The organism is Pseudomonas sp. TE12234 (genome assembly GCF_054061835.1).
Map to the genome: position 1 here is coordinate 1 of NZ_JBSSEP010000001.1, position 112,390 is coordinate 112,390.

General features: G+C 59.1%; 110 protein-coding genes and 2 pseudogenes. 60 read left to right on the plus strand and 52 right to left on the minus strand.

Going from position 1 to position 112,390, the window contains the following annotated elements:
* Window positions 1-358: 358 nt before the first annotated feature.
* Both ACVWYU_RS00005 and ACVWYU_RS00010 read right to left on the minus strand, forming a co-directional pair.
* Window positions 359-1,579, minus strand: a complete 1,221-nt coding sequence (locus tag ACVWYU_RS00005; protein ID WP_390957991.1) for a CaiB/BaiF CoA transferase family protein — start codon at window positions 1,577-1,579, stop codon at window positions 359-361.
* Between the two features lie 13 nt (window positions 1,580-1,592).
* Window positions 1,593-2,774: an acyl-CoA dehydrogenase gene (locus tag ACVWYU_RS00010; protein ID WP_090327225.1), complete on the minus strand. Its 1,182-nt coding sequence runs from the start codon at window positions 2,772-2,774 to the stop codon at window positions 1,593-1,595.
* 157 nt (window positions 2,775-2,931) lie between these two features.
* Between ACVWYU_RS00010 and ACVWYU_RS00015 the strand changes: the two genes are divergently transcribed.
* From ACVWYU_RS00015 to ACVWYU_RS00060, 10 genes are all read left to right on the plus strand, one after another.
* Window positions 2,932-3,831, plus strand: a complete 900-nt coding sequence (locus ACVWYU_RS00015; protein WP_090327222.1) for a LysR family transcriptional regulator — start codon at window positions 2,932-2,934, stop codon at window positions 3,829-3,831.
* Between the two features lie 435 nt (window positions 3,832-4,266).
* The gene (locus ACVWYU_RS00020; protein ID WP_457371608.1) at window positions 4,267-5,388 is read left to right on the plus strand and encodes a Re/Si-specific NAD(P)(+) transhydrogenase subunit alpha; all 1,122 of its coding nucleotides are present in this window, start codon (window positions 4,267-4,269) and stop codon (window positions 5,386-5,388) included.
* 11 nt (window positions 5,389-5,399) lie between these two features.
* The gene (locus tag ACVWYU_RS00025; RefSeq protein WP_007992881.1) at window positions 5,400-5,756 is read left to right on the plus strand and encodes an NAD(P) transhydrogenase subunit alpha; all 357 of its coding nucleotides are present in this window, start codon (window positions 5,400-5,402) and stop codon (window positions 5,754-5,756) included.
* Window positions 5,753-7,186 (plus strand): NAD(P)(+) transhydrogenase (Re/Si-specific) subunit beta, encoded by a 1,434-nt coding sequence (locus tag ACVWYU_RS00030; RefSeq protein WP_090320549.1) that lies wholly within the window; start codon window positions 5,753-5,755, stop codon window positions 7,184-7,186. The genes ACVWYU_RS00025 and ACVWYU_RS00030 overlap by 4 nt, the downstream gene beginning before the upstream one ends.
* Window positions 7,187-7,399: 213 nt before the next feature.
* Complete coding sequence (locus tag ACVWYU_RS00035; protein ID WP_457371609.1) at window positions 7,400-8,893, plus strand: acetyl-CoA hydrolase/transferase family protein; 1,494 nt, start codon at window positions 7,400-7,402, stop codon at window positions 8,891-8,893.
* A gap of 319 nt (window positions 8,894-9,212) precedes the next feature.
* Window positions 9,213-9,428, plus strand: a complete 216-nt coding sequence (locus tag ACVWYU_RS00040; RefSeq protein ID WP_090327215.1) for a DUF1127 domain-containing protein — start codon at window positions 9,213-9,215, stop codon at window positions 9,426-9,428.
* Window positions 9,429-9,761: 333 nt separating this feature from the next.
* Window positions 9,762-10,082: a DUF2388 domain-containing protein gene (locus tag ACVWYU_RS00045; RefSeq protein WP_090327213.1), complete on the plus strand. Its 321-nt coding sequence runs from the start codon at window positions 9,762-9,764 to the stop codon at window positions 10,080-10,082.
* 109 nt (window positions 10,083-10,191) lie between these two features.
* Window positions 10,192-10,509: a DUF2388 domain-containing protein gene (locus tag ACVWYU_RS00050; RefSeq protein WP_457371610.1), complete on the plus strand. Its 318-nt coding sequence runs from the start codon at window positions 10,192-10,194 to the stop codon at window positions 10,507-10,509.
* Between the two features lie 28 nt (window positions 10,510-10,537).
* Window positions 10,538-10,858, plus strand: coding sequence for a DUF2388 domain-containing protein (locus ACVWYU_RS00055; protein WP_090327208.1), 321 nt, complete (start codon window positions 10,538-10,540; stop codon window positions 10,856-10,858).
* A complete protein-coding gene (locus tag ACVWYU_RS00060; protein ID WP_457371611.1) occupies window positions 10,855-12,816 on the plus strand; it encodes a DUF7844 domain-containing protein in 1,962 nt (653 codons plus the stop codon). Before ACVWYU_RS00055 ends, ACVWYU_RS00060 begins: the two co-directional genes overlap by 4 nt.
* 73 nt (window positions 12,817-12,889) lie before the next feature.
* On the opposite strand, the gene ACVWYU_RS00065 is transcribed toward ACVWYU_RS00060, so the two are convergent.
* The 3 genes from ACVWYU_RS00065 to trpB all read right to left on the minus strand — a co-directional run bounded on the left by ACVWYU_RS00065 (window position 12,890) and on the right by trpB (window position 15,478).
* A complete protein-coding gene (locus ACVWYU_RS00065; protein ID WP_090327201.1) occupies window positions 12,890-13,324 on the minus strand; it encodes an anti-virulence regulator CigR family protein in 435 nt (144 codons plus the stop codon).
* A 121-nt stretch (window positions 13,325-13,445) separates the two neighbouring features.
* A complete protein-coding gene (gene trpA, locus ACVWYU_RS00070) occupies window positions 13,446-14,258 on the minus strand; it encodes a tryptophan synthase subunit alpha (protein ID WP_248914642.1) in 813 nt (270 codons plus the stop codon).
* Window positions 14,258-15,478 carry a tryptophan synthase subunit beta gene (gene trpB / locus ACVWYU_RS00075; protein WP_090327197.1) on the minus strand — a complete coding sequence of 407 codons (1,221 nt, stop codon included), beginning with the start codon at window positions 15,476-15,478 and terminating at the stop codon, window positions 14,258-14,260. The genes trpA and trpB overlap by 1 nt, the downstream gene beginning before the upstream one ends.
* A 123-nt stretch (window positions 15,479-15,601) precedes the next feature.
* Here trpB and ACVWYU_RS00080 point away from each other — a divergent pair, with 123 nt between their 5' ends.
* The gene (locus ACVWYU_RS00080) at window positions 15,602-16,495 is read left to right on the plus strand and encodes a LysR family transcriptional regulator (protein WP_457371612.1); all 894 of its coding nucleotides are present in this window, start codon (window positions 15,602-15,604) and stop codon (window positions 16,493-16,495) included.
* Here ACVWYU_RS00080 and ACVWYU_RS00085 read toward each other — a convergent pair.
* Entirely contained in the window at window positions 16,492-16,818 is a 327-nt protein-coding gene (locus tag ACVWYU_RS00085) for a DUF883 family protein (protein WP_457371613.1), read from the minus strand. The two genes, ACVWYU_RS00080 and ACVWYU_RS00085, sit on opposite strands and share 4 nt — an antisense overlap.
* Before the next feature lie 157 nt (window positions 16,819-16,975).
* Here ACVWYU_RS00085 and ACVWYU_RS00090 point away from each other — a divergent pair, with 157 nt between their 5' ends.
* Together ACVWYU_RS00090 and ACVWYU_RS00095 are read left to right on the plus strand one after the other, a co-directional pair.
* Window positions 16,976-17,191 carry a dodecin gene (locus ACVWYU_RS00090; RefSeq protein WP_090327193.1) on the plus strand — a complete coding sequence of 72 codons (216 nt, stop codon included), beginning with the start codon at window positions 16,976-16,978 and terminating at the stop codon, window positions 17,189-17,191.
* A gap of 121 nt (window positions 17,192-17,312) precedes the next feature.
* Window positions 17,313-17,534, plus strand: coding sequence for a DUF1161 domain-containing protein (locus ACVWYU_RS00095; RefSeq protein WP_247255150.1), 222 nt, complete (start codon window positions 17,313-17,315; stop codon window positions 17,532-17,534).
* A gap of 64 nt (window positions 17,535-17,598) precedes the next feature.
* Here the strand turns inward: ACVWYU_RS00095 and ACVWYU_RS00100 are convergent, their stop codons facing one another.
* Window positions 17,599-18,600: an LLM class flavin-dependent oxidoreductase gene (locus ACVWYU_RS00100; protein WP_090327189.1), complete on the minus strand. Its 1,002-nt coding sequence runs from the start codon at window positions 18,598-18,600 to the stop codon at window positions 17,599-17,601.
* A gap of 240 nt (window positions 18,601-18,840) precedes the next feature.
* Between ACVWYU_RS00100 and ACVWYU_RS00105 the strand changes: the two genes are divergently transcribed.
* On the plus strand, window positions 18,841-19,272 hold the full coding sequence (locus ACVWYU_RS00105; RefSeq protein WP_457371614.1) for an OsmC family protein: 432 nt from the start codon (window positions 18,841-18,843) through the stop codon (window positions 19,270-19,272).
* Window positions 19,273-19,416: 144 nt separating this feature from the next.
* Entirely contained in the window at window positions 19,417-19,650 is a 234-nt protein-coding gene (locus ACVWYU_RS00110; protein ID WP_090327182.1) for a DUF1161 domain-containing protein, read from the plus strand.
* A gap of 6 nt (window positions 19,651-19,656) precedes the next feature.
* Here ACVWYU_RS00110 and ACVWYU_RS00115 read toward each other — a convergent pair whose 3' ends face one another.
* Window positions 19,657-20,076 carry a PA0061/PA0062 family lipoprotein gene (locus ACVWYU_RS00115; protein ID WP_457371615.1) on the minus strand — a complete coding sequence of 140 codons (420 nt, stop codon included), beginning with the start codon at window positions 20,074-20,076 and terminating at the stop codon, window positions 19,657-19,659.
* A gap of 40 nt (window positions 20,077-20,116) precedes the next feature.
* Window positions 20,117-20,539 carry a PA0061/PA0062 family lipoprotein gene (locus ACVWYU_RS00120; RefSeq protein WP_248914639.1) on the minus strand — a complete coding sequence of 141 codons (423 nt, stop codon included), beginning with the start codon at window positions 20,537-20,539 and terminating at the stop codon, window positions 20,117-20,119.
* Between the two features lie 59 nt (window positions 20,540-20,598).
* On the opposite strand from ACVWYU_RS00120, the gene ACVWYU_RS00125 reads away from it, so the two are divergent.
* Window positions 20,599-21,681: an aminopeptidase gene (locus ACVWYU_RS00125; protein ID WP_457371616.1), complete on the plus strand. Its 1,083-nt coding sequence runs from the start codon at window positions 20,599-20,601 to the stop codon at window positions 21,679-21,681.
* A 59-nt stretch (window positions 21,682-21,740) separates the two neighbouring features.
* Here ACVWYU_RS00125 and ACVWYU_RS00130 read toward each other — a convergent pair whose 3' ends face one another.
* Together ACVWYU_RS00130 and ACVWYU_RS00135 are read right to left on the minus strand one after the other, a co-directional pair.
* Window positions 21,741-22,391: an HAD family hydrolase gene (locus ACVWYU_RS00130; protein ID WP_457371617.1), complete on the minus strand. Its 651-nt coding sequence runs from the start codon at window positions 22,389-22,391 to the stop codon at window positions 21,741-21,743.
* A gap of 44 nt (window positions 22,392-22,435) precedes the next feature.
* Window positions 22,436-22,981, minus strand: coding sequence for a gamma carbonic anhydrase family protein (locus ACVWYU_RS00135; protein ID WP_457371618.1), 546 nt, complete (start codon window positions 22,979-22,981; stop codon window positions 22,436-22,438).
* Window positions 22,982-23,069: 88 nt separating this feature from the next.
* Here ACVWYU_RS00135 and prlC point away from each other — a divergent pair, with 88 nt between their 5' ends.
* Together prlC and ACVWYU_RS00145 are read left to right on the plus strand one after the other, a co-directional pair.
* Entirely contained in the window at window positions 23,070-25,121 is a 2,052-nt protein-coding gene (prlC, locus tag ACVWYU_RS00140; protein ID WP_390957966.1) for an oligopeptidase A, read from the plus strand.
* Window positions 25,118-25,405 (plus strand): YheV family putative zinc ribbon protein, encoded by a 288-nt coding sequence (locus ACVWYU_RS00145; protein WP_247255157.1) that lies wholly within the window; start codon window positions 25,118-25,120, stop codon window positions 25,403-25,405. The genes prlC and ACVWYU_RS00145 overlap by 4 nt, the downstream gene beginning before the upstream one ends.
* Before the next feature lie 45 nt (window positions 25,406-25,450).
* Here ACVWYU_RS00145 and ACVWYU_RS00150 read toward each other — a convergent pair whose 3' ends face one another.
* The 3 genes from ACVWYU_RS00150 to ACVWYU_RS00160 all read right to left on the minus strand — a co-directional run bounded on the left by ACVWYU_RS00150 (window position 25,451) and on the right by ACVWYU_RS00160 (window position 27,138).
* Entirely contained in the window at window positions 25,451-26,095 is a 645-nt protein-coding gene (locus ACVWYU_RS00150; protein ID WP_247255158.1) for a phosphatase domain-containing protein, read from the minus strand.
* Window positions 26,096-26,212: 117 nt separating this feature from the next.
* Window positions 26,213-26,740 (minus strand): hypothetical protein, encoded by a 528-nt coding sequence (locus tag ACVWYU_RS00155; RefSeq protein WP_457371619.1) that lies wholly within the window; start codon window positions 26,738-26,740, stop codon window positions 26,213-26,215.
* Window positions 26,741-26,838: 98 nt separating this feature from the next.
* Complete coding sequence (locus ACVWYU_RS00160) at window positions 26,839-27,138, minus strand: hypothetical protein (RefSeq protein ID WP_390957962.1); 300 nt, start codon at window positions 27,136-27,138, stop codon at window positions 26,839-26,841.
* Between the two features lie 209 nt (window positions 27,139-27,347).
* On the opposite strand from ACVWYU_RS00160, the gene ACVWYU_RS00165 reads away from it, so the two are divergent.
* The 3 genes from ACVWYU_RS00165 (at window position 27,348) to ACVWYU_RS00175 (ending at window position 30,997) form a co-directional block, all read left to right on the plus strand.
* A complete protein-coding gene (locus ACVWYU_RS00165) occupies window positions 27,348-28,406 on the plus strand; it encodes a PA0069 family radical SAM protein (RefSeq protein ID WP_457371620.1) in 1,059 nt (352 codons plus the stop codon).
* A 242-nt stretch (window positions 28,407-28,648) separates the two neighbouring features.
* Window positions 28,649-29,380 carry a carbonic anhydrase gene (locus ACVWYU_RS00170; RefSeq protein WP_457371621.1) on the plus strand — a complete coding sequence of 244 codons (732 nt, stop codon included), beginning with the start codon at window positions 28,649-28,651 and terminating at the stop codon, window positions 29,378-29,380.
* 90 nt (window positions 29,381-29,470) lie between these two features.
* A complete protein-coding gene (locus ACVWYU_RS00175; protein ID WP_457371622.1) occupies window positions 29,471-30,997 on the plus strand; it encodes a SulP family inorganic anion transporter in 1,527 nt (508 codons plus the stop codon).
* Window positions 30,998-31,111: 114 nt separating this feature from the next.
* Here the strand turns inward: ACVWYU_RS00175 and ACVWYU_RS00180 are convergent, their stop codons facing one another.
* Window positions 31,112-31,753 (minus strand): hypothetical protein, encoded by a 642-nt coding sequence (locus ACVWYU_RS00180; RefSeq protein WP_457371623.1) that lies wholly within the window; start codon window positions 31,751-31,753, stop codon window positions 31,112-31,114.
* A 370-nt stretch (window positions 31,754-32,123) separates the two neighbouring features.
* Here ACVWYU_RS00180 and coxB point away from each other — a divergent pair, with 370 nt between their 5' ends.
* From coxB to ACVWYU_RS00200, 4 genes are all read left to right on the plus strand, one after another.
* Complete coding sequence (gene coxB, locus ACVWYU_RS00185) at window positions 32,124-33,251, plus strand: cytochrome c oxidase subunit II (protein ID WP_247255164.1); 1,128 nt, start codon at window positions 32,124-32,126, stop codon at window positions 33,249-33,251.
* An 82-nt stretch (window positions 33,252-33,333) separates the two neighbouring features.
* Complete coding sequence (gene ctaD, locus ACVWYU_RS00190) at window positions 33,334-34,920, plus strand: cytochrome c oxidase subunit I (protein WP_247255165.1); 1,587 nt, start codon at window positions 33,334-33,336, stop codon at window positions 34,918-34,920.
* A gap of 165 nt (window positions 34,921-35,085) precedes the next feature.
* Window positions 35,086-35,640: a cytochrome c oxidase assembly protein gene (locus tag ACVWYU_RS00195; RefSeq protein WP_247255166.1), complete on the plus strand. Its 555-nt coding sequence runs from the start codon at window positions 35,086-35,088 to the stop codon at window positions 35,638-35,640.
* A gap of 25 nt (window positions 35,641-35,665) precedes the next feature.
* Window positions 35,666-36,553, plus strand: coding sequence for a cytochrome c oxidase subunit 3 (locus ACVWYU_RS00200; protein ID WP_390957951.1), 888 nt, complete (start codon window positions 35,666-35,668; stop codon window positions 36,551-36,553).
* A 3-nt stretch (window positions 36,554-36,556) separates the two neighbouring features.
* On the opposite strand, the gene ACVWYU_RS00205 is transcribed toward ACVWYU_RS00200, so the two are convergent.
* On the minus strand, window positions 36,557-36,760 hold the full coding sequence (locus ACVWYU_RS00205; protein ID WP_008064738.1) for a twin transmembrane helix small protein: 204 nt from the start codon (window positions 36,758-36,760) through the stop codon (window positions 36,557-36,559).
* Between the two features lie 72 nt (window positions 36,761-36,832).
* On the opposite strand from ACVWYU_RS00205, the gene ACVWYU_RS00210 reads away from it, so the two are divergent.
* From ACVWYU_RS00210 to ACVWYU_RS00230, 5 genes are read left to right on the plus strand one after another with little or no spacing between them, the layout of a single operon-like run.
* Window positions 36,833-37,573 (plus strand): SURF1 family protein, encoded by a 741-nt coding sequence (locus ACVWYU_RS00210; RefSeq protein ID WP_457371624.1) that lies wholly within the window; start codon window positions 36,833-36,835, stop codon window positions 37,571-37,573.
* Window positions 37,539-38,132: a hypothetical protein gene (locus ACVWYU_RS00215; RefSeq protein ID WP_457371625.1), complete on the plus strand. Its 594-nt coding sequence runs from the start codon at window positions 37,539-37,541 to the stop codon at window positions 38,130-38,132. The genes ACVWYU_RS00210 and ACVWYU_RS00215 overlap by 35 nt, the downstream gene beginning before the upstream one ends.
* 10 nt (window positions 38,133-38,142) lie before the next feature.
* Window positions 38,143-39,216, plus strand: a complete 1,074-nt coding sequence (locus tag ACVWYU_RS00220; protein WP_247255170.1) for a COX15/CtaA family protein — start codon at window positions 38,143-38,145, stop codon at window positions 39,214-39,216.
* Window positions 39,204-40,103: a heme o synthase gene (gene cyoE, locus ACVWYU_RS00225; RefSeq protein ID WP_090327128.1), complete on the plus strand. Its 900-nt coding sequence runs from the start codon at window positions 39,204-39,206 to the stop codon at window positions 40,101-40,103. The genes ACVWYU_RS00220 and cyoE overlap by 13 nt, the downstream gene beginning before the upstream one ends.
* Window positions 40,100-40,735 (plus strand): SCO family protein, encoded by a 636-nt coding sequence (locus ACVWYU_RS00230; RefSeq protein ID WP_390957944.1) that lies wholly within the window; start codon window positions 40,100-40,102, stop codon window positions 40,733-40,735. Before cyoE ends, ACVWYU_RS00230 begins: the two co-directional genes overlap by 4 nt.
* Window positions 40,736-40,822: 87 nt before the next feature.
* Here the strand turns inward: ACVWYU_RS00230 and ACVWYU_RS00235 are convergent, their stop codons facing one another.
* From ACVWYU_RS00235 to ACVWYU_RS00245, 3 genes are all read right to left on the minus strand, one after another.
* A complete protein-coding gene (locus ACVWYU_RS00235; protein WP_090327123.1) occupies window positions 40,823-41,596 on the minus strand; it encodes a MetQ/NlpA family ABC transporter substrate-binding protein in 774 nt (257 codons plus the stop codon).
* Between the two features lie 73 nt (window positions 41,597-41,669).
* The gene (locus ACVWYU_RS00240; RefSeq protein WP_090327120.1) at window positions 41,670-42,344 is read right to left on the minus strand and encodes a methionine ABC transporter permease; all 675 of its coding nucleotides are present in this window, start codon (window positions 42,342-42,344) and stop codon (window positions 41,670-41,672) included.
* The gene (locus ACVWYU_RS00245; RefSeq protein ID WP_090327117.1) at window positions 42,344-43,351 is read right to left on the minus strand and encodes a methionine ABC transporter ATP-binding protein; all 1,008 of its coding nucleotides are present in this window, start codon (window positions 43,349-43,351) and stop codon (window positions 42,344-42,346) included. The genes ACVWYU_RS00240 and ACVWYU_RS00245 overlap by 1 nt, the downstream gene beginning before the upstream one ends.
* A gap of 209 nt (window positions 43,352-43,560) precedes the next feature.
* On the opposite strand from ACVWYU_RS00245, the gene katE reads away from it, so the two are divergent.
* Window positions 43,561-45,699 carry a catalase HPII gene (gene katE / locus ACVWYU_RS00250; protein ID WP_457371626.1) on the plus strand — a complete coding sequence of 713 codons (2,139 nt, stop codon included), beginning with the start codon at window positions 43,561-43,563 and terminating at the stop codon, window positions 45,697-45,699.
* Between the two features lie 101 nt (window positions 45,700-45,800).
* On the opposite strand, the gene ACVWYU_RS00255 is transcribed toward katE, so the two are convergent.
* From ACVWYU_RS00255 to zur, 4 genes are read right to left on the minus strand one after another with little or no spacing between them, the layout of a single operon-like run.
* Window positions 45,801-46,520 carry a PA5502 family lipoprotein gene (locus ACVWYU_RS00255; protein ID WP_248914629.1) on the minus strand — a complete coding sequence of 240 codons (720 nt, stop codon included), beginning with the start codon at window positions 46,518-46,520 and terminating at the stop codon, window positions 45,801-45,803.
* Window positions 46,521-46,557: 37 nt separating this feature from the next.
* On the minus strand, window positions 46,558-47,346 hold the full coding sequence (gene znuB / locus ACVWYU_RS00260; RefSeq protein WP_090327107.1) for a zinc ABC transporter permease subunit ZnuB: 789 nt from the start codon (window positions 47,344-47,346) through the stop codon (window positions 46,558-46,560).
* Complete coding sequence (znuC, locus tag ACVWYU_RS00265) at window positions 47,339-48,124, minus strand: zinc ABC transporter ATP-binding protein ZnuC (protein WP_457371627.1); 786 nt, start codon at window positions 48,122-48,124, stop codon at window positions 47,339-47,341. The genes znuB and znuC overlap by 8 nt, the downstream gene beginning before the upstream one ends.
* Complete coding sequence (gene zur, locus ACVWYU_RS00270) at window positions 48,124-48,606, minus strand: zinc uptake transcriptional repressor Zur (RefSeq protein ID WP_090327101.1); 483 nt, start codon at window positions 48,604-48,606, stop codon at window positions 48,124-48,126. The genes znuC and zur overlap by 1 nt, the downstream gene beginning before the upstream one ends.
* 66 nt (window positions 48,607-48,672) lie before the next feature.
* Between zur and ACVWYU_RS00275 the strand changes: the two genes are divergently transcribed.
* Entirely contained in the window at window positions 48,673-49,593 is a 921-nt protein-coding gene (locus ACVWYU_RS00275; protein ID WP_457371628.1) for a zinc ABC transporter substrate-binding protein, read from the plus strand.
* Between the two features lie 45 nt (window positions 49,594-49,638).
* Here ACVWYU_RS00275 and ACVWYU_RS00280 read toward each other — a convergent pair whose 3' ends face one another.
* On the minus strand, window positions 49,639-50,589 hold the full coding sequence (locus ACVWYU_RS00280; protein ID WP_457371629.1) for a homoserine kinase: 951 nt from the start codon (window positions 50,587-50,589) through the stop codon (window positions 49,639-49,641).
* A gap of 57 nt (window positions 50,590-50,646) precedes the next feature.
* On the minus strand, window positions 50,647-50,937 hold the full coding sequence (locus ACVWYU_RS00285) for a DUF2782 domain-containing protein (RefSeq protein WP_457371630.1): 291 nt from the start codon (window positions 50,935-50,937) through the stop codon (window positions 50,647-50,649).
* Between the two features lie 74 nt (window positions 50,938-51,011).
* Here ACVWYU_RS00285 and polA point away from each other — a divergent pair, with 74 nt between their 5' ends.
* Complete coding sequence (polA, locus tag ACVWYU_RS00290) at window positions 51,012-53,816, plus strand: DNA polymerase I (protein ID WP_457371631.1); 2,805 nt, start codon at window positions 51,012-51,014, stop codon at window positions 53,814-53,816.
* Between the two features lie 290 nt (window positions 53,817-54,106).
* Here polA and yihA read toward each other — a convergent pair whose 3' ends face one another.
* On the minus strand, window positions 54,107-54,748 hold the full coding sequence (gene yihA / locus ACVWYU_RS00295; protein WP_247255176.1) for a ribosome biogenesis GTP-binding protein YihA/YsxC: 642 nt from the start codon (window positions 54,746-54,748) through the stop codon (window positions 54,107-54,109).
* Window positions 54,749-54,939: 191 nt separating this feature from the next.
* Between yihA and ACVWYU_RS00300 the strand changes: the two genes are divergently transcribed.
* The 7 genes from ACVWYU_RS00300 to ACVWYU_RS00330 all read left to right on the plus strand — a co-directional run bounded on the left by ACVWYU_RS00300 (window position 54,940) and on the right by ACVWYU_RS00330 (window position 62,271).
* Window positions 54,940-55,230: a c-type cytochrome gene (locus tag ACVWYU_RS00300; protein ID WP_090327081.1), complete on the plus strand. Its 291-nt coding sequence runs from the start codon at window positions 54,940-54,942 to the stop codon at window positions 55,228-55,230.
* A 46-nt stretch (window positions 55,231-55,276) separates the two neighbouring features.
* Window positions 55,277-55,906, plus strand: a complete 630-nt coding sequence (locus tag ACVWYU_RS00305; protein WP_090327079.1) for a c-type cytochrome — start codon at window positions 55,277-55,279, stop codon at window positions 55,904-55,906.
* A gap of 199 nt (window positions 55,907-56,105) precedes the next feature.
* The gene (locus ACVWYU_RS00310; protein WP_457371632.1) at window positions 56,106-56,747 is read left to right on the plus strand and encodes a thiol:disulfide interchange protein DsbA/DsbL; all 642 of its coding nucleotides are present in this window, start codon (window positions 56,106-56,108) and stop codon (window positions 56,745-56,747) included.
* Window positions 56,748-56,761: 14 nt separating this feature from the next.
* Window positions 56,762-57,640, plus strand: coding sequence for an endonuclease/exonuclease/phosphatase family protein (locus ACVWYU_RS00315; RefSeq protein ID WP_247255178.1), 879 nt, complete (start codon window positions 56,762-56,764; stop codon window positions 57,638-57,640).
* Complete coding sequence (locus ACVWYU_RS00320; RefSeq protein WP_457371633.1) at window positions 57,637-59,697, plus strand: diguanylate cyclase; 2,061 nt, start codon at window positions 57,637-57,639, stop codon at window positions 59,695-59,697. Before ACVWYU_RS00315 ends, ACVWYU_RS00320 begins: the two co-directional genes overlap by 4 nt.
* Before the next feature lie 104 nt (window positions 59,698-59,801).
* Complete coding sequence (locus ACVWYU_RS00325; RefSeq protein WP_248914621.1) at window positions 59,802-60,581, plus strand: N-acetylmuramoyl-L-alanine amidase; 780 nt, start codon at window positions 59,802-59,804, stop codon at window positions 60,579-60,581.
* A gap of 76 nt (window positions 60,582-60,657) precedes the next feature.
* Complete coding sequence (locus ACVWYU_RS00330) at window positions 60,658-62,271, plus strand: EAL domain-containing protein (RefSeq protein ID WP_457371634.1); 1,614 nt, start codon at window positions 60,658-60,660, stop codon at window positions 62,269-62,271.
* Between the two features lie 6 nt (window positions 62,272-62,277).
* Here ACVWYU_RS00330 and ACVWYU_RS00335 read toward each other — a convergent pair whose 3' ends face one another.
* Together ACVWYU_RS00335 and algB are read right to left on the minus strand one after the other, a co-directional pair.
* On the minus strand, window positions 62,278-64,068 hold the full coding sequence (locus tag ACVWYU_RS00335) for a KinB sensor domain-containing domain (protein ID WP_457371635.1): 1,791 nt from the start codon (window positions 64,066-64,068) through the stop codon (window positions 62,278-62,280).
* Between the two features lie 7 nt (window positions 64,069-64,075).
* Window positions 64,076-65,422 (minus strand): sigma-54-dependent response regulator transcription factor AlgB, encoded by a 1,347-nt coding sequence (algB, locus tag ACVWYU_RS00340; protein ID WP_457371636.1) that lies wholly within the window; start codon window positions 65,420-65,422, stop codon window positions 64,076-64,078.
* Between the two features lie 383 nt (window positions 65,423-65,805).
* Here algB and ACVWYU_RS00345 point away from each other — a divergent pair, with 383 nt between their 5' ends.
* A complete protein-coding gene (locus ACVWYU_RS00345) occupies window positions 65,806-66,093 on the plus strand; it encodes a hypothetical protein (RefSeq protein ID WP_248914618.1) in 288 nt (95 codons plus the stop codon).
* 72 nt (window positions 66,094-66,165) lie between these two features.
* Window positions 66,166-66,330, plus strand: a complete 165-nt coding sequence (locus ACVWYU_RS00350) for a DUF1328 domain-containing protein (RefSeq protein ID WP_003170804.1) — start codon at window positions 66,166-66,168, stop codon at window positions 66,328-66,330.
* A gap of 14 nt (window positions 66,331-66,344) precedes the next feature.
* On the opposite strand, the gene ACVWYU_RS00355 is transcribed toward ACVWYU_RS00350, so the two are convergent.
* On the minus strand, window positions 66,345-66,527 hold the full coding sequence (locus tag ACVWYU_RS00355) for a hypothetical protein (protein ID WP_457371637.1): 183 nt from the start codon (window positions 66,525-66,527) through the stop codon (window positions 66,345-66,347).
* 679 nt (window positions 66,528-67,206) lie between these two features.
* On the opposite strand from ACVWYU_RS00355, the gene gltP reads away from it, so the two are divergent.
* Together gltP and ACVWYU_RS00365 are read left to right on the plus strand one after the other, a co-directional pair.
* On the plus strand, window positions 67,207-68,538 hold the full coding sequence (gene gltP / locus ACVWYU_RS00360; RefSeq protein ID WP_090327052.1) for a glutamate/aspartate:proton symporter GltP: 1,332 nt from the start codon (window positions 67,207-67,209) through the stop codon (window positions 68,536-68,538).
* Window positions 68,539-68,764: 226 nt separating this feature from the next.
* On the plus strand, window positions 68,765-69,994 hold the full coding sequence (locus ACVWYU_RS00365; RefSeq protein WP_247255185.1) for a nucleoside recognition domain-containing protein: 1,230 nt from the start codon (window positions 68,765-68,767) through the stop codon (window positions 69,992-69,994).
* A 126-nt stretch (window positions 69,995-70,120) separates the two neighbouring features.
* Here ACVWYU_RS00365 and ACVWYU_RS00370 read toward each other — a convergent pair whose 3' ends face one another.
* From ACVWYU_RS00370 to ACVWYU_RS00415, 10 genes are all read right to left on the minus strand, one after another.
* A complete protein-coding gene (locus ACVWYU_RS00370) occupies window positions 70,121-70,747 on the minus strand; it encodes an ABC-type transport auxiliary lipoprotein family protein (protein WP_248914617.1) in 627 nt (208 codons plus the stop codon).
* On the minus strand, window positions 70,744-71,682 hold the full coding sequence (locus ACVWYU_RS00375) for an MlaD family protein (RefSeq protein ID WP_090327044.1): 939 nt from the start codon (window positions 71,680-71,682) through the stop codon (window positions 70,744-70,746). Before ACVWYU_RS00375 ends, ACVWYU_RS00370 begins: the two co-directional genes overlap by 4 nt.
* A 1-nt stretch (window position 71,683) precedes the next feature.
* Entirely contained in the window at window positions 71,684-72,487 is an 804-nt protein-coding gene (locus ACVWYU_RS00380; protein WP_248914616.1) for an ABC transporter ATP-binding protein, read from the minus strand.
* Window positions 72,484-73,632, minus strand: a complete 1,149-nt coding sequence (locus tag ACVWYU_RS00385) for an ABC transporter permease (protein ID WP_247255187.1) — start codon at window positions 73,630-73,632, stop codon at window positions 72,484-72,486. Before ACVWYU_RS00385 ends, ACVWYU_RS00380 begins: the two co-directional genes overlap by 4 nt.
* Before the next feature lie 54 nt (window positions 73,633-73,686).
* Complete coding sequence (locus ACVWYU_RS00390; protein ID WP_457371638.1) at window positions 73,687-74,715, minus strand: DUF5924 family protein; 1,029 nt, start codon at window positions 74,713-74,715, stop codon at window positions 73,687-73,689.
* Window positions 74,716-74,892: 177 nt separating this feature from the next.
* Entirely contained in the window at window positions 74,893-76,269 is a 1,377-nt protein-coding gene (locus ACVWYU_RS00395) for a M16 family metallopeptidase (RefSeq protein WP_457371639.1), read from the minus strand.
* A gap of 165 nt (window positions 76,270-76,434) precedes the next feature.
* Window positions 76,435-78,093, minus strand: coding sequence for a Na/Pi cotransporter family protein (locus tag ACVWYU_RS00400; protein ID WP_457371640.1), 1,659 nt, complete (start codon window positions 78,091-78,093; stop codon window positions 76,435-76,437).
* Between the two features lie 287 nt (window positions 78,094-78,380).
* On the minus strand, window positions 78,381-79,148 hold the full coding sequence (locus tag ACVWYU_RS00405) for a TerC family protein (RefSeq protein ID WP_457371641.1): 768 nt from the start codon (window positions 79,146-79,148) through the stop codon (window positions 78,381-78,383).
* Window positions 79,149-79,233: 85 nt separating this feature from the next.
* Complete coding sequence (locus ACVWYU_RS00410; RefSeq protein WP_457371642.1) at window positions 79,234-80,541, minus strand: CitMHS family transporter; 1,308 nt, start codon at window positions 80,539-80,541, stop codon at window positions 79,234-79,236.
* Between the two features lie 359 nt (window positions 80,542-80,900).
* Complete coding sequence (locus tag ACVWYU_RS00415) at window positions 80,901-81,227, minus strand: DOPA 4,5-dioxygenase family protein (RefSeq protein WP_457371643.1); 327 nt, start codon at window positions 81,225-81,227, stop codon at window positions 80,901-80,903.
* Window positions 81,228-81,311: 84 nt separating this feature from the next.
* Here ACVWYU_RS00415 and ACVWYU_RS00420 point away from each other — a divergent pair, with 84 nt between their 5' ends.
* Window positions 81,312-81,974: an NAD(P)-dependent oxidoreductase gene (locus ACVWYU_RS00420; RefSeq protein ID WP_457371644.1), complete on the plus strand. Its 663-nt coding sequence runs from the start codon at window positions 81,312-81,314 to the stop codon at window positions 81,972-81,974.
* On the opposite strand, the gene ACVWYU_RS00425 is transcribed toward ACVWYU_RS00420, so the two are convergent.
* On the minus strand, window positions 81,971-82,921 hold the full coding sequence (locus tag ACVWYU_RS00425; protein WP_457371645.1) for a choline sulfate utilization transcriptional regulator: 951 nt from the start codon (window positions 82,919-82,921) through the stop codon (window positions 81,971-81,973). The two genes, ACVWYU_RS00420 and ACVWYU_RS00425, sit on opposite strands and share 4 nt — an antisense overlap.
* Before the next feature lie 114 nt (window positions 82,922-83,035).
* Between ACVWYU_RS00425 and betC the strand changes: the two genes are divergently transcribed.
* From betC to ACVWYU_RS00440, 3 genes are all read left to right on the plus strand, one after another.
* Window positions 83,036-84,550 (plus strand): choline-sulfatase, encoded by a 1,515-nt coding sequence (gene betC, locus ACVWYU_RS00430; protein WP_457371646.1) that lies wholly within the window; start codon window positions 83,036-83,038, stop codon window positions 84,548-84,550.
* Between the two features lie 16 nt (window positions 84,551-84,566).
* Complete coding sequence (choX, locus tag ACVWYU_RS00435) at window positions 84,567-85,487, plus strand: choline ABC transporter substrate-binding protein (protein ID WP_090327012.1); 921 nt, start codon at window positions 84,567-84,569, stop codon at window positions 85,485-85,487.
* A gap of 187 nt (window positions 85,488-85,674) precedes the next feature.
* Window positions 85,675-87,243: a SulP family inorganic anion transporter gene (locus ACVWYU_RS00440; protein WP_248914609.1), complete on the plus strand. Its 1,569-nt coding sequence runs from the start codon at window positions 85,675-85,677 to the stop codon at window positions 87,241-87,243.
* 63 nt (window positions 87,244-87,306) lie between these two features.
* Here the strand turns inward: ACVWYU_RS00440 and aroE are convergent, their stop codons facing one another.
* Together aroE and hemF are read right to left on the minus strand one after the other, a co-directional pair.
* Window positions 87,307-88,128: a shikimate dehydrogenase gene (gene aroE / locus ACVWYU_RS00445; RefSeq protein WP_457371647.1), complete on the minus strand. Its 822-nt coding sequence runs from the start codon at window positions 88,126-88,128 to the stop codon at window positions 87,307-87,309.
* Window positions 88,129-88,141: 13 nt separating this feature from the next.
* Window positions 88,142-89,056: an oxygen-dependent coproporphyrinogen oxidase gene (hemF, locus tag ACVWYU_RS00450; RefSeq protein ID WP_457371648.1), complete on the minus strand. Its 915-nt coding sequence runs from the start codon at window positions 89,054-89,056 to the stop codon at window positions 88,142-88,144.
* A 165-nt stretch (window positions 89,057-89,221) separates the two neighbouring features.
* Between hemF and ACVWYU_RS00455 the strand changes: the two genes are divergently transcribed.
* Window positions 89,222-90,199, plus strand: a complete 978-nt coding sequence (locus tag ACVWYU_RS00455) for an NADPH:quinone reductase (RefSeq protein WP_457371649.1) — start codon at window positions 89,222-89,224, stop codon at window positions 90,197-90,199.
* A 133-nt stretch (window positions 90,200-90,332) separates the two neighbouring features.
* Here the strand turns inward: ACVWYU_RS00455 and ACVWYU_RS00460 are convergent, their stop codons facing one another.
* The 3 genes from ACVWYU_RS00460 to ACVWYU_RS00470 form a co-directional block, all read right to left on the minus strand.
* The gene (locus ACVWYU_RS00460) at window positions 90,333-90,890 is read right to left on the minus strand and encodes an L-threonylcarbamoyladenylate synthase (RefSeq protein ID WP_090326999.1); all 558 of its coding nucleotides are present in this window, start codon (window positions 90,888-90,890) and stop codon (window positions 90,333-90,335) included.
* 54 nt (window positions 90,891-90,944) lie between these two features.
* On the minus strand, window positions 90,945-92,051 hold the full coding sequence (dprA, locus tag ACVWYU_RS00465; protein WP_457371650.1) for a DNA-processing protein DprA: 1,107 nt from the start codon (window positions 92,049-92,051) through the stop codon (window positions 90,945-90,947).
* A gap of 81 nt (window positions 92,052-92,132) precedes the next feature.
* Window positions 92,133-93,158, minus strand: coding sequence for a LysM peptidoglycan-binding domain-containing protein (locus ACVWYU_RS00470; RefSeq protein ID WP_457371651.1), 1,026 nt, complete (start codon window positions 93,156-93,158; stop codon window positions 92,133-92,135).
* Window positions 93,159-93,329: 171 nt separating this feature from the next.
* Between ACVWYU_RS00470 and def the strand changes: the two genes are divergently transcribed.
* From def to ACVWYU_RS00500, 6 genes and pseudogenes are all read left to right on the plus strand, one after another.
* On the plus strand, window positions 93,330-93,836 hold the full coding sequence (def, locus tag ACVWYU_RS00475; protein ID WP_090326993.1) for a peptide deformylase: 507 nt from the start codon (window positions 93,330-93,332) through the stop codon (window positions 93,834-93,836).
* A 70-nt stretch (window positions 93,837-93,906) separates the two neighbouring features.
* Window positions 93,907-94,866, plus strand: coding sequence for a methionyl-tRNA formyltransferase (gene fmt, locus ACVWYU_RS00480; RefSeq protein ID WP_457371652.1), 960 nt, complete (start codon window positions 93,907-93,909; stop codon window positions 94,864-94,866).
* Window positions 94,863-96,173 carry a 16S rRNA (cytosine(967)-C(5))-methyltransferase RsmB gene (rsmB, locus tag ACVWYU_RS00485; RefSeq protein WP_457371653.1) on the plus strand — a complete coding sequence of 437 codons (1,311 nt, stop codon included), beginning with the start codon at window positions 94,863-94,865 and terminating at the stop codon, window positions 96,171-96,173. Before fmt ends, rsmB begins: the two co-directional genes overlap by 4 nt.
* 22 nt (window positions 96,174-96,195) lie before the next feature.
* The gene (trkA, locus tag ACVWYU_RS00490) at window positions 96,196-97,569 is read left to right on the plus strand and encodes a Trk system potassium transporter TrkA (protein ID WP_457371654.1); all 1,374 of its coding nucleotides are present in this window, start codon (window positions 96,196-96,198) and stop codon (window positions 97,567-97,569) included.
* Window positions 97,570-97,813: 244 nt separating this feature from the next.
* Window positions 97,814-98,777 (plus strand): annotated as a pseudogene (locus ACVWYU_RS00495) (IS110 family transposase).
* Between the two features lie 136 nt (window positions 98,778-98,913).
* The gene (locus ACVWYU_RS00500) at window positions 98,914-99,228 is read left to right on the plus strand and encodes a tetratricopeptide repeat protein (protein WP_247255206.1); all 315 of its coding nucleotides are present in this window, start codon (window positions 98,914-98,916) and stop codon (window positions 99,226-99,228) included.
* Here ACVWYU_RS00500 and ACVWYU_RS00505 read toward each other — a convergent pair whose 3' ends face one another.
* Window positions 99,229-99,468 carry a PilZ domain-containing protein gene (locus tag ACVWYU_RS00505; RefSeq protein ID WP_090326978.1) on the minus strand — a complete coding sequence of 80 codons (240 nt, stop codon included), beginning with the start codon at window positions 99,466-99,468 and terminating at the stop codon, window positions 99,229-99,231. It lies immediately after the preceding gene.
* A 56-nt stretch (window positions 99,469-99,524) separates the two neighbouring features.
* On the opposite strand from ACVWYU_RS00505, the pseudogene ACVWYU_RS00510 reads away from it, so the two are divergent.
* Window positions 99,525-99,605, plus strand: a pseudogene (locus tag ACVWYU_RS00510) (outer membrane lipoprotein carrier protein LolA); the annotation flags it as partial.
* A gap of 23 nt (window positions 99,606-99,628) precedes the next feature.
* Here ACVWYU_RS00510 and ACVWYU_RS00515 read toward each other — a convergent pair.
* Both ACVWYU_RS00515 and tag read right to left on the minus strand, forming a co-directional pair.
* Window positions 99,629-100,516 carry a lysophospholipid acyltransferase gene (locus ACVWYU_RS00515; protein ID WP_247255207.1) on the minus strand — a complete coding sequence of 296 codons (888 nt, stop codon included), beginning with the start codon at window positions 100,514-100,516 and terminating at the stop codon, window positions 99,629-99,631.
* A gap of 40 nt (window positions 100,517-100,556) precedes the next feature.
* On the minus strand, window positions 100,557-101,114 hold the full coding sequence (gene tag / locus ACVWYU_RS00520) for a DNA-3-methyladenine glycosylase I (RefSeq protein WP_090326974.1): 558 nt from the start codon (window positions 101,112-101,114) through the stop codon (window positions 100,557-100,559).
* 81 nt (window positions 101,115-101,195) lie between these two features.
* Here tag and glyQ point away from each other — a divergent pair, with 81 nt between their 5' ends.
* The 4 genes from glyQ to ACVWYU_RS00540 all read left to right on the plus strand — a co-directional run bounded on the left by glyQ (window position 101,196) and on the right by ACVWYU_RS00540 (window position 105,605).
* Complete coding sequence (glyQ, locus tag ACVWYU_RS00525; RefSeq protein ID WP_003213601.1) at window positions 101,196-102,149, plus strand: glycine--tRNA ligase subunit alpha; 954 nt, start codon at window positions 101,196-101,198, stop codon at window positions 102,147-102,149.
* Window positions 102,146-104,200, plus strand: a complete 2,055-nt coding sequence (glyS, locus tag ACVWYU_RS00530) for a glycine--tRNA ligase subunit beta (protein ID WP_457371655.1) — start codon at window positions 102,146-102,148, stop codon at window positions 104,198-104,200. Before glyQ ends, glyS begins: the two co-directional genes overlap by 4 nt.
* 4 nt (window positions 104,201-104,204) lie before the next feature.
* Window positions 104,205-104,744, plus strand: a complete 540-nt coding sequence (gmhB, locus tag ACVWYU_RS00535; RefSeq protein ID WP_162842401.1) for a D-glycero-beta-D-manno-heptose 1,7-bisphosphate 7-phosphatase — start codon at window positions 104,205-104,207, stop codon at window positions 104,742-104,744.
* Window positions 104,745-104,825: 81 nt separating this feature from the next.
* The gene (locus tag ACVWYU_RS00540) at window positions 104,826-105,605 is read left to right on the plus strand and encodes a lysophospholipid acyltransferase family protein (RefSeq protein ID WP_457371656.1); all 780 of its coding nucleotides are present in this window, start codon (window positions 104,826-104,828) and stop codon (window positions 105,603-105,605) included.
* A gap of 255 nt (window positions 105,606-105,860) precedes the next feature.
* On the opposite strand, the gene gyrB is transcribed toward ACVWYU_RS00540, so the two are convergent.
* From gyrB to dnaA, 4 genes are read right to left on the minus strand one after another with little or no spacing between them, the layout of a single operon-like run.
* Window positions 105,861-108,278: a DNA topoisomerase (ATP-hydrolyzing) subunit B gene (gyrB, locus tag ACVWYU_RS00545; protein WP_090327618.1), complete on the minus strand. Its 2,418-nt coding sequence runs from the start codon at window positions 108,276-108,278 to the stop codon at window positions 105,861-105,863.
* A gap of 5 nt (window positions 108,279-108,283) precedes the next feature.
* A complete protein-coding gene (recF, locus tag ACVWYU_RS00550; protein ID WP_457371657.1) occupies window positions 108,284-109,387 on the minus strand; it encodes a DNA replication/repair protein RecF in 1,104 nt (367 codons plus the stop codon).
* 20 nt (window positions 109,388-109,407) lie between these two features.
* Entirely contained in the window at window positions 109,408-110,511 is a 1,104-nt protein-coding gene (gene dnaN, locus ACVWYU_RS00555; RefSeq protein WP_457371658.1) for a DNA polymerase III subunit beta, read from the minus strand.
* A 39-nt stretch (window positions 110,512-110,550) separates the two neighbouring features.
* Complete coding sequence (gene dnaA / locus ACVWYU_RS00560) at window positions 110,551-112,068, minus strand: chromosomal replication initiator protein DnaA (RefSeq protein WP_457371659.1); 1,518 nt, start codon at window positions 112,066-112,068, stop codon at window positions 110,551-110,553.
* Window positions 112,069-112,390: the final 322 nt, after the last annotated feature.

The following is a 112,390-nucleotide window of genomic DNA, read 5'->3' on the forward strand; positions in this document are numbered from 1 at the left end:
ATTATTTTCAGAAGTTTTCAAGGAATCCTTAACAACTTCAACCACTTGCGCTTTCGATCTCTCGTCAGCGGGAGGCGAATTCTACAGCGTTACTCACTGCTGTCAACACCTCTTTTTCAACTTCCTTCGCGCTTCGATGACCTGAAGCAACCTGCTGCCGAAAACTTCATAACTCATTGTTTATCAAGGAGTTTTCCGTTTCGACTGCGCCGGAAGTGGGGCGAATTATAGGCCTCCAGAATCTGCCGTCAAGCACTGATTTGGTTTTTATATCAATTACTTACGGAAGGGAGGAAACAGCCCGCTCCTCCCCCGTAGCAAGGGGGAGTCAAACCAGCGCTCTATATAGAAGGAAGCCCTAGAGCACTCCAGACTCTTTAAAGGCCGCCACTACACCAGCATCCAGCCCCAACACCCGCTGCAGAACCTCCGACGTATGCTCTCCCAGCAGCGGAGGCGCATAACGGTACTCCACGGGCGTCTCGGACAATCGAATAGGGCTCGCTACTTGCGGCACCATCCCGGCCAATACATGCGGCAACTCAATCGCCAACCCACGCGCCTTGACCTGAGGGTCCGCAAACATCTGCGCAAGATCATTGATAGGCCCACACGGAACCCCCGCCTGCTCCAGTTGTGCCACCCACTCAGCAGTGGTCTTGAACACCGTCGCTTGACGAATCAGTGGAATTAGCACTGCGCGGTTAGCCACCCGCAACTTATTGGTAGCAAATCGCGGATCATCTGCCCATTGCGGCTGACCAGCCACCTCGGCGAATTTGCGGAACTGCCCATCATTACCTACGGTCAGGATGAAATCGCCATCCGCCGTAGGAAAATCCTGATAAGGCACGATGTTCGGATGAGCGTTACCCAAGCGCTTCGGCGCATTGCCTGTGGTCAGGTAGTTCATCGCCTGGTTAGCCAGGCAGGCCACCTGAACATCCAGCAGCGCCATATCAATATGCTGACCGCCGCCATCATGATCCCGGTGCGCAAGCGCCGCCAGGATCGCCACCGTCGAATAAAGCCCGGTCAGAATGTCCGTCAGCGCCACGCCGACCTTTACCGGCCCCGCGCCTTCTTCCCCTTCCGGTCGACCCGTCAGACTCATTAGCCCGCCAAGCCCTTGGATCATGAAGTCATAACCCGCGCGCTTGGCATAAGGTCCGGTCTGACCGAACCCGGTGATCGAGCAATAAATCAGGTCTGGATTGATCGCCTTCAGCGACGCATAGTCCAGCCCATAAGCCGCCAGTCCACCGACCTTGAAGTTCTCGATCAGGATGTCCGATTTGGCCGCCAACTCACGCACCAGCTTCTGCCCCTCCGGACGCGTGAAGTCGATGGTGACTGACTGCTTGTTGCGATTGGCCGACAAATAATAGGCGGCCTCGCTGGTGTTCTCGCCATAGGCGTCCTTTAAGAACGGCGGCCCCCAGGCGCGCGTATCATCGCCATTGCCCGGACGCTCGACCTTGATCACCTCAGCGCCAAGGTCCGCAAGAATCTGACCGGCCCATGGCCCGGCCAGCACCCGCGATAAATCCAGTACCCGTAGATGCGAAAGCGCGCCCATCGCCGTTCTCCTATTAATAGAACGCCTGGATGCCGGTTTGCGCACGACCAAGGATCAGCGCGTGGACGTCATGCGTACCTTCATAGGTATTCACCACCTCCAGGTTGACCAGGTGGCGCGCGACCCCGAACTCATCGGAGATACCGTTGCCGCCGAGCATATCGCGGGCCATGCGAGCGATGTCCAAAGATTTGCCGCAGGAGTTGCGCTTCATCATCGAAGTGATTTCGACTGCCGCCGTTCCTTCATCTTTCATGCGACCCAGACGCAGGCAACCTTGCAGCGCCATGGTGATTTCGGTCTGCATGTCGGCCAGTTTCTTCTGGATCAATTGAGTGGCAGCCAATGGACGACCGAACTGCTGACGATCCAGGGTGTATTGGCGAGCGGTGTGCCAGCAGAATTCTGCCGCACCCAACGCGCCCCAGGAAATGCCGTAGCGAGCCGAGTTCAGGCAGGTGAAAGGACCTTTCAAGCCACGGACATCCGGGAAAATGTTCTCTTCCGGCACGAATACGTTATCCATGACGATTTCGCCGGTGATCGATGCACGCAGGCCGACCTTGCCATGAATCGCCGGGGCACTCAGACCTTTCCAGCCTTTCTCCAGAACGAAGCCGCGGATATCACCCGCATCGTCTTTGCCCCAGACGACAAACACGTCCGCGATCGGGCTGTTGGTGATCCACATCTTGTTACCGGTCAGGCTGTAGCCGCCTTCCACTTTGCGAGCACGAGTAATCATCGCACCTGGGTCAGAACCGTGGTTTGGCTCGGTCAGGCCGAAGCAGCCGATCCACTCACCCGAGGCCAGTTTCGGCAAGTATTTCTGCTTTTGTGCTTCTGTGCCGAATTCGTTGATCGGCACCATCACCAGTGAAGACTGCACACTCATCATCGAACGGTAACCGGAGTCAACGCGCTCAACTTCACGGGCAATCAGACCGTAGCTGACATAGTTCAGACCACTGCCGCCGTATTGTTCAGGGATGGTTGCACCCAACAAACCCACTTCGCCCATTTCGCGGAAGATCGCCGGGTCGGTCTTTTCATGACGGAAAGCTTCGAGAACGCGTGGTGCGAGGCTCTGCTGAGCGAACTGCGCAGCGGTGTCGCGAATCATGCGCTCTTCTTCGGTGAGCTGTTGATCCAGCAGCAGGGGATCGATCCAGTTGAAGCTAGCTTTACCGGCCATGAGTGTGTCCTCTCGAAACAGGTCAAATAACGTGGACTGATGCTAGGCCGGCTTCGGCCTCCCGGCAAACGAGGATTTTGCATACTGTTGTGCTAATTTCTCACTCCGAAACGTCGCGAAATGCCAATAATGCGATGTATTAGTGAGGTTGACGTACATGCGCAGAAAGATACCCAGCACCACCGCCCTGATCAGCTTTGAAGCAGCAGCGCGCCACGAGAGCTTTACCAAGGCAGCACAGGAGCTTTCGCTGACACAGGGCGCGATTTGCCGTCAGATCGCCAGCCTCGAGGACTTCCTCGGCGTAGAACTGTTCCGACGTTCGCGACGCGGGGTCAAACTGACCGAGGCCGGACTTTCCTATAGCCGCCGGGTCGCCACTCAACTGGATGCCGTGGAACGCGATACCTTATCCGTGATGGGCCAGCAGGGTGCCAACGTGATCGAGTTGGCCGTAGTTCCGACCTTCGGCACCCAATGGCTGCTGCCCCGACTCAAGGACTTCCAGCAAAAACACCCGGAAGTGACGGTCAACCTGACCAACCGCACACGCCCTTTTCTCTTTGCCGACACCGACTTCGACGCCGCGATCTATTTCGGCGATGCGGACTGGTCAGGTACAGAATCCCACCGCCTGATGGGCGAACATCCGCTGCCGGTGTGCAGCCCCGGCCTACTGGGAAAAAAGACCGTTCTGACCGCCGCTGAAATCGCCGAATTACCCCTGCTGCAGCAAACCACCCGCCCTTATGCCTGGCGACAGTGGTTCGACTCCCAACACCTGAATGTCCCGCGCGACATGACAGGACCTCGGTACGAGCTATTCTCCATGCTGGCTCAAGCAGCCATGCATGACATGGGGATCGCCTTGATACCACCGTTTCTGATTCAGCGTGAGTTGGCCGAAAAACGCCTGGTCATCGCCAACGCCCAGGCACTCTCCAGCATCAAGGCCTATTACCTGATGATTCCTGAGCGAAAGGTCGAATCGGCGTCATTAAGGGCTTTTCGGGATTGGCTGGTGAATCAGGCACATAGCTACAGCTTAGAGAAATAAAGGCCTACAGCCATTAGCTGACCCCGTAGTCAGCAAAATAAAAACCCTACAGATATAAGTATTTGTCGCATTTTTGCAGACTGTAGCCAAAAGTAGTACAGACGTCCTACAAGCGCCTGAAGACGTGGCTTTGAGGTGTTATTTGAAAGCGATGCCGCATCATTCATATGGCCGATGCAAAAATTGTTGAAAAGCCACCAAAATCCCTGAAAGGCACGGGCTACAAGGGATTAACCCGGTTAGTTGCGACATTCGGTCACGGGGTGACTTGTAGTTAATTTTCCGTCACCCGTCATAATCCCTTGAAGGGCACAAAGTTCGCCTGCAAAATGCCGCGCCCCGCCCTGATTTAGCGGGATCGTGCTGATCGGCCGCCCCAGCCGCACCATCCGTAGTGCATGGGTTTACTCAATAAGATCACGCAGGAGATTTGACGTGCACATTGGTGTTCCTCTCGAAACCCAGACGGGTGAAACACGGGTTGCTGCAACCCCGGAAACCATCAAGAAACTGATCGGCCAGGGTCATAAGGTCACTGTGCAAAGCGGCGCCGGTATTAATGCCAGTGTTGTCGACAGTGCTTATGCAGCGGCAGGCGCAACCATTGGCAGCGCCAACGATGCCTTTGGTGCAGAGCTGATTCTTAAAGTGGTCGCCCCCAGCGACAGCGAGCTGGCGCTGATCAAGCGCGGCACCGTTGTGGTGGGCATGCTCAACCCGTTCAGCAATGAAACCATCGCCAAGATGGCTGAATGCGGCATCACCGCGTTCGCGCTGGAGGCTGCACCACGTACCTCCCGTGCTCAAAGCCTGGATGTGCTGTCCTCGCAAGCCAACATCGCCGGTTACAAAGCCGTGTTGCTGGCCGCTCATTACTATCCGCGCTTCATGCCGATGCTGATGACCGCTGCTGGTACCGTGAAAGCCGCTCGCGTGCTGATCCTCGGTGCCGGTGTGGCCGGTTTGCAGGCCATTGCCACGGCCAAGCGCCTGGGTGCAGTGATCGAAGCGTCCGATGTGCGTCCTGCGGTTAAAGAGCAGATCGAATCCCTCGGCGCCAAGTTCGTCGACGTGCCCTACGAGACCGATGAAGAGCGTGAATGCGCCGTCGGTGTCGGCGGTTACGCGCGCCCCATGCCGGCCAGCTGGATGCAACGCCAGGCCGTGGCCGTGCACGAGCGCGCCAAGCAGGCAGACATCGTCATTACCACCGCGCTGATTCCGGGCCGCAAGGCGCCGACGCTGTTGAGCGCGGAAACCGTGGCGCAGATGAAGCCGGGCTCGGTGGTCATTGACCTCGCGGCCGCCCAGGGCGGCAACTGCCCGCTGACCGTGCCCGACCAGGTGGTCGTCGCAAACGGCGTGACCATCGTCGGCCCGACCAACCTGGCCGGCGCGGTCTCGGCGGACGCTTCGGCGCTGTACGCCCGCAACCTGCTGGACTTCCTGAAACTGGTGTTCACTAAGGAAGGCCAGTTCGACATCAACCTTGAAGACGATATCGTCGCCGCGTGCCTGATGTGCCGCGATGGCCAGATCGTGCGCAAGAACGGCTGAGGATAAAAACAATGGAAGACATGCTGATCTCTCACGGTATCTACAACCTGATCATCTTCGTGCTGGCCATCTACGTCGGCTACCACGTGGTCTGGAACGTGACACCTGCGCTGCACACCCCGCTGATGGCCGTGACCAACGCGATCTCCGCCATCGTCATTGTCGGCGCCATGCTCGCCGCCGCCCTCACCGTCACCCCACTGGGCAAGACCATGGGCACCCTGGCCGTGGCGCTGGCGGCGGTCAACGTGTTTGGTGGCTTCCTGGTCACCCGGCGCATGCTGGAAATGTTCAAGAAGAAAGCGGCTCCAGCAAAGGCTCCGGCAGCCAAGGCCGAAGCAGTCAAGGCCGAGGTGCAACAAGCATGAGCATGAACCTGGTTACCTCCCTGTATTTGATCGCCTCGGTCTGCTTCATCCAGGCGCTCAAGGGGCTCTCGCACCCAACCACGTCGCGTCGCGGCAACCTGTTCGGCATGCTCGGCATGGGCCTGGCGGTCCTCACCACGGTCGGCCTGATCTACAAGCTCGGTGCCGAACTGGCCCATGACGGTATCGTCTACGTGATCGTCGGCCTGCTGATCGGCGGTACCGCCGGTTCGATCATGGCCAAACGCGTTGAAATGACCAAAATGCCGGAACTGGTCGCCTTCATGCACAGCATGATCGGCCTGGCCGCGGTGTTCATCGCCATTGCGGCTGTCGTCGAGCCGCAGTCCCTGGGCATCGTCCAGCATCTGGGCGACGAAATCCCGACCGGTAATCGCCTGGAACTGTTCCTCGGCGCGGCTATCGGTGCAATCACCTTCTCCGGTTCGGTGATCGCTTTCGGCAAACTGTCGGGCAAGTACAAGTTCCGTCTGTTCCAGGGCGCGCCGGTACAGTTCAGCGGTCAGCACAAACTGAACCTGCTGCTGGGCCTGGCCACACTGGCGCTGGGCGTGACCTTCATGCTGACCGGCAACCTCAGCGCCTTCGCCTTGATGCTGGCCCTGGCGTTCGTCATGGGCGTGCTGATCATCATCCCCATCGGCGGCGCCGACATGCCGGTGGTGGTGTCGATGCTCAACAGCTACTCCGGCTGGGCCGCAGCGGGTATCGGCTTCTCGCTGAACAACTCGATGCTGATCATCGCCGGCTCCCTGGTGGGCTCCTCCGGTGCGATCCTCTCGTACATCATGTGCAAGGCGATGAACCGCTCCTTCTTTAATGTACTGCTCGGCGGTTTCGGCAATACAGCCGACGCCGGTCCCGCAGGCGCCAAGGAAGCCCGTCCGGTGAAATCCGGTTCGGCTGACGACGCGACCTTCCTGCTGACCAACGCCGACACCGTGATCATCGTTCCTGGCTACGGCCTGGCGGTGGCCCGTGCTCAGCATGCATTGAAGGAACTGACCGAGAAGCTGACCCATCGCGGCGTAACCGTGAAATATGCGATCCACCCGGTGGCCGGTCGTATGCCGGGCCACATGAACGTGTTGCTGGCCGAGGCCGAAGTGCCTTACGACCAGGTGTTCGAGATGGAAGACATCAACTCCGAGTTCGGCCAGGCCGACGTGGTGTTGGTGTTGGGCGCCAACGACGTGGTCAACCCGGCGGCGAAGAACGATCCGAAATCGCCGATTGCCGGCATGCCGATTCTCGAAGCGTTCAAGGCCAAGACCATCATCGTCAACAAGCGCTCGATGGCCAGCGGCTATGCCGGCCTGGACAACGAACTGTTCTATCTGGACAAAACCATGATGGTGTTCGGCGACGCTAAAAAGGTCATTGAAGACATGGTCAAGGCTGTCGAGTAAACCTCCCCGGCAACGCAAACGCCCCGACTCGTCGGGGCGTTTTTGTTTGCGCAAATCGTCGAAAAAATCGAAGCTTTGTTACCGATCCGGTAACGGTGTTTTGTCTGAAAGCCCCGGAATAGACAGCTCTTTTGCGACCTTGGTAGCGGGACGCAGGCCTTCGAAATTCACTAGACTGCACATCCTGCTACCCGTTGCCCGAGATAACAATCCATGTACCGTGACCGTATTCGCCTGCCTTCGTTGTTGGATAAAGTGATGAGCGCTTCCGAGGCTGCCGCTCTGATTCAGGACGGCATGACCGTCGGCATGAGCGGCTTCACCCGCGCCGGCGAAGCCAAGGCTGTACCCCATGCACTGGCCGAACGAGCAAAGGTCACGCCGCTGAAGATCAGCCTGATGACCGGTGCCAGCCTGGGCAACGATCTGGACAAACAGCTGACCGAAGCCGGCGTATTGTCGCGGCGCATGCCGTTTCAGGTGGACAGCACGCTGCGCAAGGCGATTAACGCCGGTGAGGTAATGTTCATCGACCAACACCTTTCGGAAACCGTCGAACAACTGCGCAACCAGCAGCTGAAACTGCCGGACATCGCCGTGATCGAGGCGGTGGCGATCACTGAACAAGGGCATATCGTGCCGACCACCTCGGTGGGCAACTCGGCCAGCTTCGCAATTTTCGCCAAACACGTGATCGTCGAGATCAACATGGCGCACAACCCGAACCTTGAAGGCCTGCACGACATATATATCCCGACGTATCGTCCGACCCGCACGCCGATACCGCTGGTCAAGGTCGATGACCGAATTGGCAACACCGCCATCCCGATCCCGCCGGAAAAGATCGTCGCGATCGTGATCACCAATCAGTCCGACTCGCCATCCACCGTGCTGCCGCCGGACGCCGACACCCAAGCCATCGCCGACCACCTGATCGGCTTCTTCAAGCAGGAAGTCGATGCCGGGCGCATGACCAACAAGCTAGGCCCGCTACAGGCGGGTATCGGCACCATCGCCAACTCGGTGATGTGTGGCCTGATCGATTCGCCCTTCGAAGACCTGACGATGTACTCCGAAGTGCTGCAGGACTCGACGTTCGACCTGATCGATGCCGGCAAATTGAGCTTCGCCTCAGGCAGCTCGATCACCCTGTCGAGCCGTCGCAACGCCGATGTCTTCGGCAACCTTGAACGCTACAAGGACAAACTGGTACTGCGTCCGCAGGAGATCTCCAACCACCCTGAAGTGGTGCGTCGCCTCGGCATCATCGGAATCAACACCGCGCTCGAGTTCGACATTTATGGCAACGTCAACTCAACCCATGTCTGCGGCACACGAATGATGAATGGCATTGGCGGCTCGGGTGACTTCGCGCGCAACGCGCACCTGGCCATCTTCGTAACCAAGTCGATTGCCAAGGGCGGCGCGATTTCCAGCGTGGTGCCGATGGTCAGCCACGTTGACCATACCGAGCATGATGTCGACATCCTTGTCACCGAAGTCGGCCTGGCAGATCTGCGCGGCCTGGCGCCTCGGGAACGCGCTCGCGTGATCATTGATAATTGTGTGCATCCGGACTATCGCCAGGCACTCAACGACTACTTCTGCGCCGCTTGCGCCCTCGGCGGTCATACGCCACACATCCTGCGCGATGCACTGAGCTGGCACATCAACCTGGAAGAAACCGGGAAAATGCTCGGGGTGTAATTGGTACAGATGGCAGCTGGCGGAAACACAATTTCGTCAGCTAGCTATCTTCCAGCAATATCCTTTCAAAAACTGTACTGCTGTACCGGTCATTTCCTACGGCATTTGCCTACACCCCTAAGAGAAATCGGCAAAAATGCACCTAATTAGTGCAGGCAAGTACAGTTACCTCAATTTCGACCAGTACACCCCCTATAAACAGTTAACTGAGCCCTCACAATACAGGTGAACTGTATCTACAGAGACTAGGCAAACAAGAGGATCATGGGCACCAGTTAAACCACTACCTAATCCCGCCACAAGCGGAAGGATGACCACCATGGAACGTACACTCAGTTCCGATCTGTTCTTCGACAACACTGCTGAAAAAACCCAGGCTTCCATGCCTCTGCGCGTTATCGCCAACCTGATGCTGTGGCAGCGCCGCATCTCCAGCCGCCATCAACTGGCTCGTCTGGATTCGCGTCTGCTGGCTGATGCCGGTATTAGCGAAGCACAACGCTACGAAGAGCTGAGCAAGCCGTTCTGGCGCTAAGTTAGCGTCGCTGGCTCTGACCTTAAGGTCCACCGCCAGCAACCCGAATTGAACAAACAAAACCCGTCGTGGGAAACCGCGACGGGTTTTGTCGTTTCAGGCCATTCAACGGGTCAAAAAATAGATAATGTTGCAGACAAGTACAGTTTTCTATCAATAGAATAAGACCAGTACAGTATGCCTGGTAACACCTCCCACCCGAACAGACGGCACTGTTCGAATGTCTATACACGGGCCTAATATCAAAACCAGCAGGTGACAAACGAGTGTCTTGCAATTGAATGTCCAGACACCGCGCCACCTTTTAATGCATTTATCCAAAGGAGTTTCACCATGTCCCGTCTCCGTCTGCTCAGCGCCGCAGCCCTGTTTGCCGTGGCTGCCAATGCCCATGCCTCCAGCTTCATCGCAACCACCGATGCTGTCGTCAACGCGCTCAAGGCCACGTCCGATGCGACCACCGATGTCGTTTCGTCGTCGTTCAAGGATCACAAGATCATCCTCGCTGCCCGTGACGACGCGGCGAGCTTTGTTGCCACTGACGGCGCGATCCGCGGCGTAAAACTGGAAAGTGCACTCGACTACATCCGCCATCAGGCGCCACAACTGAACGCAACCGACGCTCAACTGGCGCAAGCGATTCTGACCATCTAAAGCGACTGACCTTGGAGCGGGACACGCCAGTCGTGTCCCAATGTTGCGACGCTGGCTCTAAACCGGGGCTTGCGCTAGCCTTGGGACTCACTTGCAACTGTCGAGTCTCATGCGCTTTCATTCACAACTGTTGATCTCTACGGTATTTTTCGCGGCCATCCACTCTGGTTCGGCCCACGCTTTCGATGCCTTCAACCTCTCTACACAAGGCGCTGTCGCCAGTGGTTACGCCACAAGCATGGTGACCTCGGCGCCCTTCGACCATAAACTGCTGCTCGCCGCCCAGGATGACGCTGCGGCATTCATCGCCAGTGACGGCCAATTGAGAGGCGCACAGCTGGAATCGGCCCTGAATTATCTGCGCCGAACCCAGCCAAAACTTCATGCCAGCGACCTTGAACTGGCACAGGCAATTCTCGTCCAATAGCTATCCCAAGTTTCTCCGGAGTCGTTCCATGCGTAACCCGCTGATTGCCGCCACCCTTGGCCTGTTGCTGCTCGCCGACGTGGCCCAGGCCCATACCCTGGTTGCCACCAGTAACATGCTGATTCGTGCCACCCAGCGCACACTTGATTTCACATCCGATACCACCACCTCCATCCGTGATTCGAAAATCGTCCGCGAAGCCCAGGACGACGCCGCCAGTTTCGTTGCCAGCAACGGCGACATTCGTGGAGCACATCTGGAAGCAGCCTTGGATATGTTGCGCACCCGCGTACCGGAAGCCCGCGACGCCAGTGACCAGGTTCTGGCCGAAGCCATTCTCGCGCTGTGAGGCTTCCAGCTGCCTGGCTGTGGGCCGGGGCACTATTACTGTTCGGCAACGCCGCCCATGCCGGCCTTGAACTACACCTCAAGACCGACGGCCTGAGTCCCGCCGAACAGCAAGCCAGCCAAGCCTTGCTCGATGAAGCCATGCAGGCGCTGCCGCCGCGCTTCATCGAGCAACTCGACCGGCATATCGACGTCAGCTGGACCGACGACATGCCCGCCAACGCCTACGGCGAGGCGTCACTGGTGTCGGAACTCGCCTTGAATCGCAACCTGTTGGCAGGCCTCACTGACGGCAGTGCCGCAACCAAGAAAACCTATCGCCCCCATGGCACCGTACGCCGGGAGATGCTGGCGACGGTGCTGCACGAACTGACCCACATTTATGACCGTTCACGCCTGTGGTCAACGACGGAACGCAAACTGATTCAGCGCTGCTCCCGGCACCAAAACAGCTCGGGACTGATTGGTATCCCGGACGAATGTCGTGGCCAGTCCGATCGCCGCTTTACCCTCAGTGACGACCCGCGCCTGCTCGACCTCGCCGGATGGCAGCAATACGTTGGCCGTCGCGGTGAACGCGAGCAGCACAACCGCCAGATCGCCCGCAGTCCGGATATTTACGAGACAACCAGCCCCAAGGAGTTCGTCGCGGTCAACATGGAGTACTTTCTCCTTGACCCGAGCTATGCCTGTCGCCGCCCATCGCTGTACCGCTACTACAAAGAGCACTTCAACTGGGCGCCCGCCGCCAAGGATACTTGCAGCAAAACTTTTGCGTTCCTGAATGCCGGTAACGACTTCGCCAAAACACCTCTGGGGCAGGTAGATCCGGAGCGGGTTTACGCCGTCGACTATCTCCTGGCGGAGGCCAACCAGAACTGGGTCAGCCGCTGGGGCCACAGCATGTTGCGGCTGGTGATCTGTGCACCGGGCCGGCCGCGCGGGCCGGATTGTCGACTGGACCTGGATCAGCACCTGGTACTGTCCTACCGCGCCTTCGTCGGCGACGTTCAACTGTCGAGTTGGGACGGCTTGGTGGGCAAATACCCGTCACGTCTGTTTGTCCTGCCTTTGGCTCAAGTGATCGACGAATACACCAAGACCGAATTGCGCAGCCTGGCCTCGGTGCCGCTGAACCTGTCGCGCCGCGAGATTGAAGATGTGGTGGAACGTGCCGCCGAGATGCACTGGAGCTACGACGGTAACTACTTCTTCCTTTCAAATAACTGTGCTGTGGAGGAGTTGAAGTTACTGCGTGGCGGCACAAACAATCCCAAGTTGGTTGCTCTGGACAACATCATGCCAAACGGTCTGCTGGAAGTGCTCAAAGGGCGCGGACTGGCGGATACCAGCGTGCTGGACGACCCTCGGGAAGCACTGCGTTTGGGCTATCGCTTCGACTCCTTCCGCGATCGTTATCAAGCCATGTTTGACGTGTTGAAAAAACACTTGCCGATCAAACAGGAAAAAGTAGAAGACTGGCTCGACTTGAAAGCCGAAGAGCGCCGCAAATGGTTCGAACAGGCTGATTTGCGTACGAGCGCAGCGTTGCTCCTGTTGGAACAAGCCAGCTTTCGCCGCCAGTTGTTGTTGGCCCAGGACGAGGTCAAACAGCGTTACCTGGGTGCTCGAGAATTGAAAAACGGTGGAATGGACAAGGCGAACGAAACACTGAGGCAGATTCTCGATAACAGCGGCTTTCTCAGCCGTCCGGCAGAACTGCTCGGCAGCGGCGGATATGGCTTGCCACAACCCAGTGAGTCGCAACATCTGGAATCGGAAAGCAGCCAGCGACAGAAACAACTGCTGGCACTGTCCGGCGATCTGGATAAGGAAGTCAGAGCACTGCTTGAACCGAGTCGCGCAGCCGAAATGGCGGCCAATGAAGCCAACGTGAAACAGATTGGTGAGCACTTGCGCAAGTTGCACAAGGCAGCGGGTGGCCTGGAGTTACCTTAATTCCATAACCTGTGGGAATGAGCCCGCTCGCTCCCACAGGTTCAGGATATTCGACCTTCAACCTGCTGGCTTTTCAGTACAGAACCCCCTGCAAAACCTCATAGACAATTCCCGTTCCCACAGCGATCAGCACAACATCCGCGCCAGCACGTCGCCATTCGTAACCGGGGTAATACGGCAAGTGGCTCAGCGCCCGGTTATCCAGGCGCTCGCCGTAATAACCTCGGGGCAGCGGCCGTCCACGCACCACAATGACACCCGGTGGCGGCGGTGCGCCTCGCACGAAGTAGCCGTGATTATCGTGAATGGTCTGGCGCACCGGTCCGAAGTCCCGCGGTGGAGGGCCACCCCAATGGTTGTCATGGTCGCGATGATCATCGCCATGATAGTCACCACGGTTATCGTAATGACCGTGATCATCGTGTTGATCTGCACTGGCCGGCAACAATGGGGTAGCACTGAGCATCAGAACGCCCAGGCTGGCAATCAGACGCTTCGACATGTTCATCGGTTTTTTCCTCACGGCACACGCAGCAAAAAGGGCTTCAGAACGAGGTCCTGAAGCCCTGGGTCTTGCTCATTAGTCTGTGCCGGAGGGCGCTAATTCCTCTGTATCAGGAACTTTACCATCAGCTGACGCGCGCTTTACGCACGCCTTCGGCCAACGCCGAACAAAGGCTCAGTACGCCATCCACCGCCTGCTCCGACGTCGTGGCATTGGCGATGTGATCGATCAACGCCGACCCCACCACCACACCGTCGGCCAGACGCGCGATATTCGCGGCTTGCTCCGGGGTACGAATGCCGAAACCGATGCTGATCGGCAGATCGGTATGACGACGCAGACGCGCGACCGCCTCTTCGACGTGCTCCAGGGTCGCTGCGCCAGCACCGGTCACCCCGGCCACGGACACGTAATACACAAAGCCGGAGCTGCCATTGAGCACTTTTGGCAGACGCACATCATCCGTGGTCGGCGTGGTCAGACGGATGAAGTCGATGCCCGCCGCCTGCGCCGGATCGCACAACTCCTCGTTATGCTCGGGCGGAATGTCGACCACGATCAGACCATCGACCCCGGCCTCTTTCGCTTCGGCAATGAAACGCGGCACGCCGTATTTGTGGATCGGGTTGAAGTAACCCATCAGCACCAGCGGTGTTTCTTTGTTGTCCTTGCGGAACTCGCGAACCATTTCCAGGGTTTTCGCCAGATTCTGCTTGGCTGCCAGGGCGCGGATGTTGGCGAGCTGGATCGCCGGGCCATCGGCCATCGGATCGGTAAAAGGCATGCCCAATTCGATCACGTCGGCACCCGCCGTCGGCAAGCCTTTGAGGATCGCCAGGGAAGTCTCGTAGCTCGGGTCGCCGGCAGTGACGAAGGTCACCAGGGCGGCGCGGTTCTGTTCCTTGAGTTCGGCAAAGCGCGTTTGCAGGCGGCTCATCAGTGTTTCTCCTGCTTGGATTGTTCCATGTGGTGCATCACGGTTTGCATGTCTTTGTCGCCACGGCCCGACAGGTTCACCACCATCAGGTGATCTTTCGGCAGGTTCGGCGCGCGTTTGAACACTTCAGCCAGGGCATGGGCACTTTCCAGGGCAGGAATAATCCCTTCCAGACGGCAGCATTGGTGGAACGCCGCGAGTGCTTCGTCATCCGTCACCGAGGTGTACTGAACGCGCCCGATGTCATGCAACCAGGCGTGTTCCGGGCCAATACCCGGGTAGTCCAGACCTGCGGAAATCGAGTGAGCGTCGATGATCTGGCCATCGTCGTCCTGCAGCAGGAAGGTGCGGTTACCGTGTAGCACGCCCGGTACGCCGCCGTTCAGGCTGGCCGCATGCTTGCCGGTCTCGATGCCATAACCGGCCGCTTCGACACCGATGATCTCGACGCTCTTGTCGTCGAGGAACGGGTGGAACAGGCCCATGGCGTTGGAACCACCGCCGATGCAAGCCACCAGGCTGTCCGGCAGGCGGCCTTCCTGGGCTTGCAGCTGGTCACGGGTTTCCTTGCCGATTACGGCCTGGAAGTCGCGAACCATCGCTGGATAAGGGTGCGGACCGGCCACAGTGCCGATCAGGTAGAAGGTGTTGTCGACGTTGGTCACCCAGTCACGCAGGGCTTCGTTCATGGCGTCTTTCAACGTACCGGTGCCGGATACCACCGGGATCACTTCGGCGCCCAACAGCTTCATGCGGAACACGTTGGCTTGTTGACGCTCGATGTCAGTGGTGCCCATGTAGATCACGCAATCCAGGCCAAAACGCGCGGCTACGGTGGCCGTGGCCACGCCGTGCATGCCGGCGCCGGTTTCGGCGATGATGCGTTTTTTACCCATGCGTCGCGCCAACAGGATCTGGCCGATGCAGTTATTGATCTTGTGCGCGCCGGTATGGTTCAGCTCTTCACGCTTGAGATAGATCTTTGCGCCGCCGCAGAACTCGGTCAGACGCTCAGCGAAATAAAGTGGGCTCGGACGTCCGACGTAGTCACGCTGGAAGTAGGCCAATTCTTCTTTGAATGCAGGATCTTCCTTGGCAGCTTCGTACTCACGGGCCAGATCGAGGATCAACGGCATCAGGGTTTCGGCGACGTAACGGCCGCCAAACGCGCCGAACAGGCCGTTGGCGTCTGGGCCGTTGCGCAGATTAGTCTGGGTCATGGAGCGCTCCAGTTGGATGCGTGAAGTAATGAGTAAAGAGACAGTGGGCTTAACTGTACCCCTGACGCCCCGCACTGAAAACCGATAAGATCGCCGCAACCTGTCAGGAAAACTCACAGATCAATGAGCCACGACCTCCCACCGCTCAATGCCCTCAGGGCCTTTGAAGCCACGGCTCGCCTGAACAGCGTCAGTCAGGCAGCCGAGCAGCTTCACGTCACTCACGGCGCAGTCAGCCGGCAACTGAAGGTGCTCGAAGAACACCTTGGCGTGAGCCTGTTCATCAAGGACGGACGTGGCCTGAAACTCACAGATGCCGGTATGCGTTTGCGCGATGCCAGTACTGAGGCCTTTGAGCGCCTGCGTACGGTTTGCGCCGAACTCACGCAAAGCACTGCCGACGCACCCTTCGTCCTCGGTTGTTCGGGAAGCCTGCTTGCACGCTGGTTCATTCCGCGCCTGGGGCGGTTGAATGCCGATCTGCCAGACCTGCGTCTGCACTTGTCTGCCGGGGAAGGCGATCTTGATCCACGTCGCCCCGGCCTCGATGCCTTACTGGTCTTTGCTGAACCGCCGTGGCCGACGGATATGCAGGTGTTCGAGCTGGCCAGCGAACGGATAGGACCGGTCTTGAGCCCGCGATTCGTCGGTTATGAACGATTGAAAAATGCGCCCGCCACCGCCTTGCTGCAGGAGTCCGTGCTGCACACCACCTCGCGCCCGCAAGCCTGGCCCAGCTGGGCGCAGCAAAGTGGCCTCGATGCCAAGGCATTGAAGTACGGACAGGGTTTCGAGCATCTCTATTACTTGCTGGAAGCGGCCGTCGCCGGGCTGGGCGTGGCGATTGCCCCCGAGCCATTGGTAGCCGAGGACTTGAAGGCTGGCCGCTTGGTCGCCCCCTGGGGTTTCAGCGAAACCCCGGCAAAACTGGCGTTGTGGCTACCCAAGCGCGCCGCGGACGGACGCGCCCGGCAACTGGCGCAATGGCTTAGAAACGAGCTGCGCCAAACCAGTTAGTCACCACGCTTGCACAACAGATACGCGGCCAGCAGGCCTAACGCACCCACGGCAACACCCGCCGTGGTCCAAGGGTGCTCCTGGGCGTAGTCCCGGGTCGCGATCCCGGTTTCCCGGGTTTTCACCTTGACCTCTTCGTAGGCATCGGCCAGCAGATGGCGCGAATGCCTCAGCGCGTTCTCGGCGTTGCCTTTGAGTACCTTGAGGGTCTTACGTGACTCGTCCGAGGCGTCGTCTTTCAGGTTTTCCAGGGATTTGAGCAGACTCTCGATCTCCGCTTCCATGCTTTGCAATGAGGCTTTACGTGACGAGCTGTTGGCCATGGTGGCTCTCCTGCATTGTTGATGATTGGCGTGTGTTGGTTGGGACTCCAGGGGTTGGAGAAAGTGCAGTAAATGTGAACCTCCTTGTCAGACCGGGCGACAGAAGTAAGACAGAAAATCGCTGCTAGGCTGTATTTCACACCCTAAGGAGAACGCCATGTCTGACCATCACACCTATAAAAAAGTCGAACTGGTTGGCTCGTCCACCAGCAGCATTGAAGACGCGATCAACAACGCGCTGGCCGAGGCCAGTAAAAGTCTCAAGTACATGGAATGGTTTGAAGTGACGGAAACCCGTGGGCATATCAAGGACGGCAAGGCTGCGCACTTCCAGGTGACGCTCAAAGTCGGGTTCCGGATTGCCAGTAGCTGAGTTTGATCCTGACTTCTGAACTTGTGCGCTGGCCGAGTGCCATATGGAGTGGCAAAGCGCTACATGACTGCGTCCAGCGGATAGCTGGACGATCCTTTTATCCGACCAGGGAATGCGACCAATGAAGAAGTTTATTTTGGCGGTAGGTTTGTTGAGCCTTGCAGGCAGCGCATTTGCGGCCGGCAAACCGTGTGAAGAGCTCAAAGCCGAAATCGCCGCAAAGCTCGATGCCAAGGGCGTTTCCGGGTATTCGCTGGAGATCGTCGATAAAGGCGCTGCTGCCGGCAGGAAAGTCGTCGGTAAATGTGAAAGCGGCGCAAAGGTCATTGTCTATAAACGGTAGGCAATTCCTTTACCCATTAAAAAGCCGACGCCATGGCGTCGGCTTTTTTGTAGCCGCTTGATCTTCAGCCCTTCATGACCTGCGCCAGCAGTTCATAGGAATGGACCCGATCTGAATGTTCGTACAGGTCGCAGGTAAAAATCAGCTCATCGGCTTGAGTCTGCTCGATCAGCACCTCCAACCGGGCGCGAATTTTCTGCGGGCTGCCGATCATTGCCAGGCCCAGGAAATCACTGACGGCTTCTTTCTCATGGGGCAGCCACAGACCATCCATGGTTTTCACCGGTGGCCGCTGTACCAGGCTCTGGCCACGCATCAGGGCAAGAATGCGCTGGAACACCGAAGTAGCCAGATAGTCAGCCTGCTCATCGGTGTCGGCAGCCACCAGAGGCACCCCGAGCATCACATAGGGCTTGTCCAGCACGGCTGAAGGCTTGAAATGGTTGCGATAGACGCGAATCGCCTCATGCATGTAGCGCGGTGCGAAATGTGATGCGAACGCGTAGGGCAAACCACGCTCACCGGCCAATTGCGCACTGAAGAGGCTTGAGCCCAGCAGCCAGACCGGCACCTGGGTACCGGTGCCCGGCATTGCGATGACTCGCTGATCCGGAGTGCGCGGTCCCAGGTAACGCATCAGCTCTGCGACGTCTTCCGGGAAATCATCGGCGCTGCCGGAGCGTTCACGGCGCAGCGCGCGAGCGGTCATCTGATCGGAACCGGGGGCACGCCCCAGGCCCAGGTCGATCCGGCCCGGATACAGGCTTTCAAGGGTGCCGAACTGCTCGGCGATCACCAGCGGCGCATGGTTGGGCAACATCACCCCGCCCGAACCGACGCGAATGGTCGAAGTACCACCGGCCAGGTAGCCCAGCAAAACCGAGGTGGCCGAACTGGCGATGCCGTCCATGTTGTGGTGTTCAGCGACCCAGAAGCGGTTGTAGCCGAATTTTTCGACGTGTTGCGCCAGGTCCAGCGAGTTGCGCAACGACTGGGCTGCGCTGCCGTTCTCTCGCACAGGCACCAGATCGAGGGTCGAAAACTTGATATCGGACAGTCGTTTCATAAACCTGCTTCTCCAATTGAGGGCGCAGGTTTTTTCTTGCGAACGAAAACCTGCCGAATCCAAAAGCGTGTTTCATGCAATGAGGGCATATACCCGAGTTTCAATAGCAGGGTGAAAATTCCTGCCGAATGAATGGAGTGACCAGATCAGGTGAACTTTGCACCGCGGTCTATCCTCAGAACCCTAGCGAGGCAAATCACGTAGGCGCGACGCTCCGCGCCGGCTCTTGAGGAGACAAGCATGGCTATCATCAAAAAAGCATCGGCTCATTGGGAAGGTGACCTGAAAACCGGCATCGGTTCGATATCCACGGAAACCGGCGTCCTCAGAGAAGCGCCCTACGGCTTCAAGGCACGTTTTGAAGGCGGCAAGGGCACCAACCCTGAGGAACTGATTGGCGCGGCCCATGCCGGTTGTTTCTCCATGGCGTTTTCCATGATCCTCGGCGATGCCGGTCTCAAGGCCGACAGCATCGATACCCAGGCCGAAGTCACCCTCGACCAAGTGGACGGCGGCTTTGCAATCACTGCTGTGAAACTGATCCTCAAGGCGAAAATCCCCGGGGCCAGCCAGGCGCAATTTGAAGAACTCAGCAACAAGGCGAAAGAAGGCTGCCCGGTGTCCAAAGCGCTGAATGCCAGCATCAGCCTGGATGCGACATTGGTCAGCTAAATTCGCGCTGAAATGAAAAGCTCGCAGCCATGGGCTGCGATCTTTTTTACAAGCACAGAGATTTGCCCGGTGAAACTGTGGTCGAATAAATGACAGCAGCCGAAATCCCATGAACATGCGCGCTGCCTCAAGGGAGCTTCAACCATGAAACGTTTTGCCTTGGCGGTTATCTGTAGCGCACTGGCCACTTCAGCCCTGGCAGCAGCGAAACCCTGTGAAGAGCTCAAGGCCGAGATCGAAGCCAAGATCCAGGCTAGAGGGGTTACTTCCTATACGCTGGAAATCGTGAAAAACGAAGAAGTGCACGATCAGAATATGGTCGTTGGCTCGTGCGAATACGGCACCAAGAAAATCATCTACCAGAAGAACGATCGCTGATCGGTCTCAAAGCAAACAGTAGAACTGGCTTGCTTCGGCGACGATTTCACGATTGGCGTTGTATAAACGGGCCTCGGGAGTAAACGCCATGGAACGGCCTTCCAGCAGATAACGCTGACCGGCGACGAAATGATCGTACTTGATGGTCATGTAGCACAGCCGCTCCGTGGAATCGCTGAGCATGTCAGAACCTCCTCCCGGCACCTCAAAGTCGAAGCGAACAATCAGCTCGTGGCTGCCTGGAGTGACCTGAAAAAAACGCCCGTCACGCAAGCGAAACTTGTCAAGCCGCTCGGCCATCAGCAATTTGTCATTGGGAAAAGGCGTAGAGAAATCGACCCACGCCATCTGCGGATCGACCGCTGGCAAAGGACTCGAACAACCAGCGACCACACTTGCAGCGAGTATCAGCACCAATCTGCGCATGATGAATGTCCCGAATATCAGGTATTCAGCATAGCGCCGATCAGGTGCGTTGGCAGCCTGCCGGTATGCCCTTGCCGATCACTTTTCGCTGTTGATCGTAAAGCCTGGCCCACGGCCTGAAACCAATATTCCCCGCTTGCAACTGATAACGCGCACCCGCGCTGAAGTCATTGAATTTCACGCTTATCTGGCAATCACGCCACAGCGTCTCTGCATTGGGGCCTATGTTGCTGGGTTGAACCGGGAACTGGTAGCGAACCTTCAACTCATGACTGCCCGGTTGCACCTCGAAATAGCGTTTATCGTTGGCAGCCTGTTTGTCCACTTCCAACGCCTGCAGGGCCGTATCTTCCTGCTGCGAATCCAGATCGATCCACGCCTGCGTCGGATCCTGGCGTGGTATTCCGAAACCAGCACAACCGGCCAGCATCAGCAGGCCTCCCGTCAGCATCAACTTGCGCATAGCGGAGCTCCAGTCAAGCGGGATAGTCTTGCGAGCAGACTTTCCGGGGATTTTTTATTTTGATCAGGCCGCGTCCAAGCCTTGGGTTACTTGATCGCGTTTTGCGCGTTTTGTTTCCGGGTGTGTTGTTTTTGTTGCTCAACGGTTGTGCCAACGTCAGCTACTACAGCCAGCTGGCCAGTGGTCAATTGCAATTGCTGCGGGCGCGAGAGCCGGTTTCCAGTGTGATCGCCGATCCTCAGCGCGATCAAAAACTGCGTGCGCGCCTGGCCCAATCACAAAGGGCCCGCACATTCGCCAGCCAGCAGCTGCATCTCCCGGATAACCAGAGCTACCGCTTGTATGCCGACATCGGTCGGCCCTATGTGGTCTGGAATGTGTTCGTCACGCCGGAATTTTCCCTGAAGCCACAAAATCACTGCTTCCCCATTGCTGGCTGCGTGGCTTATCGCGGTTACTACAGCCAGAGTGCTGCACGCGGCGAGGCCGCGCTGCAACGCCTGCAAGGCATGGACGTGTCGATCGGCGGAGTCGAGGCCTACTCGACCCTGGGCTGGTTCAACGATCCGATCATGAATACGATGATGGGCTGGGGCGATGAGCGCCTGGCCACACTGATCTTTCACGAACTGGCGCATCAGCGCTTTTATGTGAAGGACGACACAGAGTTCAACGAATCGTTCGCCACTTTCGTCGAGCAGGAAGGCACCCGCCAATGGCGCGCATTCCGAAGTCTGCCACCGGAAGACGACACTCAGGCCCAACACCGCGATGCGTTCGTTCAATTGGTTCTGAACACCCGCACACGTCTTGAAAAGCTTTATGCACTGCCGCTGCCATCGGAGCAGATGCGCCAGCGTAAAGCCTCGGAATTCGAGCGGTTACGTAGCCAATACCGCCAGTTGCGCGACCACCAATGGGCTGGAGACAAACGTTACGACGCCTGGATCAACGCGCCGATGAACAATGCGCGGTTGCTTCCGTTTGGCCTGTACGATCAGTGGGTCCCAGCGTTTGCGGCGCTGTTCCGTCAGCAGGATGGGGACTGGGCGAAGTTTTATAAGGCGGTGGAAAAATTGGGAGAACTACCGGTTGGGGAACGCAAGTCAGCCTTGAAAGCCTTGGCAGGCAATCCATCTTGATGATCGAGAAGTCTTGGTCGCGAGCAAGCTGTGGGCGCGAGCTCGCGATGACATACCGATCAGCGCTGCAGAAACGCCTGATGCATCTCATCCAGGGTTTCAAAATGATAGGTCGGCGCCTCAGCGCTCAGCTCTTCCCGGCTGCCAAAGCCATAACCGACAGCGGCCGCATCCAGTCCATTGCTCCGCGCACCGATCAAATCGTGCTTGCGGTCGCCAATCATCAGGGTATTGGCCGGGTCCAGACCTTCTTCGGCGATCAAATAAGCAATCAACTCGACTTTGTTGGTACGGGTGCCATCCAGTTCGCTGCCGTAAATCACCTTGAAGTGCTTGGCGAAGTCGAAATGCCGGGCGATTTCCCGGGCGAACACCCAGGGTTTGGATGTCGCAATGTAAAGCTGTCGCCCTTGTCCCCCGAGGGTTTCCAGTAAGGGTGTGACACCGTCGAAGACGCGATTCTCGTAGAGACCGGTCACTTTGAAGCGCTCACGGTAAAAATTGACCGCGTCCCAGGCCTTGGCCTCGTCGAAGTCGTAGAACTGCATGAACGCTTGCAACAACGGCGGGCCGATGAAGTGTTCGAGTTTGCTCAGGTCGGGCTCATCGATGCCCAGTTTGCCCAGGGCAAACTGAATCGAACGGGTGATGCCTTCGCGTGGGTCGGTCAGGGTGCCATCGAGGTCGAACAAAACGGTCTGGTAATGCATGAAAATTCCTGGGCAATCGTGGGACGCCGTCCGTTATCCGGGGCTTAGAGCTGGTCGTAGCCTTCCGCCAGATGCAGATCCTTGAGTTTCACGTAGTTCGCCGCACTGTAGGTGAAAAAGGCTTGTTCCTTGTCAGTCAGCGGCCGGATCTGCTTCACCGGGCTACCCACATAAAGGAAACCTCTTTCCAGGCATTTGCCCGGTGGCACCAGACTGCCGGCACCGATGATCACATCGTCGGCGACCACCGCACCGTCCATGACGATACTGCCCATGCCGATCAGCACGCGGCTGCCCACGGTGCAGCCGTGCAGCATGACCTTGTGGGCGACGGTCACGTCATCGCCGATCAGCAAAGGGAAACCCTCGGGGTTGAATGGCCCGGCATGGGTGATGTGCAGAACGCAGCCGTCCTGCACGCTGGTGCGCGCACCGATGCGGATGCGGTGCATGTCGCCGCGGATCACCGTCAGTGGCCAGACGGAGCTGTCTTCGCCGATTTCGACATCGCCAATCACCACCGCCGAGCGGTCGACAAAAGCGCCTTTGCCGAGCCGAGGAGTATGGTTCTGATACTTGCGAAGGGACACGATAGGTTCTCTCTCTGTCGCTGATAGCTGCGGTGAGTGTCGATTGTAATTAAGATGGCTGCATGTTTCTCCAGCCAAGGTATCAACCGTGAGCGTGAACAACCCTCTTTTGCAGCCCTACGACCTGCCCCCGTTCTCCGCGATCCGTGCCGAGCACGTGCAACCGGCCATTGAACAGATCCTGACTGACAACCGTGCCGCCATTATCGAGATCCTCAAAACCCAGGGCAAACAGCCGACCTGGGCCGGTCTGGTATTGGCAATGGACGAGCTTAATGACCGCCTCGGTGCTGCCTGGAGCCCGGTCAGCCACCTCAATGCCGTGTGCAACAGCGCCGAACTGCGCGAGGCCTACGAGTCCTGCCTGCCGGCTTTGAGCGCCTACGCCACCGAATTGGGTCAGAACCGCGACCTGTTCCAGGCCTTCGAAGCCTTGGCCAACAGCCCGGAAGCCGCCGGTTTCGACGTGGCGCAGAAAACCATTCTGGAACATTCCCTGCGCGATTTCCGTCTGTCGGGTATCGACCTGCCGGAAGCCGAACAAAAGCGTTATGCCGAAGTGCAGAGCAAGCTGTCCGAACTGGGTAGCCGTTTCTCCAACCAGTTGCTCGACGCCACCCAGGCCTGGACCAAGCACATCACCGACGAAGCCGCCCTCGCCGGCCTGACCGACTCGGCCAAGGCGCAAATGGCTGCCGCTGCCCAGGCCAAAGACCTGGACGGCTGGCTGATCACACTGGAGTTCCCGAGCTACTACGCGGTGATGACCTACGCCCAAGACCGGAAATTGCGCGAAGAAGTCTATGCCGCCTACTGCACCCGTGCGTCGGACCAAGGCCCGAATGCCGGTCAGAACGATAACGGCCCGGTGATGGAGGAAATCCTCGATCTGCGTCAGGAGCTGGCAAAACTGCTGGGCTTCACCAGTTACTCGGAGCTGAGCCTGGCCACCAAAATGGCCGAATCCAGCGATCAGGTACTGAGCTTCCTGCGCGACCTGGCCAAGCGCAGCAAGCCGTTTGCCGTGCAGGACCTGGAGCAGCTCAAGGCTTACGCGGCGGAACAAGGCTGCCCGGACTTGCAAAGCTGGGACAGCGGTTTCTACGGTGAAAAACTCCGCGAGCAGCGCTACAGCGTTGCCCAGGAAGCCCTGCGTGCCTACTTCCCGATCGATAAGGTGCTAAGCGGGCTGTTCGCCATCGTGCAACGCCTGTACGGCATCGAGATTGCCGAACTCAAAGGCTTCGACACCTGGCACCCAGACGTGCGCCTGTTCGAGATCAAGGAAAATGGTCAGCACGTCGGCCGCTTCTTCTTCGACCTCTATGCCCGTGCCAACAAGCGCGGCGGTGCCTGGATGGACGGCGCCCGCGACCGTCGCCGTACGGCTGGCGGTGTTCTGCAAAACCCGGTGGCCAATCTGGTGTGCAACTTCACCCCGGCCGACAGCGGCAAACCTGCCCTGCTGACCCACGATGAGGTGACCACCCTGTTCCACGAATTCGGTCATGGCTTGCATCACCTGCTGACCCGTGTCGAACACGCTGGCGTGTCGGGTATCAACGGCGTCGCGTGGGATGCGGTCGAGTTGCCAAGTCAGTTCATGGAAAACTGGTGCTGGGAACCTGAAGGCCTGGCGCTGATTTCCGGCCACTATGAAACCGGCGAGCCACTGCCTCAGGACCTGTTGGGCAAAATGCTCGCAGCGAAAAACTTCCAGTCCGGCCTGATGATGGTGCGTCAACTGGAGTTCTCGCTGTTCGACTTCGAACTCCACGCCACCCATGGCGACGGTCGTAGCGTGCTGCAAGTGCTCGAAGGCGTGCGCGATGAGGTTTCAGTCATGCGACCGCCAGCCTACAACCGCTTCCCCAACAGCTTTGCGCATATCTTTGCCGGAGGTTACGCGGCGGGCTACTACAGCTACAAATGGGCTGAAGTGCTCTCGGCCGATGCCTTCTCGAAGTTTGAAGAAGAAGGCGTGCTCAACGCCGACACCGGTCGTGCATTCCGCGAGGCCATCCTGGCACGCGGCGGGTCCCAGGAACCGATGGTGCTGTTCGTCGACTTCCGTGGTCGTGAGCCATCGATTGACGCACTCTTGCGTCACAGCGGCCTGAGTGAGGACGCTGCAGCATGAGTGAGGGTCCAGTGGTTACCAAACGACGCTTTATCGCCGGTGCAGTTTGCCCGGCTTGCAGCGAGCCGGACAAATTGATGATGTGGAGCGAAGATGATGTACCACACCGTGAATGTGTGGCTTGCGGTTACTCCGACACACTGAATGAGCAAGGCTTGTCAGTACCCAAGGAATTGGGCACCCGAGTCAATACCACCGCTTTGAAAACACCGGATGCCAAGGTTCAGGCCGTGCAGTTCTTCCCGAACCCGAAGCTGAAGAAAAAGTCAGACGAGCAACACTGAGTGACGTAAACAGCCTTCCACTGCGCAATGCGGTGGAAGGCATGGTCACTCGACATGCGCCGACTTGAACCAACTTTTCATCGAACAGGCCGCGAACGGGCTTGTGCTGCAATCGCCATTGGCCAGCGCAGTACGAAGTTTGTCGACATCGGCCTGCATCATGTAACGAATGCCGTCCTTGAAGTGGGTGCTGTCACCAAAGCCACCACGGGTCATTTCATTCAGTGCGTCTTCCTTGCTCCAGCCCTGCACTACAACCCGATACATGGCCGCGATCAGACCGGTTCGGTCAGATCCATGCTTGCAGTGCATCAATACCGGGCCTTTGGCTTCGGCGGTCTGAATGGTGCGCAAGGCCTTGATTATGTCTGCGTCATCCACATGATTGGTGCGATAGGGCAGCTGTACCTGGGCGATACCGGGTGTGGACAACCAGCTTGAATCGGGCTCCGGGAGAAAACTGATCACTGTGCCGATTTTGAGTTTTTCCAGAAGCGAGACAGCACCACTGTCCGGCAGCGCGCTGCGATAGAGCGTCGGGCTCATCTGATAGAGGTTGTACTGTACCTCTACCGGTTGCGCCCACTCTGGCGGACGAGGCAGAGCCGTGTCGTCTGCGAAGACCGGTGTAAGGTTGAAAAGTGCAACAAGCGATAGGCACATCGCCGGAAAAATGCGCGGTAGGGGCATGCTCGGTTGACCGTTCAGAGAGACTGGATATTGATTCCCTATATTCAGCCCTGAGCGGTCAAAGGTCCGTGAGGCAGGTGTCAATGAAATGTGAAACGTGCATGGATCACGTTGAATTCATAAACTCAATTTGATGAACGCCTTTATCAATTTTTCCAGGCCGGGGGTCTCTTCGACTTCTGGGCCGGAATGTGGATTGACCCTTCTTACCGTGAAATTTTCACCGTTATCTTGAGATAGCGCGCTTAACACATAAAGAAATTCCGGCTCGCCATCTTCCAGATCAAATACTTTAATTCGCACCAGAAGCAATTTATCGTTGAAAGGAATGACTGCAAGAAAAACCCCATACTCGGAACTGATTGTTGTCTGATCTCGAAACTCCAGAGCAAGCCGAGTGATTACATTAATATCTTCCTCATCAATACTGTCATCAGCAACGACATCCAAGTTTGACCACGGATCAAACTGAAGAGTGTAGTCTTCATTGTCGTTCGGATTGAAATGCAAAACCGTGATTGTTTCTTCAGCAAGGTCTCCGTAACCGGCACCCGATGACTTCCTCAGAATTTTTAGAACTATTTTGTTACTTTCCGGTGTTTCTATTCGCTGTAAGAACACACCCGTGCTTGCGGGATTCCACATGATAGACATCCTTATCTGCCGCTGCGCACAGCTCGTATGTGCAGCACGCCACTCACTTTCGGCAGCTGAACGTGTCGAAGGTGAGTGGCAATCATGACTCAGGGACGGACGATATTTGCATAAGCTTTGGCAAGCGCCAGCAACTTGGCCCTGTCATCATTATCGATATCGCCATCACCATCCACATCTTTGGCGTTGCCAATACTGAAGGATTGACCGCCATCATTAGAGGACGCAATGAAAATGGTGGAATCAATCAACTTTTCGGTGAGCGCTCCCTCTTCATCCTGCGTAGGTTCCTTCAGAGAAAACTGCATGGAAACCAGCACTTCATTCGGATCGACTACGGTAGGGCCAAGTTTCTGAAGAAAAATTCCACGACGATTGAAATACGACATGATTAAATCCTTTTAAGTGACATTCATAATTATGCTTTGCTGCGAGAAAAATAATAACGACACCTATTACATGCAAACCAGATTACACATGTATCTATTATTTACCCCGCTCCGTTTTAAATAATGAAAAACAGGAAAATGCCGAACGGCACTGGTCGTCCGCGGCACAGGGATGTACTGTATAAACATACAGCAACCAGGACCCGCCCATGCAATCGCCATTGCCCCCACGTGGCCGCGGCACCGCGACCAACCCGCACAACCGATTTGCGCCCAATCGTTCGGTGGCCGAGGACGACGGCTGGTATCAGGAAGTACCAGTCACACAAGGCACCGAGGTGCGCATCGAGACGGCGAAAACCATCATCACCCGCAACAATTCGCCGGATCTGCCTTTTGATCGTTCGATCAATCCTTACCGCGGTTGCGAGCACGGTTGCATTTATTGCTATGCACGACCGAGCCACGCCTATTGGGACATGTCCCCGGGGCTGGATTTCGAAACGCGCCTGATTGCCAAGACCAACGCCGCTCAGGTGCTGGAGGAACAACTCTCCAAGCGCGGCTATCAATGCGCGCCCATCAACCTAGGCTCCAACACCGATCCGTATCAGCCGATCGAGCGCGAACACAAGATCACCCGCCAAACCCTGGAAGTGCTGCTGCGTTATCGCCACCCGGTGACCATCATTACAAAAGGCTCGTTGATCCTTCGCGATCTGGACCTGCTGGCCGAACTCGCCCGGCAAAGGCTGGTGGCGGTGATGATCAGCCTGACCACCCTGGATGACGAACTCAAACGCATCCTTGAACCCCGAGCGGCGGCGCCCAAGGCCAGGCTAAGGGCGATCAGGGTCATGCGCGAGGCGGGAATTCCGGTGGGAGTGCTGTGCTCTCCGATGATTCCCATGATCAATGACAGCGAACTCGAAAGCCTGTTGACCGAGGCTCATGCAGCCGGAGCACAGAGTGCGGCTTACATGATGCTGCGTTTGCCGCTGGAAGTGGCACCGCTGTTCGAGGAGTGGCTGGACGCCCATTACCCGCAGCGGGCGGCCCATGTCCTGAGTCTGATTCGCCAGAGCCGTGGCGGTGAGTTGTATGACAGTCGTTTTGGCGCCCGGATGCGCGGCGAAGGTCCCTTTGCCGACCTGTTGGCACAGCGCTTTGCCAAAACCATCCGGCGCCTGGGGCTTGATCAACGGGAAGGTTTCAACCTGGACTGTGAAGCCTTTTGTCCACCAGGTCGCCAAATGTCATTGATTTAAGGACAAATAACCTATGGTTGAGTACTGGGAAAGGCGCGCAGGCATTAGGCTGGTCACGTTTTTTGTGACCTGGAACACACGTTCTAGAGCGCTTGATTCAGTTTGAGTTAAGAATGGGCAGCTACCTTGTTCATCGAGTGACTGATGGGTCGAGATTTTTTGACCTGGATGTTTTTTAACAGCCACTGGCTTCATACCGGACAAAAAGGGAAATTCCCTGATTCCGCAAAAGAGGATGAATCATGAGTGACAAGGATAAACAGCCGTTGGCTGCGTCGGCGTCTGCCCAACCGGAGGCGGAAACCGCCGATGCGGCGCTGCAGCATATCGTTGACGGCTTTTTGCATTTTCATCATGAGATCTTTCCGCAACAGGAAGAACTCTTCAAAAAACTCGCTACCGCCCAACGGCCGCGAGCCATGTTCATCGCCTGTGCGGATTCGCGCATCATTCCTGAATTAATCACCCAAAGCGCCCCCGGCGATCTGTTCGTTACCCGCAACGTCGGCAACGTCGTACCGCCTTACGGGCAAATGAACGGTGGTGTCTCTACGGCTATTGAGTACGCCGTGCTGGCTCTTGGCGTGCATCACATCATTATCTGCGGGCACTCCGACTGTGGCGCGATGCGTGCGGTGCTCAATCCGCAGAGCCTGGAAAAAATGCCGACGGTCAAAGCCTGGCTGCGACATGCCGAAGTGGCGAAAACCATGGTTCAGGACAACTGTAACTGCGCCAATGAAAGCGAAAGCATGCACATCCTCACCGAGGAAAATGTGATCGCCCAACTGCAGCATTTGCGCACGCACCCGTCAGTGGCTTCGCGCATGGCCAATGGTCAGTTGTTCATCCACGGTTGGGTTTACAACATCGAAACCAGCGAAATCAAAGCCTACGACGCAGATCAAGGTTGTTTCCTGCCCCTCAATGGCAGCCTGCCGATTCCTGTGGCGACGCCCAAAGCGCGCTTCTAAATACTCCTAAATCCCCGCGTGGTTTAGCCGAGGCTGCCAATCAGGCAGTCTGGCTTTGCCATGCCTGAAGAAAACTTCGGGAGAATCAACATGCGTGCTGCACAACTCAAAGCTGTTCTGCCACGTGAGCTGCTGGCTTCGGTGGTAGTGTTTCTGGTCGCCCTGCCCTTGTGCATGGGTATTGCCATCGCGTCAGGACTCCCACCAGCCAAAGGCCTGATCACCGGGATCATCGGTGGTTTGGTGGTGGGCTGGTTGGCCGGTTCACCCTTGCAAGTCAGCGGCCCCGCGGCAGGCTTGGCGGTGCTGGTGTTCGAACTGGTGCGCCAGCACGGTATGGCCATGCTCGGGCCAATCCTGTTGTTGGCGGGATTTCTGCAATTGGTGGCTGGTCGATTGAAGCTCGGCTGCTGGTTTAGGGTGACGGCGCCCGCCGTCGTCTATGGCATGCTCGCCGGGATCGGGGTGTTGATTATCCTGTCACAGCTGCATGTGATGCTCGATGCCGCGCCCAAGCCTTCAGGGCTGGATAATCTGGCGGCATTCCCGGCTGCCGTAGCCCAGGCCTTGCCTTCCTTTGGCTGGCAGGCCGGTTTGCTTGGCATAGGGACAATCGTTGTGATGTGGCTATGGGAACGGCTGCGCCCGCAGTCCCTGCGCTTCATTCCCGGCGCGTTGCTTGGGGTAAGTCTTGCAACGGTCGCCAGCCTGGTGATGGCCTTGCAGGTCAAACGCGTGGAAGTCCCGGCCAACCTGGCTGAAGCCATTGATTGGTTGCGGCCGACCGACCTGCTCAACCTGGCTGATCCCACCCTGCTCATAGCCGCTTTTGCCGTGGCCTTTATCGCCAGTGCCGAAACCTTGCTGTCCGCCGCCGCAGTGGACCGTATGCACAGTGGCCAGCGTTCGGACTTTGATCGTGAACTGTCCGCACAAGGTGTCGGCAACATGCTCTGCGGCCTGCTTGGCGCGCTGCCAATGACCGGCGTGATCGTTCGCAGCTCGGCCAATGTGCAGGCCGGTGCCACCACGCGTTACTCGACGATTTTCCACGGAATGTGGTTGTTGGCATTCGTGATGCTGCTGTCGAATATGCAGCAAAGCATTCCCGTGGCCAGCCTGGCCGGCGTGCTGGTTTACACGGGTTTCAAACTGGTCGATCTCAAAGCGTTTCGCAGCCTGGGGCGTTATGGTCGCATGCCAATGTTCACTTATGCTGCGACGGCGCTGTCGATCGTTTTCACCGACCTGCTGACCGGCGTGCTGATCGGCTTCGGCTTGACCCTGGCCAAACTGGCCTGGAAAGCCTCACGCCTGAAGGTCAGCCTGATCGACCTGCCCAAAGAGGGTGAAATGGAGTTGCGGCTGGTGGGGGCGGCCACGTTTCTCAAAGTGCCGGCGCTGACCCGTGTACTGGCAAGCATTCCTGCCGGCGCAACGGTGCACGTGCCGCTCAATCACCTGAGCTACATCGATCATGCGTGTCTGGAGTTGTTGGAGGAGTGGGGTCGGGCGAATGCGGCGAAGGGTTCGAAATTGTTGATCGAGGCCTGGGGATTGAAGCGCCGGTTGGAAGGACGGGTGCGGACCAATAGCGGTATAGGTGCATCTGGCTGAATACCCCTGTAGGAGCGAGCTCGCGATGGGCAAAAGAACACCGCGGGGTGTCAGGATACCCGCGTAATCGTTGTCGACCATCGCGAGCAGGCTCCTACAGTGGATGGAGGTGGATCAGGCCTCCAGCTCCAGGCCCACGCCCAGGCGGCGGGACATGCATGGCCAGCGCTTCCACGCGACGCCGGTGTCCGGGCTGCTGAGCGTCTCGCGGTAGGCCTCTACCGACTCCAGCGCAAAACTTTCCTCGTGGAGCATCTCGTCGATGGCGTGATGCACTGCCTCGTCCAGTTGGTTGGCGAATTCCTCACCGATCAATTGGTGGGCAATCAGGTTGGCGACAGTCATGTCCAGGGGGATCAGTGGCTGGCCAAAATGCTTGATGTACAGGTCGTTGACCTCTTCGACAAACCGATGTGCCAGGTAGGCCTCGTCCAGCAGGCTGTCGAGCCCGACGTGCCCGGCCATGATCGCTGGAGGCTGGAGGAAGTACTGTTCGGCAATGGTGAGCACCGGTTTGATCTGCGATTCGATACCCGCTTCCCTGGCAACTTCATTGGCTGCATCCAGCAGCTCAGGCACTTCGTCGATGTAGGCGGCGACAAAACGTGTCAGTACGCCTTTGGCGTCCGCGTCGGGCAATTGGATCGATGGGTGCAGGTGAGGCAGCTTGCTTTCCAGCTGACGAGTCAGCAGGCCGGTTTCGGCTTCGTGTTGTTGGGCTTTTTGGATCTGCTCGCGCAATGCGGCGGTGTTCATGAAAACTCCAGGAAACAAGGCAATGAAATAGGGAAGACATAACTTAGCTGGCTGACGAAAAATGCTAAGACGCATTTGTCATAATTATTTCATCCTTGAGACGCCCGCGTTATATCGATTTGCCACCACTCGTCTGCATCCTTCTCCATTCGTGACCTGCAACGCAAGTTAATGCTGTTTCAGATCATTTACGCCTTCGCATTGCGAGGTGAGAGTCGCTGTCTATACTCGGACTTGAATGGAGTTAGCTGATGACGCCCGACTGCAAATGCAGCAAGGCTCGGCGATTCAAGTTCGTAGTCTGATGCAGCCGCTCCCTTGCCGCAGGTGAAAGCCGGCGGGATAACAAGAACGATAAGGGGAACCCGCAATGATGCGACATCCACATGTCTGGATGGGCCTCCTGTTGTGGTCGATTTTCAGCCAGGCGCAAGCCGCCTGGACTGTGAATATGGCGCCTGGAGCGACTGAAATCAGTCACGCTGTATTTGACCTGCACATGACCATTTTCTGGATCTGTGTGGTGATCGGCATCATCGTCTTTGGCGCCATGTTCTGGTCGATGATTCTGCATCGCCGCTCGACCGGGCAGGTGGCCGCAAAATTTCATGAAAGCACCACCGTCGAAATCCTCTGGACCATCGTGCCCTTCATCATTCTGGTGGCCATGGCAGTTCCCGCGACGGCAACCCTGATCAAGATGTACGACCCCAGTGAGCCGGATATCGATATCCAGATCACCGGTTACCAGTGGAAGTGGCATTACAAATACCTGGGCCAGGACGTCGAGTTTTTCAGCAACCTGGCCACCCCCGCCGATCAGATCCACAATAAGGAAGCCAAGGGCGAGCATTACTTGCTCGAGGTCGACAAGCCGCTGGTGCTGCCGACCGGCGCCAAGGTGCGCTTCCTGGTGACATCCGCCGACGTGATCCACTCCTGGTGGGTGCCGGCCTTCGCGGTCAAGCGCGATGCGATCCCGGGGTTCGTCAACGAAGCCTGGACCCGCATCGATAAACCCGGCATCTACCGTGGCCAGTGCGCCGAGCTGTGCGGCAAGGATCACGGCTTCATGCCGATCGTGGTCGAGGTCAAGGAAAAGGCCGATTACGACAAGTGGCTGGCCGATCGCAAAGCCGAAGCCGCTCAGCTCAAAGAACTGACCAGCAAGGAATGGACCCTCGACGAGCTCAAGGATCGTGGCGACAAGATCTATCACACCACCTGCGTGGCCTGTCACCAGGCCGAAGGCCAGGGCTTGCCACCGATGTTCCCGGCGCTCAAGGGCTCGCCGATTGCCACAGGACCCAAGGCAGACCACCTGCACCGCGTGTTCTTCGGTAAACCTGGCACCGCCATGGCGGCGTTCGGCAAGCAGCTGTCGGAAGTCGATATCGCGGCGGTCGTGACCTACGAACGTAACGCCTGGGGCAATAACAAAGGCGACATGGTCACTCCTAAAGAAGTGCTGGAGCTGAAACAGGCGGAAAGCAAATGACCCGGTCTATTGCGCACGTAAGGAACCGGTCGGGGCAACGCGCCCCGGCCCGCCCCGCCCATCTGTTGACAGGAGACAGGCCATGAGCGCCGTTATCGATGACCACGGTCATGCCGACCACGCCCACGGCCCCGCCAAAGGCCTGATGCGCTGGGTACTGACCACCAACCACAAGGACATCGGCACGCTGTACCTGTGGTTTGCATTCACCATGTTCCTGTTGGGCGGTTCGTTCGCGATGGTGATTCGCGCCGAATTGTTCCAGCCGGGCCTGCAAATCGTCGAACCGGCATTCTTCAACCAGATGACCACCATGCACGGTCTGGTGATGGTGTTCGGTGCGGTGATGCCGGCGTTCGTCGGACTCGCCAACTGGATGATCCCGCTGATGATCGGCGCGCCGGACATGGCCCTGCCACGGATGAACAACTTCAGCTTCTGGTTGCTGCCGGCGGCGTTCATCCTGCTGGTCTCGACCCTGTTCACTCCGGGTGGCGGACCGAACTTCGGTTGGACCTTCTACGCCCCACTGTCGACGACCTATGCACCGGAAAGCGTGACCTTCTTCATCTTCGCCATCCACTTGATGGGTATCAGTTCGATCATGGGCGCGATCAACGTGATCGCCACCATCCTCAACCTGCGCGCCCCCGGCATGACGTTGATGAAAATGCCGCTGTTCGTCTGGACCTGGCTGATCACCGCGTTTCTGCTGATCGCGGTCATGCCGGTACTGGCCGGGTGCGTGACGATGATGCTGATGGACATCCACTTCGGCACCAGCTTCTTCAGCGCCGCCGGTGGTGGTGATCCAGTGCTGTTCCAGCATGTGTTCTGGTTCTTCGGTCACCCCGAGGTGTACATCATGATTCTGCCGGCCTTCGGTGCCGTCAGCTCGATCATCCCGACCTTCTCGCGCAAACCGCTGTTCGGCTATACCTCGATGGTCTACGCCACGGCGAGCATCGCGTTCCTGTCGTTCATCGTCTGGGCGCACCACATGTTCGTGGTCGGCATTCCGCTGGTGGGCGAACTGTTCTTCATGTACGCCACGCTGCTGATCGCGGTACCGACGGGCGTGAAGGTGTTCAACTGGGTCAGCACCATGTGGCAGGGCTCGCTGACCTTCGAGACCCCCATGCTGTTTGCCGTGGCGTTCGTGATCCTGTTCACCATCGGCGGTTTCTCCGGGTTGATGCTGGCCATTGCCCCGGCAGACTTCCAGTACCAGGACACCTACTTCGTGGTCGCGCATTTCCACTATGTGCTGGTGCCAGGGGCGATCTTCGGGATCTTCGCCTCGGCCTACTACTGGTTGCCGAAATGGACCGGCCACATGTACGACGAAACCCTCGGCAAGCTGCATTTCTGGCTGTCATTCATCGGCATGAACACGGCCTTCTTCCCGATGCACTTCGTGGGGCTGGCGGGCATGCCTCGGCGGATTCCGGATTACAACCTGCAATTCGCCGACTTCAACATGGTGTCGTCGATCGGTGCGTTCATGTTCGGCGCCACACAGATCTTCTTCCTGTTCATCGTGATCAAGACCATTCGCGGCGGCCCGCCAGCACCGGCCAAACCGTGGGATGGGGCCGAAGGCCTGGAGTGGAGCATCCCGTCACCGGCGCCGTATCACACCTTCACCACGCCACCGGAAGTGAAATGAACACCTGTCCTTCTGTGGCAGCGAGCTTGTGTGGCGAGGGAGCTTGCTCCCGCTGGGTCGCGAAGCGGCCCCAAAAGCCTGGTGTCTGCTTCGCAGCCAAGCGGGAGCAAGCTCCCTCGCCACAAGGCCGCGTTCCGACGGGGTTATGCGTTGAGGTCGTAAACCATGGCTGACTCGATTTCGATGAAGAAACTGGTCACCCGCCTGTTATTGGTGGTGGTAGCGATGTTTGTCTTCGGTTTTGCCCTGGTGCCCATCTACGACGTGATGTGCAAGGCGTTCGGCATCAATGGCAAGACCGCCGGGCAGTATGAGGGCGAGCAAACGGTCGACACCTCGCGACAGGTACGTGTGCAGTTTCTGTCGATGAACAACGCCGACATGCCGTGGGAGTTCTATCCAAAGGGCGATGATCTGGTGGCCTATCCGGGGGCGGTGAACGAGATGATCTTCATCGCGCGTAACCCCACTGACCGCCCGATGAGCGCCCAGGCCGTCCCGAGCATCGCGCCCAGCACCGCGGCGGCGTATTTCCACAAGACCGAATGTTTTTGCTTTACCCAGCAAGTGCTGCAGCCCGGTCAACGGATCGAGATGCCGGTACGTTTCATCGTTGACCGTGATATGCCCAAGGATGTGAAGCACCTGACGCTGTCCTACACGCTGTTCGATATCACCGCCCGACATCCACCGGTAGTCGTTGCACACACTGGCGGTTGAGCGTGCCCGATAAGGAGAACAATAAATGGCAACTCATGAACATTATTACGTTCCCGCCCAGAGCAAGTGGCCGATCATTGCCACGCTCGGCATGCTCACCACCGTGTTCGGCCTGGGCACCTGGTTCAACGACCTGAAAGCCGCGCGGCCGGAATCCCATGGCCCGCTGATCTTTTTCGTCGGCGGCCTGCTGTTGGCCTACATGCTGTTCGGCTGGTTCGGCACGGTGATCAAGGAAAGTCGCGGCGGACTGTACAGCCCGCAGATGGATCGCTCGTTCCGCTGGGGCATGAGCTGGTTTATTTTCTCGGAAGTGATGTTCTTCATCGCTTTTTTTGGCGCGCTGTTTTACGTGCGTCACGTCTCCGGCCCGGCTTTGGGCGGGGAAGGCACCAAGGGCATCGCCCATATGCTCTGGCCGAACTTCCAGTTCACCTGGCCGCTGCTGCACAACCCGGATTCCAAACTCTTCCCGCCGCCCAAGGAAGTCATCAGTCCCTGGGGCCTGCCGCTGCTCAATACCGTGTTGCTGGTGAGCTCCAGCGTGACCGTGACCATCGCCCACCACGCCTTGAAAAAAGGCCATCGCGGCGCGCTGAAACTCTGGCTGGCGATCACCGTGCTGCTCGGCTGCGCGTTCCTGACCTTCCAGGCCGAAGAGTACATGCACGCCTACCACGAACTGGGCCTGACCCTGGGTTCGGGCATCTATGGCGCGACGTTCTTCATGCTCACAGGCTTCCACGGTGCCCACGTGACCATCGGCACCATCATCCTGTTCGTGATGCTGATGCGGATCATGCGCGGGCACTTCGATGCCGATCACCAGTTCGGCTTCGAGGCGGCGAGTTGGTATTGGCACTTCGTGGACGTGGTGTGGATCGGGCTGTTCGTTTTCGTCTACGTGCTCTAGGCCTTACCACGGCGCATGCGACACCAACTGGCCGCTGAAAAAACCCCAGGCGATCAAGCCGACGGTAATGGCGGCCAGTGCGACACGGACACTCAAGGCAATGACGAGGCGGTTTGAGCTGCTGTCGTCCTTGACCAGAAAAAACAGGCCGCTGAACAGGCTGACAACCGTGGCAATCAGCATCAGGACGATGGCTGCTTTGAGCATGGGTAAGACTCCGGGGGGACAAGCGATGCACTTGAGTATAGCTATCGCGATGACCGACTTTTTGGCGACGCCATGAAGCGCTTCCGGCCGGGCATCTTGCCGACGCTGGTGGTGGCGCTGTTGTTGCCGCTGTTGGTGTCCCTGGGCTTCTGGCAACTGAGCCGGGGCGCCGAGAAAAGCGCGCTGCTGCAAAGCTACACCGAGCGCCGGGCCGCCGAGCCGATGGCCAGCACCGAGCTGCAACATACCGCAGACACGGCCTTTCGCCGGGTACGTCTGCACGGCCGGTTCGATGCCGCCCACAGTCTGCTGCTGGATAACCGGCAGCGCGACGGCAAGGTCGGGATCGAGTTGCTGCAACCGTTTCAGGATCAGGCAACAGGGCTCTGGCTGCTGGTCAATCGCGGCTGGCTGCCATGGCCGGACCGACGCACACCCCCACAATTCACCACCCCTGCCGATGCCTTGAGCCTCGACGCCTGGGTGTATATCTCTCCCGGCGCAACCTTCCAGCTCCATGCCGACCCCGACTCAACGACCTGGCCTCAACTGGTGACGGCAGTTAACCCGACAAAACTCTGGTCAACCCTCGGCCGCGAAGGCTTTGCCTACGAATTACGTGAGGAAAGCGGCCCCGCGTCCTACCGGGCCGACTGGCCCGTCGTCGCCATGGGCCCGGAAAAACACATCGCTTATGCCGTGCAGTGGTTCGCCATGGCGATTGCCCTGTTCGGCCTTTATCTCTACCTCGGCTGGCAAAACGCAAAGGAGAAACACCATGGGAGCGGCCATGAATCCACCCAGCATGTCTGAGTCGAAAACGCCGGCGAGTCGGCGCAAGGGTCGCTTGCAGTTGCTGTTGATCCTGCTCGGGGTGATCGGTCCGATGATCCTCGCCACCGGCATGTACAAACTGCAGTTCTGGGTGCCGGAGGGCCGCAGTTATCACGGCGAACTGATCGGCAACGGCCAGACCCGTGCCGACATTGGCGTGCAGGCGCAAGAGGACCGCTGGCAGATGCTGGTCACCGCGCCCAAGGATTGCGCGGTGGACTGCCAGCAACTGGTGTATCTGGCGCGGCAAATCCAGATTGGCCTCGGTCGCGACGCCTCTCGCGCCAGCCACGCACTCGCTACGGCCCAACCCTTGACGTCCGAGTACGACGCCAAGCTGACCCGGGAATATCCACAGCTGCAACGCTATCCGCTGGACTTGAGCACCTTCAGCAAGGCCACAGGCGACAAGGCTGCTCCGCAACTGTGGATCATCGATCCACACGGCAATCTGGTGTTGCGCTACGACCCGTCGGTCAAGGGCAAGGACTTGCTCAACGACCTGCGCCAACTGCTGAAACTGTCGAACATCGGATAAGGGCATCGTCATGGCCAAACCTGGATTTCGCCTCGCGCTGTTTGCCACCTTGCTGGCACTGATTGTGGTGTTGCTCGGCGCCTATACCCGCTTGACCCACGCCGGCCTCGGCTGCCCGGACTGGCCCGGCTGCTACGGTTTTATCAGCGTGCCGAAAAGCGAAGCCCAACTGGCCCATGCCGAATTGCATTTCCCTGATGCGCCAGTAGAGGCCCACAAGGGCTGGAACGAGATGATCCATCGCTACTTTGCCGGCACCCTCGGCATGCTTATTTCGGTGCTGGCCGCACGCGCCTGGATCAATCGCCGGCATCCGGGACAACCGCTGAAGCTGCCGTTGTTCCTGCTGGCGGTGGTGTTCGGCCAAGCGGCATTCGGCATGTGGACGGTGACGCTCAAGCTCTGGCCGCAGGTGGTCACCGGACATTTGCTGGGCGGCTTTGCCACGCTGAGCCTGTTGTTTCTACTGACCTTGCGCCTGTCCGGCGTGCTGCCGGCGCTGACGGTGCCACGGCGCTTGCAGCACTGGGCGACGGCCGGGTTGCTGCTGGTGATCCTGCAAATCGCCCTCGGCGGCTGGGTCAGTTCCAACTACGCCGCCGTGGCCTGCATCGACTTCCCGACCTGCCACGGTCAATGGCTACCCCCCGCCGACTTCGCCAACGGCTTTCACCTGACCCAACATATCGGCCCGAATTACCTCGGCGGGCAACTGGACAGCGATGCCCGCACCGCGATTCACCTGACTCACCGCATCGGCGCATTGCTGGTGACACTCGTGCTATTGGGTCTGGCGTGGCAACTGAAGGCGGTCGGCATGACACGCCTGGCCGGCCTGGTACTGACTGCCCTCGCCGCACAAATCAGCCTCGGTATCAGCAACGTGCTGTTTCATCTGCCGCTGCCAGTGGCCGTCGCGCACAACGCCGGGGGTGCTGCGCTGCTGCTGACGATGGTGTTGGTCAATTATCACGCCCGAACCAGCCTGGTTCGGGTCAAGCAGCCGACTCGCTGGCGCTTCAGTCCGCGTAAACAAACAGCCGGGCCCATAACAATAAAAGGAGAGATGCCATGGCGATTCTGATCGGCGAACGTCCCAGTCAGGCGATTTGGCGTGACTACCTGGAGCTGACCAAACCGAAAGTGGTGGTGCTGATGCTCATCACCTCGCTGGTGGGGATGTTCCTCGCGACCCGCGCCGGCGTGCCGTGGACCGTATTGCTGTTCGGCAATCTGGGGATCGCCTTGTGCGCGGGCGGTGCGGCTGCGGTCAACCATGTGGTGGACCGGCGCATCGACGCGGTGATGGCCCGCACGCATAAACGACCTCTGGCCGAAGGCCGGGTTTCACCGGCCGCCGCGCTGACCTTTGCCCTGGTGCTGGCGGTGCTCGGCCAGGCCTTGCTGCTGGCCTTCACCAATCCGCTGACGGCCTGGCTGACCCTCGCCTCCTTGCTGGGCTATGCCGTGGTGTACACCGGTTTCCTCAAGCGCGCGACGCCGCAGAACATCGTCATTGGCGGACTGGCCGGCGCCGCTCCGCCCTTGCTCGGCTGGACTGCCGCCACAGGTCACGTCAGTGCCGAACCACTATTGCTGGTCCTGATCATCTTCGCCTGGACCCCGCCACACTTCTGGGCCCTGGCCATTCACCGCAAAGAGGAATACGCCAAGGCCGATATTCCGATGCTGCCGGTGACCCACGGCGAGCATTACACCAAGGTGCATATCCTGCTTTACACCGGCGCGCTGCTGGCCGTCAGCCTGATGCCGTACGTGATTCACATGAGTGGCCTGCTCTACCTGATTTGCGCCATCGGCCTGGGCGCCAGATTTCTGCAATGGTCGGTGGTGCTGTACCGTGGCACTCGGCCGCACGCGGCGATCAACACCTTCAAGTACTCTATTTACTACTTGTTCCTGCTGTTCATCGCCCTGCTCGTTGATCACTACTTATTGTTGAACCTATGACTCGAACCCAGAAAACCGTCTTCATCCTCGTCGCCCTGATCGCACTGGTCCTGGGCCTGACCATCAATAAAGTGCTGTCGGGCAAAGGCCAGGGCGACCCGACGGCGCTGATCGATGCGGGGATCATCCTGCTGCCTCAAAGCCGCAGCCTGCCGAGCGTGACGATGACTAACCAGGACGGTCAACCGGTCACGATCAACGAGTTGAAAGGCAAATGGAGCCTGCTGTTCTTTGGCTATACCTTCTGCCCGGACATCTGCCCGACCACCCTCGCCCAATTGCGCCAGATCAAAAGCGAACTGCCACCCGAGGCGGTGGCCAAGTTGCAAATCATACTGGTCAGCGTCGACCCGAATCGCGACACGCCCAAGCAGCTCAAGCAATACCTGGGCTACTTCGATCCACAGTTCATCGGCCTGACCCCGGCATCGATCGAAGAACTGCAAAAAGTTGCCAATGCGGTGAGCATTCCGTTCATTCCGGCGGACACCAGCAAGCCCAACTACACCGTCGACCACAGCGGCAACCTGGCGGTGATCGGGCCGGACGGGACACAGCGCGGTTTTATCCGGGCGCCGTTGAACAATGCGAAGCTGGTGGCGCAGTTGCCGGTGATGTTGAACCGCAAATAACCACCACAAGCCGGCTCTACAGGGTCGGTATTTCTGGCACAAAAAAGGGGACGCATCTGGCGTCCCCTTTTTTGTACTTTCAGCCAATCAGAACGCTGGCACCACCGCACCTTTGTACTTCTCGAGAATGAATGCTTTCACTTCCGGGCTGTGCAGTGCAGCAACCAGTTTCTTCATCGCATCGCTGTCCTTGTCGTCCGGGCGGGCAACGAGGATGTTCACGTATGGCGAGTCGCTGCCTTCGATGACCAGCGCATCCTTGGAGGGGTCGAGCTTGGCCTCCAGCGCGTAGTTGGTGTTGATCAGGGCCAGGTCGACCTGGGTCAGCACGCGCGGGATGGTCGCGGCCTCCAGTTCACGGAATTTCAGGTCCTTGGTGTTCTCGGTGATGTCCTTGACGGTCGACAGGATGTTGTTCGAATCCTTCAACTTGATCAGGCCCGCCTTCGCCAGCAACAGCAAGGCGCGGCCGCCGTTGGTGGCGTCATTCGGGATCACCACGTTCGCGCCGCCTGGCAGCTCTTCCAGTTTCTTGTACTTGCTGGAGTAAGCGCCCAGCGGCTCGAGGTGCACACCGGCTACCGAAACCAGGTTAGTGCCCTTGGCCTTGTTGAATTCATCGAGGTACGGCTGGTGCTGGAAGAAGTTGGCATCCAGGCGTTTTTCCGCGACCTGCACGTTCGGCTGGATGTAGTCGGTGAAGACTTTGACCTTAAGGTCCACGCCTTCTTTGGCCAGGGTCGGTTTAACGAATTCGAGGATTTCCGCGTGGGGAACCGGGGTTGCCGCGACCGTCAGGGTCTCGGCAGCGTGAGCGGAAAAGGCTGCAACGGCAGCGAATGCGACCAGTAGTTTTTTCATTCAGCTAACTCCTTGTGAGTACTCGCTTGCGACGCCTGAACCAGCGCCTGCCAGCAAATGGCCGGCTCATTGATCATTTACGAGAAAAGTGGACAACCAGCTTGTCGCCGACGGTCTGCAGTACCTGAACCAGTACCAGCAGCAAGATCACGGTGACTATCATCACGTCAGTCTGAAAACGCTGGTAACCGAAACGAATCGCCAGGTCACCCAGCCCGCCCGCGCCGACCACACCCGCCATCGCCGTGTAGGACACCAGTGTAATGGCTGTCACCGTAATCGCCGCGAAGATGCCCGGACGGGCTTCAGGCAGCAACGCATTGGTGATGATCTGCCGCGTCGTCGCACCCATGGACTGGGTCGCTTCGATGATGCCGCGATCGACTTCACGCAACGCGGTTTCCACCAGACGGGCAAAGAACGGCGTGGCGCCCACCACCAGTGGCGGAATCGCACCGGCGACACCGAGGGACGTTCCGGTGATCAACACGGTGAACGGAATCATCACGATCAGCAAAATGATGAACGGCAGCGAACGCAGGATGTTCACCACCAGCGACAACATCGCGTAGATGCCTTTGGCTTCCAGCAACTGACGCGGACTGCAGAGGAACAGCAACACACCCAGTGGCAGACCCAGCAGCACGGTGAACAACAGCGAACCACCGAGCATCAGCAAGGTGTCGCCCGTGGCCAGCCAGATTTCGAACCAGTCGATATTGGCGAAGAAACTTGTCAGGGCTTCCATTAACGCAGCACCTCCATGTGAACGTCGGCAGCGGTGAAGCGGGCGAAGGCCGCTTCCATGTCACCACCGGTCACAGCCAGGGTCAGTTGCCCGTAAGGAATGTCTTTGATGCGATCGATACGACCGGCCAGGATGCTGTAGTCCACGCCCGTTTCGCGAGCAACGGTACCCAGCAGTGGCGCGTAGGTCGCTTCGCCCTGGAACGTCAGACGCACGATGCGGCCCGGCACATGAGCGAAGTCGTCACGCTGTTCGCTTTCGTCGATTTGTTCATCTTCTTGCACGAAACGCTTGGTGGTCGGGTGCTTCGGGTGCAGGAACACCTCGGCCACGGAGCCTTGCTCGACGATCACACCAGCGTCCATCACCGCCACCTGGTCGCAGACACGACGGATCACATCCATCTCGTGGGTAATCAGCACGATGGTCAGCTTCAGCTCACGATTGATCTCGGCCAGCAATTGCAGGACCGAGGCCGTGGTCTGTGGGTCCAGGGCGCTGGTGGCTTCGTCGCACAGCAGGATTTTCGGCTTGGTCGCCAAGGCGCGGGCAATGCCGACACGCTGCTTTTGACCACCAGACAATTGCGCCGGGTATTTTTTGGCGTGGTCGGACAAACCGACCCGGGCCAGCAATTCGGCCACACGTTGATCGATGTCAGCACGCGACAGTTCACCGGCCAGGGTCAGTGGCAGCGCGACGTTGTCGGCAACGGTCTTGGAGGCCAGCAGATTGAAGTGCTGGAAAATCATCCCGACTTGCTGGCGGAAACGGCGCAAACCATTGGCATCGAGCGCAGTAACTTCTTCGCCGTCAACGATGATCTTGCCGCCGCTGGAGTTTTCCAGGCGATTGATCAGGCGCAACAGGGTACTTTTTCCCGCACCGGAATGGCCGATCAGGCCAAAGACCTGACCGTTCTCAATCGTCAGACTGGTCGGATGCAGGGCGGGAATTTCCTTACCGGCGACGCGGTAGGTTTTATGGACGTTTTGGAACTCGATCACGTAGCGAACCTTGTGGGGCGCGTTAGAAAAGGATCAGCGGTTAGCCGGGCGCGCATTTTAGCCTGTCCGTATAGAGGTTCTTAGCATTTATTTCGCATTCGACCAGTCATTTGGCAATAACGCGATCGAAGGTCAGATAAAAGGAACGGCTAAAAACGTCATCAGTCATTACTTAGGCCACTCGAAAACAGCCCGAGGAGATATGCCTGATGAGTACCAAGAAGCCTGCCGCCAACAAGAGCGCACTGGCCGGGACCGATACCCTGGACCGCAGCAATACCAACGCCAAACTCGATAGCCTGGAAAAATTCCGCTCCGACGCCACCGGCCAGGCCTTGCGCACCAATCAGGGCGTGAAGGTGGCGGACAATCAGAACAGCCTGAAGGCCGGGGCTCGCGGACCTTCGCTGCTAGAAGATTTCATCATGCGTGAAAAAATCACGCACTTTGACCATGAACGGATTCCCGAGCGCATCGTTCACGCTCGGGGCACGGGTGCCCATGGCTACTTTCAGTCCTACGAGAACCATAGCGTGCTGACCAAGGCGGGTTTCCTGCAGGACCCAAGCCAAAAAACCCCGGTATTCGTGCGTTTTTCCACCGTGCAAGGCCCTCGTGGCTCAGGCGACACGGTGCGGGACGTACGAGGCTTCGCGGTGAAGTTTTTCACCGACGAAGGCAACTTCGATCTGGTGGGCAACAACATGCCGGTGTTTTTCATTCAGGACGCCATCAAGTTTCCTGACTTCGTGCATGCAGTGAAGCCTGAACCGCATAACGAGATTCCCACCGGCGGTTCGGCCCACGATACGTTCTGGGACTTTGTCTCGTTGCAGCCGGAATCGGCACACATGGTGATCTGGGCCATGTCCGACCGGGCGATCCCGAAAAGCCTGCGCAGCATGCAGGGTTTCGGTGTGCACACCTTCCGCCTGATCAATGCCGAAGGAAAATCACGCTTCGTCAAATTCCACTGGCGCCCTACGGCCGGGACTTGTTCGCTGGTGTGGGATGAAGCGCAGAAACTGGCGGGCAAAGACACCGACTACCATCGTCGCGACCTCTGGGAATCCATCGAGATGGGGGATTACCCGGAATGGGAGCTCGGTGTACAGGTCATCGAGGAAGAAAACGAACATGCCTTCGATTTCGACATTCTCGACCCCACCAAGCTGATTCCGGAAGAACTGGTGCCCATCACACCACAGGGCAAAATGGTGCTCAACCGCAACCCGGACAACTTCTTTGCCGAAACCGAACAGGTTGCTTTCTGTCCGGGCCACATTGTGCCGGGCATCGATTTCTCCAACGATCCGCTGCTGCAAGGCCGTCTGTTTTCCTACACCGATACCCAGATCAGCCGACTCGGCGGACCGAATTTTCACGAGATCCCTATCAACCGTCCGGTCTCTGCGTTCCACAACGGCCAGCGGGATGCGTTACACCGCACGACGATTGATAAGGGCCGCGCATCCTACGAACCAAACTCAATCGATGGCGGCTGGCCGAAAGAAACACCACCTGCCGCGCGGGACGGTGGCTTCGAGACATATGCCGAACGCATCGATGCCAACAAGATTCGTCAGCGCAGCGAGTCGTTCAGCGACCATTTCTCTCAGGCACGGCTGTTTTTCCACAGCATGAGCAAGCATGAGCAGGAGCACATCATCTCGGCGTACAGCTTCGAGCTGGGCAAGGTTGAACGGGAGTTCATCCGCGCACGGCAAGTGAACGAAATCCTCGCCAACATCGACCTGGATCTGGCCAAGCGTGTGGCGCAGAACCTCGGCTTGCCGGCACCCAAGGCCGGAACGGTCGATGTGCCGAACATTTCTCTGGAGCGTTCGCCGGCCCTGAGCCAGGCCAATCTGCTACCGGGCAATATCAAGACGCGAAAAGTCGCCATCCTTGCAGCCAACGGTGTCGATGGCGCAGCGATTGATGCCATGAAGAAAGCGCTGGAAGCCGAAGGCGCGCACGCCAAACTGCTTGGCCCGACTTCCGCCCCCGTGACGACCGCCGATGGCAAGACATTAACGGTGGATGCGTCCATGGAAGGCTTGCCTTCAGTGGCATTCGACGCCGTGTTCGTGCCCGGAGGCGCCGCATCGATCAAGGCCTTGAGCACGGACGGCGTCGCCCTGCATTACCTGCTCGAAGCCTACAAACACTTGAAAGCGATCGCGCTGCATGGCGAGGCGAAGCAATTGCTGGATGTGATGAAACTGGAGGCGGATGCGGGGTTGATCGTCGGTGCGGATGCCAAGCTGATCAAGCCGTTTTTTGCGGCCATCGGGCAGCATCGGGTGTGGGACAGGGAGCCGAAGGCCAAGGCTGTTCCGGCCTGAAATTTTTTAGCGATTGAAAGGCCGCCATCGCGAGCAAGCTCGCACAGTTGATTTGCAGTGAACACAAATCGAACGTGGGAGCGAGCCTGCTCGCGATGCTTTTAAGGTTTTTTGCGAGGGCTGAGCACCATCTGCGCCGGAACACTGCGCAGGATCTGTCGCTCAAGCTTCAGGTCAAACTCCGGATCGAGCTTCTTCACACGCTTGCTCAGTAAATTAGCCAACCACGGATAATCTTCAGTGCGCGGAGCCTGAATGCTCACATCGCACTGAAAATTCACCACATCGGCGGCGATCGCGTCCAGTTGTCGGCGCAATTTGCCCATATCGTTGATATTCAGCGCAACCGTGGTGCTTTCAGCCGTCGGGTCGATAACCTTGGCTTTTGGCTGGGCTTCGGCCGCCTTGAGAGCTGCTTCAGCCTTTTCCAGCTCAGCCTTGCGCGCTTGGGCGATGGCGCCATTGACCCCACCGGTCAGCGCCGGCGCCTTGGGCATCAGCGCGCGGGCGCGACTCAGGGCGGTGGCTGCGGCGTTGACATCGCCTTTTTGCAGCACGATCTGACTGCGCATCAAGTAGGCTTCTGCCAGTTGACGCTGGTATTGCTCAAGGGATTGATCGTTGGGCGATTCGGCTTGCAAGGCAGCCAGTTGATCTTCCGCCGTGGCCAGTTCGCTGCTGGCCAGACTTTGCTCAAGCTGTGCAATGGCCGCGGCCCGCGCATCGGGGGCTTCGGTGGCCGCCGGTGGCGTGCTTTGGCAAGCGCCCAGCAGCACAGAAAATGCGACAAGGAGCAGATAACGGGAGGCGAACGACTTCATTCCTGCGACTCTCTATTTGCGCAAAAAACGAGCAAGTCTACACCCCTCGACGGGGCAGAACAAAACTCAGCAGAAACAGCGCGGCGGCTGCCACCACAATTGACGGGCCGGCCGGTGTGTCCTTGAACCAGGACAACGCCAATCCGCCACACACGGCGAGTATGCCCAGCAGGCTCGCACCCAGTGCCATCTGCTCCGGTGAGCGGGCGTGACGTTGTGCCGCAGCCGCCGGGATGATCAGCAACGAAGTGATCAGCAACACACCAACGATTTTCATCGCCACGGCAATCACCACAGCGATCAACAGCATCAGCGCCATGCGCAATCCGGCTACGGGCAAGCCCTCGACCCTGGCCAACTCTTCGTGCACGGTAATGGCCAGCAACGGTCGCCACAAGGCAACCAGCAGCGCCAGAACAGCCGCGCTACCACCCAAAATCCAGGCCAGATCGGTCGGGCTGATCGCCAGCAGGTCGCCGAACAGATACGCCATCAGGTCGATCCGCACTTCGTGCATGAAGCTTAGTACCACCAGGCCCAGAGAGAGCGTGCTGGGTGCGAGAATTCCCAAAAGCGTGTCAGACGCCAGCGGCTGACGCTGTTGCAAGGTCACCAACAATACCGCCAACAACAAGCAACCCACGGTCACTGCAACGGTCGGGCTGACATCCAGCAAAAAGCCCAACGCCACGCCCAGCAATGCCGCATGAGATAGGGTGTCGCCAAAATAAGCCATGCGTCGCCAGACCACGAAGGAACCCAGAGGTCCCGCAACCACCGCCAGGGCCAGACCTGCAAGCAGGGCGTAGAGCAGAAAATCAGCCATGCTTGCAGCTATCTCCATGGACATGGGTATGGCCCGATCCGGGCGCCTTGACCACCGAGCCATGCAGATCGTGGGCGTGGTCGTGATGGTGGTGATAAATCGCCAGGCTTTGTGCGTTTTTTCCGAACAGCTCGACGAACGCCGGATCGCCGCTGACCTGCTCAGGGTGACCGGAGCAACAAACATGGCGATTGAGGCAAACCACCTGGTCGGTGGTGCTCATCACCAGATGCAGGTCGTGCGACACCATCAACACACCGCAACCGTGACGGTCACGCAGACGGGTAATCAAACTGTAGAGTTCGGCCTGACCGGCCACATCGACACCTTGCACCGGTTCGTCGAGCACCAGCAGTTCCGGTTCGCGCAACAAGGCCCGGGCCAACAGGACACGCTGCATTTCACCACCGGAAACACTTTGCACCGGACTGTCGATCACCTGTTCGGCACCGACTTCCTTAAGTGCCGCCAGGGCCATCGCACGGTCCACACCCGGCACCAGACGCAAGAAGCGCAGGACCGAGAGCGGCAGCGTCGGATCAACGTGAAGTTTTTGCGGCATGTAGCCGATGCGCAGCTTCGGTTTGCGCCAGACGCTGCCGCTGTCGGGTTTCAACAGACCGAGCACGGCGCGCACCAACGTCGTCTTGCCCGCGCCATTGGGGCCGATCAAAGTGACGATCTGCCCCGGTTCGACGCTCAACTCGATGTTATCCAGCACACTTTGCCCGGCGAACGTGACGGCAACCTGCTCGAGGCGGATCAGCGCTTTGCTCATCAAGCCCCCTGACAACCAGAGCAGAGACCAATCACTTCGACGGTCTGGCCTTCGACGACGAACCCGACCTCTTGGGCGCTGGCGATGATCGCGTCGCTGATGGATTTCTGTTCGAGCTCAATGGCCGCGTGACAATCACGGCAAATCAGAAACTGGCCCTGATGCGCGTGCTCCGGATGATTGCAGCCGATGAAGGCGTTGAGCGAAGAGATTCGGTGAACCAGGCCGTTGTCCAATAGAAAATCCAGCGCGCGATACACGGTCGGCGGTGCGGCGCGGCGGCCGTCCTGCTCGCTCAGCACGGCGAGAATGTCATACGCGCCCAACGGTTTGTGGCTTTGCCACACCAGCTCAAGCACCCGTCGGCGCAAGGCAGTCAAGCGCAGGCCCTGGCGCGCGCACAGCGCATCGGCCTCGGACAAAGCGCTGTGAACGCAATGAGAGTGGTCGTGGGGACGGCTGGCAATCGGTGTTTTAGACATGAGCGGCGACGCGTATGGTAAGAGACGTTATTATGTTACCCGTTCTCGCCTCTTCGAGTGGTCATCGTGTCCCGACTTTTTTCTTTTTTTGTCGCATTTGTCGCCAGTTTTCTGCTGGTCGGTTCGGCCCACGCCGAAGTCAAAGTCCTCACCAGCATCAAACCGCTGCAATTGATTGCCGCTGCGGTGCAGGACGGCGTGGCGATTCCGGAAGTGCTGTTGCCGCCGGGCGCCTCACCGCATAACTATGCCTTGCGCCCTTCCGACGTACGGAAAGTGCAATCGGTGGACTTGCTGTACTGGATCGGTCCGGACATGGAAGGTTTCCTGCCCCGCGTGCTCAATGGCCGGACGTTGCCGAGCGTCGCCGTGCAGGATCTGTCGGGCATGAAATTGCGCCGTTTCGCCGAAGATAGCCACTCCCACGCCGAAGAAGCCGACGAGCATGACCACGATCATCGCCCGGGTAGCCTGGACGCGCATTTGTGGCTGTCGCCGATCAACGCCCGCGTCATCGCGACGAAAATGGCGGCTGACCTCAGCGCAGCCGATCCCGACAACGCCGCGCGCTATCAAAGCAATCTCAAGGCGTTCGATGAACGTCTCGATGCGCTGGATCTGCGCCTGAAGAAACGGCTGGCAGGCATTGAAGGCAAACCTTACTTCGTGTTCCACGAAGCCTTCGATTACTTCGAGGACGCCTACGGGCTCAAGCACACCGGCGTTTTCAGTGTTGCAGCTGAGGTGCAACCTGGCGCCCAGCATGTCGCGGCGATGCGCGCGCGGCTGCAGGAAGTGGGCAAGACCTGTGTATTCAGCGAGCCGCCACTGCGTCCGCGCCTGGCGGAAACCCTGGTAGCCGGCTTGCCGGTGAAACTGGCGGAACTGGATGCGCTGGGCGGGTACACGCCAGCGACGGCCCAGGGGTACGAGCAGGTATTGGAAAAGTTGGGCAATGATCTGGCAGGGTGCCTGGAGTCGCTTTAACCGACTCAAAACCTATGGTGAGGGGGCATGCCCCCTCACCACAACTTAGAGCGCGAAAGGCAACGGCGTATTGACCTTCTGCCGCTGCGCCAGCCGCAGCTGAAACTCCATCGGATCATGAATCAACACGTCCTGCCCGGCGAACGACTCCGCAGCGATCAGGCGTGACAGCCAGAACCGTACGCACGCCACCCGCAGCATGGTCGGCCATAGCTCGGCTTCGGCAGCAGTGAATGGCCGCAGGGCCGCATAAGCCCCCAACAAGGCCCGGGCGCGAGGCCCATCGATCAACCCCTCTTCGTCCGAACACCAGTCATTCAAGGCAATCGCCACATCGTAGAGCATCGGCCCCGAGCAGGCGTTGTAGAAGTCGATCAACCCGGTCAGGTGCGTCCCTTCGAACATCGCGTTGTCGCGGAACAGATCGGCGTGGATGTTGGCTCGTGGCAGCGCCAGAATTTTCTCTTTTTGCTGAGCGATTTCTTCCAGCGCCCGTTGCAGCAGATCTTTCTGCCCGGCATCGAGGTGCGACAGAAACTGAGTGCCCTCTTCCAGCATCCAGTCGAGGCCGCGATCGGTTTTTCGCTTGATCATGTTGGCTTGGGTCGCCAGGTGCAGATGGCCGAGCAACTCGCCGACTTGCGCGCAATGTTGCGCGTTGGCTTCCTTGATGTGCTTGCCGGCCAGGCGCGGCTGCAACAGCGCTGGCTTGCCGGCCAGTTCGCGCAAGGCAACGCCATCGGTGGTGCGCAAGGCGTAAGGCACCGGCAGATCGGCTTCGTGCAGCACGTCGAGCAGTTCGATGAAGAACGGCATCTCCTGAACCGGACCACGCTCGACCAGGGTCAGGACGAATTCACCCTGCTCCAGGCTGATGAAGAAATTGGTGTTTTCGCTACCGGCGGCAATCCCCTGGAAATCAAGCAGGCGGCCGAGGCCATAAGGGGCGAGAAAAGCTTCCAGCTCGGGCCGAGCCAGGGGAGTGAACACAGACATGTTTGAACTGCCAGTACGGGCGCCGCCAGTGAGCCAGCGCCGATTGAAATTAAGAAACTATTTCCACTCAAAGATCTTCCACGCCGGTATCAGCATATCCGGCTGATCCGAGCGGATGTAGTTTGCATCGGTGCCGTCGGCGCGTACAAGAAAGTACGGTTTACCCACCTTCGGCGTGACCTTGATCGCGTACAGGAAACCGTTTTGGCGGTACTCCTGAATAATTTTGTCCCCTTCCGTGTGGATCGTGACTTGCGGTTCCGATGTCGGTGCATCATCCGCCGCCATGGCGGCTAACGGTGCAATTGCAAACAAGCCAGCCAGCAACAGGCGATTTAGTGTGCACATGATAACCTTGTCCCTTTGTCGTCAACGGTCCCGCTATTCTAGCGCCTGACCCGCCGAAAAGGTTGATCCTGCTCATGAACCAAGCCCCCCTCGTCCTGGTCGACGGTTCTTCGTACCTGTACCGCGCCTTTCACGCGCTGCCGCCACTGACCACGTCCAAAGGCCTGCCGACCGGTGCGGTCAAGGGCGTACTGAACATGCTCAAGAGTCTGCGCAAGCAATATCCGGACAGCCCGTTCGCCGTGGTGTTCGACGCCAAGGGTGGGACATTTCGCGATGACATGTACGCCGAATACAAGGCCAACCGTCCGAGCATGCCCGACGACATGCGCGTACAGATTGAGCCGCTGCATCAGAGCGTGATCGCTCTGGGCTTCCCGCTCCTGTGCGTTGAAGGCGTCGAAGCCGATGACGTGATCGGCACCCTGGCCCGCAGCAGCGCGGCCGCCGATCGCCCGGTGATCATCTCCACCGGCGACAAGGACATGGCGCAACTGGTCGACGGGCACATTACCTTGGTCAACACCATGACCGGTAGCAGCATGGACGTAGAGGGCGTGAAGGAGAAATTCGGCGTCGCTCCCGAGCAGATCATCGATTATCTGGCGCTCATGGGCGATTCTTCCGACAACATTCCGGGGGTTCCGGGCATCGGCCCGAAAACCGCTTCCGGCTTGCTGGTCGGTGTGAATGGTGGGCTGACCGAGCTCTACGCGCAGCTCGATATTGTGCCGACCCTACCGATCCGCGGCGCCAAGAACCTGCCGGCCAAACTCGAAGAGCACAAGGAAATGGCGTTCCTGTCCTATCAGTTGGCGACCATCAAGGTCGATGTGCCGCTGGACATCGGCCTCGATGACCTGCGAATGGGGGCCGAAGATCCGGAAAAACTCTACGAGCTCTACACCCTGCTGGAATTCAAGAGCTGGTTGAACGATCTGCAACGCGATGCCAAACGCATCGAGCTGAGCGCTGCCGCCGAGCCAGCGCCGGTCGTCGATCTGTTCAGCGCCGCCGAGGCCGAAGCGCCAGCGGTCAGCTCTGAAACCCGCTACGAAACCGTTCTTGATCAAGCACGGTTCGATGCCTGGCTGGAGAAACTGCACAACGCCAAACTGTTCGCCTTCGACACCGAGACCACCGGCATCGACGCGCAACAGGCGCAACTGGTGGGCCTGTCGTTCGCCGTGCAGGCCAACGAAGCGGCCTACATCCCGCTGACCCACTCCTACATCGGTGTGCCCGAGCAACTGGACCGCGACACCGTCCTGCGCGCCCTCAAACCGATTCTGGAAGACCCGAACAAACTCAAGGTCGGCCAGCACGCCAAGTTCGACATGAATATCCTGGCCAACTGCGCCATCGGCGGTGACCCGGCAAACGGCATCACGGTGCGCGGCATTGCCTTCGACACCATGCTGGAATCCTACGTACTCAACTCCACCGCGACTCGCCATGACATGGACAGCCTGGCGCTGAAGTACCTGGATCACACCACCGTGAGTTTCCAGGACATCGCTGGTAAGGGTGCCAAGCAGCTGACGTTCGACCAGATTGCCCTTGAGCAGGCCGGCCCTTACGCCGCCGAGGACGCCGACATCACTTTGCGTCTGCACCAGGCACTGTTCGAGAAGCTCAACGCCATCCCGAGCCTGGCCAGCGTGCTGACCGATATCGAAATACCGTTGGTGCCCGTGCTGGCGCGTATCGAACGCCAGGGTGCCTTTGTCGATGCCGCGCTGCTGGGCGTACAGAGCATTGAATTGGGCGACAAGATGGTGGCGCTGGAGCGCGAAGCCTTCGAGATTGCCGGCGAGGAGTTCAACCTCGGTTCGCCCAAGCAGCTCGGGACCATCCTCTACGAGAAGCTCGGTCTGCCGGTGCTGAAGAAGACCGCCAAGGGCCAGCCATCCACTGCTGAAGAAGTACTGGCCAAACTGGCCGAGGATGACTATCGCCTGCCGAAAGTGCTGATGGAATACCGTTCCATGAGCAAGCTGAAGAGCACCTACACCGACCGCTTGCCGGAGCAGATCAACCCGCGTACCGGGCGCATCCACACGTCTTACCATCAGGCCGTGGCATCCACTGGACGCCTGTCCTCCAGCGATCCGAACCTGCAGAACATTCCGGTGCGCACCGCTGAAGGGCGTCGCATCCGCCAGGCTTTCGTGGCCCCGGCCGGTTACAAGTTACTGGCGGCCGACTATTCGCAAATCGAGTTGCGGATCATGGCTCACCTGTCCCGTGATGAAGGCTTGATGAACGCTTTCCGTCACAATCTGGACGTGCACACCGCGACCGCCGCCGAGGTGTTCAAGGTCGAACTGGCCGACGTCACTTCCGACCAGCGCCGTAGCGCCAAGGCGATCAACTTCGGTCTGATCTACGGCATGGGCGCGCAAAAGCTCGGCAAGGACATTGGCGTGGACACCAAGACCGCCAAGGCCTACATCGATACTTACTTCGCCCGTTACCCCGGCGTTCGCCAATACATGGACCGCACCCGTGCGCAGGCGGCGGACCAAGGGTATGTGGAGACGTTCTTCGGGCGACGGCTGTACCTGCCGGAGATCAACTCCAACAAACCGCAGGAGCGCGCCGCCGCTGAACGCACGGCGATCAACGCACCGATGCAAGGCACGGCGGCGGACATCATCAAGAAAGCCATGGTCGCGGTGGATAACTGGCTGGCCACATCCGGCCTCGATGCCAAAGTCATCCTGCAGGTGCACGATGAATTGGTGCTTGAGGTGCGTGAAGACCTGGTCGATCAGGTCAGCAATGAAATTCGCCTGCACATGAGCGGCGCGGCGAAGCTGGACGTTCCGTTGCTGGTGGAAGTGGGCGTAGGCAACAACTGGGATGAGGCTCACTGAGCCGTCTGACGAGACACTGCTCTCCTGCTGCGGCGTAGTGCCGCAGCAGAGCAAGCGAAGGGTGTTTATTCCGGAAGGCGCTTAGGGTTATTCCAAAGGCATTCGAAAAAATTCTGAACTAATCGGCCAAAACACCACTCAGAGATACTGAATGGCTGGTGAAGCCCTTCGATGCTCCTATGTTGTGTTAAGTGTTGGCAGATATCTGGACCCCGCCCTAGCGGTCTAGAACTTGAACCCCGGACCTTCCCCCTCCCCATAGAAGTCCGGGGTTTTTTTTGCCTGTAGCTTTACTCGGTCACCTCGGCGCCCTTGTCCGCCAGCTCCATCCAGTCCGCCAATACAGTGTAGGCGTCTTCCAGGCCCATGCGTTTTGGCGCCGAAAAAAGCTGAATCGTCACGGCATCGCCCCAACCCTTGCGGATTTCCGACTGCACTTTGAGCAGCGTGTTCTTGGCTGCCCCGTAGGTGAGCTTGTCCGCTTTGGTCAGCAGGATATGCATGGGCATGCCGCTGGCCACGGCCCAATCGAGCATCAGCAGGTCGAAGTCGGTCATTGGATGACGGATATCCATCATCAGAATCAGCCCCTTCAGGCTTTCGCGACTGCCCAGGTACGCTTCCAGGTGACGCTGCCAGTGTTGCTTGAGCGGAATGGGTACTTTTGCGTATCCGTAGCCTGGCAGGTCGACCAGACGGCGTTCATCGTCTAGCTTGAAGAAGTTCAACAACTGTGTGCGACCCGGCGTTTTCGAGGTCCGCGCCAGGCTTGCGTGAGTCAGGGTGTTAAGCGCACTGGACTTGCCGGCGTTGGAACGACCGGCGAAGGCCACTTCAAAGCCTTCGTCATCCGGACATTGGTCGACTTTGGCGGCGCTGAGCATGAAGGTGGACTGTTGGCACAGACCGAGAATGGGATTCTTGAGTTGCATGGGATTTCCGATGTGGGCGGCGCCGGGAATGGGCGCGGCAAGCGGTGTCGCTTCCGTTTCACTGACGCCAGTATATAATGCCGCAGATTTTGTGTGCGCTTTGTCCCAGCGTAGGATGAAGTTCATGAGAGCGACAGACCTTGATTGCGCATCAGAACGCAACACGCTCTCAACCCTGAAAAGGTCGTTTTATGACGAAATGGCTGCTAGTTGCCGGTGTCTTGATGCCACTTTACAGCGCTCAGGCTACACAGGATCCGGAAGCTGTGTACAACCGTGTTTGTGGTGCCTGTCATTCCGGCCAACTACCCATGGCGCCCCGCAAGGGCGATCAGGCAGCTTGGACGCCGAGGTTGGCGAAAGGTATGGGGACGCTGGTGCAACACGTGACCCAGGGTTTCAAGGCGATGCCGCCGCGTGGTTTGTGCATGGACTGCAGTGCCGAGGATTACCAGGCCATCATCCACTGGATGAGCGAGTGATCCCGGTCCATAACTCTTTAACCCTTAGCCGTAGTTGGATTAGCTGATGAACAAATTGATCGTGAGTCTGCTGTTGACCGTGGGGATCTCCGGCATTGCCCATGCTGCAGGTGAGCCAGCAAAACCTGGTGACGCCGCCGCAGGCCAGGCAAAAGCCGCCGTATGTGGTGCCTGTCATGGCCCGGATGGCAACAGCATGGCGCCTAACTTTCCAAAACTGGCCGGCCAGGGTGAACGCTACCTGACCAAGCAATTGCACGACATCAAGTCGGGCAAGCGCACCGTTCTGGAAATGACGGGCCTGCTGACCAACCTGAGCGATCAGGACCTGGCCGATATCGCAGCCTATTTCTCCAGCCAGAAAGGCAGTGTCGGTGCCGCCGATGAGAAACTGGTCAAGCGCGGCGAGAATCTGTTCCGCGGCGGCGACCTGGCTAAAGGCCTGCCAGCCTGCACCGGTTGCCACTCGCCAAATGGCGCGGGCAATGCGGCAGCCGGCTTCCCGCACCTGGGCGGCCAACACGCTCAATACGTCGCCAAGCAACTGACCGAATTCCGCAAGGAAGAAGGTGGTCGCACCAACGATGGCGATACCAAACCGATGCAGAGCATTGCCAAAAAGCTGAGCGACGAAGACATCGCCGCAGTGTCCAGCTACATTCAGGGCCTGCACTAAGGCCGGTGAATCGGGCGCTGCGCAGGGTCTGCATCGACTGCAACGTTAACGCTCGATTAATCCGTCGCGGCAAGTATAAAAAGGGTGGCTTTGGCCGCCCTTTTTTGTGGCCGCTGCCGTTACACTACAGAACTCAAGCCCGCCAGGACCTGTCTGAAAACAGGTCGCGCGTGGCGATAAATTTGTCCAGGAGTAAAGCATGCGTAATCTGATCATCAGCGCCGCACTCGTCGCTGCCAGCCTGTTCGGCATGACTGCCCAGGCCGCCGAAGCCCCCGCTGCCCCTTATGTCGAACTGACTAATCCGGTTCCGGTTGCCGTGCCTGGCAAGATCGAAGTGGTGGAGCTGTTCTGGTACGGCTGCCCGCATTGCTACGCCTTCGAGCCGGTGATCAACCCGTGGGTCGAAAAACTGCCGTCCGATGTGAATTTCGTGCGTATCCCGGCCATGTTCGGCGGCCCATGGGATGCCCACGGTCAAATGTTCCTGACCCTTGAAGCCATGGGCGTTGAGCACAAGGTGCACGCTGCGGTGTTCAATGCCATCCAGAAAGAACACAAGAAGCTCGTCGACAAGAATGACATGGCCGACTTCCTGGCCACGCAAGGCGTAGACAAGGAAAAGTTCCTGGCCACTTTCGACTCCTTCGCCATCAAGGGCCAGATCGTCAAGGCCCGCGAACTGGCCAAGAAATATGAAATCTCCGGCGTTCCAACCATGATCGTCAATGGCAAATATCGCTTTGACGTGGGCTCTGCCGGTGGTGCCGAACAAGCCCTGCAACTGGCCGATAAACTGGTAGACAAAGAGCGAGCGGCTAACAAGGCTGCCGCCAACTAAGCGCGGTACTCACCATGCGCCGCTGGGGAACTGAACGCGTCGTTGGCCTGCATGATCCGCAGGTCAACGAGCACCATCTGAAGTCTACGGGCTTGCCCGCAGACAGCCGTCTACGCTTGCTCAGCTTCAATATCCAGGTCGGCATCAGTACCGAGCGCTACCGGCATTACCTGACCCGGGGCTGGCAACATCTGTTGCCGCACCCCGGGCGTGCCGACAATCTGCAAAAAATCGGCAACCTACTCGGCGATTTCGACCTGGTCGCCTTGCAGGAAGCCGATGGCGGCAGCCTGCGTTCAGGCTACGTCAATCAAGTCGAACATCTGGCCCAGCTCGGCGCCTTCCCCTACTGGTATCAACAACTCAATCGAAACCTCGGTCGCCTCGGCCAGCACAGCAATGGCGTGCTAAGCCGGCTGCGCCCGTGGGCGATTGAGGATCATCCGCTGCCGGGGCCCAAGGGTCGCGGGGCGATTCTGGTGCGTTTTGGCGAAGGTCCGGAGGCGCTGGTGGTGATCATGATGCATCTGGCACTGGGCGCCCGCGCCCGCAGCCTGCAACTGGCCTATATCCGCGACCTGATCGGGGACTATAAACACCAGGTGCTGATGGGTGATATGAACACCCACGCCAGCGATTTGCTGCAAAACTCGCCATTGCGTGACCTCGGCCTGCTGGCCCCGCAACTGGAAGCGACCTTCCCCAGCTGGCGCCCGCAACGCTGCCTGGACCATATTCTGCTCAGCCCCAGCCTGACCCTTGAAAAGGTCGAGGTGCTGGCCCAACCCATTTCCGATCACCTGCCGGTCGCGGTAGAGATTCGTCTGCCGGGTTCGCTCACGGCCGATGCATTGCCCGCGTTGAGTCCTGCCCCTCGCGGATCCCTTGAATGAGCGACGAAACACAGCGCTGGAAAGAGAAATACCTCAAAAGCATCGAACAACAGGAAAAGCTCGAACGTCGCTGGGACGCCCGGCTCGACTTGCTTCGTCGCGGCCTGGTACGAAGCACCCTGGCGGCGGAAGGCACCGACCGCGCCGTCGATCAGTGCATGAAGGAAATGCGCGAAGTGGTGCGCACCGATGACATGGACGCCGGCCTGGCCGCCCTGCTCCCGCGCCTGGAAAAAGCCGTGCTCGATTCCGAGCAGCGCCGGGAGACACGCGTCAACCAGACCAGCGCCGCGCTGACCGCCCTGGTGACTCAACTGCAAAAGTTGCCGCTGCCCCGAGAAGTCCGGCGCCCCCTGAAGAGTTTCGCCAGACAACTGGATAGCCGGGTCAGCCAGGCCCGCGAAATCCCTTTGCTCCTCAGTGAACTCAGCGGCCTGCAAGGTAAAGCCTTGAGTCAATTGGAGACCCCGGCAGAACCTGATCGCCCAGGCCTGCTGCAGCGGCTGTTCGGCCACCGTGAAGCCGATGAAGCGGCGGCCGCCCCAGAGCACGCCCCCATCGCATCGCCTGCCGAGGCCGTCCCGGCGCCAGTTTCCGTCGCACCTCCCGCCGCTGCGGAACTCACACCAGCTGTCGATGAGCCGCACGAGGCGCTTTGCGCGCCGCCCCAAGCCATTACCGCTGCACGGGCAATCAAGGCCTTACCCGCAACGCAAGAAGCACCTGCGGCCACCGCCGCTGTTGCGCCAGCCCCTGGATCTCAACAGGCGCCCGCCTTGCCTTCCGAGGCACAGGCCCAAGCGGACTCAGCGTTACCCGAGACACCGGTGACTCTCGCCGTCGCCCCAGCAGCTGAGGCTGAACAGGCGGTCAACCCAGACGAGCTGACCCCGACGGTGTTTCTCGACACCCTGCCGCTCCCCGCGCCCATGGCCCAAGCCTTGGCGGCCATCGATCCCGAACAATCCGAGGACGACATTCTCTATGCCCTGCCGGACTCGCCCGAGCCATCGTACAGCTCGGTCGCCAAACACATCGAAGACACACTGCTGGGCCTGCTCGATGACCTGACGCTACCCGAGCGTCACCGTCCGCAAGCCGAATCGATGCGCGATCGCCTGAAAAATGGTTTGAACTGGTACGAGTTACTGCCGATCCTCGACGATTTCGCCACCTTGATGCTGGCGATCTCCGATAGCGGCCAGCACGAATTCGAGGCTTACCTGCAAAGACTCAACGAACGACTCGAATCGTTCCAGAGCAATCTGCAGGCTGCCAGCGCCGGTCATGCCGACAACCGTTCTGCGGCGCAAGCCATGGACACGCAGATCCGCGAACAAGTCGACGGCTTGCAAAGCAGCATGCATGAAGCGGCCGACCTGGATGACCTCAAGCGAGTTCTGGAAAACCATCTCGAAGGCCTGCTGGGCACCATGGACCAGCACCGCAAGCAACGCGATGAGCGTGAGCAAGAGGTGGCGGGCCGCCTGCAAAGTCTGGCCGAACGGGTGGCCCACATGGAGCAGGAAGCCCAAGGCTTTCGCGAACACCTGGAAGAACAACGCCAGAAAGCCTTGATCGACCCACTGACCGGCCTGCCCAACCGCGCCGCCTGGAGCGAACGCCTGGACCAGGAAATCAGCCAGTGGCAGCGCCACGGCAACACGCTGATGCTGGCGATGCTGGACCTCGATCACTTCAAGCGCATCAATGATAACTACGGCCACCTGGCGGGCGACAAAGTACTGAAACTCATCGCCAGCGTGCTGCGCAAGCGCTTGCGCAGCACGGACTTCATTGCACGCTTCGGCGGAGAAGAGTTTGTCCTGTTGATGCCATCCACCGTGCCGGCAGCCGGCATGAAGCTGCTGGAACTCCTGCGCGCCTCCATCGAAGCCTGCCCTTTCCATTTCAAGGGTGAACGGGTAACGATCACTATTTCCATGGGACTGACCGCGTTCAGGCCGGGAGAACATAGCGATTTAGTGCTCAAAAGAGCCGATCAGGCGCTCTACCGCGCCAAAAACGCAGGGCGAAACCGGGTGGAACTGGGCTGACGGACAATTGTTCCATATCATTTAAAAAACGCCCGATGGGTCTCCGTGCGCAAGGCAGTACGTTACACTGTTGCATTACTGTCTTGCGTGTATCGCCCTCCGCCATGAAATACTTTGCTCTTATCGTGTCGCTGATCCTGTTGGCCGGTTGTGCCAGCGGTCCTCGCTTCGACACCAGCCACCCTTCCGCCAACCACGACAGCCGAGTTCAGTTCGTGGTGTTGCATTACACCAATGCATCCCAGGAGCGCTCGCTTCAACTGCTCACCCGCGGGGAAGTCAGTAGCCACTACCTGATCGGCGACGACAAGAACGCGACCATCTTCAAACTGATGGATGAAAACCAGCGTGCCTGGCACGCCGGTGACAGCCAATGGCAAGGACGAACCTGGCTGAACTCCAGCTCCATCGGCATCGAAATCGTCAATCCTGGCTTCAAGGACACGCCAACCGGACGCCTCTGGTATCCCTATAGCGAAGCGCAGGTCCAGTCACTGATCGTCCTGCTCAAGGACATCATCAAGCGCCACGCCATCAGTCCTCGCAGCATCATCGGCCACAGCGACATCGCCCCGCTGCGCAAACTTGATCCCGGTCCGCTGTTTCCATGGAAGCGCCTGGCAAACGAAGGCATCGGTATCTGGCCGAACGAGCAGGCGGTAGCGCGGCAACAAGCTCAATTCGAAGCACAACTGCCGAGCATCAGCTGGTTTCAGACTCAACTCGCGCGCTTCGGTTATGACACCCCGCAAACCGGCGAACTGGATGTAGCAACCCGTCACGTGATTGCCGCCTTTCAAATGCACTTCAGACCGTCGCGCTTCGATGGCACCCCGGACGCGCAAACGGCAGCACTGCTGCAAGTGCTCAATCAGACAAAATAATGACGCCCGCCCGACGGTCAACGCGGTTTCTCAAACAGCAGCTATAACTCATTGGTAATCCTTCGGATATTCCATAATGGCCGCTGCTCGAGATACGTTCCGTAGCTGGTTCTATCGCCCCTGGTTTCTGGCGATGCTGGCTGCTGTCTTGAGCGCCTCCCTATTGCTGGCCGGCAGCTACTTTGTCGCCATCCAACAGGTCGAACAAAACGAAAGCCGCGAAATGAATGCCCAGGGCGCACGCTTTCTGGCCCGCCTGGAGCAACTGTTCGGGCAACTGCGAGAAAGCCTCGATGACCTGGAGGCGCAGCCATTGCGAACGTGCAATGACGAGATGATCGCAACCCTGCAGCAGGTCAGCTTCAATTACCGCTTTGTGTATGACGCCGCCTATATGGACGCGACGCGGATCTGCTCAAGCCGCCCACGCCAGGATGGCTTGCCGTTGACGCGGCCACCGGACATCAGGGGCCCCACCTACAGTTACTGGTTGAACACCACCACCGAACCCGATGAAAACCGTGCGGCGCTAATGCTCGGCCGTGGCAATTTTCGTGTGGCCACCTCTCGCGGCCACTTGACCGACATGGTCGACCTGTCACCGGGCAGCAGCCTGTTGGTGGTTCTCGACCATGGCACCAGGGTGATTCCGGTATTGGGCGCCTCCCAGGTCTGGTCGCTGACTGAACAATGGCCCCCCACCACCCGAGAAGCACTGCAAGTCACCCCATCACGCCTGATTTACCGCATGCCCACTGCCAACCCTGAATTCCAGCTGGTATTGATCAGCCCCCGCACCGGCAACCATATACCGCCGATGTGGTGGTGGTTATTACCGGTCAGCCTGGTGCTGGCCGCCTTTGTCGGCTTTCTGGTGTTTCTGCTGGTTCGCCAGCGGCAGTCGCTGGACGCCGAACTGACCGGCGCCATTCGCCGCGGCGAGCTGCAGGTGCTGTATCAGCCAATTTTCGATCTCGACAGTCGCAACTGCGTCGGGGCCGAGGCCTTGCTGCGTTGGCGCCGGCCGGACGGCAGCCTGACCAGTCCCGACCTGTTCATTCCGATGGCGGAGAACACCGGCCAGATTCGGCAGATGACCGACTTCGTCCTGCAACGGCTGCTTGAGCAGCTCGGTCAATTGCTGCGAGCCAATCCGCAGCTATACATCTCGGTCAACCTGGCGGCATGTGATGTCATGGTCCCGCGTATCGGTCAGGTCATGGCGCGGCTGCTCACCCTGCATCGGGTCGCAGCCAGGCAAATTGCCTTTGAAGTCACGGAACGGGGACTGATCGATGTCGAGGTGGCGCGGGAAAACCTGCAAGCCTTGCGGGACGTCGGGCATCAGGTACTGATCGATGATTTTGGCACCGGTTATTGCAGCCTTGCCTACCTGCAAACCCTACCGGTGGATTGCCTGAAAATCGACAAGGCCTTTATTGATGCGCTGGGTCATGACGCGGCGAGCAGCGGCGTGGCCCCGCACATCATTCACATGGCCCAGTCACTGCACTTGAAGGTCATCGCCGAGGGCATCGAGCATGAATCCCAGGCCGCGTTGCTGAGCAGTGAAGGCGTGAAATTCGGTCAGGGCTGGTTGTTCGCCCATGCGCTGAGTTCGGTACAGTTCATCGAACTGATCACTCGCGGTCGCCGGCTGTCCAAGCGACGCCTCGACGATGAAGCGTAAAGGCCGCTACACCGCGAGCGCCATATAGAACTGCGTGCCCTGCCCGGGTCGCGAATAAACCCCCATCCGCCCGCCGTGCAACTGAACGATCTCCTTGCACAGTGCCAGACCCAGTCCGGCCCCGCCTTTCTTGCGGCCAACCTGCACAAAGGGCTCGAAGATGCGCCCCTGCTGCCCGTAGGCGATGCCTTCGCCATTATCTTCGACGCTGATGATCACCCGCTCGCCGTGGCGTCGGGCCTGCAACCGGATGAGACCACCCGGGGCGGTGTGGCGAAGCGCATTGTCGATCAGGTTGTCGAGCACACGGTCCAGTTGCGGCTGATCGGCCTGCAGGTGTGGCAATGGCCCCTGCATTTCCACCAACAGCTCAATGCCCTTCTGTTCGGCACCTTCGGCAAATCGTAACCGCGCCTGTTCCAGCAAATCCTCGATGGAACAGGGCGCGAGCGTCAGTTTCTGCAGGCCATTCTGGTAACGGGAGAAATTCAGCAGATCGTTGATCAACTGCATCAGGCGCTGCATCTCTTCATTCACCGTGTCCAGCAAATCGGCTTCACGGGATTCCGCAGGGAAATGCGTGCGCTCGCGGAACAGGCCGAACGCCATGTGCATGCCGGTGACCGGGGTGCGCAGCTCATGGGAAGCGCGCAGCACAAACTCACTGCGTACACGCTCGAAGGCGCGCTGCTCGGTGACGTCATGCAACACCATCACCGCACCGAGAATATGGCCCTGGGTATGGCTGACCGGTGTCAGGCTGTAGGTCAGCAGACGCGACTCGCCATCGACCTCGACACTCAGATCCTCCGGCGCCCGCTCCAGCGTGCCGCCGCGCAGAACCAGTTGCAGCTGCTCATCGAGCTCGGGCCGCCCCAGTGCGGTGCCCAACCCTTGGCCAAGGCGATCGGTGTCCCAACCCAACTGACGCTGCGCTACCGGGTTGAGGTGCTCCAGGCGCCCCTGGCGATCAATCATCAGCAACCCGTCATCGATGCTGTCGAGCACGGCCTGCAACCGCTGCTGACCCGCCAGCAACTCATCGACGTTAGTGGCCTGATGCTCACGCAGCGCCTCGGCCATGATCCCGAAACGCTTGGTCAACTGGTTCAACTCGACCGCCGAGGAAATCGGCAACGTGACGTCAAATTTGCCTTGGCCGATATTGTCCGCCGCCTGCGCCAGAGCCTCGATGGGCTCGCCAAAGCGCCGGGCGATGGCGTGAGCCGTCACGAAACCGATGATCAGCACCGCAAGCCCGACCAACCCCAGCAACCCGGCGATCAGCAGCGCCCGCTCACGGGACGAACGCTCGGTTTCGCTGATGTTATCCAGCGCATGCTTGTGCTCATTGAGCAAACCCGTGCGCAGCGCATTGAATTTTTCAGTGAGCTCCTGGTTGCCACTCAGCACATGTTTCGGCTCACCGGCCGCTTCATACGCCTGGATAAAGTTCAAGTAATCAGCCTTGGCCTTTCTGAAGCCGTCCTCGTTGCCCTCGACCGGCTGCTCTCCGGCGATGCCTTGTTCCAACAGCTCAAGGTAATGCTGTTTGGACGCCTCGAAGGCCGCTGCGTCGTGATTTTCACTGAGCATGATGATCAGTTGATCACCCAGTGTCTGACGCAGTTTCAGCCCCAAGTCGAGGGTGACGAAGTTGTTGCGTACCAGTGCTTCCTGGCTACCGGCCATTTGCATCACGCTGACCAGCCCGAGCAGAAGCCCGAGCAGCGCCACGGTGATCAGCGCGGAAATGCTCAGGAACAGCCGGGTCCGCAACTTCATCGCCAGTCTCATTGGCGGCTCACAAGTTGTACTGTTTGCGTTTGCGGTACAGGGTCGAAGCGTCGATTCCCAGGGTTTTCGCCGCTTGATCCAGCGTGCCGGCGGTGGCCAGCACGGCGCCGATGTGGGCCTTCTCCAGTTCATCCAGGCTCAGTGCCGCGCCGATGCGGGGTGCATTGTTGACCGGCGTTTCGGCCATCCCCAGGTGGCTGATCTCGACTCGCTCCTGCGGGCAAATAATGCTCGCCCGTTCCACCACGTTACGCAGCTCTCGAATGTTCCCCGGCCAGCGGTAGCCCAGCAACGCCTCGCGAGCCTCGTCGCTGAAGCCCCGGGCCGGGCGCGCGTATTCCTTGACGAACCGGGCGAGAAACCGGTCGGCCAGGTTCAAAATGTCTTCTCTGCGTTCGCGCAGCGGTGGCAGGTGCAGGGTGATGACGTTCAGACGATAGAGCAGGTCTTCACGGAAGCGGCCATCGCGAACCATGTCTTCGAGGTTCTGGTTGGTGGCCGCGAGGATACGGACATCGGCGCGACGGGTGACCGGATCGCCCACGCGCTCGTATTCCTTGTCCTGAATGAATCGCAGCAACTTGGGTTGCAAAACCAAGGGAAAATCGCCGATTTCATCAAGAAACAGCGTGCCGCCGTCGGCCTGATTGACACGCCCCAAGGTGCTCTCGCTGGCCCCGGTGAACGCGCCGCGACTGTGACCGAACAGCTCGCTTTCCATGAGTTCGGCTGTCAGCGACGGGCAGTTGATGGTGATGCAGGATTTTTTCGCCCGTTTGCTCCAGCCGTGAATAGCCTGGGACAGCTCGCCCTTACCGGTGCCGGATTCGCCAAGAATCAAGATATTGGCGTCGGTCACCGCAACCTGGCGGGCGGTTTCCAACACCACCTTCATCGCCGGGCTGTGGGAATCCAGACCGTCCCTGGGTTTGCGCACCTCGCCTTCCAGGGCTTCCAGGCGCGCCGACAATTGCCGTACTTCCAGCTGTTTGGCGGTTGCCAGACGCAATTGATCCGGACTGCAAGGTTTGACCAGATAGTCGGCAGCGCCCGCCTGAATGGCATCCACGGCCGTGTCCACGGCCGAGTGAGCGGTGACGATCACCACGCGCATCCAGGGCGCCTGAATCCGCATCTGCGCCAACACATCCAGACCGTTGTCTTCACCCAGGCGCAAATCGAGGAAACACAGGTCGAAGACCTGACGTTGCAACAACGCGTCCGCCTGCGCAGCACTGTTGGCGGTCGCCACGCTGTAGCCCTCGTCTTCCAGGCAATAGCGAAAGGTACGCAGGATGGCAGACTCATCATCCACCAGAAGAATACGGCCTTGGTGCTCCGTGGCAGATTCCATTTTCCTACGCTCCTTAATGAATGATCTTGGTTAGTCCCGGAAAAATCGGGCAAGTTGCATGGTTTATTCTGATGCATTCCTTTCATGGCAGGGTAGCTCTCTCCTGACACGATGCCTTGTGTCCATTTCTGACACCTGCGCCCTTCTCTCAATTCAAAAATATTGCGACATCTGTCGAAACGATCGTGCATTACGCACGACGGCGCAAAGGGCCATCGTGCAGGATGCGTCCACAGCACTGCGTGCGTATTTATTAACTTATTGATTTATATCGATTTTTTTATAAAAAAAAGCTGGCATGCAGACTGCAACTACCTGAGTAATGACAGGGCAATAACAAACGCCCTCAACGAAACGACCCCCAGCGTGGGAGGAGCCTCAGGATGAATCGCCAACGTGCCGCCCAAAAGCGTTTCTCGCCACTGCATCTTCAGCAAGGTCTGTTCGCTGTACTGGCACTGCTGATCACTTTGATCGCCGGCCAGCAATTCCTTCGTTGGGAGCAGAGCCAGCAGCAAGCGCCGTCGCGCATTTACTTCGAGCATCCGACCCAAACCCACTTCACTGCCGCGAGCAGTGCCATGGCCGACAGCGCGCAGATGCGCATGATGGATGTCGACCAGGCCCGTCCCGACGATGAGATGCCTCGTCAGGAACGCTGGGTGTTTTAACACCACAATTTTGGTGCGCCAGGCGCGCCGAAACGAGCAACACCTCTAAATAGAACCGTAAGGAGAATCACCATGTTGAGCTGGGCAATCACATTCCTGATCATTGCCATTGTCGCTGCCGTACTGGGCTTCGGTGGTATCGCGGGCACCGCCACGGGTATCGCCAAGATTCTCTTTGTCGTGTTCCTGGTGATGTTCATTGCGTCCTTCTTCTTTGGCCGTCGCGGTCGAGGCTGAACATGAGCGCCGGGTTAAGGACACTGGCGGCCGCCCCGCTGTTGGGCGGCTGTACCAGCGTAATGGCTGCCAATGACGGACACCGCTTTCGCCGGAAACCGGATCAGGGTATGCAGGATTTGTTGATGGAACACCTGAATAAAGATCCGCACCGATACCGAATTTGAAACATGAAAGGGGCTAAATGCCTCTTCCACTGCGCCCACCTGAGGAAGGTCGGTGCATGACCAAGGGGCCGGGACGTTCTGCCTGTTTCAGGGGCGGAGTGACCTACGGGTACAGGGAGTGCCTGCGCGAGGGCCGGGTCAGGTAAAAGCTGCGACGCAAGTTCGCCAGTCAAGCATGGCTCGACGGACTTGCGGAGAGCTTGTACGCGCAAAGCGTCGAGCTAGAGCGATTGAGTGATGCACATGCCCTCCCCCGAAAATCCTGTCTTTGATTTACGCAAACTACTTTCCCCGCTGTTTAGCGAGCGACCGTATATCGAGAAAAACGGCTTTTATCTGGCCGTGAGTTTTCTTCCTGCCCTGTCGTATTTTCCCGAATTTTGTCGTCTATTCTGTTGATCAAGAAACGAACAATCTGCGCTGTGATGGCCGGTTCACGGCACTTATGCCTGCCGAAATGTCGTAATCGAACCGACTGGGACGCGAGTTTCAGTAAAAAAACCTCATGCCGATTCGGCATAGGGTAGGCGTTTACGGCATTAGACGCCGCTTCCTTGCATCTGAATAGTTGCGCCTTTTTTCGCCTGCCAGAGAGCCACTAACAAGCGCTCCGGGGCTCCTTATACGGGGGTAGATGCACAAGACTTTTTCGCCACAAGCGTTCCAGTTCATGCATCTGCTCGAGTCAAACTGAAGTAAGGGTAAAGATATGAAGAAGGCAAAGCTTAGCCTCGCCTGGCAGATCCTCATCGGTCTGGTATTGGGGATAGCAATCGGTGCACTGCTCAACCATTTCAGTGCCGAAAAAGCCTGGTGGGTCAGCAACGTCCTGCAACCGGCAGGCGATATCTTTATCCGTCTGATCAAGATGATCGTGATCCCGATCGTGATCTCCTCGCTGATCGTCGGCATCGCAGGCGTCGGCGACGCGAAGAAACTCGGGCGCATCGGCCTGAAGACCATCGTCTACTTCGAAATCGTCACCACCATCGCCATTGTGGTCGGCCTGCTGCTGGCCAACCTGTTCCATCCAGGCTCGGGCATCGACATGAGCACCCTGGGTACTGTGGATATCTCCAAGTACCAGGCGACCGCGGCCGAGGTTCAGCATGAACACGCGTTCATCGAAACCATCCTCAACCTGATCCCGTCGAACATCTTCGCGGCAATGGCCCGCGGTGAAATGCTGCCGATCATCTTCTTCTCCGTGCTGTTCGGACTCGGTCTGTCGAGCCTGCAAGCGGACCTGCGCGAACCGCTGGTGAAGATGTTCCAGGGCGTGTCGGAAAGCATGTTCAAGGTCACTCACATGATCATGAACTACGCCCCGATCGGCGTGTTCGCACTGATCGCAGTGACTGTGGCCAACTTCGGCTTCGCTTCGCTGCTGCCACTGGCGAAACTGGTGATCCTGGTTTACGTCGCCATCGCCTTCTTCGCCTTCGTGGTGCTGGGCCTGATCGCTCGCCTGTTCGGCTTCTCGGTGATCAAGCTGATGCGCATCTTCAAGGACGAGCTGGTACTGGCCTACTCCACCGCCTCCTCCGAAACCGTGCTGCCGCGCGTTATCGAGAAGATGGAAGCCTACGGCGCACCGAAGGCCATTTGCAGCTTCGTAGTGCCGACCGGGTACTCGTTCAACCTCGACGGTTCGACCCTGTACCAGAGCATCGCGGCGATCTTCATTGCCCAGCTGTACGGCATCGACCTGTCGATCAGCCAGCAACTGCTGCTGGTCCTGACCTTGATGGTGACCTCCAAAGGCATCGCCGGCGTACCGGGCGTGTCTTTCGTGGTGCTGCTGGCGACCCTGGGCAGTGTCGGTATCCCACTGGAAGGCCTGGCGTTCATCGCCGGTGTCGACCGCGTCATGGACATGGCCCGTACCGCACTGAACGTGATCGGCAATGCCCTGGCCGTGCTGGTCATCGCTCGCTGGGAAGGCATGTACGACGACGCCAAGGGCCAACGCTACTGGAACTCCCTGCCGCACTGGCGCAGCAAAGAGAAGCTGCCGGCTGGCGAGATTTCCCGCAACTAACGCATGCCCCCTGTAAGAGCAATCGGTCGACGCTCGACTGCTCGCGATGGCAACAGGAGCACCGCGCTCATCCGGAATGCCCGCGTCATCGTTGACGTTCATCGCGAGCAGGCTCGCTCCTACAGGGATCCAGGCAAGCCGTATTAAACAAACCCCGGAGAAATCCGGGGTTTGTCGTTTCTGGCCACCCCGCTATCATTCGCGCATCTTTTGGGGGATTTGACCGATGCTAAATGGCCTATGGCTTGGCTTCTTCATCGTGGCGGCCGTGTCGGCACTGGCGCAGTGGCTGATAGGCGGCAACGCCGGGATTTTCGCGGCGATGGTGGAAAGCATATTCGCCATGGCCAAGTTATCGGTCGAGGTCATGGTGCTGCTGTTCGGTACCCTGACCCTCTGGCTGGGCTTTCTGCGGATCGCCGAGAAAGCCGGGATCGTCGAATGGCTGGCCAGGGCCCTTGGCCCGCTGTTTCTGCGCTTGATGCCGGAAGTCCCGCCCGGCCACCCCGCCATCGGCCTTATCACCCTTAACTTCGCCGCCAACGGCCTGGGCCTCGACAACGCCGCCACACCCATCGGCCTCAAGGCCATGAAAGCCCTGCAGGAGCTCAACCCCAGCGCAACGGTCGCCAGCAATGCGCAGATCCTGTTCCTGGTGCTCAACGCTTCTTCTCTGACCCTGCTGCCGGTGACGATCTTCATGTACCGCGCCCAGCAAGGCGCGCCCGACCCGACCCTGGTGTTTCTGCCGATTCTGTTGGCCACCAGTTGCTCGACCATCGTCGGCTTTCTATCCGTGGCGTTCATGCAACGTCTGCGTGTCTGGGACCCGGTGGTGCTGGCCTATCTGATTCCCGGCGCCCTCGCCCTCGGTGGCTTCATGGCGCTGCTGGCTACGCTTTCGGCCACTGCGCTGGCCGGTCTGTCGTCGATCCTCGGCAACCTGACGCTATTCGGGCTGATCATGTTGTTTCTGGTGATTGGCGCACTGCGTAAAGTGAAGGTTTACGAGGCCTTCGTCGAAGGTGCCAAAGAAGGTTTTGACGTGGCGAAAAACCTGCTGCCGTATCTGGTGGCAATGCTGTGCGCGGTAGGTGTTTTGCGCGCATCCGGGGCCCTGGATTTCGGCCTCGACGGGATTCGTCATCTGGTGCAATGGGCGGGCCTCGATACGCGTTTTGTCGATGCGCTGCCAACCGCGATGGTCAAGCCGTTCTCTGGCAGCGCCGCCCGGGCGATGCTGATCGAAACCATGAAAACCTCCGGCGTGGACAGCTTCCCGGCGCTGGTCGCGGCGACGGTTCAGGGCAGTACCGAAACAACGTTCTATGTGCTAGCGGTGTACTTCGGCTCGGTCGGCATCCAGCGCGCGCGGCATGCAGTGGGGTGTGCATTGCTGGCGGAGCTGGCGGGGGTCTTGGGCGCCATTGGCGTTTGCTACTGGTTCTTCGGCTAACTGAGCCCCTGTAGGAACGAGCCTGCTCGCGATCAACCCGAGCGCACCGAGGGGTGTCTGGTGCCCAGCGTCATCGTTCACCATCATCGCGAGCAGGCTCGCTCCTACAAAGGGTCTGTGTAGACTTCAAAGTCGCGCTGGCGGCGCGAGTTTCTGCCCTTGCTCAACCGCCCAAACCACCACCTGCGCCGTCAGTTGATCGGTGGCCTGACCGAACCCGGTCACTACCGCCGGCACCTTCACATCGCTCAGCGGCTGGCGCACTTCGAAGCGTTTACTCGCGAGGATCCGTTGGTCAGCGCCACGCACCAGCAAGGCGTCCAGGCGCACCACCACGCTGGCGCCCGAGCCCTGATACTCGGTCTGAAACGCCTGCAGGCTGCCACCCAGCTCCAGGTCTGCCTGGAAATTGCTGTCGTCGGTGCTCAGCAGCGTCACGCGGCCATCACGCTGGAATCCATCGAGCAGGCGATTGCGCAACAGCACCGGCGCCGGATCGCTCCAGCGCGAGGCCTTGTAGCTGATGATCACATCGCCTTGAGGGATCACAGCAATGTTCGGGCTATTCAACGCTTCGCTGGCCTGGGGTTTGTTCAGGCGCAACGACCAGCGCTGCGGCGTCCCATGGCTGGTTGCCGTGCTGGATTGGGCCGAAGGTAACCGATAGACATCAAACGGCTCGGACTTGGGCAGGATCGAGCACGAACTGATCAGAGTGAACCCGGCGAGGAGGGCAAAGTGAATCAGCTTCATGGGGTAAATTCCTTGTTCTTGTCACTGCCCAACAGGTAGCCGCTGGGGTTGGACTCCAGACGCTGGGAGATGGCGCGCAGCGAGCTCAGGGTTTCACGCAACTCCCGCACCGCCGGGGCCAGCCCATTGAGACCCTGCATGCCGCTATTGAGCGAGTCCTGATTGGTGGCCAGCAGTTTGTTGATGGTCGCGCTGCTCTGTTCCAGCGACTTCATGGCTTGCTCGGCGCTGCCGAACATCTGCTTGCCCTGATCATTGAGCAAACCGTTGGCGTTGCGCATCAGCGCCGACGTCTGCTCCATCATGGTGCTGGCCTGCTGGCCGACCGAGGCCAATTGCTTGATCGCCTGACCCAGGTCGCCGCGCTGATCGGCGATGGTGCCGGTGGTTTGTTCCAGATGCTCCAGGGTCTTGCTGATGCGCTCGATGTTTTCTTCGGAAAACATCTGGTTGGCGTTGTGCATCAGCATGTTCACCCCGGACATCAGGTCATTGCTGTCGTTCAGCAAACGGGCGATGGGCGAGGGCGCTGCGATGATGGTCGGCAGGCTGCCATCCTTGCCCTTTAACGCCGGGCTTTGTGGCGTGCCGCCACTGAGCTGGATGATCGACGTCCCGGTGACACCCGTCAGCGCCAGTTTGGCCTGAGTGTCTTCCTTGACCGGAGTGTCGCCACCCAGGCGAATCCGCGCCAGCACCCGGCGCGGGTCTTTCGGGTCCAGGCGCAGCGACACCACGTCGCCGACCTTGATCCCGCTGTACTGCACGGAACTGCCCTTGGACAGGCCGCTGACCGCCTCGTTGAACACGACTTCGTAATCCTTGAACTCAGTGTCGACGCTGGACTTGGCCAGCCACAGGCCGAAGAGCAGGGCGCCAGTCACCACAATCACGGTGAACAGGCCGATCAATACATGATGGGCTCGGGTTTCCATGTCAGACCTCGTTGAACTGTTTAGCGGCACTCAACGCCGCGCGGCCGCGAGGGCCATGGAAGTATTCGTGAATCCACGCGTCGTCGGTTTCCGAAACCTTGTCGATGGCGTCCGCCACCAGCACTTTCTTCTGCGCCAGCACCGCCACCCGGTCAGTGATGGTGTAGAGCGTATCGAGGTCGTGAGTCACCAGAAACACGCTCAGGCCCAAGGCATCGCGCAAGGTCAGGATCAGTTGATCGAAGGCCGCGGCGCCAATCGGATCGAGGCCGGCGGTGGGCTCGTCGAGAAACAGGATGTCCGGGTCCAGCGCCAGGGCCCGCGCCAGCGCCGCGCGCTTGATCATGCCGCCAGACAGGGAGGCGGGATACTTGTCTGCCGCCGACAGCGGCAACCCGGCCAGCGCCAGTTTCACCGCCGCCAGATGCTCGGCGTCATTGCGGCTCAAGCCGGCGTGTTCGATCAGGGGCAGCGCAACGTTCTCGGTCACCGTCAACGAAGAAAACAACGCGCCTTTCTGGAACAGCACGCCGAACCGCCGTTCGACCATCGAGCGCTCGTGCTCGGACAGCGTCGGCAGGTTCTTGCCAAAGACCTTCACCATGCCCTCGCTGGGCTGCCGCAAACCGACAATGCTGCGCAGCAGCACCGACTTGCCACTGCCGGAACCGCCGACCACGGCAAGGATCTCGCCCTTGTACAAATCCAGATCGAGGTTCTCGTGCACGCTCTGTCGACCAAAGCGATTGCACAGCCCACGGACTTCGATCACCGCCTCGGTGGGCGCTCGGGGTAAACGGCTCACCAGCCCATCTCCATGAAAAACAGCGCGGCCACAGCGTCGAGCACGATCACCACGAAGATCGATTGCACCACGCTCGAGGTGGTGTGCGCGCCGACAGACTCGGCGCTGCCGCTGACCTTGAAGCCTTCCAGGCAACCAATGGCGGCGATCAGGAACGCAAAGATCGGCGCTTTGACGATCCCAACCACAAAGTGCTGAACGCCGATGTCCGATTGCAGCAGCGATAAAAACATCGCCGGCGAAATACCCAGCGACACCGCGCAGACCACTCCACCGCCGACAATCCCCGACAGCATCGCCAGAAAGGTCAGCATCGGCAGTGAGACCAGCAGCGCCAGGACCCGCGGCACCACCAGCAACTCCATCGGGTCGAGGCCCAGCGTGCGGATCGCGTCGATTTCTTCGTTGGCCTTCATCGAACCGATCTGCGCAGTGAACGCACTGGCGGTGCGCCCGGCCATCAAGATCGCGGTGAGCAACACGGCGAATTCGCGCAGAAAGGAGAACGCCACCAAGTCCACCGTAAACACTGTGGCGCCGAAATTGGCCAACACCGTCGCCCCGAGAAACGCCACAACGGCGCCCACCAGAAAGGTCAGCAGGGCAACGATGGGCGCCGCGTCGAGGCCGGTCTGCTCGATGTGCGCCACCATCGGCGTGATGCGCCAGCGCTTGGGGCGAAACAGGTTGCGGGCGATGGTTTCCAGGATCAGGCCGACGAAACCAAGCAGCTGCAGGGTGTCTTGCCAGACCGCGTCCACCGCACGGCCAATACGGTTCAGCAGTTGAACGCCGACGTTGATTTCCGGTTCCTTGAGCGGCACACAGAAATCCGTCAGCGAGCGGTAGATCGTTTGCAGCAACGCGCGGTCGGCAGAAGAGAGGGTGCAATCGGGGTGTTCGGCTGATCGGCCCAGGCGCTCGGAGCCCAGCAGCTCCACCAACAGCGAGGCACCTGCCGTATCGAGGGCGCCGAGACCATTGAGGTCGATGCGGGTGTTGTCGTCGTATTGACCTTCGAGCTTTTCGCTCAGCAGTTTGAGGTCCGCATAATGGGCGAGCGTCCAGTCCCCTGTAACCCTTATCCGGGGCGGGGTGTGCGAGGTATCCAGTTGGGCATTGCCCGCCGCAGTGTTGCTGGTCATAAGCTCCGTGCTTTTTCGGCTGTTACGCAGACCTACGTAATAGCACGAACCGCATTACTTTTCTTTGATCGCTGTGCTGTCAGTGACCTTGAAGCGCAGCACGCCGATCAGTTGGCCGTCCTCGGTCAGCACCCGGACCTGCCAGTTGCCTGCGGGGCTTGCGGGGAAGTTCTGCTTATGGGTCCAGGCGCGGTAACCTTCCTTGCGACCGCCATGAATATCCAGAGGGATGCGATCGACTTCTTTACCGTCGAACTGCCAGACGTGATAAATCCGTTCGTCCAGGCCACGGGGAGCGTTGATTGCGGTGTAGGCGTACAGACCGCCACCACGAATCTGCTCAGCGCTGACCTCTTCAAGGCTGTCACCGGGGGTGCGGTCCTGCATTTGCGTGCTGATGGCCACGTCGGTCATCCACAGGGTTGCTGGCGGCACCCACGATCGCAGTACCCAGCCAACGCCGCCGATCCCCACGGTAATGCTCAGAATCGCCAAGGCGTTGCGCACGGTCCGAATCGGAAAAATCGAAGCGAGGCTCGGGAACGACAATACGACGGCGATACCCAGCGCCAGTTTGAAACTCTGGGACGTGGTCAGGTGCATGATCACGGGGAGGGCGGTGAGCAGGGCGGCGAACAGCGTCAGCGTGTGCAACGCCAGGAAGGCCCATCGCCGTGGTGCCAGCCATTTGTAGTAGAGCGGGTCAGTGATGGAAATCAGCGCCGCGATGCCCAGCATCCCGGTGAAGAATAATTGGCCGCTGTTCCATGTGGTGGTGATGAAAAAGAACGGCAGGACGAAAAACAGGCTTTCCTGGTGGATCATCTGCGTCGCATAACGCAGCAGAGGCTGGGGAATTTCCCGTTTGAAGACCTTGGTGAACAGCTTGGTCAGGCTGTTTTCCAGCATCAACCAGCCCCAGCTCACCAGCATGATGGTGGTGATCCAGCTCGCCAGACCTTGCTGACGGTCCACCAGAATGAAACTGCAGACGCCGGAGATAAAACCACCGAGCGCAATGACCCCGGGGTAGCGCTTCATCAGTTCGAGAATGCGCTGTATGAAAAGGGTCAGGGTAGGCATTCGGCGGTTCACAGTAGTCGTAGGAAAAATCCCCGACAGGTTACCGCCGGCAGGGCAGTGTGGCGAGAGGCCATTAACTTCTGTAGGCACCGGCCTGCAAACGGCCCCGCGTTTATCCAGCCGGCACCCGTTATCGTTGACGACCATCGCTGGCAAGCCGGGCTCCAGAGGAGTCGGTTAGTGTTTGCGGTGGATGCGCCAGGCCAATAGTCCAAGTACCAGAAACGCCAACATGCCGCCGATTGCCCACAGCACCTGGTCATAACTCAACAACGGCTTCTCGATCCGCAGATACCCCGGTTGCATGAGCAACTCGCGCATCGCCTTGTTCGCTTCCTCCAGCGTCACGCCCTGAAACTCTCTGGCCGGATCGACGAAACGACCGTCCTCATAGTCCCCAAGGGCGCCCCAATAGTAATCGGCCAACGCGCTGTTGCCTTGCACGGCCCAGGCCTGGCGGGCGATGGCAGCCTGTTTGAGGCGGTTGAAGGTCTCGGCATTGAGACCGTCCTTGAGCAGCCCGGCTTTCAAGTCCTCCAGGACCTGTTGCGCCTCGGCCACGTCGTCGCGCTCCAGATCGGCGTTCAGGCTCATGAAGCCCACGCCACCAAATACCTCGCGCTCGGCCCACGGACCATAGGACAAGCCGTGCGCCAGGCGTAACTGACGATAGAGCGCCCAGTCCAGATAGTCCTTGAGCAGGTCGAAAGTTACATCGTGCTCATCTTCCTGAACCGGCTCCGGCACCAACCAGTGCAGTTTGGCGCCGCCACCGATAAAGCCCTGGGTCAGGACGCGCACATGGGCAGCGCTGGACTGGATCTGCGGCAGAGCCGGGTGATCGGTGGGGTTGATCGCTTCGAGCGCGCCGTAGGTGCGCTCCAGATAAGCCGGCAGCAATCGGTCCAGGTCGCCGACGACGATCAGCGTCATGTTGTTCGGTGCGTACCAGTCCTTGCGCACCTTCTCCAATTGTTCGCGGGTCAACTGATCAACTTCTGCGCGCTCCTGGCACTTGAGGCCCAGTTCCACTGCCAGTTGATTACTGGCGGTGTGGCCCAGGTCCTGGCGATCCAGCCAGCGCTGCAGGTGAGAGTAGTGGCCCCCGTCTTCGCGCTCGACCACTTGCTTGGCGGCGTTGATGGCGTTGTCGTCGAAGCGGGTCTGGGTCAACAGCGCCAGCAGCAGGTCGAGTACCTGGCGCTGGTTTTTCGCCGGGGCCTCGATCACAAACGTGGTGTCGGCATTGCTGGTGTAGGCGTTCCATTCGCCACCCAATGCCTGCATGCGCTCTTCCAGGCCACCTTCGCCGCTGGCGTCGATGCCACTGAACAGCAAGTGTTCAAGCAGGTGCGGCAGTTCCTTATCGGCGCAGCTGAAGTCATCCAGGCCAACGCCAACCACCAGCCGAATCGCCACATGACCGCGATCCATACCGGGCTTGAGCAGCAATTGCAGACCGTTGCGCAGGGCATAGCCCTCGACCTGGAAACGATCCAGGGCAAACGAAGGGAGTGAGCCAAGCAACAGACAGACGAACAACAGACAACGCATAACGAGCTTCCCGGCAACCCATCGGAGATCCGTTTCATCCTTCAGTCCGCCATCGCGGGCAAGCCCGCTCCCACAGGAACATCGCAGACCTGTGGGAGCGGGCTTGCCCGCGATGGCGGCCTTGGAGCTGAATCAATAGTACTGACTGACCATGCTGCCAGACGTTCAAGGCGAATGTGTAATGTCGGTCAAATCATCGACCGCCAGCGCACCGGTTTCGGCCGTTTCCAACACCACATAGGCACTGCTGCAGAACAGTGAGTTCAGACGCTTCATGTCGGCGATCAACTCCAGGTGCAGCGAACTGGTCTCGAGACTCTGCACGATCTTACGTTGCAAACGGCTGACATGCGCATGGGCCATGCGGCGCTCCTGAGCGCGAAAGCGACGTTTCTCGCGCAACAACTGGCGGGCACTTTCCTTGTCGGCACTGAGGAACACCGACAATCCCAGACGCAGGTTGGAGATCAACTGGCTGTGCAGCCCTGCCAACTCTTCCAGGCCGACCTCGGAAAACGACCGACGCTGGGACGTTTTCTGCTGCTGCACTTTACGCAGCATGCGTTCGATCAAGTCGCTGGCGAGCTTGAGGTTGATCGCCAGCTCGATAATTTCCGCCCAGCGCCGGCTGTCCTGATCACTGAGGTCTTCCCGGGGCATTTGCGCCAGATACAGCTTGATCGCACTGTAGAGCGCCTCGACATCATCGGTCAGACGCCGCACTTCCTGGGTCACGGCGGTTTGCTTGCCCTGCAGCACATCGAGCATGGCCTCGAGCATGTTGTCGATCAGATCCCCCATGCGCAGGGTTTCCCGGGCGGCGTTGGCCAGCGCCAGGCTGGGCGTGACCAACGCCGTCGGATCCAGGTGCCGGGGTTTGGCCATGCCGTTGGCTTGCGGGCGCTCCGGCAGTACCCACGCACAGAACCTGGCCATAGGCTCGACACTGGGCAGCAGGATCAGGCAGCGCGCGGTGTTGTAAAGCAGATGGAAGCCAATGACCATTTCCTGCGGGCTGAAATCCAGACTATCGAGCCAGTGCACCAGCGGGTCGAGCACAGGAATGATCAGCAACAGGCCGATCAGCTTGTACAACAGGCTGCCCAGCGCCACCTGGCGGCCGGCGGAGTTCTGCATGCTGGTACTGAGGAACGCGAGAATGCCGCTGCCGATATTGGCGCCGATCACCAGGCCGATCGCTACCGGCAGGCTGATCACGCTGGCGCCGGCCAGGGTTGCGGTCAGCAGCACCGCCGCCAGGCTGGAGTAGGAAATCATCGCGAACATCGCGCCGACCAGGGCATCGAGCAGGATATCGCCGGTCAGGGAGGCAAAGATCACCTTCACCCCTTGGGCGTGGGTGATGGGTGAGGCGGCTTCGACGATCAGTTGCAAGGCCAGAATGATCAAACCCAGGCCAATGGCCACACGGCCCATCTGACCCAGGCGGGTCTGTTTGCGCGACAGGAAAAAAATCACCCCGAGAAAGATCAGCAGCGGCGACAGCCATGAGAGATCGAAGGTCAGCACCCGCGCCATCAGCGCGGTACCGACATCGGCGCCCAGCATGGTCGCCAGCGCCGGGGTCAACGCCATCAGGCCCTGACCGACAAAGGAGGTGACGAGCATGGCGGTGGCGTTGCTGCTCTGGACCATGGCCGTCACCACAATCCCCGCGATAAACGCCAGCCAGCGCTTGGACATGTTCTGGCCAATCACGTGGCGCAGGTTGGAACCGTAAACCCGCAGGATGCCGGTTCGGACGATGTGCGTGCCCCAGATCAACAGGGCCACGGCAGATAATAAATTGAGCAGGGTGAGCATACAGGCCCCCTGTGGTGGTAGCGCCCCAAAGGAGCAAGTTGACGGTGCCGCGCTTTTTTCTACGTTTTGTACTTAAGCTGTAGTTGGCTAACGGTCTGGGCGCCAGCATCGCATAGCTAAAGTAGCGATTGAAACAAAACCGTCATGAAACCTGACCTTCCAGCCACCCAAAACAAATGTGGGAGCGAGCCTGCTCGCGATTGGGCCCTCACATTCAACATTGATGTTGAATGATGGACCGCTATCGCGAGCAGGCTCGCTCCCACAGGGCGTTGCGTATTTGCGGGTTACTGGCCCGGAATGTCCTTGCGCAGTTTCACCGGGTCACGCTGCTGTTTCTTTCTTGCAATCGCAGTGCGCATCTTGATGTTGATCGCTTCCACCGCCAGCGAGAACGCCATGGCGAAATAGACGTAGCCTTTTGGCACGTGCACGTCGAAGGATTCGGCAATCAGCACCGTACCGACCACCAACAGGAACGACAGCGCCAGCATCTTCAGCGAAGGGTGCTTGTCGATGAACTCGCTGATGGTGCCGGAAGCCCACATCATCACCAATACGGCCACGATGATGGCCGCGACCATGACCGGTACGTAGGAGACCATGCCGACCGCGGTGATTACCGAGTCCAGGGAGAACACGATGTCAATGATCGCAATCTGGATGATGGTGTAGAGGAAATTGCCGCCCGCGCCACTCGGCTCGTCGTTGGTTTCGTCTTCGCCTTCCAGCGCGTGGTACATCTCCTGCGAGCTTTTCCACAGCAGAAACAGGCCACCGAAGAACAGGATCAGGTCTCGCCCGGAAATACCCTGGTCGAACACGACGAACAGGTCGGCGGTGAGGCGCATGACCCAAGTGATCGACAGCAACAACAGAATCCGCGTGACCATGGCCAGCGCCAGCCCGAAAATCCGGGTGCGCGCCTGCATGTGCTTGGGCATGCGGCTGACCAGGATCGAAATCATGATGATGTTATCGATACCCAAGACGATTTCCAGGGCGGTCAGGGTAAAGAAGGCAACCCAGATTTCAGGGTTGGTCAGCCATTCCATGTGTATTCCTTTGAGCGAGTGTTAAACCACGAAGGGCCCGGGCTTCAAACCACAAAGCCTGGACCCGAAGTGGTGAGTCTTGGGCTTATAGCGTGCTGAACAGCGGGAAAATCCCCATCAGCAATGCGGCAACCAGTATGCACATGCACACCAGCACTGCCCATTTCAGGGTGAAGCGCTGATGGTCACCGAAATCGATACCGGCCAGGGCCACCAACAGGTAGGTCGATGGTACCAGCGGGCTCAGCAAGTGGACGGGCTGACCGACGATCGAGGCACGTGCCATTTCCACTGCGGTAATACCGTAGTGGCTGGCGGCTTCGGCAAGTACCGGTAACACGCCGTAATAAAATGCATCGTTCGACATGAAGAACGTGAACGGCATGCTCGCCAGCGCCGTGATCACGGCCAGGTAAGGGCCGAGGAAATCAGGGATCACTGCCAACAGGCTTTTCGACATGGCATCGACCATACCGGTGCCCGACAGGATGCCGGTGAAAATACCGGCGGCAAAGATCAGCCCGACCACCGCCAGAACGCTGCCGGCGTGGGCCGCGACACGATCTTTCTGCTGTTGCAGGCACGGATAGTTGACGATCATCGCAATACTGAACGCCACCATGAACAGCACGGGCAGCGGCAGCAGGCCGGCGATCAGGGTGCACATCAACACCAGGGTCAGGGCGCCGTTGAACCAGATCAGGTTCGGACGACGGGCATCCGGGAACTGCGAAACACTGATTTCGCTGTGGTCGATTTCGTCGCCGACCAGGTGCAGCTCACCCAGACGCGCCCGTTCTCGCTTGCCGTAGAAGTAGGCAATGACGAGGATCGCCAGCACACCGGCAGCCATCGCCGGAATCATCGGCACGAAGATCGCCGACGGATCCACATGCAATGCACTGGCCGCGCGAGCGGTCGGGCCACCCCACGGGGTCATGTTCATCACGCCACCGGCGAGGATGATCAGGCCGGCCATGATCCGCGGGCTCATGCCGATACGGCTGTAGAGCGGCAGCATGGCGGCCACGCAAATCATATAAGTGGTCGCGCCGTCACCATCGAGGGAGACGACGAGCGCCAGTACGGCGGTGCCGACCGAAACTTTCAACGGGTCGCCCTTGACCAGCTTGAGGATCTTGCGCACGGCCGGGTCGAAAAGACCCGAATCGATCATCAGGGCGAAGTACAGAATGGCGAACATCAGCATCACGCCGGTCGGCGCAAGCTTGGTGATGCCTTCGAGCATCATCGGGCCGATTTTCGGGGCAAAGCCGCCGAACAGGGCGAAGACGATCGGGATGATGATCAGGGCGATCAGCGCGGACAGGCGCTTGGTCATGATCAGGAACATGAACGTGATGACCATGGCGAAGCCAAGGAAAGTCAGCATGGGAATACTCCAGGCGTAGCGCGGCTAGGGAAAGGGCGGATCGGGCGGGATCAGCGCAGAACGGCAAGCACGAGGCGTACGGACGGAGTTGGAGCGAAGCGGCGGATAGAAGAGGACATCAGGATCACCATTGTTGTTGTTAAATGGGCCGGGCGAGCAATCGAACGCTCGTGTTGGCCAACCGGTCTGTTGCCGGCAGTGGGGGCGATCCTAATCGGGGAAGCTTTCAGCCAGCTTTCGCCGATGAAAGCTTTGACCGGATGCATAACCGGTCGTCGGACGCTATCTGGACCGACAACCGCTTGCCGAGGCTGCATTCGAACGAGCATTTGCCGGGCGAGCCTGAAGAAAGCATCTGATCAGAAAATAGACAGATCCAGTGGGCGAATCGCGCCCATCCAGATGGCGTGCTCGCTGTGGTCCAGCAGATCGTCGCCGGTGTCCGGGTGCAGGAACACCACCAGACCCTTGCGGTTGAGCGCCAGCCACGGCAACACATCGCTGATGAGCTCAGGTCCGAAGGCCAGCTGGCAACTCCAGTCCGGATGCGGGCCGACCGGGCGTTCGTGGACGCGGCCCATCTTCAGCGCAAACAATTGTGCTGCCTGTTCACACAACGCCCGAGCCTGATCGATGGTGCTGGCATCGAAGTAAACATGGGCGTGATAGCCCTTGATCCTTTGCATTTGAATCCCTCCAAAACCCGGTCGAACCCTCACCGTTTCCAACGGGTCACACGCCATATACGCAGAAAACAACGGAGCCCGGCCATGAAAAATGCCGAAACCCCGGCGGTGAAGGTGGTGCTTTATGGTGCCATGAGTAGCCTCGGCAGCGCGCTGATGGCTGAAATGTTGCGCCGCCAACATGAAGTGATCGCCATTCTCGATGACCTGACGGCACTCGCGCCACGTCCGGGCTTGCGCACCAAGACGGGCGACCTGTTTGACGCCGATCGGGTCAAGCAAAGCGTGGCGGGCAGCTCAGCTGTCATCTGCTTGTTGGACGCGCCAGGATTACCCTTCAACAGCGAATATGTAGAAAAGACCATCGTACCGGGCCCCGTCGAGCAGGTGCTGGCGGTGGATGCGTTAATCGATGGTATGCGGACGGCGGGCGTTGCACGGTTGTTTCTGGTGGGTGACTTCGAGGTGCTGGACGATCCCGAGATCGATGACGGCCTGCAACGTCACGCGGCCGAAGAAATACGCGAAGCGCTGCAAAGCAGTGCATTGCAGTGGACACTGGTAAACGCCCCGCGGGGCGTGCCCGGACTGACCATCGAACATTTCAGTCAGGTCAGCAGCAGCCTGGAGCCAGGTCTGGCAGAGCCATTGAAACGTCTGACCCGGACTGCCGTGGGAATCGCCGATGAATTGCGTTTAAACCTGCACGTCGGCGAGCACGTCAACTTCATCGCGACTGAACCCTAAACCGCAATCGAGGGCAGGGCCAGACCATTGAGCGATTGCGCACTGCTGGCCTGCTCGGCCATCAACCAGTCGACAAACTGTTGAATCAACGCGCCGCGCCGCTTGCGTTGCGGCAGGACCACGTAATAGCCCAGCCGGGATATCACCGTCTCGGCGATGGGACGGCACAACAGACCTTGCGCCAGCAAGTTATCCACAAGGTGGCGCCAGCCGATGGCCACGCCCTGACCGCCAATCGCGGCCTGGATCAGCAGGGTGTAGTTGTCGAAACGCAACTGGCCAGGCGCCGGGGGAGAGGTAATCCCCAAGGCGCGAAACACGCCGCTCCAATCAAACCAGTGGCTGCTGTTTTCACCGCGAAGGTGCAACAACGGAAATTCCAGCAGCGCCTGGGCGGGCAAGGGCAGGGGACGCTCACTCAGCAACTGCGGGCTGCACACCGGGAAAACTTCCTCACTGAACAGCCAATGGCTTTCGCCCTGTTTGAAGCGGCCATCACCGAACAGCACCGCCACGTCGATATCGGTACGTAGCATATTATGGCTGCGCTCACTGGTCACCAGGCTGACGTCCACCTGCGGATGGGCGGCGTGAAAGCGATGCAGGCGCGGCATCAGCCAGTACGCCGCGAATGCGAAATCAGTCGCGACTTGCAGCACCTCATGCTGTTGTTGTGCACTTATCGCGTTTAATCCGGCATCGATTTGCTGCAAACCGAGCTGAACTTGCTCGAAAAGAATCATCCCGGCCTCGGTCAGTTCGATCCCGCGATAAATGCGATCGAACAGGCGTGTCGCCAGTTGTTCTTCCAACCGTTTGATCTGCTGACTGATGGCCGGTTGCGTGGTGCCGAGTTCAACAGCGGCGGCAGTGAAACTGCGTTGGCGGGCCGCGGACTCGAATGCGCGAAGCAAGTCCAGGGACAGGTCACCCAGGGCGTCATACATAAGCTGTGCTTATCCTAGTCATTGCCGTACAGGGGCTTTACCGCAATGTGCATGGGTTACATGCTCGATCGCAGCACTCTCGCATAAACATCCACTATGGAATGCCGCGATCACATGAAGCGCAAGAACATTCTTTTCATCATGGCCGATCAGATGGCCGCGCCAATGTTGCCGTTCTACGGTCCTTCGCCGATCAAACTGCCTAATCTCAGTCGCCTCGCCGCCCAAGGCGTGGTATTCGACGCCGCGTACTGCAACAGCCCTCTGTGCGCGCCATCGCGCTTTACCCTGGTCAGCGGTCAGTTGCCGAGCAAGATTGGCGCCTACGACAACGCAGCGGATTTCCCGGCCGACGTACCGACCTATGCCCACTACCTGCGTCGCCTCGGCTACCGCACCGCGCTGTCGGGCAAGATGCATTTCTGCGGCCCGGACCAATTGCACGGCTATGAAGAACGTCTGACCAGCGATATCTATCCAGCCGACTATGGCTGGGCAGTGAATTGGGACGAGCCGGATGTGCGCCCGTCCTGGTATCACAACATGTCTTCGGTGCTGCAAGCCGGACCCTGCGTACGCACCAATCAACTCGATTTTGACGAAGAAGTGGTGTTTAAGGCCCAGCAGTATTTGTTCGATCACATCCGCGAAGACGGCGACCGGCCGTTCTGCCTGACCGTTTCGATGACTCACCCCCATGATCCGTACACCATCCCCAAGGCATTCTGGGATCTGTACGACGATGCCGATATCCCGTTGCCTGCGACGCCGGATCAACACGAGCTCGATCCGCATTCGCAACGCTTGCTCAAGGTCTACGACCTGTGGGACAAGCCGCTGCCTGTGGATAAGATCCGCGATGCCCGCCGCGCCTATTTCGGCGCGTGCAGCTATATCGATAGCAACGTCGGCAAACTCCTGCAAACACTCGAAGATACCGGGCTCATCGATGACACCATCATCGTGTTCTCTGGCGACCACGGCGACATGCTCGGTGAGCGTGGCCTCTGGTACAAAATGCACTGGTATGAAATGGCGGCTCGCGTGCCCCTGTTGATAAGTGCCCCGGGGCAATTCGGCGCCGGTCGGGTCAGCGCCTCAGTGTCCACTGCCGACCTGCTGCCGACCTTCGTCGAACTGGCGGGCGGTTCGCTGGAACCGGGCTTGCCGCTCGATGGCCGTTCACTGGTTCCGCACCTGCAAGGGCAGGGCGGTCACGACGAAGTGTTCGGCGAGTACATGGCCGAAGGCACCATCAGCCCGTTGATGATGATTCGCCGCGGCGCCTACAAATTCATCTACAGCGAAGACGACCCTTGCCTACTCTTCGATGTGCACAATGACCCGCGCGAGCTGGAAGAACTCAGCCAGTCTCCGCAACATCGCCTGCTGTTCGACGATTTTCTCGCCGAAGCGCGGGCCCGATGGGACATCCCCGCGATCCACCAACAGGTGCTCGCGAGCCAGAGACGCCGGCGTTTCGTCGCCGATGCGCTGACCATCGGCAAGCTGAAGAGCTGGGATCACCAGCCGCTGGTGGACGCCAGTCAGCAGTACATGCGCAACCACATCGACCTTGATGATCTGGAGCGTAAAGCACGTTATCCACAACCCTGCCAAAACCAATAATGTTAAGGGGAAGTCCATGCAAAGGTTATCCACAATACTGACGGTCGGGCTCCTGGCTCTGGGCAGCACTTCGGCGTTTGCCGATCAGAGCTGCGATACGGTGAAAATGGCCGATCCCGGCTGGAGCGACATCGCCGCGACCAACGCCATCACCGGGTTTCTGCTGGACGGCATGGGCTACAAGGCCAAGGTCGACACCCTGGCGGTGCCGATCACCTATGGCGGACTCAAGGATGGCCAGGTCGATGTGTTCCTGGGTAACTGGATGCCGGCGCAGCAGGGTTTCTACGACAAATTCGTCGCCACCGGCGATGTCACGCAACTGTCGAAGAACCTCGATGGCACGGAATTCACCCTCGCCGTCCCGGACTACGTGTGGGATGCGGGTGTGCATAACTTTGCCGACCTGAACAAGTTCGCCGACAAGTTCGACAAGAAGATCTACGGCATCGGCTCCGGCGCGCCCGCGAATGCCTCGTTGCAGGAAATCATCAAGAAGAACGACTTCGACATGGGTCAGTGGAAACTGGTCGAATCCAGCGAACAGGCGATGCTCGCCGAAGTGTCTCGTGCCGTGAAAAAACAGAAGTTCGTGACCTTCCTCGGCTGGACCCCGCACCCGATGAACGTGCAGCTGAAAATGCATTACCTCAAGGGCGGGGAGAAGTATTTCGGCGATACCGGCAGCGTCCACACCCTGACCCGCAAAGGTTATGCACAGGCCTGTCCGAACGTTGGCAAGCTGCTGACCAACCTGAGTTTCACCCAGGAGATGGAAAACAGCATCATGGCCGAGGTGGTGAACAAGAAAATCAGCAATGCCGACGCGGCCAAGGCATGGATCAAGGCCAACCCGGCGGTGCTGGACAAGTGGCTCGATGGCGTGAAAACCGTGGATGGCAAGGATGCGTTGCCGGCGGTGAAAGCCAGGCTCTGATAATGACCTGTGGCGAGGGAGCTTGCTCCCTGTCCGGTCAACTCGGTGAATCTGTCTTATCGAGTCGTCCGGGCTTGCGTCTGCTACGCAGCCGAGCGGGAGCAAGCTCCCTCGCCACAGAAATAGCCCTGCCACAATTTCGTTGTCGTCCTGCTACCCTTGCGAAAATCCCCAACCGAGAGGACCCATGGCCCTTCCCAGTCGCCATTCACTCTTTCCCTTTCTCGCCTGGTTACCCCGGCAAACCCGCGCCAGCGTTGGTCGTGATCTGATTGTCGGGCTCAGTGGCGCCATTCTCGCGCTGCCGCAATCCATCGCCTACGCGCTGATTGCCGGCCTGCCACCGGAATACGGACTGTACGCGGCGATCATTCCGGTGCTGATTGCTTGTTTGTGGGGTTCGTCGTGGCATTTGATCTGTGGTCCTACGGCGGCCATCTCCATTGTCCTGTACGCCAGCGTCAGTCCTCTGGCCGTTCCCGCGACGCAGGACTACGTCACCTTGATCCTGCTGCTGACGTTCCTGGCCGGGGTTTTCCAGTGGCTGCTGGGTTTGTTGCGGTTTGGCGCACTGGTGAATTTCGTCTCTCACTCTGTGGTGCTGGGCTTCACGCTGGGCGCGGCCGTGGTGATTGCCGTCGGCCAGTTGCCCAATCTGCTGGGGCTGGACTTGCCGAGCCAGGCCACTGCCCTGGACAGCTTCATCAATTTATTCAGGCATCTCGACAAGGTGGATAAACCATCTCTGGCACTGGGCCTGGCCACCGTCGTGATCGGCGCGATCCTGAAACTGTTGTTGCCGCGTTGGCCGACCCTGTTGATCACGCTGATGCTGGGCGCGCTGCTGGTTTGGCTCTGGCCAGCAATGTTCGGTCATGTGCAACTGGTCAGCGCCTTCACTGGAAAGTTACCGCCGTTCAGCCCGTTGCCGCTGGACCTCGACCTGGTCCTGCGCCTGCTGCCCAGTGCCGTGGCCGTGGGCATGCTCGGGCTGGTGACCAGCCTGTCGATTGCCCGCTCGCTGTCCGCACGGTCACAGCAGTTGCTCGATGCCAATCAGGAAGTTCGCGCCCAAGGCTTATCCAACATCATCGGTGCGTTCTTTTCCGGATCGCTGTCAGCCGGCTCCTTTACCCGCTCAGGGCTGAGCTATGAAGCCGGCGCCTGCTCACCATTGGCGGGGGTATTTTCGGCGTTGTGGGTGGCACTGTTCGCGATCTTCGGCGCCAGCCTGATCGCACACATTCCAATCCCGGCCATGGCTGGCAGCATCCTGTTGATCGCCTGGGGATTGGTCGACCATCGCGGCATTCGCGCCTTGCTGCGGGTCAGCCATGCCGAATTCGTGGTGATGGCCCTGACTTGCGTCGCGACCTTGCTGCTGGAATTGCAGACGGCCATCTATGCCGGCGTGCTGGCGTCGCTGTTCTTCTACCTCAAACGCACCTCACAACCGCGGGTACAACATATACGCAATGGTGATGAGGACATTCTGCGGGTCGGCGGTTCGATCTTTTTCGGCGCCAGCCATTACCTGCAAGTGCGCCTGCAACTGATGCACGGTGCGCGGGTGGTGATCGAGGCGCAGCAGATCAACTTCATCGACTATTCGGGCGTGGAAATGCTGCATCAGGAAGCGCGCCGACTGCTGCGCCAGAATCGCAGCCTGACCCTGCGCCAGGCGCGGCCGCAGGTGGTGGAGGAGTTACGCAAGCTCGAAGGCGCGGAGAAATGCCCGATTCGGTTTGAAGACTGAAACACCGCAAGGGAAACACACTGAACCCTGTGGCGAGGGAGCAAGCTCCCTCGCCACAAAGGCCTAGAGGGCCAACTGCCGACGCAGCTCGGCCAACACCGGTGCCGTATCCGGGCGCACGCCGCGCCACAGGAAAAAAGCCTCAGCCGCCTGTTCGGCGAGCATGCCCAAGCCATCCATCGCCACTGCGGCACCGTGTTCGCTGGCCCAACGGCAGAACGAGGTTGGTTCCTTGCCGTACATCATGTCGTAGCACACCGTTTTGCCCGGCTCGATCAGGCTGGCGGCGATCGGTGGGACTTCGCCCGACAGGCTGGCGGACGTCGCGTTGATGATCAGGTCCACCGACTCCTGCAACCAGTCATAACCGCTGGCCGATACCGGACCCAGGTCGCAGAACAGCTCTGCCAGCAACTCGGCCTTGTCCACTGTGCGGTTGGCGATGATCACCGACGCCGGTTGCTCCGCCAACAAAGGCTCCAATGCACCGCGCACCGCGCCGCCAGCACCGAGCAGCAGGATGCGTTTGCCCTTGAGGCTGAACCCGGCATTGACCGTCAGGTCGCGCACCAGGCCGGCACCGTCAGTGTTATCGCCCAGCAGACTGCCATCGGCCAGTTTGCTCAGGGTATTCACCGCCCCGGCCCGTTGGGCCCGCGCCGTCAGGCTGTCGGCGAGACGAAAGGCCTCTTCCTTGAACGGCACAGTGACATTCGCCCCACGACCTTCGAGGAAAAACGCCCGGGCACAGCCGGAAAAATCGTCGAGCGGCGCCAGCGAAGTGCTGTAGTCGAGTTTCTGGGCGGTCTGCTCGGCAAACAAGCGATGGATCAGCGGCGACTTGCTGTGACCAATCGGGTTGCCGAATACGACATAACGGTCCATCAGGATTCCTCGTTCAGGCCTTGGCCAACCAATCGCGGTCTTGCAGGAAGTATTCGGTCAGGCGCGCTTCTTCGCTGCCCGGTTCGGCCTTCCAGTCATAACCCCAGCGCACTTGCGGCGGCAGGGACATGAGGATCGACTCGGTACGCCCGCCCGATTGCAGGCCGAACAAGGTGCCACGGTCGTAAACCAGGTTGAACTCGACGTAGCGCCCACGGCGGAACTCCTGGAATTCGCGCTGTTTGGCGGTGAACGCATCGTTCTTGCGGCGTTGCACGATCGGCAGATAAGCCTCGATATAGGCATCGCCGATGGCGCGCATGAAAGCGAAACTGGTGTCGAAGTCCCACTCGTTCAGATCATCGAAAAACAGGCCACCGATGCCCCGTGGCTCGTGGCGATGCTTGATGTGGAAGTAGCTGTCGCACCAGGCCTTGTAGCGCGAATAGACATCCGGACCGAACGGCGCGCAGGCCTGCTCGGCAATGCGGTGCCAGTGCACGCAGTCTTCTTCGTTACCGTAGTAAGGGGTCAGGTCGAAGCCGCCGCCGAACCACCAGACCGGCTCTTCGCCTTCTTTTTCGGCGATGAAAAAGCGCACGTTGGCGTGGGAAGTTGGCACATGCGGGTTGTGCGGGTGGATCACCAGGGACACGCCCAGGGCTTCGAAACCGCGCCCGGCCAGTTCCGGCCGATGGGCACTGGCGGACGGTGGCAGACCGTTGCCGAAGACGTGGGAAAAATTGACGCCGCCCTTTTCGATCACCGCGCCGTTTTCGATCACCCGCGTACGTCCACCGCCACCGGCGGGCCGGGTCCAGGCGTCTTCGACGAAGCGCGTGCCACCGTCTTCGGCTTCCAGGGCAGCGCAAATGCGGTCTTGCAGGTCGAGCAGGTAGGCTTTTACGGCCTCGGTGCGGGTAGTCATGGCATCACCTTGGATCGGGCAAAGCTACGCGGCGCTCCATTGGAGCTCAGCCGGCGCAAATGGGCGCGTAGCATACCACCGCCGATGCGCTCGTCGCAGTTGACGAAGATCAAGCTTAGGAGTCCGATAGGACGCTTTGGTAGAAACGATCTCAGGAGAGTGCAGATGGCAAAGCGTATCCAGTTCCGTGCCCACGGTGGCCCCGAAGTGCTCGAGTATGTGGATTACCAACCCGCCGAGCCCGGCCCGCAGCAGGTCCGCGTGAGCAACAAGGCCATCGGCCTGAACTTCATCGATACCTATTACCGCAGCGGCCTCTATTCGCCACCATCCCTGCCATCGGGTGTGGGTGCCGAAGGGGCGGGCGTGGTCGAGGCGGTCGGCAGCGAAGTCACCCGATTCAAGGTCGGTGATCGCGTGGCCTATGGCAGCGGGCCATTGGGTGCCTACAGTGACGTTCATGTATTGCCCGAAGCCAACCTGGTGCATCTGCCGGACGCCATCAGCTTCGAACAAGCCGCCGGGGTCATGCTCAAAGGCCTGACCGTGCAATACCTGTTGCGTCAGACCTACGAACTCAAGGGCGGCGAAACCATCTTGTTCCACGCGGCGGCCGGTGGCGTGGGTTCACTGGCTTGCCAATGGGCCAAGGCACTGGGTGTGAAGTTGATCGGCACTGTGAGTTCAGCGGAGAAAGCCGCGCTGGCCAAGGCCAACGGCGCTTGGGCGACCATCGACTACAGCCATGAAAACGTCGCACAGCGCGTACTGGAATTGACTGACGGCAAAAAGGTCCCGGTGGTGTATGACGGCGTCGGCAAGGACACCTGGCTGACTTCGCTCGACAGCGTGGCGCCCCGGGGGCTGGTGGTGAGTTTCGGCAATGCGTCCGGTGCGGTAGACGGGGTGAACCTGGGGATTCTGGCGGCAAAGGGTTCGCTGTACGTGACCCGCCCGACACTGGCGACCTACGCCAACAACGCCGAAAACCTGCAAAGAATGGCCGATGAACTGTTCGAGATGATCATCAGCGGCAAGCTGAAGGTCGATATCAGCCAGCGTTACCCACTGGCTGAAGCGGCGAAGGCCCAGACCGAGTTGTCGGCGCGGCGCACAACGGGGTCAGTGGTGTTGTTGCCTTAACATTTTCAGCGCCTGCCTCGGCCTCATCGCGAGCAAGCCCGCTCCCACAAGGACTGGCTGTGAACACATATTTTGTGAACACCAGGAGCCACTGTGGTAACGGGCTTGCCCGCGATTGAGGTCACCCTCGGCCTTAACCCGCGCGCATCACCTGGCCGGTTGCCAGATCACGAATCACGCTCGGGTTCTTGCGCCCTCCCAGATTCCCGCCCAGCACCAGATCAAGCTGCCCCCGGAAATACTGCTCCACGCGAATCCGCGTGCGCGCCGCCGGCCGGCCCTGTGGGTTGGCGGACGTCGATACCAGCGGCCCGACCAGTGAGCACAAGTCCCGCACCAGCGGGTGATCGCTGACCCGCAGGGCCACGGTTTCATGCACGCCGGTAATCCACTGCGGCAACATGTTCTGATGCGGCACCAGCCAGGTGTTCGGCCCCGGCCAGGTACTGGCCATGCGATCCATCCACAACTCCGGGAAGTCGTCGAAAAGGAAGTCGAACTGACGGATGTTGTCGGCGACCAGAATCAGGCCTTTATCCACAGACCGGCCCTTGAGCAGCAACAGCCGCTCCACGGCCTCTTCGTCCCACGGGTCGCAACCCAGACCCCAGACAGCTTCGGTTGGGTAGGCAATCACCGCCCCGGCGCGAATTGCTTGCGCGGCTTGTTGCACACGCCAACTGTTGACCATGAAAAACACTCCAGAATAAGGCTCTGCGCAGTTTACCGATCTTGTTTATAAAACCTAGCTCACCCGTGCAAACCAGCGGCCGTTTTCGCAGACTGCGCGGCCCTCCATCTCCAGCTCCGTCAACGCCCCCAGCACTTTGGGCAAGGCCCAGCCGCTGGCATCGGCCAGCGCTTCACTGGAGAGCGGGGCGGCGTGAAGCAGGGTCAGCAATGGGTGGGGCGCCGCCATCTCGGGCGCTTCTGTGGAAAACGGCAGCTGCTGCCAGCCGCGCAAGGCTTCGAGAATATGCTCGATGGTTTCCACCAGCACGGCGCCGTCGCGGATCAGCTGATGGCAACCGCGGGCGCCGGGGTGATGGATCGATCCCGGAATCGCATACACCTCGCGCCCCTGTTCCGCCGCCAGCCTCGCGGTGATCAACGAACCGCTGGCAACGCTGGCCTCCACCACCAGCACACCGAGGGACAAACCGCTGATGATCCGGTTGCGTCGCGGGAAGTTGCTGGCGGTCGGTCCGGCGTCCAGCGGGAACTCCGACAGTACCGCGCTACCCGAGGCGATCATCGCATCAGCCAGCCGTCGATTGCGCTGTGGATAAAATTTTTCAAGACCCGTGCCAAGCACGCCGACCGTTTGACCGCCAATGTCCAACGCCGCCTGATGAGCGGCCGCGTCGATGCCCAGGGCCAGACCGCTGGTAACGACAAACCCGGCGCCGGCCAGGCTGCGGGAAAAAGCCGCGGCGGTGTCCATGCCCGGCCGTGACGCACGCCGACTACCCACCATCGCCAACTGCGGTTTTTCCAGAATGCCGGGGTCGCCAGCGACAAATAACAGCGGCGGCGCATCGCTGATTTGCGCCAGCAGTGAAGGGTAGTCGGGTTGGTCCCACATCAGTAAATGCTGGCCAGGACGCTCTAGCCAAGCCAAAGCGTGACTCGCGCCATCGCGGATTTCAGCGCATCGCCTGGCCTCGGAACAGGCCAGCGGCAAACCCAGCGCACGCCAGGCACTGGCGGGTGCGCTGATGGCTTTGGACGCCGAACCGAAAGCCTCCAGCAGTTTTTTGAAACGCGCCGGACCCAATTCAGGTAGACGGTGCAGACGTAAACGAGCTTCCAGTTCCGCAGGGGAAACCGGTGTAAAGGCAGGCATCGACATGGATCATCCTTGATCGTTATGAGCACCCGTACAAACGGGAATAAGCTGTGGATAACTCTGTTGGTAACTTGTGAAGCACGCTTACGGATTTCGTACCTTGTCCATCACCGCCAGCGAGCGCGATGCCTTGAGTACCAGCCCGTAGCTGAGCTTGTCGTAGGTGCGGAAGACCATCAGCAGTCCGGCGCGTTCATCGGGGATTTTCAGCGGCTGGCCGGTGATCCGGTCGCGCACGGTTTCGCCGGTCTTCATCACTTCCAGGACATTGCCTTCGGCCAAGCCATCGCGTTGGCCCTTGTTCAGGGTGACCACGTCGAGCGCGCCGATCTGGGTGACGCCGCGCGGCACATCGATAATCAAGCCGTTGATTTCGTTTTTGGGGGCACTGGGCATGAAGGTCGAATTGATCGGGCGTTCCTCACCGCTGAACAAACGATCACCGAGGCGCACCTCCTGGGTCGTGTGTTGCAGCGCCAGCGTGGCGACGTCGCCTTCAATGGCGAGGATTTCGCCGCTGCCGATGTCATCGGCGTTGATCCCCAGAAACGCCTGGGTCAGCGGATCGGTGTAGACCTTGCCCTGGCGGAAGATGCCGTAGACCGACTGCGCCGGGTCGAATTGCCCGCGAGCAAAGATGCGATCGCCAACGCCGCTGAGCACCCGCTCGGCGTCCCCGGCCACGATGTAGGGTGCCTGGTCGAAATCCTCGACCTTGTCGACGATACGGTTGCTCAGCAGAAAGCTGTTGATCGACTTCAGTGGAATGCTCGGAATGGCCTCTGCGACCGGGCTGCTGCGCACCCGTGGCGAGAGTTTGATGGTGCCTCGGGAAGGACCGCGATCGAGGGTCAACCGTGGCTGGCCGTCGACGTAGACGAGGGATAGCAAGTCGCCGGGATAAATCAGATCGGGATTTTCGATCCGGGGATTGGCCTGCCAGAGCTCGGGCCACTGCCATGGCTCACGGAGGAATTTTGCCGAGATATCCCAGAGCGTGTCCCCTGCAACCACTGTGTATTGCTGTGGAAAACCTTCCCTGAGCTGCACTTGCCCATGCGCCCAACCTGCCGAGGCCAGAAGGAGCAAGGCGAGTAGTGATTTCCTCATGCGGTGAATCCCTTTATTATGTGCGTTCGCGTGAAACGCCAGAGCCGTCAGTGGCTCGCTCCCGGCTTGCTTATGAAAAGAAGGGAGCTACGTTTTACATAGATAGCCTGCATCTTCTGACTCGCCAGGCCATCGACCCGACCTTACTTCACACGTGCAGTCATCAAGCTTATGGCCATTTTAAACATCCTCGAATTCCCTGATCCGCGCCTGCGCACTATCGCCAAACCAGTGGCCGTAGTGGACGACGAAGTGCGTCAGTTGGTCGATGACATGTTTGAAACAATGTATGAAGCACCGGGCATCGGCCTCGCCGCGACCCAGGTCAACGTGCACAAACGTATTGTCGTGATGGACCTCTCCGAAGATCGCACCGAACCGCGCGTGTTCATCAACCCTGAGCTCGAGCCCCTGACCGACGACATGGGTCAGTATCAGGAAGGCTGCCTATCGGTGCCGGGCTTCTACGAAAACGTCGATCGTCCGCAACGAGTCAAGGTCAAGGCCTTGGACCGCGACGGCCAACCTTACGAACTGATCGCCGAAGAACTGCTCGCGGTGTGCATCCAGCACGAATGCGACCACCTGAACGGCAAATTGTTCGTTGACTACCTGTCGACGCTCAAACGCGACCGGATCAAGAAGAAGCTGGAAAAGCTCCACCGCCAGAACGCTTGATGCCCTCCTTCAAAGGCTTGCTGCGGCAAGCCTTTTTCTTTTCAAGATGCTTTGCACTAGAGAGCCCTTCATGACTGAGCCACTGCGCATCGTCTTTGCCGGCACCCCGGAATTCGCCGCTGAACACCTCAAGGCCCTGTTGAACAGCCCTTACGAGATCGTTGCGGTCTACACCCAACCGGATCGTCCGGCAGGTCGTGGGCAGAAGCTGATGCCGAGCCCGGTCAAGCAGCTTGCTCTGGAAAACAATCTCCCGGTGCTGCAACCGCCAACGCTGCGCAACGAAGACGCTCAGGCTGAACTGGCCGCACTGAAACCGGACCTGATGGTGGTGGTGGCCTACGGCCTGATCCTGCCGCAAGTGGTGCTGGATATTCCGCGTCTGGGCTGCATCAACAGCCACGCCTCGCTGCTGCCACGCTGGCGCGGTGCGGCGCCGATCCAGCGCGCCGTGCAAGCGGGCGACGCCGAAAGCGGCGTGACCGTGATGCGCATGGAAGCGGGGCTCGACACCGGGCCGATGCTGCTCAAGGTCATCACGCCGATCAGCACCGAAGACACCGGCGGCAGCCTGCACGATCGCCTGGCCGAAATGGGGCCGCCTGCGGTGATTCAAGCCATTGCCGGCCTTGCTGCCGGCACGCTGGAAGGCGAAGTGCAGGACGACAACCTCGCCACCTATGCACACAAATTGAACAAGGACGAAGCCCGCATCGACTGGACCCGTCCGGCGATTGAGCTGGAACGCCTGGTTCGAGCCTTCAACCCATGGCCGATCACCCACAGCACCTTGAACGGCGAAGCGCTGAAAGTGTTGGCCGCGAGCCTCGCGCAAGGGAAGGGCACACCGGGTGAAATCCTTAGCGCCAGCAAGGACGGGCTGATCGTCGCCTGTGGTGAGCAGGCGCTGTGCCTGACACGCCTGCAATTGCCCGGCGGCAAAGCACTGAACTTCAGCGACTTGTTCAACAGCCGTCGTGAGAAATTCGCGGTGGGCACCGTCCTTGGTCATACGGCGGACGCTCAATGAACCCGCGTCTGGCCGCCGCCAAGGCACTGGCTGCTGTTCTAAGCGGCAAAGCCTCACTCAACAGTTCGCTGCCCACGCAAATGGACAAGGTCGAAGATCGCGATCGCGGTTTCACCCAGGACCTGGCGTTCGGCACCGCGCGCTGGCAGCCGCGGTTGTCGGCACTGGCGGCCAAACTGTTGCAGAAGCCTTTCAAGGCAGCGGACGCCGATGTTGAAGCCTTGTTGCTGGTCGGCCTCTACCAGTTGCTCTACACCCGTGTGCCGGCCCACGCCGCCATCGGTGAGACCGTCGGTTGCGCCGACAAGCTGAAAAAACCCTGGGCCAAAGCCTTGCTCAACGCCGTGCTACGCCGCGCCCAACGGGAAAGCGAAGCGCTGCTGGCGGAGCTGGAACACGACCCGGTGGTGCGCACCGCTCACCCGCGCTGGCTGCAAAAGTCCCTGAAGGCGTTCTGGCCGGAACAATGGGAAGCCATTTGCGCAGCGAACAACGCGCACCCGCCGATGATCCTTCGCGTGAATCGTCGCCATCACACCCGCGACGCCTACCTCGGCTTGCTGAGCGAGGCCGGCATTGCCGCCAGTGCGTGCCTTTACAGCCGTGACGGCATCATCCTCGACGCCGCCACCGACGTGCGCAGCCTGCCCGGTTTCGCCGAAGGCTGGATCAGCGTGCAGGATGAAGCGGCGCAACTGGCCGCCGATCTGCTTGACCTCGCACCCGGTCAACGGGTGCTGGACGCCTGCTGTGCACCGGGGGGCAAAACCTGCCACATCCTTGAAGCCGAGCCGGCATTGGCAGGCGTGGTGGCCGTGGATCTGGAAGCCAAACGCCTGGTCCGCGTGCGTGAAAACCTCGAACGCCTTGGCCTGAGCGCCGAGCTGATCGCTGCAGACGGTCGCGACACCGCCACCTGGTGGGATGGCAAGCCGTTCCAGCGCATCCTGCTCGACGCCCCGTGTTCGGCCACTGGCGTGATTCGTCGTCATCCGGACATCAAGCTCACCCGCCAACCCGATGACATCGCCGCGCTGGCACTGCTGCAAGGCGAGCTGCTGGATGCCCTGTGGAAAACCCTGGAGGTCGGCGGCATTTTGCTCTACGCCACCTGCTCCACGCTGCCGACCGAGAACACCGAAGTCATCGAAGCGTTCCTTGCCCGCACGCCGGGCGCCCGTGAACTGGACCTCGCGACCGCAGCCGGGATAAAGCAACCTCATGGTCGCCAATTGCTCGCTCAGGAAGGCGGACACGACGGCTTCTATTACGCCAAGCTGATCAAGATCGCCGCCGCGCGCGGTTAACCGGATTCAATGGAGTGACTGGATGAAAATCATCATCCTCGGTGCGGGGCAGGTCGGCGGTTCGCTGGCGGAACATCTGGCCAGCGAAGCCAACGACATCACGGTGGTCGACACCGACGGCGAGCGTCTGCGCGATCTCGGTGATCGCCTGGACATCCGCACGGTCCAGGGTCGCGGCTCACTGCCGACGGTACTGCGCCAGGCTGGAGCGGACGACGCCGACATGCTGGTGGCCGTGACCAACAGTGACGAAACCAACATGGTCGCCTGCCAGGTCGCCCACACCCTGTTCCACACCCCCACCAAAATCGCCCGCGTGCGCGAAGCGGCGTACCTCACGCGCTCCGAACTGTTCGATAACGAAGCGATTCCGGTGGACGTGCTGATCAGCCCGGAACAAGTGGTCACCAACTACATCAAACGCCTGATTCAGCATCCGGGCGCGTTGCAGGTGATCGACTTCGCTGAAGGCAAGGCACAACTGGTCGCGGTGCGGGCCTATTACGGCGGGCCACTGGTGGGTCAACAACTGCGGCAATTGCGCGAGCACATGCCGAATGTCGAAACCCGCGTGGCGGCCATTTTCCGTCGCGATCGCCCGATCCTGCCCCAAGGCGACACGGTGATCGAAGCGGACGACGAAGTGTTTTTCATCGCGGCCAAAGCGAACATTCGCGCGGTGATGAGTGAAATGCGCCGTCTCGACGAGACCTACAAACGCATCGTCATCGCCGGCGGCGGGCAGATCGGTGAGCGACTGGCCGAAGCCATCGAAAGCCGTTACCAGGTGAAGATCATCGAGATGAATCCGGCACGCTGCCGCCATCTCTCGGACACCCTCGACAGCACCGTCGTGCTGCAGGGCAGCGCCTCCGACCGCGACCTGTTGATGGAAGAAAACATCGCTGATGCGGACATCTTCCTGGCCCTGACCAACGATGACGAAGCCAACATCATGTCGTCGCTGCTGGCCAAACGCCTGGGCGCGAAGAAGGTGATGACCATCATCAACAACCCGGCGTATGTGGATCTGATCCAGGGCGGCGATATCGACATCGCCATCAGTCCGCAACTGGCAACCATCGGCACCTTGCTGGCCCACGTGCGCCGCGGCGACATCGTCAGCGTGCACTCACTGCGCCGGGGCGCCGCCGAAGCCATCGAGGCGATTGCCCACGGCGATGCGAAATCGAGCAAGGTCATCGGCAAAGCCATCGAGAACATCGGCCTGCCGCCGGGCGCTACCATCGGGGCGATCATCCGCGACGAAGAAGTGATCATTGCCCACGATGACACGGTGATCGCGGCGGGGGACCATGTGATTTTGTTCCTTGTGGATAAGAAGCATATTCGTGATGTGGAAAAACTGTTCCATGTGGGGCTGAGCTTTTTCTGAGGTTTTGCAGCGGCTGTACGGGCCCCGATCGCTGGCAAGCCAGCTTGTATGTTTAGACTTGAAGGGGTGGGTGGGACTAAAGCTCGTCATCTGACTCTTGCCAGTACAGACCGTGGGAGACTTCGTCCCACCCCTTCACCTAATGCGCCGATAAGGAATGCATCGGCTCGGACCGACGATAGAAACAAGCCAGCGCAACGGTGAACCCCGTCAAGTATCTAAACCCTAGCTCGGAGGGTGTGCCATGACAATCCTGAATTCGCAGGTGGTCGTCGGTGTGGATGTGGCGAAGGAGGAGATCGTTATCTATCGATCCGACCTGGAAAAGACCCTAAATATCGCAAACAAGCGATCAACCCTGAAGCAATGGCTAAAGACGCTGCCAGCGCACAGCGCTATCGCGCTAGAAGCGACCAATATCTATCACCTTGATACAACGGAAATGGCCCATGAAATGGGCCATGACGTGTACGTCATTGATGGCAGTCGCCTCAACAAATACCGCGATGGAATAGGCCTGAGGGCGAAAACAGACACGTTGGACGCCGAACTGCTGGCGCGTTACTTGAGCCGGGAATCCGACAGACTGAGGATCTGGAATCCGCCACCGAAGGCTTACACACAGATGAAAAGCCTGCTTCGCCGCCGGGCTCAGTTGGTCCAGGCCTGTGTTGCACTCAAGCAAAGCTGGAAAAAACGAATCCCTGCTTAAAGAGCACTTCAACCAGCTTCTGGCCGCCATTGCCCAATTCGAAAAAATGATTCAGAAAACGCTCAAGGAAATTGCCGCGCAAGGTGGAATTGAGGATCAGGTGAAGCGTTGCCAGGCCATCGAGGGCGTAGGACTCCTGACGGCCACCGCAGCGGCCACTGCTTTTTTGCGTGGGGAGTTTGCCAACAGCGACGAGTACGTCGCCTTCCTCGGCATGGATCCGCGGGTGAGGCAGTCAGGACAAAAGGATCAAAAGCGCCGGCTCTCCAAACGAGGGGACTCGGAGTTCCGGCGCTTGTTTCACAACAGCGCTATGGCCGCCAGCCGCTCGCCGACCTGGAAGCCGTACTACGAAAGCTATCTGGCCAGAGGCCTAAAAGGCACTCAGGCCTTGGTTATCCTGGCACGCAAGTTGATCAGAGTGATGTTTTCCCTGATGAAAAACCAGAGCGAATACAAGCCGAATTCTATGTTTGGGGGTTCCCCCCAAACATAGAATCTCCCACAATTTTTTCGATTGTTCACAAACGTCATGTACATCTGAGAACCCTGTGGGAGCTGGCTTGCCAGCGATGGCGGTTTCAAAGATACAAATAACGTCCCCTGACACTCCTCATGCAAGGAATCCACCCATGATCGAATCCCTGGAAAAAATGCTCGCCAAGGGTGTGGATAACTCATTGCTGCGCTTCGGCCTGGGCAAGGGTTACCTGGATCTGGGGGAGAACGCCAAGGCTGTGGAACATTTCCAGCGTTGCGTTGAGATTGATCCGAAGTATTCGGCAGCGTGGAAGTTATTGGGCAAGGCTCACCTGGCGCTGGAGAACCATCCCGCCGCACGTCGGGCCTGGGAGCAGGGCCTGGAAGCCGCCAAAGCCCATGGCGATAAACAGGCCGAGAAGGAAATGACGGTGTTCCTGAAAAAGCTGGATCGTCACGCGCACTGATCAGAGATAACGCAAACCAATGCCTTCGGCATCCACTTGCACCACTTCCATGCGCACACGCGGCGCGCCTGTGGGCAAGTCCTGCACCTGCCCGTAAACCACCGCGCCCCTGGGTAGAGCCGACAATGCCGGATGCTTGACGTAGACCCCTGTGGTCGACAGGTTGCGCGTCTGGCCCAGGCATTCACCAACGGTTTCGTGACTGATCTTGATGCGAAATGATTTACGGTGTTCGGACATCTACTGCGCCCTTATGAACGTGTTGTGGATAACTTGTAGGAGCGAGCCTGCTCGCGATGGTCGTGAACGATGACGCGGAAAGTCTGATTCCCCGTGGTGCCCTCAGGTCCATCGCGAGCAGGCTCGCTCCTACAGTTATCCACAGACTGTGCCAATTGTTTCAATACCAGCGCTCTTCACCTGGCGGGCGCTTCTTGAAGCGTTTCATGCTCCACATGTACTGGCTCGGATACGCCCGCACATAGCGCTCGACCACCTTGCTCATGGCGGCACAGGATTCCTCGGTGTCTGTGCTGTACATGGCCTCTGGCGCGGCTTCGAGGATCACTTTGTAGCCCGAACCGTCTGGCAGACGCAGGGCGTGCAGGAACACGCCGACCGCTTTGCCGCCCGCGAGCATGTTCGGCACGAATTTGCTGGTCAATGCCTGGGTGGCGAAGAACGGCACGAAGATCCCGGCGGATTCTGCCGGTTCCGGGTCGGCGGGGATGCCCACTGCACCGCCTTTGCGCACTTCCTTGATGACGCTGAGGATGCCTTCCTTGGTGGAAGCGGCCACTTTGTTGCCCAGTTGCACCCGCTGCTTTTGCAGTAATTCATCCACCGCCTTCAATTTCGGCGGACGGTAGAAAATGATCGGTTTGCACTGGCTGCAATAAAAGTGGTTGAGCACTTCCCAGTTGCCCAGGTGGCTGGTGATGCCGACCACGCCTTTGCCGGAGGCCAGGGCGTCTTTCAAAATATCGAGGCCTTCAACTTCGCGCACCAGGTCGATGGAGCGCTGGGCTGGCCAGATCCAGGCGCAGGCGCTTTCTGTCAGGGACTTGCCGATGTCTTTCAGACTCTGGCCCACCAGACGCTCACGTTCGGCGGGGTCCATTTCCGGAAAACATTTGGCCAGGTTGATCCGCACCACGTCGCGTGAACGGTTAGGGGTTTTCCACATCACCCAGCCAATTGCCGAGCCGACAGCCTGCACCGCCCGCCACGGGAGCAGGGCAAACAGCCGCAGAGCGCCTACCAGCAAGGCGCCTTTAAACTTATCCACAGGTCACTCCTGATCTTGTGCTGTGCGCGAGGCGGCTATTCTAACCGCCGTTCGCCAGCTGCGCGTAGCGGTCGCAATCGCGGGTGTGATCCATGACCATGCCCGAAGCCTGCATCAGCGCGTAGCAAATGGTCGGGCCTACGAAGGTGAAGCCGGCCTTTTTCAGGCCTTTGCTCATCTCCACCGCCTCGGGTGTGATGGCCGGGACTTCGGTGCGATCCTTGAAATGATTGACCTTCGGAACACCGCCGACATATGACCAGAGAAGCTCGACAGGGTCTTCCAGCGCCAGCCAGGCCTGGGCGTTGCGCCGGGCCGCGTTGAGCTTGAGGCGATTGCGAATGATGCCCGGATCGAGCATCAAATCATCGATTTCAGCATCACTCATCTGGGCCACGCGCTGCACGTCAAAGCCATACAGCACCCGGCGATAGTGTTCGCGTTTGCGCAATACGGTGATCCAGGAAAGCCCGGCCTGGAACCCTTCGAGCAAAAGCAACTCGAACAATCCCTGCGCATCGCGTAGCGGCGTGCCCCACTCCTGATCGTGATAAGCCATGTACAGCGGATCTTCGGAACACCAAAAGCAGCGTGGCATAAGGCTCCAGGGGGCGTGCGCAGCAACGAATCGGGTATACTCCCGCTCTTTAAATCGCAGCCCAAGAAACAGGTGAATTTCGTGAGCCAGCCTACGCCAGCCGTGCGTACCTTCCAAGACTTGATCCTCGCCCTCCAGCAATACTGGGCCGAGCAAGGTTGTGTGGTACTTCAGCCCTACGATATGGAAGTAGGCGCCGGCACTTTCCACACCGCAACATTCCTGCGCGCCATTGGCCCGGAAACCTGGAACGCCGCCTATGTGCAGCCAAGTCGCCGCCCGACTGACGGCCGCTATGGCGAAAACCCGAACCGACTGCAGCACTACTACCAGTTCCAGGTAGTCCTGAAGCCGAACCCGGACAACTTCCAGGAGCTGTACCTGGGCTCCCTCAAGCACGTGGGCCTGGACCCATTGGTGCACGACATCCGCTTCGTCGAAGATAACTGGGAATCGCCGACCCTCGGCGCCTGGGGTCTGGGCTGGGAAGTCTGGCTCAACGGCATGGAAGTGACGCAGTTCACTTACTTCCAGCAAGCGGGCGGTATCGAGTGCTACCCGGTGACGGGCGAGATCACTTACGGCCTGGAACGTCTGGCCATGTACCTGCAAGGCGTGGACTCGGTCTACGACCTGGTCTGGGCTGACGGTCCGTTCGGCAAAGTGACCTACGGCGACGTGTTCCACCAGAACGAAGTGGAGCAGTCGACCTACAACTTCGAACACGCCAACGTCGAGAAGCTGTTCGAGCTGTTCGATTTTTATGAAAGCGAAGCCAAGCGCCTGATCGAACTCGACCAGCCGCTGCCGTTGCCGAGCTACGAAATGGTGTTGAAGGCCTCCCATACCTTCAACCTGCTGGATGCGCGCCGGGCAATCTCGGTAACCGCGCGTCAGCAATACATTCTGCGTGTGCGCACCCTGGCGCGTTCCGTGGCGCAAGCCTACCTGCTGGCTCGCGCCAAGCTGGGCTTCCCGATGGCAACCCCGGACCTGCGTGATGAAGTACTGGCCAAGCTGGAGGCTGCACAATGAGTGCTCTGGATTTTCTGGTTGAACTGGGCACTGAAGAACTGCCACCCAAAGCCCTGAACACCCTGGCCGAAGCGTTTCTGGCCGGTATCGACAAGGGCCTGCAAGCGGCCGGCCTGAACTACGAGACCAAAACCGTTTATGCCGCGCCGCGTCGTCTGGCCGTGCTGATCACCTCGCTGGCCACTCAGCAGCCCGATCGCAGCATCAACCTCGATGGCCCGCCACGTCAGGCTGCGTTCGATGCCGAAGGCAATCCGACCCAAGCGGCACTGGGCTTTGCCAAGAAGTGCGGCGTCGACCTGAGCGAAATCGATCAGAGCGGCCCGAAACTGCGCTACAGCCAAAACATCGCCGGCAAGCCGACCGCGAGCCTGCTGCCGACCATCGTCGAAGATTCCCTGAATGACCTGCCGATTCCCAAGCGTATGCGCTGGGGTGCTCGCAAGGAAGAATTCGTTCGCCCGACCCAATGGCTGGTAATGCTGCTCGGTGACCAGGTCATCGACTGCACCATCCTCGCCCAGAAGGCCGGCCGCGACTCCCGTGGTCACCGCTTCCATCACCCGCAAAACGTGCGCATCGGTTCGCCGTCCAGCTACCTGGCTGACCTGCGCGCCGCTTACGTCCTGGCTGACGCAAACGAGCGTCGCGACATCATCAGCAAGCGCACCGAAGAGCTGGCAACCCGTCAGGAAGGCACCGCGATCGTGCCGCCGGACCTGCTCGACGAAGTGACCGCGCTGGTTGAATGGCCGGTGCCGCTGGTGTGCTCGTTCGAAGAGCGCTTCCTTGAAGTGCCGCAAGAAGCCTTGATCACCACCATGCAGGACAACCAGAAGTATTTCTGCCTGCTGGATGCCGACGGCAAGTTGCTGCCACGTTTCATTACCGTGGCCAACATCGAGAGCAAAGACCCGCAGCAGATCATCGCCGGTAACGAAAAAGTGGTTCGCCCACGCCTGACCGACGCCGAGTTCTTCTTCAAGCAAGACAAGAAGCAGAAACTCGAAGACTTCAACCTGCGCCTGCAAAACGTGGTGTTCCAGGAAAAACTCGGCAGCGTCTATGACAAGGCCGAACGTGTTTCCAAACTGGCTGCGTTCATCGCTCAGCGCATCGGCGGCAACGCCGCGTGGGCTGCCCGCGCAGGCCTGCTGTCCAAGTGCGACCTGGCGACCGAAATGGTCGGCGAGTTCCCGGAGATGCAGGGTGTCGCCGGCTACTATTACGCCCTCAACGATGGCGAGCCGGAAGACGTTGCACTGGCGCTGAACGAGCAATACATGCCTCGCGGTGCCGGCGCCGAGCTGCCGACCACCCTGACCGGTGCGGCCGTGGCCATCGCTGACAAACTGGATACCCTGGTCGGTATTTTCGGCATCGGTATGCTGCCAACCGGCAGTAAAGATCCGTATGCCTTGCGCCGTGCCGCATTGGGCGTATTGCGCATCCTGATCGACAAGAAACTCGACCTCGACCTGACCGACGCCGTGGCTTTCGCCGTGAATGCGTTCGGTGCCAAGGTCAAGGCTAGCGGCCTGAACGACGTGGTACTGGAGTTCATCTTCGACCGTCTGCGTGCTCGTTATGAGGACGAAGGTGTCGACGTCGCGACCTACCTGTCGGTGCGCGCCCTGAAGCCGGGTTCGGCCCTGGACTTCGACCAGCGCGTACAAGCGGTGGAAGCCTTCCGCAAGTTACCGGAAGCCGCTGCCCTGGCTGCAGTGAACAAACGCGTTTCGAATCTGCTGAGCAAAGTGGAAGGCTCCGTGCCGACCGTCGTGGAAGCCAAGTACTTCGACAATGCCAACGAGTTCTCCCTGTACTCGGCGATCCAGCAGGCAGACCAGGCTGTTCAACCGATGGCTGCAGCGCGTCAGTACAGCGAATCCCTGGCACGCCTGGCCGCCTTGCGCGAGCCGGTGGATGCGTTCTTCGAAGCCGTGATGGTCAACGCGGAAGACGCGAAAGTTCGCGCCAACCGTTATGCGTTGCTGGCGCGTCTGCGGGGACTGTTCCTCGGCGTCGCCGATATTTCATTGCTGGGCTGAGGGACTGCTGTTGAAACTGCTGATACTCGATCGGGACGGGGTGATCAATTACGACTCCGACGCTTACATCAAGTCAGTGGAGGAGTGGATACCGCTCCCCGGTTCGATCGAAGCCATCGCGCAGTTGAGCAAGGCCGGCTGGACGGTAGCGGTGGCTACCAACCAGTCCGGCATCGCTCGCGGCTATTACGACATCGCTACCCTGGACGCCATGCACGAGCGCTTGCGCTCGCTGGTGGCGGAGCAGGGCGGCGAAGTCGGCTTGATCGTCTACTGCCCGCATGGGCCGGACGAAGGCTGCGATTGCCGCAAGCCAAAACCCGGGATGTTGAAAAACATCGCCGCACATTACAACGTATCGCTGACTAATCTATGGTTCGTCGGCGATAGTCTCGGTGACCTGGAAGCCGCCAAAGCCGTCGATTCTCAGCCAGTTTTAGTTAAGACCGGAAAGGGCGAAAAGACTTTGGGCAAGAGCCTGCCGGTGGGCACTTTGATTTTCGACGATCTGGCGGCGATTGCCGCAGAACTTATCAACAATTAGAGCGCTCTCGAACTCCTGACCAGGGAATGTTCGGGAGTGCGCTTGAACAGTCGGGCAGTGCCCGTAACGGTAAACGTCGCCATGTCGATACTGCAGGCCATCAGAACCTTCCTCTTTTACCTGCTGCTGGGCACCAGCTCCTTGCTGTGGTGCAGCCTGAGCTTTTTTATCGCGCCATTTCTGCCGTTCAAGGCGCGCTATCGCTTCATCAACGTTTATTGGTGTCGCTGCGCCTTGTGGCTGAGCAAGGTGTTTCTGGGTATCAGCTACGAGGTGAAGGGCGCCGAGAACGTACCAGACCGGCCCTGCGTGATTCAGTCGAACCACCAGAGCACCTGGGAGACGTTCTTTCTCTCGGCCTACTTCGAACCCTTGAGCCAGGTGCTCAAGCGTGAGTTGCTCTATGTGCCGTTCTTCGGCTGGGCCATGGCCATGCTGCGTCCGATTGCCATCGACCGGGACAACCCTAAAGCCGCCCTCAAGCATGTAGCGAAGAAAGGCGACGAGCTGCTCAAGGACAATGTCTGGGTGCTGATCTTCCCCGAAGGTACACGTGTCCCTTACGGCACCATCGGCAAATTCTCCCGCGGCGGATCCGCTTTGGCGGTGAATGCTGATCTGCCAGTGCTGCCCATTGCGCACAATGCCGGCAAGTTCTGGCCGAAAACCGGTTGGGCGAAAAAGCAGGGTGTCATCACCGTGATCATCGGAGCCCCCATGTATGCAGAAGGCAATGGACCTCGATCCATTGCCGATTTGAATGATCGGGTCCAGGCCTGGAACGAGCAGATGCAAAGGGAAATGGGCTCGCTGCCACCCGCTCCACAAGCGCCATTGGCCAATGACCAGGTGACTGTCTGACCTTCTGTGGATAACCTGTGTACCGTTTGTTCAAAAAGCGTCGAATATTGTTTTTAACTTACTGATTTATATAGATATTTTAAAAACGCCAAAAAAACCGAAAACCGTGCATAAGTTTTTTTCGGGCGCAAAAAAACCGGCTGATATAGCCGGTTTTTTTATGCCTGCGAGATGGCTGTTTCAATCATTTGGTTCTGCAACAAAAAAGGCCAACGCATGACGTTGGCCTTTTTCGTTTGACAAGTTAAACGAGGATCAGAAGTCCAGGTTGGAAACCGCCAGGGCGTTGCTTTCGATGAAGTCACGGCGAGGTTCGACCGCATCACCCATCAGGGTGTTGAAGATCTGATCTGCACCAATGGCGTCTTCGATCGTGACTTTGAGCATACGGCGCGAGCTTGGGTCCATGGTGGTTTCCCACAGCTGATCCGGGTTCATCTCGCCCAGACCTTTGTATCGCTGGATGGTGTGGCGCTTGGTGCTTTCGGCCATCAGCCACTCAAGGGCTTCCTTGAACTCGGTAACCTGCTTCTTGCGCTCACCACGCTGGATGTACGCGCCCTCGTCCAGCAAGGTGCTCAGTTGGGCCCCCAGGGAAACAACGGTCTTGTAGTCGTTGCTGCCGAAGAAGTCGCGGTTGAAGGTGACGTAGTTCGACAGGCCGTGGGAGATCAGCTCGACCTCAGGCAGCCATACGTTACGCTCACGGTCTTCGCGCAGGCTGGCCTTGTAGACCAGGCCGGACTTCTCGACGGTACGCAGACGCACTTCGTACTGGGCCAGCCAATCCTGCATCGCTGCGTGATCGGACAGTTGCTCCAGGCTGACGGCAGGCAGGTAGATGAAGTGCTCGGTCAGTTCCTGTGGATACAGGCGCGAAAGACGCTTGAGGGTCTTCATCACCAGGCGGAAGTCGTTCACCAGGCGCTCAAGGGCTTCGCCGGAGATACCCGGCGCTTCCTCGTTCAAGTGCAGGCTCGCATCTTCCAGGGCCGACTGCGTCATGTACTCTTCCATGGCGTCGTCGTCTTTGATGTATTGCTCTTGCTTGCCTTTCTTGACCTTGTACAGCGGCGGCTGAGCGATATAGATGTAGCCACGCTCGATCAGCTCCGGCAACTGACGGAAGAAGAAGGTCAGCAGCAGGGTACGGATGTGCGAACCGTCGACGTCAGCGTCGGTCATGATGATGATGTTGTGATAGCGCAGCTTGTCGATGTTGTACTCATCGCGACCGATGCCGCAACCCAACGCAGTGATCAAGGTGCCCACTTCCTGGGAAGAGATCATCTTGTCGAAACGCGCTTTTTCGACGTTCAGGATCTTGCCCTTCAGGGGCAGAATCGCCTGGGTCTTGCGGTTACGACCCTGCTTGGCGGAGCCGCCAGCAGAGTCACCTTCCACGAGGTACAGTTCAGACAGGGCAGGGTCCTTTTCCTGGCAGTCAGCCAGTTTGCCCGGCAAGCCCGCAATATCCAGCGCGCCTTTACGACGGGTCATCTCACGAGCCTTGCGCGCCGCTTCACGGGCACGGGCGGCGTCGATCATCTTGCCGACCACGAGTTTGGCTTCGTTCGGGTTTTCCAGCAGGAAGTCGGAGAAGTACTTGCCCATTTCCTGTTCGACCGCTGTCTTCACTTCGGAAGACACCAGCTTGTCTTTGGTCTGGGAGCTGAACTTCGGATCAGGCACTTTCACCGAAATGATCGCGGTCAGGCCTTCACGGGCATCGTCGCCAGTGGTGGCAACTTTATGCTTCTTCGCCAGGCCTTCGGCTTCAATGTAGGTGTTCAGGTTACGCGTCAGTGCGGAGCGGAAACCCACCAGGTGAGTACCGCCATCGCGCTGTGGAATGTTGTTGGTGAAGCACAACAGGTTCTCGTTGAAGCTGTCGTTCCACTGCAGGGCGATTTCCACGCCAATGCCGTCTTCACGCTGGATGTTGAAGTGGAACACCTGGTTGACCGGCGTCTTGTTGGTGTTCAGGTATTCAACGAACGCCCGCAGACCACCTTCGTACTTGAACAGTTCTTCCTTGCCGCTGCGCTCATCCTTGAGGACGATGCCGACACCGGAGTTGAGGAAGGACAGTTCACGAATCCGCTTGGCCAGGATGTCCCAACTGAAGTGGATGTTCTTGAAGGTTTCGCTGGAAGCCTTGAAGTGGATCTGGGTACCGGTGGTTTCACTGTCACCGACAATTTTCATCGGTTCCTGCGGAACGCCATGCACGTAAGTCTGTTCCCAGATCTTGCCGCTGCGACGTACCGTCAGGACCAGTTGTTCGGACAATGCGTTTACAACCGACACACCTACACCGTGCAGACCGCCGGATACTTTGTAGGAGTTGTCATCGAACTTACCGCCGGCGTGCAGCACGGTCATGATGACCTCGGCTGCCGAAACGCCTTCTTCTTTGTGCACGTCTACCGGGATGCCACGGCCGTTGTCGCGAACGGTGATGGATTCATCCGGATGGATGATGATACTGATGTCGTCGCAGTGGCCGGCCAGCGCTTCGTCGATCGAGTTATCGACCACCTCGAACACCATGTGGTGCAGACCGCTGCCATCGTCGGTGTCACCAATGTACATACCGGGACGTTTGCGTACGGCATCCAGGCCTTTCAGCACTTTAATGCTCGTTGAGTCGTACGTATTTTCTTCGCTCAATGCCTTCACTCCCGATGGTCGTGGGTCTGGGTGATACGGCCCTGTTCCACGTGGAACAGAGCGACTGGCGTTTCCGTCTGCCAGCCTTCCCTCAATAATTCGTGATCTACACAGGTGATAAACACCTGGCAGCGTAAGTCTTCCAGCAAGCGGCAAAGCGCGCGGCGGTGTTGCTCGTCCAGTTCGGACGGCAAGTCATCCACCAGATAAATACACTGACCGCGACGGGCCTGGCTGACCAGGTGCCCTTGGGCAATCCGCAATGCACAGACAACCAGCTTTTGCTGGCCGCGGGACAATATATCCGCGGCATTATGAGCGCCCAATCTGAGGCGCAAATCAGCGCGTTGTGGTCCGGCCTGGGTATGCCCTATTTGCTGATCCCGCTGAAGGGACCCGGCAAGCACAGAGCTCAGCTCACGGTCCTTATCCCAACCTCGGTAATAGCTGAGCGTTAAGCCCTCGAGCTCAACCAGTTCACTCAAGGTCTGTTCAAAGACTGGTTTCAAGGCTTTGATGTAAGCGCGGCGGTATTCATCAATTTCAGCGCTGGCCTGGCACAGTTCCCTGTCCCAAACCGCTTGCGAAACGGCGTCAAGTGTACCATGCCGCAGCCAAGAGTTTCTCTGACGCAGGGCCTTCTGCAAGCGCTGCCAGGTGGACATGAAACGAGGTTCCACGTGGAACACGCCCCAGTCGAGAAACTGTCGACGAATCTTAGGCGCGCCTTCCAGCAAGCGAAAACTGTCGGGGTTGATCAACTGCAAAGGCAGGATCTCTGCCAGTTGCGCCGCGCTACGGGCATTCTGGCCGTCGATGCGGATCTGGAACTCCCCTTGGCGATCGCGAGAGATACCCAACGCGCTGTGCCCACCCTCGGCAAGCTCTACCTGCCCGAACACCGTGCAAGCCAATTGCTCGTACTGAATGACTGGTAACAGACGGGTGCTGCGAAACGAACGGGCAAGCCCCAGCAGGTGTATGGCTTCCAGAACACTGGTTTTGCCGCTGCCGTTGGCGCCGTAAAGAATGTTGATTCGGGGGGAGGGGGAGAAGGTCACCGGGTGCAGATTACGCACCGCGGTGACCGAGACGCGACTTAAGGACATCTAGCTTCTGCTGAGCATGATTACAGACGCATCGGCATGACAACGTAGGCCGAATCGTCGTTGTCGGACTCTTGCACCAGCGCGCTGCTGTTGGAGTCGGACAGGATCAGACGAACCTGCTCGGTGGTCATCACGCCCAGTACGTCGAGCAAGTAGCTGACGTTGAAGCCGATCTCAAGGGAGCCGCCGTTGTATTCAACGCCGACTTCTTCTTCCGCCTCTTCCTGCTCCGGGTTGTTCGCCTGGATCTTCAGTTGACCATTGGCCAGTTGCAGGCGGATGCCACGGTATTTCTCGTTGGACAGAATCGCGGTACGGCTGAAGGCTTCGCGCAATGCCTGGCGGTCGCCGAGTACCAGCTTGTCACCGCCTTTCGGCAGAACGCGCTCGTAATCCGGGAATTTACCGTCGACCAGTTTGGAGGTGAAGGTGAACTCGCCGGTGGTGGCACGAATGTGATGCTGACCCAGGACAATGCTGACGATGCCGTCCGGCTCGGTCAGGAGGCGGGCAAGTTCAAGAATACCTTTGCGCGGTACGATGACCTGATGGCGATCCGGCTGACCGATATCGGCCTGCATCGAGCACATGGCCAGACGATGGCCGTCAGTGGCGACAGCGCGAATGACACCGGCAGAAACTTCAAGCAGCATGCCGTTCAGGTAGTAACGCACGTCCTGCTGGGCCATGGCGAAACTGGTGCGCTCGATGAGGCGACGCAGTTTGCTTTGCTCCAGGCTGCAGGTCAGCGAACCCGGGCCTTCTTCAACCGTCGGGAAATCATTGGCCGGCAGGGTCGACAGGGTAAAGCGGCTACGTCCGGCCTTTACCACCAGCTTCTGCTCGTCGACCTTGATATCGATCACCGCATCGTTCGGCAGGCTTTTGCAAATATCCATCAGTTTGCGCGCAGGCACGGTGATGGAACCTGGTTCGACAGGCTCTTCGAGTTGAACACGACCGACCAGCTCGACTTCCAGGTCGGTACCGGTCAGCGACAGTTGCTGGCCTTCGACAACCAGCAGCACGTTGGAGAGCACCGGCAAGGTCTGGCGGCGCTCGACGACGCCTGCGACCAGTTGCAGGGGTTTCAACAGGGCTTCGCGTTGAATGGTGAAATGCATGGTCTAGTCCCTTGCCTTAATAAGCTGCGCTGGTGTTCATCAAGTGGTCAGTGTACGCAGCAGGTTCTTGTAGTCCTCGCGGATGTCCGCGTCGGATTCCTTAAGTTCGTTGATCTTGCGGCAGGCGTGCAACACCGTCGTGTGATCGCGACCGCCAAACACATCGCCAATTTCCGGCAGGCTGTGGTTGGTCAGCTCCTTGGACAACGCCATGGCGACCTGACGCGGACGGGCGACCGAACGCGAACGGCGTTTGGACAGCAAGTCAGAGATCTTGATCTTGTAGTACTCGGCGACAGTGCGCTGAATGTTATCCACAGAGACCAGTTTATCTTGCAGCGCCAGCAAGTCTTTCAGGGATTCACGAATCAACTCGATGGTGATGTCGCGCCCCATGAAGTGCGAGTGGGCAATCACGCGTTTTAGCGCGCCTTCCAGCTCCCGTACGTTGGAGCGAATGCGCTGGGCAATGAAGAACGCCGCATCATGGGGCAGTTCGACCTTGGCCTGGTCGGCCTTTTTCATCAGGATCGCCACACGGGTTTCCAGCTCGGGAGGCTCGACGGCTACCGTCAGGCCCCAGCCGAAGCGGGATTTCAGGCGCTCTTCAAGGCCTTCGATTTCCTTCGGGTAGCGGTCACTGGTGAGAATGACCTGCTGACCACCTTCAAGCAGTGCGTTGAAGGTGTGGAAAAACTCTTCCTGGGAACGTTCCTTGCGGGCGAAGAACTGAATGTCGTCGATCAGCAAGGCGTCCACCGAACGGTAGAAACGCTTGAACTCGTTGATCGCGTTCAGTTGCAGGGCCTTGACCATGTCGGCCACGAAGCGTTCGGAATGCAGATACACGACCTTGGCATTCGGGTTCTTCTTTAATAGGTGGTTACCCACAGCGTGCATCAAGTGGGTTTTACCCAAACCCACACCACCATAAAGGAAGAGCGGGTTGTAACCGTGCTTGGGGTTGTCCGCCACTTGCCAGGCCGCAGCCCGGGCCAGTTGGTTGGACTTGCCCTCAACGAAGTTTTCGAAGGTAAAGGTACGGTTCAGGTAGCTGGTGTGCTTGAGCGCGCCCTCAACCTGCACGGTGCGTTGTTCAGAACGAACCGGTGCCTGCTGGGAGCTGGCGCCAGCCATCGGATCGAAGCTGTCGCGCGAAGGCTCTTCTTCAGTGACCTCGGCCACTTTTTGCGTGGCACGCTTGGTTGGAGCCGCCGCCGGTGGTGGTGCGCTGACCGGTGCAGCCGCAGCCTGAGCCTGGGAGGCCGCAGCCGCCAGCGGAGCATTCGGCGCGGCACGCGGCGCCGAGCTGCGTTTGCTGCCTATTAATAAGGAAAGCGCTGGCGCCATGCCATTGCCATGCTCGTCCAGCAACTCCAGGACGCGGCTCAGGTATTTTTCGTTGACCCAGTCCAGCACAAAACGATTGGGTGCATAGACACGCAACTCGTCGCCTTCAGCTTCGACCTGTAGTGGACGGATCCAAGTGTTGAATTGTTGGGCAGGCAGCTCATCGCGCAAAAGCTCCACGCACTGCTGCCAAAGTTCCACTGACACGGATATCCCCTAAGTTGAAAGCCGGTGAGGCAAAAACAAGCGGCCATTGTAGCGACCAGACGCCGACTTATCCACATGAAGGTTGATCACCAGCCAAGAAGAATCAACGTTTTATACGCAAAAAAGACGACCAATGGTCTGTGAATAAGCTCTGTGGATAACCGGGTCTGAGCTCATTGCACAACTGGGGGTGAAAGTCGGTGGATAACCTGCCTGTGGATAAGACACTCTTTCGCCCACAGGTTATCCGACAGTGCAGCACAGGCTGAACACGGTTTTCCACTGTAGTTGTCATTCTCTGTACATCACGTGTTAAAAGGCC

Bases quoted from the DNA above. Each gene is read 5' to 3' on its own strand.
- ACVWYU_RS00395 (WP_457371639.1), bottom strand. From the start codon at position 76,269: ATGCGTTGTCTGTTGTTCGTCTGTCTGTTGCTTGGCTCACTCCCTTCG.
- fmt (WP_457371652.1), top strand. From the start codon at position 93,907: ATGACTGAGCCACTGCGCATCGTCTTTGCCGGCACCCCGGAATTCGCC.
- znuB (WP_090327107.1), bottom strand. From the start codon at position 47,346: ATGGCTGATTTTCTGCTCTACGCCCTGCTTGCAGGTCTGGCCCTGGCG.
- ACVWYU_RS00325 (WP_248914621.1), top strand. From the start codon at position 59,802: ATGAAATACTTTGCTCTTATCGTGTCGCTGATCCTGTTGGCCGGTTGT.
- ACVWYU_RS00280 (WP_457371629.1), bottom strand. From the start codon at position 50,589: ATGTCTGTGTTCACTCCCCTGGCTCGGCCCGAGCTGGAAGCTTTTCTC.
- betC (WP_457371646.1), top strand. From the start codon at position 83,036: ATGAAGCGCAAGAACATTCTTTTCATCATGGCCGATCAGATGGCCGCG.
- ACVWYU_RS00130 (WP_457371617.1), bottom strand. From the start codon at position 22,391: ATGCATTACCAGACCGTTTTGTTCGACCTCGATGGCACCCTGACCGAC.
- ACVWYU_RS00015 (WP_090327222.1), top strand. From the start codon at position 2,932: ATGCGCAGAAAGATACCCAGCACCACCGCCCTGATCAGCTTTGAAGCA.
- ACVWYU_RS00320 (WP_457371633.1), top strand. From the start codon at position 57,637: ATGAGCGACGAAACACAGCGCTGGAAAGAGAAATACCTCAAAAGCATC.
- ACVWYU_RS00540 (WP_457371656.1), top strand. From the start codon at position 104,826: ATGTCGATACTGCAGGCCATCAGAACCTTCCTCTTTTACCTGCTGCTG.
- ACVWYU_RS00335 (WP_457371635.1), bottom strand. From the start codon at position 64,068: ATGAGACTGGCGATGAAGTTGCGGACCCGGCTGTTCCTGAGCATTTCC.
- ACVWYU_RS00095 (WP_247255150.1), top strand. From the start codon at position 17,313: ATGAAGAAGTTTATTTTGGCGGTAGGTTTGTTGAGCCTTGCAGGCAGC.
- ACVWYU_RS00330 (WP_457371634.1), top strand. From the start codon at position 60,658: ATGGCCGCTGCTCGAGATACGTTCCGTAGCTGGTTCTATCGCCCCTGG.
- ACVWYU_RS00460 (WP_090326999.1), bottom strand. From the start codon at position 90,890: ATGGTCAACAGTTGGCGTGTGCAACAAGCCGCGCAAGCAATTCGCGCC.
- ACVWYU_RS00030 (WP_090320549.1), top strand. From the start codon at position 5,753: ATGAGCATGAACCTGGTTACCTCCCTGTATTTGATCGCCTCGGTCTGC.
- ACVWYU_RS00195 (WP_247255166.1), top strand. From the start codon at position 35,086: ATGGCTGACTCGATTTCGATGAAGAAACTGGTCACCCGCCTGTTATTG.
- znuC (WP_457371627.1), bottom strand. From the start codon at position 48,124: ATGAGCAAAGCGCTGATCCGCCTCGAGCAGGTTGCCGTCACGTTCGCC.
- ACVWYU_RS00100 (WP_090327189.1), bottom strand. From the start codon at position 18,600: ATGAAACGACTGTCCGATATCAAGTTTTCGACCCTCGATCTGGTGCCT.
- ACVWYU_RS00025 (WP_007992881.1), top strand. From the start codon at position 5,400: ATGGAAGACATGCTGATCTCTCACGGTATCTACAACCTGATCATCTTC.
- ACVWYU_RS00010 (WP_090327225.1), bottom strand. From the start codon at position 2,774: ATGGCCGGTAAAGCTAGCTTCAACTGGATCGATCCCCTGCTGCTGGAT.
- choX (WP_090327012.1), top strand. From the start codon at position 84,567: ATGCAAAGGTTATCCACAATACTGACGGTCGGGCTCCTGGCTCTGGGC.
- ACVWYU_RS00345 (WP_248914618.1), top strand. From the start codon at position 65,806: ATGAATCGCCAACGTGCCGCCCAAAAGCGTTTCTCGCCACTGCATCTT.
- ACVWYU_RS00305 (WP_090327079.1), top strand. From the start codon at position 55,277: ATGAACAAATTGATCGTGAGTCTGCTGTTGACCGTGGGGATCTCCGGC.
- ACVWYU_RS00505 (WP_090326978.1), bottom strand. From the start codon at position 99,468: ATGTCCGAACACCGTAAATCATTTCGCATCAAGATCAGTCACGAAACC.
- ACVWYU_RS00425 (WP_457371645.1), bottom strand. From the start codon at position 82,921: ATGTATGACGCCCTGGGTGACCTGTCCCTGGACTTGCTTCGCGCATTC.
- ACVWYU_RS00390 (WP_457371638.1), bottom strand. From the start codon at position 74,715: ATGCCTACCCTGACCCTTTTCATACAGCGCATTCTCGAACTGATGAAG.
- polA (WP_457371631.1), top strand. From the start codon at position 51,012: ATGAACCAAGCCCCCCTCGTCCTGGTCGACGGTTCTTCGTACCTGTAC.
- zur (WP_090327101.1), bottom strand. From the start codon at position 48,606: ATGTCTAAAACACCGATTGCCAGCCGTCCCCACGACCACTCTCATTGC.
- ctaD (WP_247255165.1), top strand. From the start codon at position 33,334: ATGAGCGCCGTTATCGATGACCACGGTCATGCCGACCACGCCCACGGC.
- tag (WP_090326974.1), bottom strand. From the start codon at position 101,114: ATGCCACGCTGCTTTTGGTGTTCCGAAGATCCGCTGTACATGGCTTAT.
- ACVWYU_RS00110 (WP_090327182.1), top strand. From the start codon at position 19,417: ATGAAACGTTTTGCCTTGGCGGTTATCTGTAGCGCACTGGCCACTTCA.
- ACVWYU_RS00370 (WP_248914617.1), bottom strand. From the start codon at position 70,747: ATGAAGCTGATTCACTTTGCCCTCCTCGCCGGGTTCACTCTGATCAGT.
- ACVWYU_RS00205 (WP_008064738.1), bottom strand. From the start codon at position 36,760: ATGCTCAAAGCAGCCATCGTCCTGATGCTGATTGCCACGGTTGTCAGC.
- ACVWYU_RS00175 (WP_457371622.1), top strand. From the start codon at position 29,471: ATGCGTGCTGCACAACTCAAAGCTGTTCTGCCACGTGAGCTGCTGGCT.
- ACVWYU_RS00145 (WP_247255157.1), top strand. From the start codon at position 25,118: ATGAGTGAGGGTCCAGTGGTTACCAAACGACGCTTTATCGCCGGTGCA.
- ACVWYU_RS00385 (WP_247255187.1), bottom strand. From the start codon at position 73,632: ATGACCAGCAACACTGCGGCGGGCAATGCCCAACTGGATACCTCGCAC.
- ACVWYU_RS00005 (WP_390957991.1), bottom strand. From the start codon at position 1,579: ATGGGCGCGCTTTCGCATCTACGGGTACTGGATTTATCGCGGGTGCTG.
- ACVWYU_RS00165 (WP_457371620.1), top strand. From the start codon at position 27,348: ATGCAATCGCCATTGCCCCCACGTGGCCGCGGCACCGCGACCAACCCG.
- ACVWYU_RS00200 (WP_390957951.1), top strand. From the start codon at position 35,666: ATGGCAACTCATGAACATTATTACGTTCCCGCCCAGAGCAAGTGGCCG.
- ACVWYU_RS00440 (WP_248914609.1), top strand. From the start codon at position 85,675: ATGGCCCTTCCCAGTCGCCATTCACTCTTTCCCTTTCTCGCCTGGTTA.
- ACVWYU_RS00300 (WP_090327081.1), top strand. From the start codon at position 54,940: ATGACGAAATGGCTGCTAGTTGCCGGTGTCTTGATGCCACTTTACAGC.
- ACVWYU_RS00455 (WP_457371649.1), top strand. From the start codon at position 89,222: ATGGCAAAGCGTATCCAGTTCCGTGCCCACGGTGGCCCCGAAGTGCTC.
- ACVWYU_RS00285 (WP_457371630.1), bottom strand. From the start codon at position 50,937: ATGTGCACACTAAATCGCCTGTTGCTGGCTGGCTTGTTTGCAATTGCA.
- ACVWYU_RS00090 (WP_090327193.1), top strand. From the start codon at position 16,976: ATGTCTGACCATCACACCTATAAAAAAGTCGAACTGGTTGGCTCGTCC.
- ACVWYU_RS00240 (WP_090327120.1), bottom strand. From the start codon at position 42,344: ATGGAAGCCCTGACAAGTTTCTTCGCCAATATCGACTGGTTCGAAATC.
- ACVWYU_RS00310 (WP_457371632.1), top strand. From the start codon at position 56,106: ATGCGTAATCTGATCATCAGCGCCGCACTCGTCGCTGCCAGCCTGTTC.
- ACVWYU_RS00220 (WP_247255170.1), top strand. From the start codon at position 38,143: ATGGCCAAACCTGGATTTCGCCTCGCGCTGTTTGCCACCTTGCTGGCA.
- ACVWYU_RS00415 (WP_457371643.1), bottom strand. From the start codon at position 81,227: ATGCAAAGGATCAAGGGCTATCACGCCCATGTTTACTTCGATGCCAGC.
- katE (WP_457371626.1), top strand. From the start codon at position 43,561: ATGAGTACCAAGAAGCCTGCCGCCAACAAGAGCGCACTGGCCGGGACC.
- ACVWYU_RS00405 (WP_457371641.1), bottom strand. From the start codon at position 79,148: ATGGAATGGCTGACCAACCCTGAAATCTGGGTTGCCTTCTTTACCCTG.
- ACVWYU_RS00045 (WP_090327213.1), top strand. From the start codon at position 9,762: ATGTCCCGTCTCCGTCTGCTCAGCGCCGCAGCCCTGTTTGCCGTGGCT.
- gltP (WP_090327052.1), top strand. From the start codon at position 67,207: ATGAAGAAGGCAAAGCTTAGCCTCGCCTGGCAGATCCTCATCGGTCTG.
- ACVWYU_RS00470 (WP_457371651.1), bottom strand. From the start codon at position 93,158: ATGAGGAAATCACTACTCGCCTTGCTCCTTCTGGCCTCGGCAGGTTGG.
- ACVWYU_RS00420 (WP_457371644.1), top strand. From the start codon at position 81,312: ATGAAAAATGCCGAAACCCCGGCGGTGAAGGTGGTGCTTTATGGTGCC.
- ACVWYU_RS00400 (WP_457371640.1), bottom strand. From the start codon at position 78,093: ATGCTCACCCTGCTCAATTTATTATCTGCCGTGGCCCTGTTGATCTGG.
- ACVWYU_RS00365 (WP_247255185.1), top strand. From the start codon at position 68,765: ATGCTAAATGGCCTATGGCTTGGCTTCTTCATCGTGGCGGCCGTGTCG.
- ACVWYU_RS00050 (WP_457371610.1), top strand. From the start codon at position 10,192: ATGCGCTTTCATTCACAACTGTTGATCTCTACGGTATTTTTCGCGGCC.
- algB (WP_457371636.1), bottom strand. From the start codon at position 65,422: ATGGAATCTGCCACGGAGCACCAAGGCCGTATTCTTCTGGTGGATGAT.
- ACVWYU_RS00035 (WP_457371609.1), top strand. From the start codon at position 7,400: ATGTACCGTGACCGTATTCGCCTGCCTTCGTTGTTGGATAAAGTGATG.
- dprA (WP_457371650.1), bottom strand. From the start codon at position 92,051: ATGTCGATGCCTGCCTTTACACCGGTTTCCCCTGCGGAACTGGAAGCT.
- def (WP_090326993.1), top strand. From the start codon at position 93,330: ATGGCCATTTTAAACATCCTCGAATTCCCTGATCCGCGCCTGCGCACT.
- ACVWYU_RS00120 (WP_248914639.1), bottom strand. From the start codon at position 20,539: ATGCGCAAGTTGATGCTGACGGGAGGCCTGCTGATGCTGGCCGGTTGT.
- ACVWYU_RS00255 (WP_248914629.1), bottom strand. From the start codon at position 46,520: ATGAAGTCGTTCGCCTCCCGTTATCTGCTCCTTGTCGCATTTTCTGTG.
- ACVWYU_RS00065 (WP_090327201.1), bottom strand. From the start codon at position 13,324: ATGAACATGTCGAAGCGTCTGATTGCCAGCCTGGGCGTTCTGATGCTC.
- ACVWYU_RS00155 (WP_457371619.1), bottom strand. From the start codon at position 26,740: ATGTGGAATCCCGCAAGCACGGGTGTGTTCTTACAGCGAATAGAAACA.
- ACVWYU_RS00235 (WP_090327123.1), bottom strand. From the start codon at position 41,596: ATGAAAAAACTACTGGTCGCATTCGCTGCCGTTGCAGCCTTTTCCGCT.
- yihA (WP_247255176.1), bottom strand. From the start codon at position 54,748: ATGCAACTCAAGAATCCCATTCTCGGTCTGTGCCAACAGTCCACCTTC.
- dnaN (WP_457371658.1), bottom strand. From the start codon at position 110,511: ATGCATTTCACCATTCAACGCGAAGCCCTGTTGAAACCCCTGCAACTG.
- glyS (WP_457371655.1), top strand. From the start codon at position 102,146: ATGAGTGCTCTGGATTTTCTGGTTGAACTGGGCACTGAAGAACTGCCA.
- ACVWYU_RS00180 (WP_457371623.1), bottom strand. From the start codon at position 31,753: ATGAACACCGCCGCATTGCGCGAGCAGATCCAAAAAGCCCAACAACAC.
- ACVWYU_RS00105 (WP_457371614.1), top strand. From the start codon at position 18,841: ATGGCTATCATCAAAAAAGCATCGGCTCATTGGGAAGGTGACCTGAAA.
- coxB (WP_247255164.1), top strand. From the start codon at position 32,124: ATGATGCGACATCCACATGTCTGGATGGGCCTCCTGTTGTGGTCGATT.
- ACVWYU_RS00080 (WP_457371612.1), top strand. From the start codon at position 15,602: ATGAGCCACGACCTCCCACCGCTCAATGCCCTCAGGGCCTTTGAAGCC.
- ACVWYU_RS00085 (WP_457371613.1), bottom strand. From the start codon at position 16,818: ATGGCCAACAGCTCGTCACGTAAAGCCTCATTGCAAAGCATGGAAGCG.
- ACVWYU_RS00115 (WP_457371615.1), bottom strand. From the start codon at position 20,076: ATGCGCAGATTGGTGCTGATACTCGCTGCAAGTGTGGTCGCTGGTTGT.
- rsmB (WP_457371653.1), top strand. From the start codon at position 94,863: ATGAACCCGCGTCTGGCCGCCGCCAAGGCACTGGCTGCTGTTCTAAGC.
- ACVWYU_RS00055 (WP_090327208.1), top strand. From the start codon at position 10,538: ATGCGTAACCCGCTGATTGCCGCCACCCTTGGCCTGTTGCTGCTCGCC.
- ACVWYU_RS00040 (WP_090327215.1), top strand. From the start codon at position 9,213: ATGGAACGTACACTCAGTTCCGATCTGTTCTTCGACAACACTGCTGAA.
- hemF (WP_457371648.1), bottom strand. From the start codon at position 89,056: ATGACTACCCGCACCGAGGCCGTAAAAGCCTACCTGCTCGACCTGCAA.
- ACVWYU_RS00150 (WP_247255158.1), bottom strand. From the start codon at position 26,095: ATGCCCCTACCGCGCATTTTTCCGGCGATGTGCCTATCGCTTGTTGCA.
- ACVWYU_RS00215 (WP_457371625.1), top strand. From the start codon at position 37,539: ATGGGAGCGGCCATGAATCCACCCAGCATGTCTGAGTCGAAAACGCCG.
- trpA (WP_248914642.1), bottom strand. From the start codon at position 14,258: ATGAGCCGCCTGCAAACGCGCTTTGCCGAACTCAAGGAACAGAACCGC.
- ACVWYU_RS00375 (WP_090327044.1), bottom strand. From the start codon at position 71,682: ATGGAAACCCGAGCCCATCATGTATTGATCGGCCTGTTCACCGTGATT.
- cyoE (WP_090327128.1), top strand. From the start codon at position 39,204: ATGGCGATTCTGATCGGCGAACGTCCCAGTCAGGCGATTTGGCGTGAC.
- aroE (WP_457371647.1), bottom strand. From the start codon at position 88,128: ATGGACCGTTATGTCGTATTCGGCAACCCGATTGGTCACAGCAAGTCG.
- ACVWYU_RS00315 (WP_247255178.1), top strand. From the start codon at position 56,762: ATGCGCCGCTGGGGAACTGAACGCGTCGTTGGCCTGCATGATCCGCAG.
- trpB (WP_090327197.1), bottom strand. From the start codon at position 15,478: ATGACCCAGACTAATCTGCGCAACGGCCCAGACGCCAACGGCCTGTTC.
- ACVWYU_RS00210 (WP_457371624.1), top strand. From the start codon at position 36,833: ATGAAGCGCTTCCGGCCGGGCATCTTGCCGACGCTGGTGGTGGCGCTG.
- recF (WP_457371657.1), bottom strand. From the start codon at position 109,387: ATGTCCTTAAGTCGCGTCTCGGTCACCGCGGTGCGTAATCTGCACCCG.
- ACVWYU_RS00500 (WP_247255206.1), top strand. From the start codon at position 98,914: ATGATCGAATCCCTGGAAAAAATGCTCGCCAAGGGTGTGGATAACTCA.
- ACVWYU_RS00230 (WP_390957944.1), top strand. From the start codon at position 40,100: ATGACTCGAACCCAGAAAACCGTCTTCATCCTCGTCGCCCTGATCGCA.
- ACVWYU_RS00350 (WP_003170804.1), top strand. From the start codon at position 66,166: ATGTTGAGCTGGGCAATCACATTCCTGATCATTGCCATTGTCGCTGCC.
- ACVWYU_RS00410 (WP_457371642.1), bottom strand. From the start codon at position 80,541: ATGCTGACTTTCCTTGGCTTCGCCATGGTCATCACGTTCATGTTCCTG.
- trkA (WP_457371654.1), top strand. From the start codon at position 96,196: ATGAAAATCATCATCCTCGGTGCGGGGCAGGTCGGCGGTTCGCTGGCG.
- ACVWYU_RS00170 (WP_457371621.1), top strand. From the start codon at position 28,649: ATGAGTGACAAGGATAAACAGCCGTTGGCTGCGTCGGCGTCTGCCCAA.
- ACVWYU_RS00160 (WP_390957962.1), bottom strand. From the start codon at position 27,138: ATGTCGTATTTCAATCGTCGTGGAATTTTTCTTCAGAAACTTGGCCCT.